A 112687-nucleotide genomic window follows, 5' to 3' on the forward strand; every position below is an offset into this window, starting at 1 on the left:
AGATCTCCATACCCGACACCGTACGCCGTCCCCCCGGTTGTTCGAATTCCAGACCGCCTCGCGCATGCCGTGCGGAACCCCTCTGACACCACAACAAAACCCATACCCACCAGCGCATTTGCCGACCGCTTCGGGTCTGCTGAATGTCAGTGCCGGCCGGTAGAATGGAAGCAGTGTTCGAGAGAGTCGCCGGGGTCGTCGTGGACCCCGGCCGACCGTCCCGACCGCGACAGGAGGATGCCGTGCCCGCTGCCGCACTGAAGCCGAAGCCCCTGCCCACCCAGTCCACCGCGAAGCGTCCCGTACTGCTGGAGCTGCCCTGCGCCCCGGTGGAGAAGCGCCCGCTGCCCGCGGGCCGCCCGCGCGAGTGGTACGTCACGCACAACCGCCGGCTCAAGGCGATGCGCCTCGCCATCGCCCTGCTCGACTCCGGCGTCTACCTGCCGAGCCAGGCCCGCAACGAGAAGATCCGCTCCACGGCGGCCCTCATCGGCGTCCACCCCCCGTCGGACACCACCTGCCACATGGTCCGCGCCTTCATGCGCTACAACCGCTGAGCCCCGGAACCGACACCGGGCGCCCCACCCCAGGGGCGCCCGGTGTCGGTCCGGTGCGGGATTCAGTACGACCGGAAGTTGATGTAGCCGAGCAGGACGATCACTGCGGCGACGCAGCCGAGTACCACCGCCGTCGAGACCCAGGACGAGCGGCCGGAGGAGCCCCGGTGGTCCGGCTCACCGCGGAAGGGGACCGGTCCGGGCGGGTTCTCCTTCCAGCGCGCGGCGAGCATCCGGGCGCGGGCCGACGGCTCCTTGTGCTCCGCACCGTCCGCCCACTTGATGGTGAACTCCCGCTCCTCGTCGTCCCTTTCGGACATCCCCGTGACCTCTCTCGAACAACAGTGTCAGATCCAGGATCCCTCCCCGGGCCCGCAGAGGGAAGCTTTCCGGACAGCCGGAACACGTCGGAACCCCGTCGCCCGTCCCCCCGCAACGCTGCTACGGTGCGCCGATGTCATCGATCAAGAAGTTCCAGGTCACCTTCGACTGCGCGGAACCCGAGCGGCTCGCCCGGTTCTGGTGCGAGGTGCTGGGGTATGTGGTGCCGCCGCCGCCCGAGGGGTTCGCCACGTGGGAGGAGTACGACCGGTCGTTGTCGCCCCAGCACCAGGGGGAGGGGTTCGCCTGCGTGGATCCCTCGGGAGTGGGGCCGCGGCTGTACTTCCAGCGTGTTCCCGAGGGCAAGACCGTCAAGAACCGGGTGCATCTCGACGTACGGGCCGGTACCGGGCTCGTGGGGGAGGAGCGGCTCGCCGCGCTCAAGGCCGAGTGCGAGCGGCTGGTCGCGCTCGGCGCGGAGTGCGAGCGGGTGATGGTCGCCGATGCCGACTACGAGTCGTGCATCGTGATGCGGGACATCGAGGGCAACGAGTTCTGCCTCGACTGAGGACCCCGGGAAGGCCGTCGGCCGGCCCTCCCGGAGGAGGACCGGCCGACGGACCGGGGCAGCGGGCGCGCTCCCCGGTGCGGGGATCACACGTCGAAGTACAGCTCGAACTCGTGCGGGTGCGGGCGGAGCTGGAGCGGGGCGATCTCGTTCTGGCGCTTGAAGTCGATCCACGTCTCGATCAGGTCCGGCGTGAACACGTCGCCCTGGAGGAGGAACTCGTGGTCGGCCTCGAGGCGGTCGAGGACCGCGCCGAGGGAGGTCGGGACCTGGGCCACGTTGGCGTGCTCCTCGGGAGCCAGCTCGTAGAGGTCCTTGTCGATCGGCTCGGCCGGCTCGATCTTGTTCTTGATGCCGTCCAGGCCCGCGAGGAGCAGGGCGGAGAAGGCCAGGTACGGGTTGCCGGAGGCGTCGGGCGCGCGGAACTCCACGCGCTTGGCCTTCGGGTTGGAGCCGGTGATCGGGATGCGCATCGCGGCGGAGCGGTTGCGCTGCGAGTACACCAGGTTCACCGGGGCCTCGAAGCCCGGCACCAGACGGTGGTACGAGTTCACCGTCGGGTTGGTGAAGGCCAGCAGCGACGGCGCGTGCCTGAGGATGCCGCCGATGTAGTAGCGGGCCGTGTCCGACAGGCCGGCGTAGCCCTGCTCGTCGTAGAAGAGCGGCTCGCCGCCCGTCCACAGCGACTGGTGGACGTGCATGCCGGAGCCGTTGTCACCGAAGATCGGCTTGGGCATGAAGGTCGCGGTCTTGCCGTTGCGCCAGGCGACGTTCTTGATGATGTACTTGAAGAGCTGCAGGTCGTCGGCGGCGGCGAGCAGCGTGTTGAACCTGTAGTTGATCTCCGCCTGGCCGGCGGTGCCCACCTCGTGGTGCTGGCGCTCGACCTTCAGGCCCGCCGCGGCCAGCTCCAGGGACATCTCGGCGCGCAGGTCGGCGAAGTGGTCGACCGGCGGGACCGGGAAGTAGCCGCCCTTGTAGCGGACCTTGTAACCGCGGTTGTCCTCCAGCGCGCCGGTGTTCCAGGCGCCCGCCTCCGAGTCGATGTGGTAGAACGACTCGTTCTCGGAGGTCTTGAAGCGCACGCTGTCGAAGACGTAGAACTCGGCCTCGGGCCCGAAGTACGCGGTGTCGGCGATCCCCGTGGAGGCCAGGTACGCCTCGGCCTTCCTGGCCACGTTGCGCGGGTCGCGGGAGTACGCCTCGCCCGTGATCGGGTCGTGGATGAAGAAGTTGACGTTCAGCGTCTTGTCACGGCGGAACGGGTCGAGCCGGGCGGTCGACAGGTCCGCGCGCAGCGACATGTCGGACTCGTGGATGGCCTGGAACCCGCGGATCGACGATCCGTCGAACGCCAGCTCCTCGTCGGGGTCGAACGCCTCGGCGGGGATCGTGACGTGCTGCATCACGCCCGGGAGGTCGCAGAACCGGACGTCGATGAACTTGACGTCCTCGTCCACGAGGTACTTCTTGGCGTCGTCGGCGTTCTGGAACATCCAGCTCCTCCTACTCCCGACCGTCCCGCCGGGGTGGTAGATCGTTCGTGCGGCCAGTGCGGGTGGCACACGCTGCACTCGACCCTAGGGACGGGTCATTTCTCGTGCGTGACCCATTTGTTTCGCACAAGTTAACCGGGCCCTCTCCCACGGTAGCCCCGACGCACCCCGCCGTCCCCCGGTCATTTCCGGGCGCAGTACCGTGGACGGGTGGACAACAGGCAAGCAATCGGATCATGGCTCTCCGGCCCGCGCGCGGCCCTGGAGGACGCCGGTGCCGACTTCGGTTACCGGGGCGAGCAGCTCGGGCTGCCGCAGGACGGACCGGGCTCGATCGCGCGCCCCGGCCGCAGGATCGGCGCCCTCGCCGTGGACTGGGGTCTGTGCATGCTGATCGCATACGGTCTGATCACCGACGGCTACGACGGACAGGCGACCGGCAACTGGGCGCTGCTGGTGTTCCTGGTGCTGAGCATCCTGACCGTCGGCACGGTCGGGTTCACCCCGGGCAAGCGCCTGTTCGGACTGCGGGTCGTCGCCCTCGACACCGGCCGGGTCCAGCCGCTGCGCGCCCTGGTGCGCTCGATCCTGCTGTGCCTCGCCGTTCCCGCCCTCATCTGGGACCGCGACGGGCGCGGTCTGCACGACCGGCTGGCGCGCACGGTCGAGGTGCGGATCTGACCTCCTCGGCCACTGACGCGGAGTCGGAGTACGACGACGGGGGCGCCGGAAGTGATTCCGGCGCCCCCGTCGTCGTACTCCGCGAAGAGGTGGGAGAGGCTCAGCGGCCCCGCTGGCCGCCGCCGCCCTTCGGCAGCTTCATGCCCTTGGGCATCGGGCCCTTGGGGAGCGGCATGTTGCTCATCAGGTCGCCCAGGGCGCGCAGCCGGTCGTTGGTCACGGTGACCTGCGGGCCGGAGAGCACGCGCGGCAGCTTGAGCATGGTCGTGCGCAGCTTCTTCAGCTCGACCTGGCCCTCGCCCGTGCCCACGATCAGGTCGTGCACCGGGACGTCCGCGACGATGCGGTTCATCTTCTTCTTCTCGGCGGCCAGCAGGCTCTTCACCCGGTTCGGGTTGCCCTCGGCGATCAGCACGATGCCGGCCTTGCCGACCGCGCGGTGCACCACGTCCTGGCTGCGGTTCATCGCCACCGCCGGGGTCGTCGTCCAGCCCCGGCCGATGTTGTCGAGCACGGCCGCGGCGGCGCCCGGCTGTCCCTCCATCTGCCCGAAGGCCGCCCGCTCGGCCCGGCGCCCGAACACGATCGCCGTCGCGAGGAAGGCGAGCAGGAAGCCCAGGATGCCGAGATAGATGGGGTGCCCGATCAAGAAACCGATCGCGAGGAAGACACCGAAGGTGACGATTCCGACAGCCGCGAGTACAAGACCGATCTTCTTGTCGGCCCTGCGGGTCATCTTGTAGGTCAGGGCGATCTGCTTCAGTCGCCCGGGGTTCGCAGCGTCCGCTGCGGTTTCCTTCCTCGCCATGCCTGAAGTCTACGTGCCCCCCGGAGCGCGTTCGACGGCAGTGCCGGAGGCGAGGGGGTGTCAGGGACGGGGGGACACGGTCCGGTCGAGCACGCGCTGGGTCTCGACCCGGTCCTTGGCGCGACGGCGGTCCTCGAGCACGGAGGTCCAGGCGTTGCGGCGGGCGGTGCGCTGACCGCCGCTCATCAGCAGCGACTCGACGGCGCGCAGTGCGGTGGTGAAGGACGGGATGGCGGTGGCGCGGACGGGCGCGGCCTGCATGGTGGAGGTCTCCCTCGGTGCGGGCGGGCAGAAGGGTACGTGCGGTGATTCCAGGCTCACTGACTGGTGTTACCAGGGCGTGACCAGCCGGTCAAACAGGCATGAAGCCCCGGTGGGGGGTCCCGGAACGCCGACGCGGTCCCGACCTGTGCCCTCATCTGCGAGGACGGTCGGGACCGCGTTCTCTCGGCCATTACCGGCCGGTAGGGCCTTGTGCGTGAATTCACAGGCGCCGGCCGGTGCCCTGTCCGGCCGTTCCGGGCCCGCTTCAGACGGCCTGGGAGGCCACGTACGCGCCGCCCCGCTGCGGAGCGGCCGATTCACGCAGCTCGACGGCCATCCGGTACAGACGGCCGGCGCGGTACGAGGAGCGGACCAGTGGGCCGGACATCACCCCGGAGAAGCCGATCTGCTCGGCCTCCTCCTTCAGCTCCACGAACTCGTGCGGCTTCACCCAGCGCTCCACGGGGTGGTGGCGCACGGAGGGCCGCAGGTACTGGGTGATGGTGATCAGTTCGCAGCCGGCCTCGTGCAGCTGCTTCAGCGCCTCGCTGACCTCCTCGCGGGTCTCGCCCATGCCGAGGATCAGGTTGGACTTGGTGACCAGGCCGTAGTCACGGGCCTCGGTGATCACCTTCAGGGAACGGTCGTAGCGGAAGCCGGGACGGATCCGCTTGAAGATCCGGGGCACCGTCTCGACGTTGTGCGCGAAGACCTCGGGGCGGGAGGAGAAGACCTCCGCCAGCTGCTCCGGCACGGCGTTGAAGTCGGGGGCCAGCAGCTCGACCTTGGTGCGGCCGTCCGCGCGGTCCGCCGTCTGCGCGTGGATCTGGCGCACGGTCTCCGCGTACAGCCAGGCGCCGCCGTCCTCCAGGTCGTCGCGGGCGACGCCGGTGATGGTGGCGTAGTTCAGGTCCATGGTGACGACCGACTCGCCCACCCGGCGCGGCTCGTCACGGTCGAGGGCCTCGGGCTTGCCGGTGTCGATCTGGCAGAAGTCGCAGCGCCGGGTGCACTGGTCGCCGCCGATGAGGAAGGTCGCCTCGCGGTCCTCCCAGCACTCGTAGATGTTGGGACAGCCGGCTTCCTGGCAGACCGTGTGCAGCCCCTCGCTCTTCACGAGGTTCTGCATCTTGGTGTACTCGGGGCCCATTTTCGCCCGGGTCTTGATCCACTCGGGCTTGCGCTCGATGGGGGTCTGGCTGTTGCGGACCTCCAGGCGCAGCATCTTGCGTCCGTCGGGTGCGACTGCGGACACGACCGGCTCCCTAGCGATTGATTCTTCGGCGTTCATAAGGGTACGCCCGTTGATTTGAAACCCGGCGTGGGTGTGTGCGGGGGTCTGTGCTCAGACCGGTGTCTTCTCGACGACCCGGGGTTTGAGGTCCGCGTTCTCCAGGATGTCCCGGAGGTGGCGTTCCGCGACGGGGAGGACCTCGGCGATCGTGATGTCGCGGCCCAGCTCGTTCGCCAGGGAGGCCACGCCCGCGTCGCGGATGCCGCACGGGATGATCCTGTCGAACCACTTGTTGTCGGGGTTCACGTTCAGCGCGAAGCCGTGCATCGTGACGCCCTTGGCCACCCGGATGCCGATCGCGGCGATCTTGCGGTCCTCGCGGCGCTGGCCGGCGTTGGACGGCGCGTACTCCGGACCGTTGAGGCGGGGGTCGAACTCGTCGTCCTGGAGCCGGGGGTCGAAGTCCAGGGAGAGCCCGCCGAGCGCCGGGCGCCGCTCCACCGGGTCGCCCAGCACCCACACCCCGCTGCGGCCCTCGATCCGGGTGGTCTCCAGACCGAACTCCGCGCACGTACGGATCAGGGCCTCCTCCAGGCGCCGGACGTGGGCGACCACGTCCACCGGGCGGGGGAGCTTCTGGATCGGGTAACCGACCAGCTGGCCGGGGCCGTGCCAGGTGATCTTGCCGCCGCGGTCCACGTCGATGACGGGGGTGCCGTCGAGGGGGCGCTCGCTCGCCTCGGTGCGCCGGCCGGCCGTGTAGACCGGGGGGTGCTCCAGGAGGATCACGGTGTCGGGCGCCTCGTCGGCGAACCGTGCCGCGTGCACCCGGCGCTGCTCGTCCCAGGCCCGCTGATAGTCGACGGCCTCGGCCCCGAAGCCCATCCGGACGAACCGCAACTCACTCACGGCGAAGCGCCTCCCTAGAAGGTCGTCAGGCGCGAAACGCGCCCACGCCACTGTACGACCGTCCGGCCGGTTCCCGATCGGCAGGCGAGCAGCGGCCGGCGCGGGGTGCCGGAGCGGGGCCGGGTCGCCGCCCGCCCGTCAGCCTGTCGGCCAATCCTCACACGATCGGATGAATGATGGTCGATACCCGCAATCGGGTGCTTACTCTCCGCTACATTCGCGCCGTCCATGAGGCCATAAGGGCTGCTCACACGCAATCCGGGCACACCCGTAGCCGGAAGGCAGGAGACCGCACCGCAGATGACGGAACGACCCGCGCAGCGCACGCCCAACCGACAGCTCGCCGCGCTCATCGCAGAAGCGGGGTTCTCCAACGCGGGACTCGCCCGTCGCGTGGACCAGCTCGGTCTCGAACACGGGCTCGACCTGAGATACGACAAGACCTCCGTCACCCGCTGGCTGCGCGGACAGCAGCCGCGCGGGACGACACCGGCGCTGATCGCCGAGGTCTTCACCCGGCGCCTGGGACGCCGGCTGACCGCCCAGGACCTGGGGCTGGACGCCTGCGCTCCCGTCTACGCGGGGCTGGAGTTCGCGGCCGGCCCCGAGGAGGCCGTCGACATCGTCAGCGGGCTGTGGCGGAAGGACTCCGGCAGCCATGCCGAGCTGCGCAAGATCGCCTTCACCGCGGCGGGGCTGGTGGTGCCGAGCCGGGACTGGCTCATCGGACGCGCCGACGAGAAGGTGGCCCGCGCGGAGCCGCCGGCCCGGGTGCCCGCCCAGGGGCGCCCCGGGCCCCGGCCCCTCGTCCCCGCCGACCTCCTCGCCCGCAGGGGGCGCGGTACCGCCGAACGGGGGCCGGGGCAGCGGGTCACCGGCGGCGACATCGCCGCGCTGCGGTCGGTCGGCGAGCTGTTCCGCACCCTCGACGACGCCTACGGGGGCGGGCACGCCCGCCAGGCCCTCGTGCGGTACCTGGAGCACGAGTGCGAGCCGATGCTGCGGGGCACCTACGGCGAGCAGACGGGCCGCCGCCTGTTCGCCGCCGCCGCGGACCTGACCCGGCTGGCCGGGTGGACCTCGTACGACATCGCCGCGCACGGGCTCGCGCAGCGCTACTTCGTGCAGGCGCTGCGGCTCGCGCAGGCGGCGGGGGACCGGGCCTACGGTGCGTACGTCCTGGTCACCATGAGCCGGCAGGCCGTCTACCTCGGCCACGGGCGGGAGGCGGTGCAGCTGGCGCGGGTCGCCCAGCAGGGGGCGGGGGGTTCCGCGCCGGCCGCCGTGCAGTCGCTGCTGCACGCCGCCGAGGCGCGGGGGCACGCGGTGCTCGGGGAGGTACGGGCGTCCACCGCGGCGCTGGTCCGCGCGGAACGCGCGCTGGAGAGCGCGCGGCCCGGGGACGAGGTGCCGCACTGGGCGCGCTTCTTCGACGAGGCACAGCTCGCGGACGAGTTCGGCCACTGTCACCGGGACCTTCAGCAGTTCCGGGCCGCCGCGCAGCACGCGGAGCGCTCGCTGCAGCTGCGTGCGCCGGGGTACGCCCGGAGCAGGCTGCTCTGCCGGATGGTCCTGGCGACCGCGCGGCTGGGCCTCGGCGAGCTCGACCAGGCGTGCCAGCTGGCGGCGGAGGCCGCGGGGCAGGCGGCCGAGATGCGCTCCGTACGGGCCCTGGAGTACGTCCGCGACTTCGAACGCAAACTGGAGCCCTACCGCGACGCCACCCCGGTCCGCACCTACCGGGACAGAGTCTCAGCCCATGCCTAGCTCCCGCCCTCCGCGGGCAGTCGTGCCCCCCCAGAGGGGGTACCCCCGGGGCGGCACGGGTGGGCGCGCGGCACCCCGCACACGCCGGGCTGCGCAACCACCCCCGCCCCGCACCAACACGGTCCACCCCCTGCCACCGCCCGCCGACCACCCCCCTCACGCCGCCGCCGCCCGAGCACTCGACACCTGCTCCGCCGTATGCAGCGATCCCCCCACTCCCAGATCCCCCAGCAACGCCCCCACCGCCCGCCGAGCCGACCGCAACGCCCCCTCCACGGACCCCGTCTCCCGGTGATCCCCGCACACGTACAGCCCCGCCAGCAACCGCACCGGCCGCCGCAGATCGTGCGGCGGGCGCATCCGCGGCACCGCCTCCGCGGTATGACGCACCGCCAGCGTCTCCCACCGCGCCGTGGACACCCCGTACAGCCGTGCCAGATGCATCCGCACCGCCGTGTCCACTCCCGGAGTCGCCGGCCCCAGCACCGTGGAGGTCACCAGCGTGCGGCCGGCCGGCGCGCGGGACGGGTCGACCGCGCTGACGACCGCCGTGTGCGCCACCGGCCCGCCCCGGTCCGCGTCCAGCAGCAGCGAGGCACCCGTCGCCGGAACCTCGTCGGTCGTGTGGTGCACCACCGTCACCGGGTGGAAGCCCGGCACCCGCAGCCCGGGCAGCAGTTCCGCCGCCGCCCGCGCCCCCGTCGCGACCAGCACCGCGCCGCACCGGAACTCACCGTGCTCCGCGGTGGTGACCGAGGTGGTCGACACGGACGTGACCCGCACCCCCGTGTGCACCGTGCCCGGCGGCAGCGACCGTGCCAGCCGCTGCGGCAGCGCCTCCGCGCCGCCCTCCGGCAGACACAGCCGCCCGCTCGCGAAGGCGTGCAGCGCCAGATCCGCGCACCGGCTGGAGGTCGTGAGCTCCGGGTCGCACAACAGCGCGGCGAGCAGCGGGCGCAGGAAGCCGTCGACGGTGCGGGCGGGCAGGCCCCGGGCCGCCAGCGCCTCGGCGGCGGGCAGTTCGGGCCGCGCCAGCAGCCGTTCGACGGGCGTGCCCGCGAGCCGGGTCAGCGCCGCCCCCAGCCGGGCCTGGTCCACCGCCGTGCCCAGCGGGGCGCCGCTGCGGCTGCGCGGCACGGACACCTGCCGCCCCGGCACCGCCACCGGCCTCCTGGGCCCGGCCCCCGGCCGGGGAGCGCTCGCCAGGGCGCGCACCGCATGCAGTGCGCCCCGCGCGCCGCGCGCCCCCGGCTGCACGCCGGCGCGATGGTGCCGCCCGTCGCTGTGCAGCAGGACCCCGGGCTCGAAGGGCTTCAGCACGAGCCCGTCGAGCCCCGGAGTCTCCCGCAGCGCGGGATACGCCGTGGACAGCAACCGGCCGATCCGGTCGAGCCGGAAGCCGTCGATCTTCTCGGTCGCCATGCGGCCGCCCACCTCATGGGCCGCCTCCAAAACGACGGTGGTGACTCCTGCGCTGGTCAGTCGTCGCGCCGCGGAGAGTCCGGCGATCCCGGCTCCCACGACGACGACGTCCGCCTGGTACGTGGGCTCAAGCACGTGCCCCTCCTCGAGGTTGCGCGGGCGCTGGAGACGTCATGCCCTCAACAGGCCCCAGGGATACCCGAGTTCTGGTCGAGGTTAGGTCCGTGACCGGCCACCGGGTCAGTCGCGCATGGACAGTGCACGGGCGCACGACGGTCGCATACGCACGTCGAATGGGCACGATGAGGTCGCAGGGGGCTCAGTTCCGTATACGGAGCGGTCGAATACGATCGCGACCGCTCACAGTGCGGCGCGCACCGCGTCCTCGATCCGCGGGAACGCGAACCGGAAGCCCGACTCCAGCAGCCGCGCCGGCAGCACCCGGGCGCTGCCTAGCACATCCCCCGCCATCTCGCCCAGGACCGTCCGCAGCACCGGCGCCGGCACCGCGAACACCGCGGGCCGGCGCAGCACACGGGCCATCGCCCCGGTGATCTCACGGTTGGTCACCGGATGGGGGGCCGTCAGATTGAACGGGCCGGACAGCCCGCCGGTGTCCAGGAGATGACGCAGCGCCGCCACCTCGTCGTGCAGCGCGATGAACGACCAGTACTGACGTCCGTCGCCCATCCGCCCGCCCAGTCCGGCCCGGAAGAGCGGGAACAGCCTGCCCCACGCGCCGCCCCCGCGCGCCACCACCAGACCGGTCCGCGCGAACACCGTCCGCACGCCCGCGTCCCGCGCGGGCGCCGCCGCGGCCTCCCACTCCACGCACACGCGCGGCAGAAAGCCCTCACCCGGCGGCGCGCTCTCGTCCACCGGCCGGTCACCGGTCTCGCCGTAGTAGCCGATCGCGCTGCCGTTCAGGAACACCCGGGGCCGTACGTCCTCGGGCAGCGCGGCGACCGCCCCGGCGAGCGCGGCCGTGCCCCGCACCCGGCCGGCGCGGATCCGCTCCTTGTAGGCGTCCGTCCAGCGGCGGCTGCCGACGCCCGCCCCCGCCAGATTCACCACCGCGTCGCACCCGGCCAGCCCGGCCGCGTCCACGGACCCCCGCTCCGGGTCCCACCGGACCTCGCCGGCCGACCGGGGCGCACCCCGCACCAGGCGGACCACCGTGTGCCCGTCGGCCGTCAGGGACCGTGCCAGGGCACCGCCGATCAGCCCGGACGCCCCGGCCACCGCGATTCGCGAACGCTCCATGGCGCCCATCCTGCCCCGCCCGGCCCGGACGGCACGGCCGGGGCCACGGCGCACCGCCGTACAGTGACCCTCATGCCCGAGCCGTTCATACGCGTCGCCCGCCCCGAGGACGAGGGCGAACTGGCCCTCCTCGACCGCGAGACGTGGTCCCACCTGCACGCCGTGACCCCGCCGCCGCAGCCGCCGTACGAGACCTTCTTCAGCGAGCGTTCCGGCCCCCGGGACCACCGGGTCGCCGAGCACGGGGGGCGGCTCGCCGGCTACGTCCGCATCGGCCCTCCCACCGAACTCGCCTCCAACCGGCACGTGCAGCAGATCCGCGGCCTCGCGGTGGCGGAGCGGGCCCGCGGTCTCGGCCTGGGCCGGGCCCTGGTACGGGCCGCCGTCGAGGAGGCCCGGGAGCGCGGCGCCCGCCGGATCACCCTGCGCGTGCTCGGCCACAACACCGTCGCCCGCACGCTGTACGAGTCCGAGGGCTTCGTGGTGGAAGGCGTGCAGCCGGAGGAGTTCCTCCTCGGCGGCGCCTACGTCGACGACGTCATGATGGGCCGTTCGCTGCTCTGACCGCGCCGTCCTCGGCTACGAGGCCACCACGTCGCCCGTGTCCACCGGAGCCGTCGCGTCCGCGGCGCGCTCGGCGTCGCTCGCGACCTCGTCCGCCGTCAGGACGTAACCGGTCCGGGCGTCCGTCGTGGAACGCGCGAACACCACCCCGAACACCCGGCCGTCGGTGGTCAGCAGCGGACCGCCGGAGTTGCCGGGGCGGACCGTGGAGCGGATGGAGTAGATCTCGCGGGTGACCGGCGCGTCGTTGTAGATGTTCTGCCCCCTGGCCTGGAGCCGGCTCGCCACCGTCGCCGCCTGGAGGTTCAGGTCGCCGTCCTGCGGATAGCCCGCCACGACCGCCGAATCACCGCGCCCCGCGTCGTCCACGAACTCCAGCACCGGAGCCCGCAGACCCGGCACGTACAGCACGGCCACGTCCTTGCGCGGATCGAAGAGCACCACCCGCGCCTCGTACGTCCGCCCGACCCCGCCCACGCGCACGGTCGGCTCGTCGATGCCCGCCACCACGTGGGCGTTGGTCATCACACGCTCCCGCGCGTACACGAACCCGCTCCCCTCACGGCCCTGGGCGCCCGCCACCCCCTCGACCTTCACCGTGCTGCGCTGCGCCGCGCGGGTCGCCGCCGCGGTCACGCTGTCGCCGGAGGGCTCGGCGACCTCGGCGGTCGACTCGTTCTCGAACGGGTTGAACACCTGCGGGAAACCCGCCTCGGTCAGCGCCGAGGTCGCCCGCGAGAACCAGCCCGGAGTGGTCTCCGGCATCACGTCCTGCACCGCGCCCAGCAGCCGGGAGTCCCGGATCGCCGACGTCACCAGCGGGGAGGAGGACGCGCCCAGCACGCTCGCCGCCACCCACGCCACGATCAGCACGGCCACCGAGTTGGCCACCGCCCCGCCGAGTCCGTCCGCCACCCTCAGCGGGCCCCGGTCCAGCTCCCGCCGCAGCCGGAGCGCCAGCCGGCCCGCCAGTTCATGACCCACCACGGCCGGCAGCAGCACCGTGAGCACGGCCGTCACCGTCGCCCGCGTCGTCCCCGCCGTCACCAGGTCCATGACCCACGGCAGGATCCACACACCGATGACCGCACCGCCCACGAAACCGGCCAGTGAGACACAGCCGGCCAGCAGCCCGCGCCGGTAACCGGACGCCGCGTAGGCCAGGACGACCAGCAACAGCAGGATGTCGAGCAGGTCCACGCACGCCGCCTTTCTCTCGGGTCCACCTATACGTGGGGGAAGGGGCCCGGTGATCAGCCACGCGCGCGACGGCCGCCGGGCAGCGGCCACGCACGCGTGTACCGGGGAAAACGTCACGGACCGGGGCGATGGTTCCACCGGGTGGCACAGCACATATCGCGGACCCGGCCGATCGGACCCACAGTGAGATCATGCGTGTCCCGAGACGACCGCGCGGAGCGCGGAGACGCCGGGCCCCCCGGATACCCGGCGGGCCCGGCACCCCCCGGCTGCCCGCAGCCGCCACGGCGGCCCTCGGCTGTCTGCCGGGCGTGGCCGCCGCCGTCGCCCTGGTGCTGTGCGCCTACGGCGTCGAGCGGGCCGCGGGATCCGCCGGCGCCGCTTCCGCCGCGCGGACCGCACCCGCCTTCCAGGCGCCCCGGCCGCCGATCCTGCCGCGCTCGGCCTGGCTGGGCGACAGCGCCCGCGAACAGCCGCCGCCGCGCTACGACGACGAGGTCGTCGCCGTCTTCGTCCACCACACCGACTCACCCAACGACTACGACTGCGCCGAAGCGCCCGGCATCATCAAGGGCCTGTACGAGGGCCAGACCGGCGCCCGCGACTGGGACGACCTCGGCTACAACTTCGTCGTCGACCGCTGCGGCACCGTCTACGAGGGCCGCGCGGGCGGCACCGACCGCCCCGTCACCGGCGCCCACACCCAGGGCTTCAACCACCGCACCACCGGCATCGCCGCCCTCGGCACCTTCACCGAGGGCGTCCACGTCCCGTCCGAGATGCTGGAGGCGATCGCCGCGCTGTCCGCGTGGAAACTCGGCACCTCCGGCACCGACCCGCGCGCCGAGGTACGGCTGGTCTCCAGCAACGGCGGCAGCCGCTACGCGGCCGGCACCACCGCCACCCTGCACGCGGTCGCCGGCCACAGCGACGGCTACATGACCAGCTGCCCGGGCGCCGCCCTGCAGGCCCGACTCCCCGACATCAGGACCCTCGCCGCCCGCATCCAGGGCCGCGAGACCGCCGAGCAGGCCCTCCGAAAGGACACCGGCACCGACATCACGCACACCTCGAAGCAGAACGCCGCACAGAACGAAGAGCACACCCATGAGTGACACCCCTGAACGAAGTACCACCTGGGCGGACGCCCTGCGCCGCCCCTGGACGGCGCTGTGCGCCGCCGCGGCCGTCGTCCTCGGCCCGGCAGCCCACACCGCCTCCGCCCTCACCCAGGCGAACGCCGCACCCCTGCGCCACACACCGAGCCCCCACCGGCGGCTGTGAGACCGCGCGCCGGCGCCCGCTACTCCCGGAACCGCTCCCAGAGCCGCGGATAGCGTTCGGCGAGCAGTGCCTCGTTCTCGAAGTCGAGCGGTGCGCCCTCCGGCTCCGCCGGGGCCGGGGGCAGCTCCAGGTCCGGTGCCACCGTCCCGGTGAGCTGCTCGTACGCCTCGTCCGCCGCGTAACCGAGGTCCTCGCCGTCGCCGTCGATCTCCTCGTCGAAGTCGTCGTCGAGGAGGTCGGCCAGGGCGTCCGGATCGTGCAGCGCGCCTTCGAAGACCTCGCGGCCCTGGCCGATCAGCCAGCACCGGAAATAGTCGAAGGCGTCGTCGCTCGCCCCGTCGAGGAGCACCCACGCGGCGCCCCACAGGTCCCAGCGGTAGGCGCGGTGATAGCGGGACTCGAAGTGACGGGCGAAGTCCAGGACCGCGTCCGGGTCCAGCCGCAGCAGCCGCTCCACGAGCAGATCGGCCTGCTCCTCGGGATCACCCGCGGCCTCCTCCCGTGCGCCGTCCACCAACTCCCAGAACTCCGTCTCGTCCATCACGAGGTCAAGCATCGACCCTGGACCTCTCAGGCGCACCCTAGAACCCGCAAGGGGCGCGGGGCTGTGTCGATACGCGGCTTCGCCGCGTGGGCGCGACGGGGTCCGGGGCGGAGCCCCAGGGCCGGGACGGGAAGGGGCGGCGGGGGCGAAAAGACCAGGCGAGACACCCCCTCACCCCCCGTACAACCCCGCCATCCGCCCAGCCTCCCCCGCGAACCACTCCCGAAGGGACCACGGCGCCACCACCTCCGCCTCCGCCCCCAACCCCATCAGCTGCTCCCGCGCGACCTCCTCCGACTCCACCGCCACCGTCACCGTCACCCACTCACCCCCGCCGGCATCCCGCTCGCCCACCCCCGCCAGCGCCTCCCGCGCGGCCACCGGATCCACGACGTACGGCAGCCTCCGCACCCCCTCCGCGGACAGCCGCACCACCACCTCCGCCCCCAGCAGCGACCGGGCGAACTGCTCCGCCCGCTCCTCCCAGAACGCCGGCAGCGAGAAGTCCTCCGCCCGCTCGAACCGCCCCTCACCCACGCCCACCGTCGTGAACCGGTCGATCCGGTACACCCGGAAGGAACCCTGCCCCGTCACCCGCGCGCACAGGTACCAGACACCCGCCTTGAGGACGAGCCCGTACGGCTCCAGCTCCCGCTCCACCTCACTTCCACCGCGCCGCAGGTACCGCGCGGTGATCCGCCGGTCGTCCCAGACCGCCTCCGCGACGGCCGGCAGCAGCTCGGGCGTCTCCGGCTCGCTGAACCAGTTCGGCGCGTCCAGATGGAAGCGCTGCGCCGCCGTACGGGAGGCGTCCCGCAGGGACGGCAGCAGGGCGGCCGACACCTTCAGGCGGGCCGCCGAGGCCGCGTCCTGCAGCCCCATCTCGCGCAGCGCCTCCGGCACCCCGGACAGGAACAGCGCCTCCGCCTCACCGCGCGCCAGCCCCGTCAGCCGCGTCCGGTACCCCCCGACCAGCCGGTAACCGCCGATCCGCCCCCGGTCCGCGTACACCGGCACCCCGGCCTCCGACAGCGCCTGCGCGTCCCGGGTGACCGTCCGCTCCGACACCTCCAGCTCCCTCGCCAGCTCGGCCGCGGTCATGGAGGGCCGGGACTGGAGCAGCAGCACCATCTTGATCAGCCGGGCAGCACGCATGCGCCCATCATGCAAGAGGCCCCCGCCCGGACCGGCCGGGCAGGGGCCTCCTCGCACGAGGACCGGCGCTTACAGGCCGTACTTCTCGCGCGCTTCCTTCACGGCCGTCGCCCTGACCTCGCCGCGCCGGGCCAGCTGGGCCAGGGCCGCGACGACGATGGACTCGGCGTCGACACCGAAGTGGCGGCGGGCCGCGTCACGGGTGTCCGACAGACCGAAGCCGTCGGCGCCCAGCGACGAGTAGTCCTGCTCGACCCACTGCGCGATCTGGTCCGGGACCTGACGCATGTAGTCCGACACCGCCAGCACCGGGCCCTCGGCACCCTGGAGCGCCCGCCGGACGAACGGCACCCGGTCCTCGCCGCGCAGCAGCGCCTCGTCGGCCTCCATCGCGTCGCGGCGCAGCTCGGTCCACGAGGTGGCGGACCACACGTCGGCGGCCACACCCCACTCCTCGGCGAGCAGCCGCTGCGCCTTCAGCGCCCAGTGGATCGCCGTACCGGAGCCGAGCAGCTGGATGCGCGGGGCGTTCGCGGCGGGGGTCAGCCCGGCCGTCTCCGCCGTGTTGAAGCGGTACAGGCCCTTGACGATGCCCTCGTCGATGCCGGCCACCGACGGCTTCGCGGGCTGCGGCAGCGGCTCGTTGTAGACCGTCAGGTAGTAGAAGACGTCCTGGTCCTCGCCCGGCCTGCCCTCGCCGAACATCCGGCGCAGGCCCTCCTTGACGATGACCCCGAGCTCGTAGGCGAACGCCGGGTCGTACGTCAGGGCCGCCGGGTTGGTCGCCGCGATGACCGGCGAGTGGCCGTCGGCGTGCTGGAGGCCCTCGCCCGTCAGCGTGGTCCGGCCCGCCGTGGCGCCGACCAGGAAGCCGCGGCCGAGCTGGTCGCCGAGCTGCCACATCTGGTCGCCGGTGCGCTGCCAGCCGAACATCGAGTAGTAGATGTAGAACGGGATCATCGTCTCGCCGTGCGTCGAGTACGACGTCGAGGCGGCGAGGAACTCGGCCATGGCGCCGGCCTCGGTGATCCCCTCGTTGAAGATCTGGCCGTTCTTCGCTTCCTTGTAGTACATCAGCTGGTCGCGGTCGACCGGCTCGTACGTCTGGCCCATCGGCGAGTAGATGCCGAGGGACGGGAAGAGGCTCTCCATGCCGAAGGTGCGCGCCTCGTCGGGGACGATCGGCACCCAGCGCCTGCCGGTCTCCTTGTCGCGGACCAGGTCCTTGACCAGGCGGACGAAGGCCATGGTGGTGGCCACGTTCTGCGCGCCGGAGCCCTTGTCGAAGGCGGTGAACGCCTTGTCGGCGGGCTGCGGCAGCGGCGCGACCGGGTGCACGCGGCGGGCCGGGGCCGGACCGCCGAGGGCGGCGCGGCGCTCCTGGAGGTAGCGGACCTCGGGGGAGTCGGCGCCCGGGTGCACGTAGGGCACCTCGCCGTCGGCGAACCGCGCGTCCGGGATCGGCAGCTCCAGCCGGTCGCGCATCGCCTTGAACTCGTCCACCGAGAGCTTCTTCATCTGGTGGTTGGCGTTCTTGGAGGCGAAGCCCTCACCGAGGGTGTGGCCCTTGACGGTCTGCGCCAGGATCACGGTCGGCGCGCCCTTGTGGGCGAGCGCCGCCTTGTACGCGGCGTAGACCTTGCGGGACTCGTGGCCGCCGCGCGAGAGGTGGAAGCACTCGAGGATCTTGTCGTCGCTCAGCAGCTTCGCCATCTCGGCGAGCGCCGGGTCCTTGCCGAAGAAGTCCTCGCGGATGTAGGCGGCGTCGCGCGTCTGGTACGTCTGCACCTGCGCGTCGGGTACCTCGCGCAGGCGTCGTACCAGCGCGCCGGTGGTGTCGAGCTGGAACAGCTCGTCCCACGCGGTGCCCCACAGGGTCTTGATCACGTTCCAGCCGGCGCCGCGGAACTGGGCCTCCAGCTCCTGCACGATCTTGAAGTTGGCGCGGACCGGACCGTCGAGGCGCTGCAGGTTGCAGTTGACGACGAAGGTCAGGTTGTCCAGCTGCTCGCGGGAGGCGAGGGTGAGCGCGGTCGTCGACTCGGGCTCGTCCATCTCGCCGTCACCGAGGAACGCCCACACGTGGGAGTCGGAGACGTCCTTGATGCCGCGGCTGGTCAGGTAGCGGTTGAAGCGCGCCTGGTAGATCGCGGAGATCGGCCCGAGGCCCATCGACACGGTGGGGAACTCCCACAGCCAGGGCAGCCGGCGCGGGTGCGGGTACGACGGCAGGCCGTTGCCGCCCGCCTCGCGGCGGAAGTTGTCGAGCTGCTGCTCGCTGATCCGGCCGTCGAGGAAGGCGCGGGCGTAGATGCCGGGGGAGGCGTGGCCCTGGATGTAGAGCTGGTCGCCGGAGCCGTCACCCTCCTTGCCGCGGAAGAAGTGGTTGAAGCCGGTCTCGTACAGCCAGGCCGCGGAGGCGAAGGTGGCGATGTGGCCGCCGACGCCGTACTTGGCGCCCCGGGTCACCATGGCGGCCGCGTTCCAGCGGTTCCAGGCGGTGATGCGCTGTTCCATCGCCTCGTCGCCGTCCACCGCGGGCTCGGCGGAGGTGGGGATGGTGTTGACGTAGTCGGTCTCGAGGAGCTTCGGCAGCGCGATGCCGGCGCCCTCGGCGCGCTCCAGGGTGCGGCGCATCAGGTATGCGGCACGGTGCGGCCCGGCCGCCTTGGTGACGGCGTCCAGGGAGGCCTGCCACTCGGCGGTCTCCTCGGGGTCGCGGTCCGGGAGCTGGTCGAGCTCGCTCGGCTGGATGGCGTTGGGGTCGGTCGTCATGTCGCCGCCTTCCTCAGTCGAAGGGGGGTGCCCTAGGTCTTGGCAGGACAGGGCGAAGGGCTCGGGTGAGAGCCCAACGGCGACCATAACTCCCTGATCGATGATCGATCAAAGGGTTGAGGGGTAAAACCTCTCGATCCCGAGAAAGTCGGCACGGCGTGCCTCCGGCGGTGGCACCGGGTGACTGTTTGCGCAGGTGAGACGGTCTGCGCGCAGAAGAGCCCGGAGGGTTCTGACCCATGGCGGGTGCCCCCCTTAGGGGGCGCGGGGCTCCGCCGCTAAGGGGCGCGGGGAACTGCGCGACGGGGGTCTGGGGGCGGAGCCCCCAGGGACGGGACGGGAAGGGGCGGCGGGGGCGAAAACGCCCCGGCGCTAAGCCCGAGGCGCGCACCCCAGCACATGCGCCTTCACCAGCTCCGCGATCCGCGGATCCCGCCGCCGGAACGCCGCCACCAACTCCTCGTGCTCCTCCGCGTACGACTGCTGCACCGTCCCCAGCCACCGTATCGACAGCGCGGTGAACACCTCGATCCCCAGCCCCTCCCACGTGTGCAGCAGCACCGAGTTCCCCGCCGCCCGCACCAGCTCCCGGTGGAAGGCCACCGTGTGCCGCACCTGCCCCGTCCCGTCGGACAGCCGGTCCGCCTCGTACAGCGCGGCGACATGCGGCTCCAGCGCCGAGCAGTCCTCCGCCAGCCGCCCCGCCGCCAGCTCCGCCGCGATCGCCTCCAGACCGGCCCGGACGGGATAGCTCTCCTCCAGGTCGGCGGCCGTCAGATTCCGCACCCGTACGCCCTTGTTCGGCGCCGACTCGATCAGCCGCAGCGACTCCAGTTCCCGCAGGGCCTCCCGCACGGGCGTCTGGCTGACCTCGAGCTCCGTCGCGATCCGCCGCTCCACGATCCGCTCGCCCGGCTTCCAGCGTCCGCTGATGATCCCTTCCAGGATGTGCTCGCGGATCTGTTCGCGCAGCGAGTGGACGACGGGCGCGGTCATGAGGGGCTCCTTAGCGGGGCCCACGGGCCCCCGGGGGGCTTTGACGAATAGACAATACGGCCGTGAGCCCGCCCCGCAGGGGCGCACAGGGGCGCTTTCGCCCAGGTGAGACGAGACTTACACGCCCCATACGCCGATGCCCCCGCCCGGGAAGCCATGATCGGCTTCCGGACGGGGGCACCGTACGACCGTGTCAGCGGCCGAGGACCACCGGGCGGCTCACAGGCCCAGCTCGACCTCGAACTCGCCGGCCTCCAGGATCGCCTTGACCGCCGTCAGGTAACGGGCCGCGTCGGCGCCGTCCACCAGGCGGTGGTCGTAGGAGAGGGTCAGGTAGGTCATGTCGCGGACGCCGATGACCGTACCCTCCTCGGTCTCGATGACGGCCGGACGCTTGACCGTGGCACCGATGCCGAGGATCGCGACCTGGCCCGGGGGCACGATGATCGTGTCGAACAGCGCGCCGCGCGAACCGGTGTTGCTGATGGTGAAGGTCGCGCCGGACAGCTCGTCCGGGGTGATCTTGTTGCCGCGGACCTTGCCCGCCAGCTCGGCCGTGGCCTTGGCGATACCGGCGATGTTGAGGTCACCGGCGTTCTTGATGACCGGGGTCATCAGGCCCTTCTCGGAGTCCACCGCGATACCGATGTTCTCGGTGTCGAAGTAGGTGATGGTCCCCTCGGCCTCGTTGATCTTGGCGTTGACGACCGGGTGGGCCTTCAGCGCCTGGGCGGCGGCCTTGACGTAGAACGGCATCGGGGAGAGCTTGACGCCCTCGCGCGCCGCGAACGCGTCCTTGGCCTGGCCACGCAGCTTCATCAGCCGGGTGACGTCGACCTCGACGACCGAGGACAGCTGCGCCTGCTCGTGCAGCGCCTTGACCATGTTGTCGCCGATGACCTTGCGGATGCGCGGCATCTTCACGGTCTGGCCGCGCAGCGGGGAGGCCTCCAGGACGGGGGCCTTCTTCGCGGCGGGCGCGGCGGCGGCAGCGGCGGCCGGAGCCGGCGCGGCGGCCTTCGCGGCCTCGGCGGCGGCGATGACGTCCTGCTTGCGGATACGGCCGCCGACGCCGGTGCCCTTGACGGTGGACAGGTCGACGCCGTTCTCGGCGGCGAGCTTGCGCACCAGCGGGGTCACGTAGGCGCCCTCGTCCGTGGCCTGGGCGGCGGCCGGAGCGGCAGCCGGGGCGGGCGCCTGCGGGGCCGGAGCCGGAGCGGGCGCCGGGGCTGCCTGCTGCGGAGCCGGAGCCGGAGCCGCGGCGGCCGGCGCGGGAGCCGGGGCAGCGGGAGCCGGAGCCGGGGCGGCGGCCGGGGCGGGCGCGGGCTGCGCCGGGGCCTCGGGGGCGGCCGGGGCGGGCGCGGGCTGCGCCGGGGCCTCGGGGGCGGCCGGGGCGGGGGCGGCGGCCGGGGCGGCACCGGCCTCGCCGATGACGGCGAGCTTGGCGCCGACCTCGGCCGTCTCGTCCTCGCCCACCACGATCTCCAGCAGCGTGCCGGAGGCGGGGGCCGGGATCTCGGTGTCGACCTTGTCCGTCGACACCTCCAGCAGCGGCTCGTCGGCCTCGACGGTGTCACCGACCGACTTCAGCCAGCGGGTGACGGTGCCCTCGGTGACGGACTCGCCGAGCGCCGGCAGGACCACGTCCGTGCCCTGCGCGGAGCCGCCGCCGGCCGCGGCCTCGGCGCTGGGCGCCGGAGCCGGAGCGGGCTGCTCGGTGGACGGCTGGGCCTGCGGCTCCGGGGCCGGAGCCGGCGGGGCCGCCTGCTCGGCGGCGGGGGCCGGGGCGGCCGCCGGAGCGCCGGAGCCGTCGTCGATCAGGGCCAGCTCGGCGCCGACCTCGACGGTCTCGTCCTCGGCGACCTTGATGGAGGACAGCACGCCGGAGGCGGGTGCGGGGATCTCGGTGTCGACCTTGTCGGTGGAGACCTCGAGCAGCGGCTCGTCGGCCTCGACACGCTCGCCCTCGGCCTTCAGCCAGCGGGTGACAGTGCCCTCGGTGACGCTCTCGCCGAGCGCCGGAAGGGTTACGGAAACCGCCATGGTTTCGGTTGCTCCTTAGAAGTGCGGAAGTCTGGTCGTCGCGCCCGGTGACTGAGGGCGTCAGTCGTGGGAGTGCAGGGGCTTTCCGGCCAGGGCCAGGTGGGCCTCGCCCATCGCCTCGTTCTGCGTCGGGTGTGCGTGGATGAGCTGCGCGACCTCGGCCGGCAGCGCCTCCCAGTTGTAGATCAGCTGCGCTTCGCCGACCTGCTCGCCCATACGGTCGCCGACCATGTGGACACCGACCACCGCACCGTCCTTGACCTGGACGAGCTTGATCTCGCCCGCGGTCTTGAGGATCTTGCTCTTGCCGTTGCCCGCCAGGTTGTACTTCAGAGCGACGACCTTGTCCGCGCCGTAGATCTCCTTGGCCTTGGCCTCGGTGATGCCGACGGAGGCGACCTCCGGGTGGCAGTACGTCACCCGCGGGACACCGTCGTAGTCGATCGGGACGGTCTTCAGACCGGCCAGCCGCTCCGCCACCAGGATGCCCTCGGCGAAGCCGACGTGCGCGAGCTGGAGCGTCGGGACGAGGTCACCGACGGCGGAGATCGTGGGCACGTTGGTGCGCATGTACTCGTCGACCAGGACGTAGCCGCGGTCCATGGCGACGCCCTGCTCCTCGTAGCCCAGGCCCTGGGAGACCGGGCCGCGGCCGATGGCGACGAGCAGGACCTCGGCCTCGAACTCCTTGCCGTCCGCCAGGGTGACCTTCACGCCGTCCTGGGTGTACTCGGCCTTCTGGAAGAAGGTGCCCAGGTTGAACTTGATGCCGCGCTTGCGGAACGCGCGCTCCAGCAGCTTCGAGCTGTTCTCGTCCTCGACCGGGACGAGGTGCTTGAGGCCCTCGACGATCGTCACCTCGGTGCCGAACGACTTCCACGCGGAGGCGAACTCCACGCCGATGACACCGCCGCCCAGGACGATCGCGGACTTCGGCACGCGGTCCAGGACCAGGGCGTGGTCGGAGGAGATGATGCGGTTGCCGTCGATCTCCAGGCCCGGCAGCGACTTCGGCACGGAGCCGGTCGCCAGCAGCACGTGGCGGCCCTGGACGCGCTGACCGTTGACGTCGACGGAGGTGGGGGAGGACAGCCGGCCCTCACCCTCGATGTAGGTGACCTTGCGGGAGGCGACCAGACCCTGCAGGCCCTTGTACAGGCCGGCGATCACGTCGTCCTTGTACTTGTGCACCCCCGCCATGTCGACGCCCTCGAAGGTCGTCTTGATGCCGAACTGCGCGCTCTCGCGGGCCTGGTCGGCGATCTCGCCCGCGTGCAGCAGGGCCTTGGTGGGGATGCAGCCGTTGTGCAGGCAGGTGCCGCCGAGCTTGTTCTTCTCGATCAGGGCGACGTCCAGGCCCAGCTGTGCCCCGCGCAGGGCCGCGGCGTATCCGCCGCTGCCACCGCCGAGGATCACTAGGTCGAAAACGGTGCTGGCGTCGTTCGCCACGTCACGTCCTCCATGCATGTGCGCCACGCCGGTCTCCAGTGACCGGTCGGCGGCTGGTGTCCGGCCGCTCATTGTTCTCGGCCCTTGGGTGGGCCCTGTCCTGCCGAGCCCTATCCTCGCACTTGTCGGGGCCGTACGAGACGCGGGGCCGTGGTGTGAGACGTCCCACTTCCGCCGCCGGGGCCTCGCCCTACCCGCGTGCGAGGCCCCGGCGGCGGACGAAGGGTCAGCTCAGGTCGCCGGCGGCGGCCCGCTCCGCCAGGCGGACCAGGGTGCGCACCGCGGTGCCCGTACCGCCCTTGGGCGTGTACCCGAACGGTCCGCCCTCATTGAAGGCGGGACCGGCGATGTCGAGGTGCGCCCAGGTGATGCCCTCCCCGACGAACTCGCGCAGGAACAGGCCGGCGACCAGGCCGCCGCCCATCCGCTCACCCATGTTGGCGATGTCGGCGGTGGCCGAGTCCATGCCCTTGCGCAGGTGCTCCGGCAGCGGCATCGGCCAGGACGGCTCACCGGTCTCCTCGGCGGCCTCGTGCACCGCGGAGCGGAACGCGTCGTCGTTCGCCATGATGCCGAACGTGCGGTTGCCCAGTGCCAGCATCATCGCGCCGGTCAGGGTCGCGACGTCCACGATGGCGTCCGGCTTCTCCTGCGAGGCGGCCCACAGCGCGTCGGCGAGCACGAGCCGGCCCTCGGCGTCGGTGTTGAGGACCTCCACGGTCTTGCCGCTGAACATGCGCAGCACGTCGCCGGGCCGGGTCGCCGAACCGGACGGCATGTTCTCGGCCAGCGCCAGCCAGCCGGTGACGTTGACCTCCAGGCCGAGCCGGGCGGCGGCGACGACGGCGGCGAACACCGCGGCGGCACCGCTCATGTCGCACTTCATCGTCTCGTTGTGGCCGGCCGGCTTCAGCGAGATGCCGCCCGAGTCGTAGGTGATGCCCTTGCCGACCAGGGCCAGGTGCTTCTTGGCCTTGGAGGAGGTGTACGACAGCTTCACCAGGCGGGGCGCGGACGCCGAGCCGGCACCGACGCCCAGGATGCCGCCGTAGCCGCCCTTGGCCAGGGCCTTCTCGTCGAGCACCTGCACCTTGATGCCGTGCTCCTTGGCCGCCGCCTGGGCGACGGCCGCGAACGCCTCGGGGTTGAGGTCGTTGGGCGGGGTGTTGATCAGGTCGCGGGCGCGGTTGAGCTCCTCGGCGACCGCGGTGGCGCGCTCGACCGCGGCCTTGTACGCCTTGTCGCGGGGCTTGCCGCCGAGCAGCGCGGCCTCGGCGAGCGGGGCCTTGCCGTTCTTCTTGTCCTTGCCGCCGTCCTTGCCGCCCTCCTTGCCGTTGTCCTTGTAGGCGTCGAAGGAGTACGCGCCGAGCAGGACGCCCTCGGCGACCGCGCCGGCGTCGGCGGCGTCCGTCAGGGGCAGGGCGAAGGCGGCCTTCTTGGTACCGGCGAGGGCACGGGCGGCCACACCGGCCGCCTTGCGCAGCGCCTCGGTGCCGTACCCGGAGTCCTTCCCGGGCAGGGTGCCGAGGCCCACCGCCACCACGAGCGGTGCCTTGAAGCCGGACGGCGCGGGGAGCTTCGTCACCTCGCCCTCGGCACCGGACGCGCCGAGCGTCTCCAGGACGCCGGCGAGCCGGCCGTCGTACGCCTGGTCAACGGCCTCGGCGCCCGGTGCGACGACCGGGCCCGCGGCCTGTGCGGCAGAGCCCTTGGCGACACCGATCACGATCGCGTCGGCCCGCAGGCCGGGGACCGCGGCGGTGCTGAGAGTGAGAGCAGTCACGGTGGTGAAATCTCGCTTCCGATGTGAAGTTGCGATGGCCGAGAGGTGTGGGTCGACCGGGCCCGGCAGCCGACCCTAGTTGCGCTGTTCGGATGCGGTCCCGTCGGGGCCTTTCCCGGTGCGGCGGACACTCGGGACGAGCCTACGCGCGTCCGCGCGTTCGCTCATTCATCCGGGTGCTCACCTTCCGCCGACGCCGGGGCCGTGCCGGGGGCTCGCCACGGGAACCACCGGGCGGCGACGATCATCTGTACCAGTCCCGCGTACCGACCAGCCGCCCGCCCCATGGAGACCGCCCGGTGAAACGACCGTTCCTGTACGTCCTGCTGCTCGCCCTGCTGGCGGCCGGCTGCGCCACCGCGCCGGAATCCGACGCGGAGTCACCGCCCGGCGACCGCTGGCGGCCCCGTCCCGGCACCGCCTGGCAGTGGCAGCTCAGCGGCCGGCTCGACACCTCCGTCGACGTACCCGTGTACGACATCGACGGCTTCGACCACTCCCGCGCGACCGTCGGCGCACTGCACCGCGACGGCCGCAAGGTCATCTGCTACCTGTCCACCGGCGCCTGGGAGGACTTCCGGCCGGACGCGGACGACTTCCCCCGGGAGGTGATCGGCCGGGGCAACGGCTGGGAGGGCGAGCGCTGGCTCGACATCCGCCGGACCGACGTCCTGGAACCGCTCATGGCCGAGCGTCTCGACATGTGCCGCGACAAGGGTTTCGACGCGGTGGAGCCGGACAACATGGACGGCTACCGCAACCGCACCGGCTTCCCGCTCACCGCCGCCGACCAGCTCCGCTACAACCGCCTGATCGCCCGGCTCGCCCATGAGCGCGGACTGGCCGTGGGCCTGAAGAACGACCTCGGCCAGATCCCCCAGCTGGTCGACGACTTCGACTTCGCGGTCAACGAACAGTGCGCCCAGTACGGCGAGTGCGCGGAGCTCACGCCGTTCATCGAGGCGGACAAGGCCGTCTTCCACGTCGAGTACGAGCTGCCCACCGGCCGCTTCTGCCCCGACTCCCGCCGCCTGCGGCTGAGTTCCCTGCTCAAGAAGTACGAACTGGACGCCTGGCGCCGGCCGTGCTGAGCCACGGACCCCCCGGCCGCGCTCACACGTGTGTGCGAGGAGGGGGCGGGTTCACCCGAATGCCGGGTGGAAAGCGCGCCACGGCGCCCGGCTTCGGCCACGGCCGGTCCTCCTTTCGCCATGCTGCCCTGGGGACTCTCCCCGAGGCCGTAGGAGGACGTGGACAGTGGCGGACAAGAGCACGGTGGACTCGCTCGACGAGGAGACCTACGAGGACGAGCTGCCGGTGCGGCGCAAGAGTCCCGGTAACGTCGTCGTCAAGTGGCTGACGACCACCGACCACAAGACGATCGGCACGCTCTATCTGTGCACCTCGTTCGCGTTCTTCGTCCTGGGCGGGGTCCTGGCGCTGGTGATGCGCGCCGAACTGGCCCGGCCCGGTACCCACATCGTCTCCAACGAGCAGTTCAACCAGGCCTTCACCATGCACGGCACGATCATGCTGCTGATGTTCGCGACGCCGCTGTTCATCGGCTTCGCGAACTGGATCATGCCGCTGCAGATCGGCGCGCCCGACGTGGCCTTCCCCCGGCTGAACATGTTCTCGTACTGGCTGTTCCTGCTCGGCTCGCTGATCGCGGTGGGCGGCTTCCTCACGCCGGACGGGCCCGCCAGTTTCGGCTGGTTCGCCTACACGCCGCTGTCCGACGTGGTCCGCTCGCCGGGCCTCGGCGGTGACCTGTGGATCATGGGCCTGGCGCTCTCCGGCTTCGGCACGATCCTCGGCTCGGTCAACTTCCTCACCACGATCGTCTGCATGCGGGCGCCCGGCATGACGATGTTCCGCATGCCGATCTTCACCTGGAACGTGCTGCTGACCGGTGTGCTGGTCCTGCTGGCCTTCCCGGTGCTGGCCGGCGCGCTGCTCGCCCTGGAGTACGACCGCAAGTTCGGCGGACACATCTACGACGCGGCCAACGGCGGACCACTGCTGTGGCAGCACATGTTCTGGTTCTTCGGCCACCCCGAGGTGTACATCATCGCGCTGCCGTTCTTCGGCATCGTCTCCGACGTCATCCCGGTCTTCGCCCGCAAGCCGATCTTCGGCTACATGGGTCTGATCGCCGCGACGATCGCCATCGCGGGTCTGTCGATCACGGTGTGGGCACACCACATGTATGCGACGGGCGGCGTGCTGCTGCCGTTCTTCTCCTTCATGACGTTCCTCATCGCGGTGCCGACGGGTGTGAAGTTCTTCAACTGGATCGGCACCATGTGGAGAGGCAGTCTCTCGTTCGAGACGCCGATGCTGTGGTCCGTCGGCTTCCTGGTCACCTTCCTCTTCGGTGGTCTGACCGGTGTGATCCTGGCGTCGCCGCCGCTGGACTTCCACGTCACGGACTCGTATTTCGTGGTGGCGCACTTCCACTACGTGGTGTTCGGCACCGTGGTGTTCGCGATGTTCGCCGGCTTCCACTTCTGGTGGCCGAAGTTCACCGGCAAGATGCTCGACGAGCGCCTCGGCAAGATCAGCTTCTGGACGCTGTTCCTCGGCTTCCACGGCACGTTCCTCGTCCAGCACTGGCTCGGCGCGGAGGGCATGCCGCGCCGGTATCCGGACTACCTCGCGGCCGACGGCTTCACCGCGCTGAACACGGTGTCGACGATCGCCTCGTTCCTGCTCGGCCTGTCGATCCTGCCGTTCTTCTACAACATCTGGAAGACGGCCAAGTACGGCAAGCCGGTCGGCGTCGACGACCCGTGGGGATACGGCCGCTCCCTGGAGTGGGCGACCTCCTGCCCGCCCCCGCGGCACAACTTCACCACCCTGCCGCGGATCCGCAGCGAGTCCCCGGCGTTCGACCTGCACCACCCGGACGTCGCCGCGATCGACGACCGGGAGAACCGTCCCGACGCCTCCGTGACGGTGGCCCCCGGTGACAAGCAGCGATGAGCGCGCGTACCGGAAGCGGGAGCGGAGCGTGAACCCCGGCCGGGACACCGCCCTCGGTCTGAACCGGCTCGAGGGCCACCTCCTGTGGGCCGCCGAGGTCGAGGAGGCGCGGCGCAGGGCCGACCGGTTCACCGCGGAACTGCCGTGGCTGACGACCGCCCAGCGCGAAGAGGTGGCACGCGTGTACCGGGCCGACCGGATCGCCACCTCCCGGGACACCCTGGAGCGCATCTGCGGCCGGGTCGCCGAGCTGCGCGCCGAGTTCGAGGCCCGCTACCGGCGGCTGCGGGCGCGCTGCGTCGCCCTGACGGCGGTGGCGCTGGCGGGCGGCGCGGGCACGGTGATCACCGCGGTCCTCACCCGCCGGTGACGCCGTGCGGCGCGGGCCGCGAGGCCCGAGCCGCCGTCAGCCCAGTGACGACACGACGAGCGCGGTCGTCGCCGCGGTCTCGGCGACCCCGCCGAAGACGTCGCCGGTGACCCCGCCGAAGCGGCGGACGCAGTGCCGCAGGAGAAGTTCGGCGCAGGCGACCGCGAGCACCACCGCCGCGACGGCACGGACCACGTCCCACGCGCCGAGGAAGGCGCCCCCGGCCGCCGCGGCCGCCGCCACCGCGAGGGCGACCGGCACCGCCCCCGCCACCGGCACCGCCCCCGCCACCGCCGCGCCCAGCCCCTCCGGACGGGCCGGCGGCACACCCCTGCGGGCGGCCAGGGTGAGCGCGAGCCGCGCCACGACCGCCGACACGACGGCGGCGAGCGCGCCCCGCGCGGGGCCGGCGCCGTACGCCTGCGCCAGGGCGGCCACCTGGGCCAGCAGGACGAGGACGAGCGTGAGCACACCGAACGGGCCGATGTCCGACTGCTTCATGATCCGCAGCGCGTCCCCGGCGGGCTTGGCGCTGCCGAGGCCGTCCGCGACGTCGGCGAGTCCGTCGAGGTGCAGCCCCCGGGTCAGCGCGGCCGGTACGGCGACCGTGGCGACGGCGGCGAGCAGGGCGCCCGCGCCGAGCAGCAGGAGCAGCAGCCCGGTGGCGGCGGCCACGGCACCGACCACCAGCCCGGCCGACGGGGCGCACAGCATCCCGGCGCGGGCGGCGGACCTGTCCCAGCGGGTGACCCGGACCGGGAGCACGGTGAGCGTGCCGAAGGCGAAGCGGAGGCCGTCGGAGAGGGAGGCGGGAGGCCCGGGAACGGGCGGCACGGGGGAAGGGTCGGGCACCGGCGCAGATTACCCGGCGGTCACCGCAGCGCCTTCGGCAGCCGTGGATAAAGTGCGCATATGGGACTCTGGCTGGACCGGAACATCATCGAGCCGGGCAAGCTGCCGCTGCTCCTCGCGCTGACGGCCTTCGTCCTCACCTTCCTGATCACCCGGGTGATCACCCGCATGATCCGGGCCGGCAGGGGACCCTTCGGGAACGTCACGGCGGGCTCGGTGCACATCCACCACGTGGTCCCCGGCGTCGTGCTCACCGTGATCGGCGGATTCGGCGCGGTGGCGGGCGGGCGGCACGGTGTCGGCCCGGCGCTCTGCGCGGTGATCTTCGGCGTCGGCGCGGGGCTGGTGCTGGACGAGTTCGCGCTCATCCTGCACCTCGACGACGTGTACTGGACCGAGGCGGGGCGCAAGAGCGTGGAGATGGTCGTCGTCACCGCCGCGCTGGTGGGGCTGCTGCTGGCGGGGTTCAGCCCGTTCGGCGTCGACGACCCCTCCGAGGACGAGCTGCAGAACCGCGCGGGGGCCGTCGTGAGCATCGGCGTGAACTTCCTCTTCGCGCTGATCGCGCTGAGCAAGGGGAAGACGCGGATCGCGGTGTTCGGGGTGGTCGTTCCGGTCGTGGCGCTGGTCGGGGCGGTGCGGCTGGCCCGTCCGGACTCGCTGTGGGCCCGGCGCTTCTACCGGCGCCGGCACCGGGCCCGTGCCCGGGCGATCCTGCGGGCCTACCGCTACGACCGCCGCTGGTCCGGCCCCGGCCGGGCCGCCGAGAACTGGCTGGCCGGCCGCCCGGACCCTCCCCGCCCGCTGGATCGCGACTGAGTCCACGCCCCTGCCGCCTCCTCGCGCGGTTCCCCGCGCCCCTCGGAGGGTCGCGGAGAACCGCGCGAGAAACCCCCACCCACCCGCGCGTCCGGGGTCAAAGGGGCAGCGCCCCTTGAGGACGGGACGGGAAGGGGCGGCGGGGGCGAGGAAAAGCCGCCGACGAGGTCAGTCGGCTTTCTCCGCCGCCTCCGGCAGCTCCGCGGCCAGCACGGCCGCCGCCTGCACCAGAGGAAGCGCCAGCAGCGCGCCCGCGCCCTCCCCGACCTTCACCCCCTGCGTCAGCAGCGGCTCCAGCGCCATCCGGTCCAGCGCCTTCGCCTGCCCCGGCTCCCCGCTCGCATGCGACGCCAGCCACCAGTCCGGCGCCCGGAACGCCACCCGCTGCGCCACCAGCGCACACGCCGCCGTCACCACCCCGTCCAGCACGACCGGCATCCTCCGCACCGCCGCCTGCAGCAGGAACCCCGTCATCGCGGTCAGATCGGCCCCGCCCACGGTCGCCAGCAGCCGCAGCTGATCGCCCAGCACCGGCCGGGCCCGCCGCAGCGCGTCACGGATCGCCGCGCACTTGCGCATCCACGCCAGATCGTCGATCGCCAGCCCGCCCCGCCCGGTCACCACCGACGCGTCCGTCCCGCACAGCGCGGCCACCAGCACGCCCGCCGCGGTGGTGCCGCCCACGCTCACATCGCCGAGCACCACCAGATCCGTACCGGAGTCGGCCTCCTCGTCGGCCACGGCCATCCCCGCGCGGAACGCCGCCTCCGCCTCCTCCGGGGTCAGCGCGTCCTCGATGTCGATGCGCCCGCTGCCCCGCCGCACCCGGTGCCGTACGACGTCCTCCGGCAGTGCCCCGGGATCGCAGTCCAGGGCCATGTCGACGACCCGCACCGGCACCCCGAGACGCCGCGCCAGCACGGACACCGGGCGGCCGCCGTCCAGCACCTCCCGCACCAGCTCCACCGCGCTGCCCGCGGCCCGCGCGGAGACGTCCAGCCCGGCGACGCCGTGATCCCCGGCGAACAGCACCACCCGCGGCCGTTCGACCGGCCGCACCGGCACCGCGGACTGCGCCGCCGCCAGCCACTCACCCAGGTCGTCGAGGCGGCCCAGCGATCCGGGCGGCACCGCCCGGCGCTCCCGGTGCGCCTCCGCGTCACGGCGCACCCCGCCGTCCGGACGCTCGATCAGATCGGTGAAGTCGTCGAGATTAAGCGAGCTCATTCGCCGAACAGTACCGGCCCTGATCGAACACCACGCGGTGCCGTCCGGCCCCGCGCGCACGACCTCGCCGTCACCACGCCACCCCGGCGCCGTTGCACCCCGGACGGCCTTCCGCTACGTAACGTTTTGCTCGGATTGCCGGACATCGTCCGCGCCGTACGTTCTCACGCCGGGAGCCGCCCATGTCCGCGCCCACCCCAGACGCCGCGTTGCCCGTTCCGCACGGCTCCGCGAGGGTGCACGAGCCGCATCGCGGGGACTGCCCCTGGTGCGGCTCCGCGCGGCTGCGCAACCGGCTGAGAACCGGCGATCTGCGCCGGCACCGGCCCGGTCTGTTCACCGTCGACGAGTGCCGGGACTGCGGCCACACCTTCCAGAACCCCCGACTCACCGCCGAGGGCCTCGCCTTCTACCGGCGGACCGTGCGCGGCGCCCCCCGCGACCCCGCCACCGAACGCGTCCTCGCCCTGCACGCCGTACGGCACCGCCGCCGTGCCGCCGCCCGCGCGATGCTCCCCTTCGGCGAACCGGAGAGCTGGCTGGACGTCGGCACCGGCCTCGCCCGCTTCCCGCAGAGCGCCCGGGAGTACTTCCCGTACACGGCCTTCGACGGCACCGACCTCACCCCGCGCGTGGAGAAGGCCCGTGCGCTCGGCCGCGTCGAGGAGGCCCACATCGGGCCGCTGACCGACCCCGGGGTCATGGCCCGGCTGGCGGGCCGCTACGACGTGGTCAGCCTGCTGCACCACCTGGAACACACCACCGACCCCCGCGCGGAGCTCCACGCGGCCCTCGACGCCCTGCGCCCCGGCGGCCACCTCCTGATCGAGACCCTGGACCCGCGCTGCGCGTTCGCCGCCCTGTTCGGCCGCTGGTGGCTGCCCTACGACCAGCCCCGCCGGCTGCACCTGATGCCCCGGCGCAACCTCCGCGCGGAGCTCGTGGAGCGTGGCTGCACGCTCCTCACCGACGGGCACCGCGCCGCACACGTGCCGCACGACCTGGCGGGACTGACCGCCCTCGCCCTCTCCCACACGCTGCCCGCCCCGGACACCCCCTGGCGCGCCGTCCCGCCCACCCCCCTCCAGCGGCACCTGCGCACGGTGCTGCTCCGCGCGGGCACCCCGCTGGTGGTCGCCGCCGCGATGACCGACCTCGCCCTCGCGCCGGTGCTGCGCCACACCCCGTTCGCCAACGCCTACCGGATCATCGCCCGCAAACCGAAACCCTGAGCCCGGGTCCCCGCCACCCCGCCACCCCCGTCACTCCCGTCACCCCGTCACCCCCGTCGTCCTCGTCACCCCCGCAGGACGACCGCCTGCCCCGCGACCACCAGCAGCACCTGCTCGCACTCCTGGGCGAACGCCGCGTTCAGCCGCCCCAGTTCGTCCCGGTACCGGCGGCCGGACGGGGTGGCGGGCACGATGCCGGACCCCACCTCGTTGGACACGGCGACCACCGTCCGCCGGGTCTCGCGCACCGCCGTCGTCAGCGCCCGCATCCGCTCCCGCAGCGCCCGCTCTCCGCCGTCCGCCCATTCGGCGTCGTCCCACGCCCCCACGGCGTCCATCGCGTCCGTCAGCCACAGCGACAGACAGTCCACCAGCAGCGGCGGCCCGTCGTCCTTCAGCAGCGGCACCAGATCGCACGTCTCCAGGGTCCGCCACGACCCCGGACGCCGCTCCTGATGCACCGACACCCGCGCCGCCCACTCGGTGTCCCCGCCCCGCGACCCGCCGGTCGCCACGTACAGGACCTCCGGGAACGACTCCAGCCGCCGCTCGGCCTCCACCGACTTGCCCGAACGCGCCCCGCCCAGCACCAGCGTCCGGCGCGGCACGTCGGGCACGTCCTCGTACGCGCCGACCTCCAGCGTGATCCCGTCCGGTACGGCGCGGGCCCCGGCCGCCGCGAGCCGGCGCCGCACCTCCCTGCCCGGCGGCACGTCGTGGTCGAGATGGACGGCGACGACGTCCGTGGTGGGGCCGACCGCGCCCACCTCCCGCAGCCGCGCCAGCGCGTCCGGGCGCCCCACGACGTCCAGCAGCACCATCGCGTACGACTCGGCCGGCTCCTCGAGACCGGCCGGCGCCCCGCCGGGCGGCAGGTACAGCAGCCGCTGCCCGTCCGGCCCGGTCACCGCGTACCCGGTGCCGGGCGCGTCCAGCGCCACCGCCCGTACCCGATGACCCGTCAGCAGCGCCAACTCCCGTCCGTCCGGCACCCGCCCCGGCTGCGGCAGCCCGGCGGGCACCTCCACCGCGGGGCCGTCGTGCGGATGCGACAGCAGCACCTGGCGCACGCCGCCCAGCGAACGGCCCGCGCGGGCGGCCGCGAACGCCGCGCCCGGTGTGAGGTCGAGCAGCAGCGCGCCGTCCACGAGCAGCGAGGTCGCCGCCCGCGCGTCCGCGCCGAGGGCGCAGGCGCAGGTGGCGCAGGGACAGTCGGGGCGGGGCAGTCCCGCGGGGGCACCGGTGCCGAGCAGAGTCAGTTCCACGGACCCGATTTTCTCCTGTCCCCACGACCGCTGCCCGTCCGACTAGGCTTCCGGGCAGGAGCCGGACCAAGATCCGGCTTCTGTCGTGACAGTGTGCTCAGCGTGCTCACACCCATGGGAGGCGTACATGGCGGCATGGACGTGGCGGTTCGAGAAGGCCGACGGGACGCAGGTCGAGCCCGCGGTGCCGCCGGAGGAGTTCCCCACACAGGGGGACGCCGAGTCCTGGATCGGGGAGAACTGGAAGGCTCTCGCGGAGGGCGGTGCCGATCAGGTGCGGCTGCTGGAGGACACGACGGAGATCTACGGCCCGATGAGCCTCCACGCGGACGCGGAGGCGGAGGCGGGCGCGGGCACGGAAGAGGCGTGAGCCCCGGGCGGCGGGGCCGAAGGGATTTTCGCCCCCGCCGCCCCTTCCCGTCCCGTCCCTGGGGCTGCGCCCCAGGGACCCTTCGCGCAGTTCCCCGCGCCCCTTGAAGGGGCGCACCCGCGCGTGTCGGGGAGGCTCAGCCGCGGAATCCGCACAGGTGCAGCAGCGAGGCCACGCCCCGGTAGGGGTCCGTCCGTCCGGCCCGGTCCTCGACCGCGAGCAGCGCCTCCAGGTCGGCCGGGGGAACGTCCGCCTCGGCCCGCACCGTGTCGCTGAACACCCGTACCCCGTACCACGCGTGCAACGGCGCCCCGATCCCCGCGAGCGTCGACGTCAGCCTCTTCAGCCCGTAGGACGTCGCACAGAACCCCGCCATCGCCCCGGCCCAGTCACCGGACAGCCCCGCCCGCATCGCCGGCGCGTCACCGTTGCGCACCAGCAGGGACAGCAGCCCCCCGGGCGCCAGCATCCGCGCCACCCCCGCCAGCAGCGCGTCCGGCTCCTCGACGTGCATGAGCACGCCATGACACAACACCACGTCGAAACTGCCCGGCAGGAAGTGCACACCGGTGTCCCCGGCCTGCCCCTCGATGATCCGCATCCGCTCCCGGATGCCCTCGGGCTGCCCGGCGAGGACCTCCCGCGCGGCCGAGATCATCGCCGCGTCCTGTTCGACACCGGTCACCTGGTGGCCGGCCCGGGCCAGCCGGAGCGCCTGCGCGCCCCGGCCCATGCCCACGTCCAGCACCCTCAGCCGTCGCCCGACCGGGAAGCGCCCGACTATCTGCTCCTCCAGCTGGCGGGCCACCAGCTCCTGCCGGACGACGTCCCGCAGACCGCCGGGCACGCTCAGCCGGCCGGGTGCCGCGCCGTCGGCGAACGGCGTGGTGCTCAGGGCCGCTCCCCGCGCTTGACCTGGGGCTTGGGCAGCCGCAGCCGGCGCATCTGGAGCGAGCGCATCAGCGCGTAGGCCACCGCACCGCGCCGGCGGTCGTCGGGGAAGCGCTCGGCGAGCTGCTTCTTCAGCCGGAACCCGGTCACGATCGAGTCGAGCACGATCATCACGATGACCACCAGCCACAGCAGCAGCGCGGCGTTCTGCAACTGCGGCACCTGGATCATGCTCATCACCAGGATGATCACGGCCATCGGCAGGAAGTACTCCGCGATGTTGAACCGCGAGTCCACGAAGTCGCGCGCGAACCGGCGCACCGGCCCCTTGTCGCGGGCGGGCAGATAACGCTCGTCGCCGCTGGCCAGCGCCTGGCGCTGCTTCTCCAGCGCGACGCGGCGCTCCTCCCGCTGCCGCTTGGCGGCCTCCTTGCGCGTCATCGACGTGTTGGCCACGCTGCGGCGCTGCGACTGGGCCACGCTGCGCTTGGGTGTGGGGCGGCCCTTCGGGGCCTCCGGGTGACGGGTCTGCTTGGAGTCGGTCACCGTCGCCTTGTCGGCGACCGATGCCTTCTCTTCCTTGGCACGGCTACGGAACACAAAACCCAAGGGTACGGGGTGCCCGGGGTTGGACCCCAGCCCCATGGGGAACGATCCGGCAACACCGGACGTCTCCAAAAGGACAGGAGGGGACGTAGTGCGGCTCTCCGGGACGACCCGCGAGGCCGTACCCGGGAACCACCTACTCCCTACGCCGGATCGGGAGGGTACGCAGTCGTCCTTGGGGATGAGCGCATCCGTCCCCGAACAGTGCGGTAATGGAGTCAGGGCCCGTACTGTGGGTTCTGTTGCAGTCGCTGGAGCTGGAGTCCGTCAGAAGGGGGCGCGCGAAGCCCATGAGCGGTGTCATGAAGCGTATGGGGATGATCTTCCGCGCGAAGGCGAACAAGGCCCTTGACCGGGCCGAGGACCCGCGCGAGACCCTCGATTACTCGTACCAGAAGCAGCTGGAGCTGCTCCAGAAGGTCCGCCGCGGCGTCGCCGACGTGGCGACCTCGCGCAAGCGGCTGGAGCTCCAGCTCAACCAGCTCCAGTCCCAGTCGGGCAAGCTGGAGGACCAGGGCCGCAAGGCGCTCGCGCTCGGCCGCGAGGACCTGGCGCGCGAGGCGCTCTCCCGCCGCGCCGCGCTCCAGCAGCAGGTGACGGACCTGGAGACCCAGCACGCCACGCTCCAGGGCGAGGAGGAGAAGCTCACCCTCGCGGCCCAGCGCCTCCAGGCCAAGGTGGACGCCTTCCGCACCAAGAAGGAGACCATCAAGGCCACCTACACCGCCGCCCAGGCACAGACCCGGATCGGCGAGGCCTTCTCCGGCATCTCCGAGGAGATGGGCGACGTCGGCCTGGCGATCCAGCGGGCCGAGGACAAGACCGCCCAGCTCCAGGCGCGGGCCGGCGCGATCGACGAGCTGCTCGCCTCCGGCGCCCTGGACGACCAGTCCGGGATGCAGAAGGACGACATCCAGGCCGAGCTGGACCGTCTCTCCGGTGGTACGGATGTAGAGCTGGAACTGCAGCGCATGAAGGCCGAGCTGGCCGGCGGCGGCAGCGGTGACCGACAGGCCATCGAGGGCGGCGACACGGCGCAGCAGCCCCAGCAGCAGCCGCAGGACACTCCGCGCTTCGACAAGCAGTAGCCCACGCCGAGGAGGGCGACATGATCGTACGGATCATGGGGGAGGGGCAGGTGACGCTGGCGGAGAGCCGGCTCGCCGAGCTGGACAAGCTGGACGAGGAACTGCTCGCCGAGATGGAGAACGGCGACGGTCCCGGCTTCCGCGCGACCTTGAAGGCCCTGCTGGACAAGGTCCACGAACTCGGCGAGCCCCTGCCGGACGACACCCTGGAACCCTCCGACCTGATCCTCCCGTCCCCCGACGCGACGCTCGAGGAGGTCCGGAACCTCCTCAGCGACGACGGCCTCATCCCCGGCACGTAACTGCGGGCAGTCGTGCCTCCCCCGGTGCCGCAAGGGCCCGGGAGGCACCCCGCGAACGCCGGGCCGCGCAACCCCACCCGGCCGGACCGACCCCCGGCTACCGTGAACAGCCGTGAGCACCCTGCAACGCGCCCGGCGCCGCATCACGGCGCACCCGTTCGCACTGGACGCCGCCATCGCCGCCGGCGTCCTCCTGTGCATGGTCGCCGGCTCCTTCGTCGACCCGCACGGCCCCGAGGGCGTCAGCTGGGAACTCCGCACCCCCGACCCCCTCAGCCTCCTCCTCATCACCCTCGGCGCCGCCGCGCTCGTCTTCCGCCGCCGCGCCCCCCGCACGGTGCTCGCGCTCGCCGGCGGCGTCTCCGTCGCCGAGTCCGTCACCGGCGACCCCCGCGCCCCCGTCGTCATGTGCGCCGTCGTCGCCCTCTACACCGTCGCCTCCACCACCGACCGCCCCACCACCTGGCGGATCGGTCTGCTCACCATGACCGTGCTCACCGGCACCGCGATGGCGGTCGGACCCCTGCCCTGGTACGCCCAGGAGAACCTGGCGATCTTCGCCTGGACCGGCATCGGCGCCACCGCCGGGGACGCCGTCCGCAGCCGCCGCGCCTTCGTCCAGGCCATCCGGGAGCGCGCCGAACGCGCCGAGCGCACCCGCGAGGAGGAGGCCCGCCGCCGGGTCGCCGAGGAGCGCCTGCGCATCGCCCGCGATCTGCACGACGTGGTCGCCCACCACATCGCCCTGGTCAACGTCCAGGCCGGGGTCGCCGCCCACGTCATGGACAAGCGCCCCGACCAGGCCAAGGAGGCCCTCGCCCACGTCCGCGAGGCCAGCCGTTCCGCGCTGGGCGAGCTGCGCGCCACCGTCGGTCTGCTGCGCCAGTCCGGCGACCCCGAGGCGCCCACCGAGCCCGCACCCGGCCTGGACCGCCTCGACGAACTCGCCGGCACGTTCCGCAGCGCCGGACTGCGGGTCGAGGTCGCCCGCGCCGACCAGGGCACCGAACTCCCCGCCGCCGTCGACCTGGCCGCCTACCGGATCGTCCAGGAGGCCCTGACCAACGTGCAGAAACACGCCGGCACCGAGGCGCGGGCCGAGGTCAGCGTCGTACGGGTGGGACCCCACATCGAGATCACCGTCCTCGACGACGGCAGCGCCGAGGACCACGACCAGACGCCCGGCGGCGGGCACGGACTGCTCGGCATGCGCGAGCGGGTCACCGCCCTGCGCGGCACCCTCACCACCGGTCCACGTTACGGCGGCGGCTTCCGCGTCCATGCGATCCTTCCCGTCAAGACCCGCAACGCCGCGGCCGGGGGCGGCCGTTCCCGCCCGTCCCCGCCGCCGCCCGTGACGTGACCACCGCACGTGACCACCGCGCCGCTGGAGCCCGTATGACGATCCGCGTCCTGCTCGCCGACGACCAGACACTGCTGCGCAGCGCCTTCCGCGTACTCGTCGACTCCGAGCCGGACATGGAGGTGGTGGGGGAGGCGTCCGACGGCGCGGAGGCGGTCCGGCTGGCCCGGGAGCGGCGCGCCGACGTCGTCCTCATGGACATCCGGATGCCCGGCACCGACGGGCTCGCCGCCACTCGTATGATCAGCGCGGATCCGGCGCTCGCCGGGGTGCGGGTGGTGATACTGACGACCTTCGAGGTCGACGACTACGTGGTGCAGTCGCTGCGGGCCGGCGCCTCCGGCTTCCTCGGCAAGGGCTCCGAGCCGGAGGAGATGCTGAACGCCATCCGGATCGCCGCCGGGGGAGAGGCGCTGCTGTCCCCGGTGGCCACCAAGGGGCTGATCGCCCGTTTCCTCGCCCAGGAGGGCCCGGCCGACCCCGACGGGGACTCCGCCCGCGCCGAGAGACTCCGGTCGCTCACCGTGCGCGAGCGCGAGGTGCTCGTCCAGGTCGCCGGCGGTCACTCCAACGACGAGATCGCCGAGCGCCTCGAGGTCAGTCCGCTGACCGTGAAGACGCACGTCAACCGGGCCATGGCCAAGCTGGGCGCCCGCGACCGGGCCCAGCTGGTGGTCACCGCCTACGAGTCGGGCCTGGTCCGTCCAAGGATGGAGTGAGCCGCACGGGGCGTACTGCGCACGGAGTAGGCGCCGCATAAGGATTTGGAACCTCGGGTCTAGGGATGGGCCCCCGTCGATGGCCCAGGGTGTAGAGCGGGCGCCGACTCGCGCGCGCCTGCTTTCCGGACTTCTGCCGCTCCACGGAAAAGAGACCCTGCCCATGTCCTGGCTGTCCAGATTCAGCCTCGCGCAACGGGCGCTGATCGGACTGATGTCGATCATCGCGCTCGTCTTCGGGGCGATCGCGATACCCCAGCTCAAGCAGCAGCTGCTGCCCACCATCGAACTGCCCATGGTGTCCGTGATCGCCCCGTACCCGGGCGCGTCCCCGGACGTGGTCGAGAAGCAGGTCGTCGAACCCATCGAGGACAGCCTGGAGGCCGTCGACGCCATCTCCGGTGTCACCTCGACGGCGAGCGAGGGCAACGCCGTGATCATGGCGTCCTTCGACTTCGGCAACGACACCCAGCAGCTCGTCGCCGACGTCCAGCAGGCCGTCAACCGGGCCGGCGCGTTCCTCCCGGACGATGTCGACCCGCAGGTCGTCGCCGGTTCCACGGACGACATCCCGACCGTGGTGCTCGCCGTCACCTCCGACAAGGACCAGCAGGCGCTCGCCGACGAGCTGGAACGTACCGTGGTGCCCACGCTGGAGGGCGTCGACGGCGTCGGCCAGGTCATGGTGGACGGCGTGCGCGACCTCCAGGTCACCGTCGCCCCGGACACCGCGAAGCTGACGAAGGCCGGCCTGACCGCGCAGTCGCTTCAGGCGGCCCTCCAGGCGGGCGGCGCGACCGTACCGGCCGGTTCCTTCGACGAGGACGGCGCCAACCGCACCGTCCAGGTCGGTGGGGGCTTCACCTCGCTGGCGCAGATCGAGGACCTGATGGTCACCGGTGAGCCCGGCGCGGGCAAGCCGGTCCGCCTCGGTGACGTCGCCACGGTGACGCAGGAGGAGGCCAAGGCCGACTCCCTCACCCGCACCAACGGCAAGCCCAGCCTCGCCGTGATGGCCACCATGGACCACGACGGCAGCGCGGTCGCCATCTCCGAGGCCGTCCAGGACAAGCTCCCCGAGATGCGCGCGGACCTCGGGGACGGCGCCACCCTCACCGTGGTCAGCGACCAGGGCCCGGCGGTGTCCAAGGCCATCGACGGCCTGACCACCGAGGGCGCGCTCGGTCTGCTCTTCGCCGTCCTGGTGATCCTGGTCTTCCTGGCGTCGGTCCGTTCGACCCTCGTCACGGCGGTGTCCATCCCGCTGTCCGTGGTCCTCGCCCTGATCGTGCTGTGGACGCGCGACCTGTCGCTGAACATGCTGACGCTGGGCGCCCTGACCATCGCCATCGGCCGGGTCGTGGACGACTCCATCGTCGTCCTGGAGAACATCAAGCGGCACCTCGGCTACGGCGAGGAACGCCACGAGGCCATCATGAAGGCGGTGCGCGAGGTGGCCGGCGCGGTGACGTCCGCGACCCTCACCACCGTCGCCGTCTTCCTGCCGATCGGCCTGGTCGGCGGCATGGTGGGCGAGCTGTTCGGCTCCTTCAGCCTCACCGTCACCGCCGCGCTGCTGGCCTCCCTGCTGGTGTCGCTGACGGTCGTCCCGGTGCTGTCGTACTGGTTCCTGCGTCCCCCGAAGGGCACGCCCGAGGACGCCGCGGAGGCGCGCCGGATCGCGGAGGAGAAGGAGGCCAGGAGCCGCCTTCAGCGCATGTACCTGTCCGTCCTGGGCTTCGCCACCCGGCGCAGGATGGCGAGCCTCGCCATCGCGGTCGTGGTGCTGATCGGCACCTTCGCCATGGCGCCGCTGCTGAAGACCAACTTCTTCGACGCGGGCGAGCAGCAGGTCCTCACCGTCCGGCAGGAGCTGAAGCCCGGCACCAGCCTGGCCGCGACCGACGTTCAGGCGAAGAAGGTCGAGAAGCTGATCGGCGACACCGAGGGCGTCAAGGACCACCAGGTGACGGTCGGCTCGTCCGGCTTCATGGCGGCCTTCGGCGGCGGTACGGACACCAACCAGGCCTCCTACCAGGTGATGCTGGAGGACGACGCGTCGTCCGAGGACGTGACGGACAGCCTGGAGAAGGGCCTCGCGGAGCTCGACGGCATCGGCACCACCACCATCGCGGCCGGTGACGGCTTCGGCAGCCAGGACCTGAGCGTGGTCGTCAAGGCGGCCGACGCGCAGGTGCTGCGCAAGGCGGCGGACCAGGTGCAGGACGCGGTGGCCTCGCTGGACGGCGTCACGGACGTCACCAGCGACCTGGCGCAGAGCGTGCCGCGCATCTCGGTGAAGGCCAACGACAAGGCCGCCGCGGCCGGGCTGAACGACCAGGCCCTCGGTGCGGCCGTCGCCCAGGCGGTGCGCGGCATCCCGGCCGCCAAGGCGGTGCTCGACGACACCGAGCGCGATGTCGTCATCCGCGCGGCGCAGCCGGCCACCACCGTGGAGGAGCTGAAGAACCTGCGGCTGGGTCCGGTGAAGCTGAGCGACGTCGCCACCGTCGAGGTGGTGGACGGCCCGGTCTCCATGACCCGGATCGACGGCCAGCGCTCGGCCACCGTCACGGCCAGGCCGGTCGGCGACGACACGGGCGCGGTCGGCCTGGACCTCCAGACGAAGATCGACGCGCTGACGCTGCCCGAGGGCGCGACGGCCGAGATCGGCGGTGTCACCGAGGACCAGGACGAGGCGTTCGTCAACCTGGGCCTGGCGATGCTGGCCGCGATCGCGATCGTGTTCATGCTGCTGGTCGGCACCTTCCGGTCGCTCGCCCAGCCGCTGGTCCTGCTGGTGTCCATCCCGTTCGCGGCGACCGGCGCGCTCGGGCTGCTGCTGATCACCGGCACCCCGATGGGTGTCCCGGCGATGATCGGCATGCTGATGCTGATCGGCATCGTGGTCACCAACGCGATCGTGCTGATCGACCTGATCAACCAGTACCGGGCGCAGGGGTACGGCGTCGTGGAAGCCGTGCTGGAGGGTGGCCGCCACCGTCTGCGGCCGATCCTGATGACGGCCCTGGCGACCGTCTTCGCGCTGCTGCCGATGGCGCTGGGCGTCACCGGCGAGGGCGGCTTCATCGCCCAGCCGCTGGCCGTGGTGGTGATCGGCGGTCTGATCACGTCGACGCTGCTGACCCTGCTCCTCGTCCCGACGCTCTACGTGATGCTGGAGCTCCGCAAGGAGCGGCGCGCGGCGAAGCGGGCGGCGAAGAAGGGCACGGTCCCCGCCCAGGCGGACGCCTCCGGCGAAGCGGAGACGGAGACCGCGAAGGTCTGAGAACCCGAAAAGGCTCCGGCCCCGCCCGACACCGAAGGTGATCGGGCGGGGCCGGAGCCTTTTCGGGTCCCGTGGGGGCGGCTACGGCAGCGCCAGCATCCGCTCCAGCGCCAGCTTCGCGAACGCCTCGGTCTCCTTGTCCACCTCGATGCGGTTGACCAGGTTGCCCTCGGCGAGGGATTCGAGCGCCCACACCAGGTGGGGGAGGTCGATGCGGTTCATGGTCGAGCAGAAGCAGACCGTCTTGTCGAGGAAGACGATCTCCTTGCCCTCCGGCGCGAACCGGTTCGCCAGGCGCCGTACGAGGTTGAGCTCGGTGCCGATGGCCCACTTGGAGCCGGCCGGGGCCGCCTCCAGCGTCCTGATGATGTACTCGGTCGAGCCGACGTAGTCCGCGGCGGCCACGACCTCGTGCTTGCACTCGGGGTGCACCAGCACGTTCACGCCGGGTATGCGCTCGCGCACGTCGTTGACCGAGTCCAGGCTGAACCGGCCGTGCACCGAGCAGTGGCCGCGCCACAGGATCATCTTCGCGCCGCGCAGCTCGTCCGCCGTCAGCCCGCCGTTCGGCCGGTGCGGGTTGTAGACGACACAGTCCTCCAGGGACATGCCCATGTCCCGCACCGCGGTGTTGCGGCCCAGGTGCTGGTCCGGGAGGAAGAGGACCTTCTCGCCCTGCTCGAAGGCCCAGTCGAGGGCCCGCTTGGCGTTGGAGGAGGTGCAGATGGTGCCGCCGTGCTTGCCCGTGAAGGCCTTGATGTCGGCGGAGGAGTTCATGTACGAGACGGGGACGACCTGCTCGGCTATCCCCGCCTCGGTCAGCACGTCCCAGCACTCGGCGACCTGCTCGGCGGTGGCCATGTCGGCCATGGAGCAGCCGGCCGCGAGGTCGGGCAGGACCACCTTCTGGTCGTCACCGGTGAGGATGTCCGCCGACTCGGCCATGAAGTGCACACCGCAGAAGACGATGTACTCGGCCTCCGGGCGCGCGGCGGCGTCCCGGGCCAGCTTGAAGGAGTCGCCCGTGACGTCGGCGAACTGGATGACCTCGTCGCGCTGGTAGTGGTGGCCGAGGACGAAGACCTTGTCCCCGAGCTTCTCCTTGGCGGCGCGGGCGCGCTCCACCAGGTCCGGGTCGGACGGCGAGGGGAGGTCGCCGGGACACTCCACACCGCGCTCGCTCTTCGGGTCGGCCTCACGGCCGAGGAGCAGCAGGGCGAGGGGCGTCGGCTGTACGTCGAGCTCCCGGGACTGGGCGGTGGTCACGACACGCACCCTTTCTGTTCTGGCGACTTCTCGTCGAAATGACGCTATCTATCATATCCGGTTCACGTCACTTTGACGACGGCCATAGCGTCCATGTGACGTGAATCCCGGCGGGCGCCGGTCCCTTCCCGGCAGCGCCCCACAGGAGCCGGTTTCCGCTCCGCACCGCGTGTGCGAGCATGAGGAGGGAGGCGAGGAAACACGCGCCAGGCGCGGAATGAATCCGCGGCCCGGCCGGTTGCAACCGTCGGCAAGCAGTCTCCGTACAACCCGGGAGAGATGTAGATGTCCGTATCGGACGAGACCACCACCGTCACCGACGGCATCGTTCTGACCGACGCCGCCGCGTCCAAGGTCAAGGCCCTGCTCGACCAGGAAGGCCGAGACGACCTCGCCCTGCGCGTCGCCGTCCAGCCCGGTGGCTGCTCCGGCCTGCGCTACCAGCTCTTCTTCGACGAGCGCTCGCTCGACGGCGACGTGCTGAAGGACTTCGGCGGTGTGAAGGTCGTCACCGACCGCATGAGCGCCCCGTACCTGGGCGGCGCCACCATCGACTTCGTCGACACCATCGAGAAGCAGGGCTTCACGATCGACAACCCGAACGCCACGGGCTCCTGCGCCTGCGGCGACTCCTTCAGCTGAGCCGGGTTCTCACCCAGGCGGCACGGGACGAAGGCGGCGGCCCCTCCGACAGGGCCGCCGCCTTCGTCCTTCTCCGCCCCGGCGCTACCGGGTGGGCGGCGCCGGCAGCCGGGCACCGTCCTTGTACAGCGGCACCGGCTCCCCGGAGGTGTCCACCACCTCGCGGTCACCGAGCGGCGCGTCCAGCGAGACCGTCTTCTCGAACCGCTTGGCGATCATGATGCACACCTTGTCCGGCCAGGGCGTCTCGGTCACCCGCACCGTCACCTCGTCGCCGTCCTCGCTCGCCGTCACCTCGTAGTCGGCGCACACCCCGCCGGTGAAGACCACGGTCAGCTCCCTGCCCTCGGCCGTGTAGCCCTCGACGGCGGCCTCCCCGGCCGGCGGTGCCCCGTCACCGGGCGGCGTCGGCGTCGTCCCACCGGCCTCCCCGGACCGCGGGGCCAGGAACTCCGGGTCGACCGCCGGGTACGTCACCGTGAACGCCTGCGCGCCCTGCGGCCGCACCTCGAACAGCCACGACGGTACGAGGGCGGGCCGCCCGTCCACGGAGTGCGCGGCCAGCCCGAACACCGCGTCGTGGACCGTGACGCTCTCCCCGGCCGGCTTCGTCTCCGGACTGCACTGCTCCTGCTGCCCGTCCCCGTCCCCGTCCAGCGGTACGGAGGTGGCGCAGCCGCCGATGCCGGCACCCGGGGCGCCGGCCGGCGCCGCGTTCATCAGGTCCAGCGCCTTCCGGGCGCTCACCGTGGGGTAGGTGTCCCCCTTCACCGGCTCCGCGAGCCGCCCGTTGCCGCCGACCACCTCGCCCCGGGCGCCGACGACCACACCGGTCGTCCAGCCGTACGTCGGCAGCCCGCCCACCACGGGGTCGGCGTTCACCACACGCCTGCCGCCCATGATCTGGCTCGCGTCGAGCTTCGCGTCGTCCTGCCCCACGGCCTTCAGCACGGGCGCGGCGGCCTTCTCGGCGGCGGCCTCGCTCACCACGGGAGTGTCACCCGCGGAGGGGGCCTTGCAGGTGGCGCCCTTGCAGTTGTCGGTGCCCGGGGTGTTCGCGCTGAACGTCCACGAACCGGGGGCCTCCCGGTCCACCCGCAGGGTCGGCCCGGAGCCGTCCTGGCCGCCGATCCGCCAGGCACCGCCCTCCGCGACCGGCTTCCCGTCGAGCCCCAGCGCCTTCGCCAGCGTGACCACCCGCTCCTCGGTGACCTCCCCCCCGACCCGGTACACCGGCGCGGAGCCGGGACCCCCGGGGAGCGTGCCGTCGGCGCGGTAGGTGGTGCCGTAGGGGTTGGGCTCGCCGGGTGCGATGCCGTTCGCGGCGCTCTCGGAGTGGCCGTCCAGGGCGAGCGGCGGGGGAGTGGGGTCGCCGTTCGCCCCCGGGGCCGTACCGGCCCCGGATTCCCCCGGCCCGCCGGTGGCACCGGTGGCCAGATAGGCCCCGCCGCCCCCGACCAGCAGCACGGCGGCGGCGACGGAGGCGACCAGCACGGGCGAACGCCGCCGCGCCGCGCCCTCGTCCCCGGGACCGTCCCCGGCACCCCGGCCGACGGTCCCGCCGGGGGTGGGGCCCGGGGCGTCCGCCCTCGCCGCGCGGGATGCGTCCGGAGCCGGACCGGGGCCGCCCTCGGGGGCTTCGGTCTTCGCGGTGGGGGGTTTGTCCGGAGCCGGACCGGGGCCGCCCTCCGGGGTTTCGGTCTTTGCCGTGGGGGCTTCGTCCGGAGTGGAGGCCGGGTCGTTGTCCGGGGCTTCGGTCTTCGCCGTCGGGGGTTCGTCCGCAGCCGGGCCGGGCTCGCCCTCCGGGGCTTCGGTCTTCGCCGTCGGGGGTTCGTCCGCAGCCGGGCCGGGCTCGCCCTCCGGGGCTTCGGTCTTCGCCGTCGGGGCTTCGTCCCGAGTGGAGGCCGGGTCGTTGTCCGGGGCGTCCGTCTTCGCCCCGAGGGGCTCGTCCGGAGCCGGGTCCGGGTCGCCCCCCGATGCCTCGGCGCGCGCGGCGTGGGGCGTGTCCGGGGTGGGACCCGGAGCGTCCTTCGCCGCTCCCGTCCCCCCGGCAAGGGGCTCCGCCCCGTCGCTGCCCGAAGCGCCCCCGGTGCCGCCCGTGCTGCCGGCGGCGGTGCGCGCCTCGGCGTCGTCGTTGTCGGGTCGCTCGGTGTTCACCGCATCGCTCCTTCGCCTGCACAACTGTCCCAGTGGACCCTGCCCGGTCGGACCGGGACTGCTGAGGGGTCGTATCCCGTATCCCCTTTACGGGGGACAGCGATGGGACGCAGCGGGGGAGCGCGCGGTTCCCCGCGTCCGCTCAGTCGCCGTACTCGGACATCGCGTCCAGCAGGCGGGCGGACGCGGGCGGCACGCTCACCCCGTGGATCAGGGACGGGGACACCGGCCGCGCGACGGCCCGGTCCGGCACCGACCAGTGGGGAACCATCCGGGCGCAGTCGCCGCGCAGCGACGCCAGATCGCCCTCGAGGTCGACCGGGGCGGACGCGTGGAACTTGATGTTCGTCATGTCCGCACCGTATGCACGACGAAGGTCACGAAGAAAGACCTACTATCGGGTAGTTTCGGCTGCTTCTACGGGCCGCTCCCACCCGGTAGCGTGAGGTGTCAACCCGCCTCCCCCCAGGAGAATCGACGCCGTGCGCATCGCAGTCACCGGCTCCATCGCCACCGACCACCTCATGACCTTCCCCGGCCGCTTCGCCGACCAGTTCGTCGCGGACCAGCTGCACACGGTCTCGCTGTCCTTCCTGGTCGACAACCTCGACGTACGCCGGGGCGGTGTGGGTGCGAACATCGCCTTCGGAATGGGCCAGCTCGGCACCCGCCCGATCCTCGTCGGAGCGGCCGGCTTCGACTTCGACGAGTACCGGGCCTGGCTGGACCGGCACGGCGTCGACACGGACTCCGTCCGTATCTCCGACACCCTGCACACCGCCCGCTTCGTGTGCACCACGGACGCCGACCACAACCAGATCGGCTCCTTCTACACGGGCGCGATGAGCGAGGCCCGTCTGATCGAGCTGAAGACCGTCGCCGACCGGGTGGGCGGCCTCGACCTGGTCTCCATCGGCGCCGACGACCCGGAGGGCATGCTCCGGCACACCGAGGAGTGCCGCTCGCGGGGCATCCCGTTCGCCGCCGACTTCTCCCAGCAGATCGCCCGGATGAACGGCGAGGAGATCCGGATACTGCTGGAGGGGGCGACCTACCTCTTCTCCAACGAGTACGAGAAGGGGCTCATCGAGACCAAGACCGGCTGGAGCGACGCGGAGATCCTCGACCGGGTCGGCCACCGGGTCACCACCCTCGGCGCGCGCGGTGTCCGCATCGAGCGGGCCGGCGAGGAGACGATCGAGGTCGGGTGCCCGGAGGAGGAGCGCAAGGCCGACCCGACGGGCGTCGGCGACGCGTTCCGGGCGGGGTTCCTGTCGGGGCTCGCGTGGGGTGTCCCGCTGGAGCGGGCGGCGCAGGTCGGCTGCATGCTCGCCACGCTGGTCATCGAGACGGTGGGTACGCAGGAGTACCAGCTGCGGCGGGGGCACTTCATGGAGCGGTTCATGAAGGCGTACGGGGACGAGGCGGCGGAGGAAGTCCGGGTCCACCTCAACTGAGCCGCCTGCGCGGGCGGGGCGCGGAAGCGGGTGCGTGGGGGCTGGTCGCGCAGTCCCCCGCGCCCCTGAAAGGCCGCGCCCCCGGAGGTCAGGTGCGGCGGCGGATCAGGTAGGCGGTTCCCCCGGGGGCCGGTTCCTCGCCCAGGTACTCCTGGTCCCGCATGTCGCACCAGGCCGGGATGTCCAGGCGGGCGGCCTCGTCGTCGGCCAGGACGCGGACCGTGCCGCCGAGCGGGACGTCACCGATCACCTTGGCCAGCTCGATCACCGGGACCGGGCAGCGGCGGCCCAGCGCGTCCACGACCACGGTGTCCTCGCTCCGCCGCGTCACGCCCTCCCCGGCGGACACCGGCGCGCCCAGCCTCTCCCGCACCCCCGCCACCACCCCCGGCAGCACCGCCAGGAAGCGCTCGACGTCCTCCTCCGGCGTCCCCATGGGCAGCGAGACGCGGACGTTGCCCTCGCTGAGCACGCCCATCGCCCGCAGAACATGACTGGGCGTCAGCGTGCTGCTCGTGCAGGACGACCCGGAGGACACCGAGAACCCCTCGCGGTCCAGCTCGTGCAGCAGTGTCTCCCCGTCGACATAGAGACAGGAGAAGGTGACGATCCCCGGCAGCCGCCGCTCCGGATCGCCGACCACCTCCACGTCCGGCACCAGCCCCGGCACCCGCGCCCGGATCCGCTCCGTCAGCTCCCGCAGCCGTACCGCCTCCTCGGCCGCCTCCGCCCGCACCGCCCGCAGGGACGCCGCCGCGGCCACGATCGCCGGCAGGTTCTCGAACCCGGCCGCCCGCCCCGACTCCCGTTCGTCCCGCGGCCCCTGGGGCGCGAACCGCACACCCTTGCGTACGACGAGCAGCCCCACCCCCGACGGACCGCCCCACTTGTGCGCGCTCGCCGCGAGCAGCGACCAGCCGCCCTCCACCGGCCCCCAGCCCAGCGACTGGGCCGCGTCCACCAGCAGCGGCACCCCCGCCTCCCGGCACACCGCGGCCACCTCGGCCACCGGCTGCGCGGTCCCCACCTCGTGGTTGGCGGACTGCAGACACGCCAGGGCGGTGTCCGGCCGCAGCGCCTCGGCGTACCCGGACGCAGCGACCGCTCCGGCGCGGTCCACCGCGACCTCGGTGACCGACCCCCCGGCCGCCTGGTGAACCTCCGCCGCATGGAGCACAGAAGAGTGTTCGACCGCGGACACGATCAGGTGATGTCCGGCGCGCCGCCGTCCTGCCAGCGCCCCCGCGATCCCGGAGTGCACCGCCCGCGTGCCGGACGACGTGAACACCAGCTCGTCCGGCCGGCACCCCACCGCCTCCGCGGCCGCCTCCCGCGCCGCGTCCAGCAGCATCCGCGCCCGCCGCCCCTCCCTGTAGAGCCGCGCGGGGTCCGCCCACCCCTCGTCCAGAGAGGCCGTCAACGCCTGACGGGCGACGCGATGAAGGGGAGCACCGGAAGCAGCATCGAAGTAGGACACACGGCAACGCTAAACCCCGGCCAGGGCGGCACCCTCAGGGGCGCGGGGAACTGCGCGCCGAGCCACACGCGGCCCGCACCCGCCAAATCAGCGAACCGCCCCACCCACTAGGCCCCCCTCCTCGCAGCCCCCCGGAGGGCGTCGGCTAGGGTTTGGTCCGCATAAACATCCAAACCCCTGCCCGACGCAGGGCGGCGACCGACCAGCGAGAAGGCCAGGCCGCAGCCGTACAGCGCGGGCGAGACTCTCGGGAAGGCGCTACGTGAGTCCCAACGGCTCCGACCTCCCCCACGGCCTGAAGGGCGTGGGCGGTACCCCCAAGCCGCGGCGCCCCATGCGGCGGAAGCTGCTGCAGGCACTGACCGCGGGGCTGGTCCTGGCGACGGCCACCGGCTGCACGTGGGAGGACTTCCCCCGCCTCGGTATGCCCACCCCAACATCGGAAGAGGCTCCGCGGATCCTCTCCCTGTGGCAGGGATCCTGGGCTGCCGCGCTCGCCATCGGCGCGCTGGTGTGGGGTCTGATCCTGTGGAGTGTGTTCTTCCACCGGCGCAGCCGCACCAAGGTGGAGGTCCCTCCGCAGACCCGGTACAACATGCCCATCGAGGCGCTGTACACGGTTGTCCCGCTCATCATCGTCTCGGTGTTCTTCTTCTTCACCGCACGGGACGAATCCGAGCTGCTGAAGCTCGAGAAGAACCCCGACGTCACGGTCAACGTGGTCGGCTTCCAGTGGAGCTGGTGCTTCAACTACGTCGAGAACGTGGACGGTTCCACCGGCGACGCCAAGAAGGCCAAGGAACTGGACTCGATCCCGCAGCGTTACAAGGACGCGTTCCCGGCCGACGCCGGCGGTGTCTACGACTGCGGTGTCCCCGGCACCCGCAACCCGCAGACCAACAACCCGGGCCCCACCCTGTGGCTGCCCGAGGGCAAGCGGGTCCGCTTCGTGCTGACGTCCCGTGATGTCATCCACTCCTTCTGGGTGGTGCCGTTCCTGATGAAGCAGGACGTCATCCCGGGCCACACCAACGCCTTCGAGGTGACCCCCAGCCGTGAGGGCACCTTCCTGGGCAAGTGCGCCGAACTCTGCGGCGTCGACCACTCCCGCATGCTCTTCAACGTGAAGGTCGTCTCCCAGGAGCGCTACGAGCAGCACCTGAAGGACCTCGCGGAGAAGGGACAGACCGGTTACGTTCCCGCAGGCATCGATCAGACGGGCCACGAGAAGAACCGGGAGACGAACCAACTGTGAGCATCCTCAACGAACCCCAGGGTGCCGCTGCAGCTGAGGACTCGTACGAGAACGAGCTGCCCGTGCGGCGCAAGAGTCCCGGTAACGTCGTCGTCAAGTGGCTGACGACCACGGACCACAAGACGATCGGCACGCTGTACCTGGTGACGTCGTTCGCCTTCTTCGTCATCGGTGGCGTGATGGCGCTCGTGATGCGCGCCGAGCTGGCCCGGCCGGGTCTGCAGATCGTCTCGAACGAGCAGTTCAACCAGGCGTTCACGATGCACGGCACGGTCATGCTGCTGATGTTCGCGACGCCGCTGTTCGCCGGTTTCGCGAACTGGATCATGCCGCTGCAGATCGGCGCGCCCGACGTGGCGTTCCCGCGGCTGAACATGTTCGCCTACTGGCTGTTCCTGTTCGGCTCGCTGATCGCGCTGGGCGGCTTCCTCACCCCGGACGGCGCGGCGAGCTTCGGCTGGTTCGCCTACTCCCCGCTGTCGGACGCGGTCCGCTCGCCGGGCGTCGGCGCCGACATGTGGATCATGGGTCTGGCGTTCTCCGGCTTCGGTACGATCCTCGGCTCGGTCAACTTCATCACCACGATCATCTGCATGCGCGCTCCGGGCATGACGATGTTCCGCATGCCGATCTTCACCTGGAACGTGCTGCTGACCGGTGTGCTGGTCCTGCTGGCCTTCCCGGTGCTGGCCGCCGCGCTGTTCGCCCTCGAGTTCGACCGGAAGTTCGGGGCGCACATCTTCGACCCGGCCAACGGCGGGGCGCTGCTGTGGCAGCACCTGTTCTGGTTCTTCGGCCACCCCGAGGTGTACATCATCGCGCTGCCGTTCTTCGGCATCGTGTCCGAGATCATCCCGGTCTTCTCCCGCAAGCCGATCTTCGGCTACATGGGCCTGATCGCCGCGACGATCGCCATCGCGGGTCTGTCGATCACCGTGTGGGCGCACCACATGTACGTCACCGGCGGTGTACTGCTGCCGTTCTTCTCCTTCATGACGTTCCTGATCGCGGTCCCGACCGGCGTGAAGTTCTTCAACTGGATCGGCACCATGTGGAAGGGCAGCCTGTCCTTCGAGACGCCGATGCTGTGGTCGGTGGGCTTCCTCATCACCTTCCTCTTCGGTGGTCTGACCGGTGTGATCCTGGCGTCCCCGCCGCTGGACTTCCACGTCTCCGACAGCTACTTCGTGGTGGCGCACTTCCACTACGTGGTGTTCGGCACCGTGGTGTTCGCGATGTTCGCCGGCTTCCACTTCTGGTGGCCGAAGTTCACCGGCAAGATGCTCGACGAACGCCTCGGCAAGATCACCTTCTGGACGCTGTTCATCGGCTTCCACGGCACCTTCCTCGTCCAGCACTGGCTGGGTGTCGAGGGCATGCCGCGCCGCTACTCGGACTACCTGGCGGCCGACGGCTTCACCGCGCTGAACACGGTGTCGACGATCGCCTCGTTCCTGCTCGGCCTGTCGATCCTGCCGTTCTTCTACAACATCTGGAAGACGGCCAAGTACGGCAAGCCGGTCGGCGTCGACGACCCGTGGGGCTACGGCCGCTCCCTGGAGTGGGCGACCTCCTGCCCGCCGCCGCGGCACAACTTCATCACCCTGCCGCGGATCCGCAGTGAATCCCCGGCGTTCGACCTGCACTACCCGGAGATCGCCGCGCTCGACCAGCTCGAGAACGCCGGTCACGGGGAGAAGGCTCTCGCCGGTGGCAAGGAGGCAGGCAAGTGAAGATCCAGGGCAACCTGTTCATGTGGCTGAGCCTCTTCTTCCTGATCGTCGCCGGTGTCTACGGCGTATGGTCGAAGGAGCCGGTCGGCACCACCGCCCTCTTCCTGGCGTTCGGCCTGAGCATCATGATCGGCTTCTACCTGGGCTTCACCGCCCGGCGGGTCGACGTGGGCGCCCAGGACAACAAGGAAGCGGACGTCGCGGACGACTCCGGCGAGGTCGGGTTCTTCAGCCCGCACAGCTGGCAGCCGCTCGCCCTCGCCGTGGGTGGCGCCCTGATCTTCCTGGGCATCGCGGTCGGCTGGTGGCTGGTGTACTTCTCGGTCCCGGTCCTGCTGATCGGCCTGTGGGGCTGGGTCTTCGAGTACTACCGCGGTGAGAACCGCACCCAGTAACACGCCGCACGGCGTTCAGGGGCCCGGACACTCCGTCAGGAGCGTCCGGGCCCCTGCTTTTGCCGTCCGCGTCACCCGTTCGGACCGTCCAGTGAGCCGACGCGGGCCCCGCTTCCTAGCGTGAGGCCATGAGACAGACAGAGTCCCCCCGTGGCGCGGGCGCCGGCCGGAGCCGCCTCGCCGGCTGCACGCTGCTGGTGATCGCCCTCGGCGCGGGCGTCACCGGCTGCTCCTCCGACGGCAGTCCGCTGTCCGCCGAGCCGTACGACGCGGCGGACCAGATCTCCTTCAGCGGCTCCGTCGACGGGGGCGGGCCCGCCGACCCCGACAAGCCCCTGGAAGTCGTCGCCGAGGACTCCGACGGACGCATCACGGACGTCACCGCCGTGGACGCCTCCGGGCGCCACCTGGCGGGCGAACTGGCCGCCGACGGCAGCCGGTGGCACAGCACCTCCCCGCTGGCCGCCAGTGCCCAGTACACGGTCCGGGTGAGCACCGAGGACGAGGACGGCGCCCCCGGCCGCAAGGTCCTCACCTTCACCACCGGCAGACCCGCCGCCGCCAAACCCCTGGCCGTCGCCTTCGGCCCCCAGGCGGGCACGTACGGCGTCGGCCAGCCCCTCACCGCGGAGCTGAACGAGCCCGTCAGGGACCGGGCCCAGCGGGCCGTGGTGGAACGCGCCCTCAAGGTCGACTCCACGCCCGCCGTGAGCGGCGCCTGGCACTGGGTCGACGACAAGAAGCTGCACTACCGCCCGAAGGACTACTGGCCCGCGCACGCCACCATCCGCGTCCGCAGCGCCCTGGAGGGCATCCGGGTCGGCGACCGGCTCCGGGGCACCGCCTCCGAGCCGCTGACGATCCGCACCGGTGACCGGGTGATAGCCCTCACCGACGCGGCCGCCCACCGGCTGACGGTCTACAAGAACGGCGAGGAGATCAAGGAGATCCCCGTCACCACCGGCAAGCCCGGCTTCGAGACCCGCAACGGCGTCAAGGTGGTCCTCGCCAAGGAGCCCTTCGTACGGATGCGCAGCAGCACCGTGGGCATCGCCGAGGGCTCCGCGGAGTCGTACGACCTCGACGTCCGCTACGCCACCCGGGTGACGTGGAGCGGCGAGTACGTGCACGCCGCCCCGTGGTCCGTCGGCTCCCAGGGCTACGCCAACGTCAGCCACGGCTGCGTGGGCATGAACACCGCGAACGCCGAGTGGTTCTTCGACACCGTCCGCCAGGGCGACATCGTGGAGGTCGTCAACTCGGCCGGCGACACGATGGAACCCTTCGGCAACGGCTACGGCGACTGGAACCTGGACTGGCCCACATGGCGCGAGGGCAGCGCCCTGACCACCAACACGTCCCCGCACACCGAGGAGACGTCACGCCTGCGGCCCACGGCTGTGTAACGCCCCCGAAGGGGCGCGGGGAACTGCGCGACCAGCCACAACGGCCCGCAGCCGCCACACCGCAGAACCAACGGAGTCACTACGCGCTCTGCAACCGCTTCTGCCGCAGCAGCGCCGCCAGCGCGGCCGCGAACTCCACCGGCTCGACCGGCAAGGTCACCGCCGCCTCCGCCCGGCTCCACGTCGCCAACCAGGCATCCTGCGGACGCCCGATCAGCAGCAGCACCGGCGGGCTGTCGAAGACCTCGTCCTTGATCTGCCGGCACAGCCCCATGCCCCCCATCGGCACGGCCTCGCCGTCGAACACGCATACGTCGATGCCACCCCGGTCCAACTCCGTGATCACGGCGGCCTGGGTCGCGCACTCCACGAACTCCACTACGGGCACGTCCGGCGCCGGCCGCCGCCCGGTGGCGAGCCGCACCTGCTCCCGGGTGTTGGCGTCGTCGCTGTAGACCAGCACCGTGGCGGTCGCCTGCATTGTTCCTCCACGCGTAAGAGAGAGGGCACGGCTCTGTCGGGAACTTCGGGTACCGATGGCGCGGATGCTACCCCCTCGGACCGCCTGTCAACACCGGTTCGGACACGGCTTCGAAGGCGGCCGTGACGGGGCTCCGACCCGGCTCCGACCGGGCTCCGGGTGGGCCATCCGGGCAGTCCAGGACGGGGGAACACACCGAACGGCACCCCCGGGAGTGAGGGCGGGATAAGCGACCGACATAATGTCGGCGTGGCGACAGCAACGACAGTAGACACCGGGCACGCGCACCCGTCGGTCAACCGACCGAACCTCACCAGCGTCGGAACCATCATCTGGCTGAGTTCCGAGCTGATGTTCTTCGCGGCCCTCTTCGCGATGTACTTCACCCTGCGATCGGTGACAGGACCCGAGTTCTGGTCGGAGAAGGCCGACTACCTGAACTTCCCGTTCTCGGCGGGGAACACCACGATCCTGGTGCTTTCCTCCCTCACCTGCCAGCTCGGCGTCTTCGCCGCCGAGCGCGGTGACGTGAAGAAGCTCCGGATGTGGTTCATCGTCACCTTCATCATGGGTGCGGTCTTCATCGGAGGACAGGTCCTCGAGTACACCGAGCTGGTCAAGCACTACGGCCTGTCCATCTCCTCCGACGCGTACGGATCGGCCTTCTACCTGACCACCGGCTTCCACGGCCTGCATGTGCTGGGCGGTCTCTTCGCCTTCCTGCTGGTCCTGGGCCGGACCTATGCGGCACGGAGGTTCACTCACGAGCAGGCGACGGCGGCCATCGTCGTGTCCTACTACTGGCACTTCGTCGACGTCGTCTGGATCGGCCTCTTTGCCACGATCTACATGATCAAGTAGCACGGGCCCACAGCCTTGCGCGCTCCGAAGCAGCGCACCAACCAGAAGCATCGACGCAGAAGATCCTGACACCGGGGTAATCCGTGAAAAAGCTCTCCGCACGACGACGCCACCCGCTGGCGGCGCTCGTCGTCCTACTCCTCGCGCTGGCATGCACCGGGGGGCTCTACGCCGTGTTCGCACCCGCGGACAAGGCGCAGGCCGACGAAACCGCCCAGTCCCTCACCATCGAGGAGGGCAAGAAGCTCTACGCGGTCGGCTGCGCCAGCTGCCACGGCACCGGCGGTCAGGGCACCACCGACGGTCCGAGCCTGGTGGGCGTGGGCGCCGCCGCGGTCGACTTCCAGGTGAGCACCGGCCGTATGCCGGCCGCCACCTCGCAGGCCGCGCAGCTGCCCGACAAGCCCGCCGTCTACACGCAGGCCGAGATCGACCAGCTTGCCGCGTACATCGCCTCCCTGGGCGCCGGTCCGGCGATCCCCACCGAGGAGCAGTACGGTCCCGAGGGTGCCGACATCGCCAAGGGCGGTGAACTGTTCCGCAACAACTGCGCCCAGTGCCACAACTTCACCGGCAAGGGCGGCGCGCTCACGAACGGCAAGTACGCCCCGGACCTCGAGGACGTCGCGCCGAAGCACATCTACGAGGCCATGCTCACCGGCCCGCAGAACATGCCTTCCTTCCCGGACACCACGCTGTCCGTGCAGAACAAGAAGGACATCATCGCGTACCTGGACACGGTCAACAGCGATGACTCCGAGAGCCCCGGCGGCATGTCGCTCGGCGGATTCGGCCCGGTCTCGGAGGGTCTGTTCGCGTGGGTCTTCGGACTCGGCGCGCTGATCGCGGTCGCCGTCTGGGTCGCCGCTCGGACCGCAAAGGCCAAGAAGTCATGAGTAGCCAAGACATTCCCGAAGAGAACCTGCCCGCGGGGCAGGACACGCCCCACGGCGCGGTGAAGCTCGCGGACGAGAAGAACCCGTTCGCCGACCCGGGCCTGCCGCCGCACGAGCCCCGGATCCAGGACCTGGACGAGCGGGCCGCCAAGCGGTCCGAGCGTACGGTCGCCCTGCTGTTCACGCTGTCGATGCTGGCCACCGTCGGCTTCATCGCCTCGTTCGTGACGATCCCGGTCGACAAGACCGTCTACATCTTCATGCTCGGTCACATCAGCGCGCTGAACTTCGCGCTGGGGATGACCCTCGGTGTCGCGCTGTTCGCCATCGGCGCCGGCGCGGTCCACTGGGCCCGCACGCTGATGTCGGACCACGAGATCGCCGACGAGCGGCACCCGATCGAGGCCTCCCCCGAGGTCAAGGCGAAGGTCATGGACGACTTCCGCCAGGGTGCCAAGGAGTCGGTGATCGGCCGCCGGAAGCTGATCCGCAACACCATGTTCGGCGCGCTCGCCCTGTTCCCGCTCTCCGGAGTGGTGCTGCTGCGCGACCTCGGACCGCTGCCCGGGACCAAGCTGCGCGAGACCGCGTGGTCCAAGGGCAAGCTGCTGGTCAACATGAACACGAACGAGCCGCTGCGGCCGTCCGACATCATCGTCGGCTCGCTCACCTTCGCCCAGCCCGAGGGTCTCGACCCGCACGAGCACGGCTACATGACCGAGATCGCCAAGGCCGCCCTGATGCTCGTCCGCATCCAGCCGGACGAGATCAAGGACAAGCAGTCGCTGGAGTGGTCGCACGAGGGGATCCTCGCCTACTCGAAGATCTGCACCCACGTCGGTTGCCCGATCTCCCTGTACGAGCAGCAGACGCATCACGCGCTGTGCCCCTGTCACCAGTCCACCTTCGACCTCTCCGACGGTGCCAAGGTGATCTTCGGTCCCGCCGGTCACGCCCTGCCGCAGTTGCGCATCGGCGTGAACGACGAGGGCTACCTCGAAGCGCTCGGCGACTTCGACGAGCCCGTCGGTCCTTCCTTCTGGGAGCGCGGATGAGTACTGCAACCACGCCCGAGTCCCGCTCGCGCGGGAAGGCACCGGCCGGCGAACGCGTCGCCGACTGGGCCGACGGCCGGCTGGGGATCTACTCCCTGGCCAAGGCCAACATGCGGAAGATCTTCCCCGACCACTGGTCGTTCATGCTGGGTGAGATCTGCCTCTACAGCTTCCTCATCATCATCCTCACGGGTGTGTACCTGACGCTGTTCTTCCACCCGTCGATGAACGAGGTGGAGTACCACGGCAGCTACGTCCCGATGCAGGGACAGCTGATGAGTGAGGCCTTCAAGTCGACGCTGGACATCAGCTTCGACGTCCGTGGCGGTCTGCTCATCCGGCAGATCCACCACTGGGCCGCGCTGGTCTTCCTGGCCGGCATGTTCGTGCACATGATGCGCGTGTTCTTCACCGGCGCGTTCCGCAAGCCGCGTGAGATCAACTGGCTGTTCGGCTTCCTGCTGTTCGTCCTCGGCATGTTCACCGGTTTCACCGGCTACTCGCTCCCGGACGACCTGCTCTCCGGCACCGGTATCCGCTTCATGGAGGGCGCGGTCCTGTCCGTGCCGATCGTCGGCACGTACCTGGCGTTCTTCATCTTCGGCGGCGAGTTCCCGGGTGACGACTTCATCGCCCGGTTCTACTCGGTCCACATCCTGCTGCTGCCGGGCATCATGCTCGGCCTCGTGGTGGCGCACCTGATCCTGGTCTTCTACCACAAGCACACGCAGTTCGCGGGTCCCGGCAAGACCAACAAGAACGTCGTCGGCATGCCGCTGCTGCCGGTGTACATGGCCAAGGCCGGAGGCTTCTTCTTCCTGGTCTTCGGTGTGCTCGCGGCCATCTCGGCGATCGCCACGATCAACCCGGTCTGGAACATCGGCCCCTACCGGCCGGACATGGTCTCCACGAACGCCCAGCCCGACTGGTACATGGGCTTCTCCGAGGGCCTGATCCGTGTCATGCCGGGCTGGGAGATCAACTTCTGGGGTCACACGCTCGCCCTGGGTGTGTTCGTCCCGCTGATGATCTTCCCGCTGGTCCTGGTGTCGATCGCGGTCTACCCGTTCATCGAGTCCTGGATCACCGGCGACAAGCGCGAGCACCACATCCTGGACCGCCCGCGCAACGCCCCGACGCGCACCGCCTTCGGTGTCGCCTGGATCACGCTGTACTTCGTGCTCCTCGTCGGCGGTGGCAACGACCTGTGGGCCACCCACTTCGACCTGTCGATCAACGCCATCACCTGGTTCGTCCGGATCGGCTTCTTCGTCGCACCGGTCGTCGCGTTCGTGGTCACCAAGCGGATCTGCCTCGGCCTCCAGCGCCGGGACAAGGACAAGGTGCTGCACGGCCGCGAGGCGGGCATCATCAAGCGCCTGCCGCACGGTGAGTTCATCGAGGTCCACGAGCCGCTCAGCCAGGAGCAGCTGCACACCCTCACCGCGCACGAGCAGTACAAGCCGCTCGAGATCGGCCCGGAGGTCGACGAGAACGGCGTCCGGCGCAAGGTGAAGATGAGCGAGCGGCTGCGCGCCAAGCTCAGCGAGGGCTACTACGGCGAGGAGTCCCAGATTCCGAAGCCGACCGTCGAGGAGTACAAGGAGATCACGAGCGGCCACGGCCACCACTGATCACCTTCCGCGCCTCACCCCAGTCGCCACACGACGGCGAAGGGCCCCCGTCCGTTCTGCGGACGGGGGCCCTTCGGCGTCCCCGGGGCTGGATAGGGTGGAACCCGGGACCCTTCCGGTTCCCGCGACTCTTCTACGACCATCTGGAGCGGCCATGAGCGCTGTGACCCCCGCTGGAGGCGACACCGCGGCGGGCCGCTCCTGGCCCGCCGTGCTGAACGGACTGCTGGACGGCACGAACCTGTCCGCCGACGACACCGCCTGGGCGATGGACCTGATCATGCGGGGCGAGGCGACCGACGCGCAGATCGCCGGCTTCGCCGTCTCCCTGCGGGCCAAGGGCGAGACCGTCGAGGAGATCACCGGCTGCGTACGGGCGCTGTACGCCCACGCGCATGTGATCGAGGTGCCGGGCGCCACGGTCGACATCGTCGGCACCGGCGGTGACGGCGCCAAGACGGTGAACATCTCCACGATGTCCTCGATCGTCGTGGCCGGCACCGGAGCGAAGGTCGTCAAGCACGGCAACCGGGCGGCCTCCTCCGCGTCCGGTGCCTCCGACGTCCTGGAGAAGCTCGGCGTCAACCTGGAACTCACCCCGCGACGGGTCGCCGAGGTCGCCGAGGAGGCGGGCATCACCTTCTGCTTCGCGGTGAAGTTCCACCCCGCGCTGCGCCATGTGGCCGCCGCGCGCGGCCAGCTCGGCATCCGCACCGTGTTCAACTTCCTCGGCCCGCTGGCCAACCCGGCGCAGGTCAAGGCGCAGGCGGTCGGCGTCGCCGACCCCCGGATGGCGCCGATCATGGCCGGGGTCTTCGCCGAGCGCGGCCACTCCTCGCTGGTCTTCCGCGGCGACGACGGCCTGGACGAGCTGACCACCACCGCCACCTCCAAGGTGTGGGTGGTCCGTGACGGCAAGGTCGACGAGGAGTCCTTCGACCCCCGCGAGGTGGGCATCGAGCTGGTGCCGGTGGAGGCCCTGCGCGGCGCCGACGCCTCCTACAACGCGGAGGTCGCCCGCCGCCTGCTGGACGGCGAGCGGGGCCCGGTGCGGGACGCGGTGCTGCTCAACTCGGCGGCGGCCCTGGTCGCCCTGGAGCCCGGCTCCGGCACCCTGACCGAGCGGATCCGCGGCGGGATGGCGCAGGCGGCCGAGTCCATCGACTCGGGAGCCGCCAAGCGGGTCCTGGAACGCTGGGTGGCCGTCAGCAACGCGTAACCGTCCGACGCCGGTCCATGTCCCGCGATCCGGACAGGGGTTGCGGGACATCGATCACTTCACGTACTTTCCTGTCCAGGTCATGAGTGACAGCCATCAGGCCCCGGCCGGCTGTCCGGCAACCCTCCGTCCGTGGCGGGGTGCCCCGGGTGAGGACCAGGCCGTAGGCAGCGAGGTTTACGGCAAGCGCGGACCCCTCGACGCTTTTGCTTCCTCGATGAGGGCAGGGGTCCTGGTCGTCGAGGAGCCTCCCATGAGCAAGCGAATGTGCTAGGGCCTGTCTGACAATTCCCGCCTGCCCCGCGACGCCATGCACGTACTCTCGCCGCACCGGGCGCAGAGCCAAGTACATCCAGTACGAGGCTCTACGCCCGGCACAGCGAGAGCACGCACCTGACGCCGCGGGGCCGCCCTCCGGGCGACGGCGGGAATTGTCAGACAGGCCCTAGGGCCGTCGAGCCCCGCCCGCGCACCCCCTTTCCTTCTCCTTCCGCGCTTGAGCGTCGTCCGCTCGCGCGAGGATTCCGCCTGCCCCACGGGAGTTCCGCCATGTCCCTCTCCGCCACCACCGCCGCCGACCCGTCCGTCCGCGCCCCGCTGCCCGTGCTGGGCCGGGACGTCACCGTTCCCCTCGTCACCGGTGGCGAGGTCACCTACGCCGCCCTCGACTACGCCGCCAGCGCCCCGGCCCTCCAGCGGGTGTGGGACGACGTCGCCGCGTACGCGCCGTACTACGGCAGTGTCCACCGGGGCGCCGGGTACCTCTCCCAGCTCTCCACCGACCTGTTCGAGAACGCCCGCCGCACCGTCGCGGAGTTCCTCGACTGCCGGACCGGGGACCAGGTGGTGTTCACCCGCTCCACCACCGACTCCCTCAACCTGCTCGCCGCCGCCCTCCCCGACGGCTGCGAGGTCTTCGTCTTCGAGACCGAGCACCACGCCTCCCTGCTGCCCTGGCGCGACGCCCGCGTCACGTTCCTCGACGCCCCCGACAGTCCCCGCCGGGCCGTGACGGCACTGGAGCGCGCCCTCGCCGACCGCGAGCCCCACGGTCCGGCCCTGGTCTGCGTCACCGGCGCCTCCAACGTGACCGGCGAGCTGTGGCCCGTACGGGAGCTGGCCGCCGCCGCGCACGCGCACGGCGCGCGGATCGTGCTGGACGCCGCCCAGCTCGCCCCGCACCACGCGGTGAGCGTGCGCGACCTGGACGTCGACTGGGTCGCCTTCTCCGGGCACAAGCTGTACGCCCCCTTCGGCTCCGGTGTGCTGGCGGGCCGCGCCGACTGGCTGCGCGAGGCCGACCCCTACCTCGCGGGCGGCGGCGCCAGCCGCAGGGTCGGCCGGGGCGCGGACGGGGGAGTGGACGTCGAGTGGCACGACGGCACCGCCCGGCACGAGGCCGGCTCGCCCAACGTCATCGGCGCCCACGCCATCGCCTCCGCCTGCAAGGCGCTCACCGAGGCCGGCTTCGAGGCGCTGGCCGCGCGCGAGGAGCGGCTGATCCGCGCGGTGCGCGAGGGGCTCGCGGACGTGCCGGAGGTGCGGTTCCTGTCGCTGTTCGGGGACGACGCCCCGCGCGTGGGCGTGCTCTCCTTCGTCGTCGAGGGCTGGAACAGCTCCGACTTCGCGGCGGCGCTGTCCGCGGAGTACGGCATCGGGGTGCGGGACGGGTTGTTCTGCGCGCACCCGCTGGTGCGGAGGCTGCTCGGTGGTGACGGGGAGGACCGGGGAGGGTGCGGTGAGCCGTCCGCGGGTGCGCTCCGCGTGAGCTTCGGCGCGGGTACGCCGGACGAGCACGTGGAGCGGTTCGTACGGGCGGTGCGTGAGCTGGTCGAGGGCGGCGCGCGCAACTGAGCGTTCCCTCGCCCCCGGACCTGCTCCTCAAACGCCGGAGGGGCTGGAATCAGCCCCTCCGGCGTTTGAGGAGCGGGGTCCGGGGCGGAGCCCCAGGTTCGGGACGGGAAGGGGCGGCGGGGGCGGGACTACTGGTGGGCCGGCACGGGCAGCCGGGCGCCCAGCACGATCATGCGCAGCGCCCGCTCCGTCGCATCCGTCAACAGCTCGGCGCCGCGCACCAGCGCCTCCGCGAGAGCCATCGGCGCCGGCAGAATGCCATGGCACGCATCCACCCCCGGCACCTCCCCCGCCCCCTCACCCAGCGTCCCCGCCAGCGCCAGCACCGGCCGCCCCGACAGCTTCGCCCGCCTGGCCACCTCCGCCGGCACCTTGCCGCGCGGCGTCTGGTGGTCCAGGGCCCCCTCGGCGGTGACGACCAGATCGGCCCGGGCCAGCCGGGCGTCCAGGTCGAGGTGGTCGAGCAGCACCGGGAAGCGCGGCACCAGCGACGCGCCCAGCGCGGCGAGCCCCGCGCCCAGCCCCCCGGAGGCACCCGTGCCGCGCCCGAGGCGCAGGTCGACATCCCTGACGGCGAGGTCCGAGGTCAGCACCCGCGCCCAGTTCTCCAGCGCCGCCGACAACTCCTCCACCTGCCCCGGCGTCGCCCCCTTCTGCGGACCGAACACCCGGGCCACGCCCCGCTCCCCGCACAGCACGTTGTACGGGTTGCAGGCGACGAGGAGTTCCACGTCCGCGAGGCGGGGATCGAGCCCGGCCGCGTCGACGCGTGCCAGCCGCGCCAGCTCCCGGCCCCCGTGCCCGAGTTCGAAGCCGTCGGCGTCCAGCAGCCGGACGCCGAGCGCCTGGAGCGCCCCCGCACCCCCGTCGGACGTGCCGGAGTCGCCGCAGCCGACCAGGATCCGCCGTACGCCCCGGTCGAGGGCGGCGCGGATCAGTTCCCCGACGCCGTAGGTGGTGGTGGCGCCCGGGTCGCGCCGGGTGCGGGGGACCAGGGAGAGGCCGGCCACCGCCGCCATCTCCACCACCGCCGTGTCCTGGGAGCCGAGCACCGCGAAGTGGGTGCCGACCGGTTCGCCGACCGGCCCGGTGGCGGCCAGGGCGACCAGCCGGCCGCCGGTGGCGGAGGCGAGCGCCGAGGCGGTGCCCTCACCTCCGTCCACGAGGGGGATCCGGTCGATCTCGGCGTCCGGGAGCACCCGGCGGACGCCCGCCGCGATGGCGTCGGCGGCGGCCTGCGCGGACAGGGACTCCTTGAAGCCGCTGGGGGCGACCACGACACGGTTCAGCATGAGAGGAACTCCTTAGCGAGTCACGGGGACGCCGAGCAGCGGCCACACCGCGACGGCGAACAGCAGGACCAGGGCGGCGGTGAGCGGGGCCAGTACGGCCGAGAGCCGCAGCAGGTCACGCGGGGTGTAGGTGGGGGTGCCGGGGATCTCCGCGAAGAGGGTGACCGGCTTCGCGGAGGCCGGGAGCGTGTGGCAGAAGCCGGCGGCGGCGGTGGACGCGAGGGCCGCCGCGACCGGGTTCACCCCGGCGCCGACGGCCGCCGCGACCACCAGCGGGACCAGTACGGAGGAGCGGGCGGAGCGGGACTGCAGGACCAGATGGGCGGCCGTGCTGACCGCGACGACGACCGCCAGGAACATCACCGGGGTGATGCCCGCGGGCAGCCCGCCGACCAGCCACTTCGCCGCGCCCGACTCGGCGAGGGCCACGCCCATCGCCATCGTCGCCGCCATGAACAGCAGCAGCGACCACGGCACCGTCTTCAGCGCGTCCTTCAGCCGTACGGTGCCGAGCGCCGGGGAGGCGGCGACGACCGCGCCGATCAGCGCGACCACGGCCGGCGGCACCCGGTGCAGCGGCTCGCTGCACCACAGGGCGACCACCGTGGCCAGCAGCAGGGCGCAGCGCTTCTCGGCCTGCGTCCAGGCTCCGGTGACCGGGCGGTCGCTGTGCCGCTGGATCTCCTCGGCGGTGATGTGCACCGGGCCCGTGCGGTCTTCGCGCCGGGTGGTGGTCAGCAGCACGGCCTCGGCGGCCAGATGGGAGGAGGCCACGGCCAGCGGCAGCCCCAGCAGCAGCCATTCGGTGAAGCCGACCCGGTCCCCGGTGGCCTCCCACAGCACCGACACGGTGATCAGATGCGCGCCCGCGCCGATCAGGGTCGCCACCGCGGAGAGGAGGATCACGGTCGGGAACAGCAGCGCCAGCATCACGACCAGTCGTTTCCGGTCGGCGAGCGCCTTGGCGAGGGCGAGGAACACCGGCAGCGCGAGCGCGGCCCGGCCCGAGGTGGCCGGCACCGCGAACGCCGTGACGACCAGGGCGGCGGTCGTCAGGTGCGTCAACTGCCGTACAGTGCGCGCCCCGCCGACCAGGAAGGCGGCGGCCCGCCCCGCCAGCCCGGTCCGGGCGACCGCGGCCGCCAGCACGAACGCGCAGATCAGCAGCCACACCGTCGAGTCGCCCAGGGTGCCGAACAGGGTGTCGCTGCTTATCACCCCGGTCACCGTCAGCGCGAGGCCGGCGCCCAGCGCGATGTAGGTGTCGTCGATCGGCGTACCGATCCAGGCGCACGTCGCCAGCGCGAACACGGAGAGGGTGAGCCGGGCGTCCCCGCCGAGACCGGGGAAGTTGCCGGGGACCGCGAGCAGCGCGCACAGCGACAGGGCCACGCACAGGGCCACGGTCAAGCGGGGGTTCAGTGTCACGCCATCGACGATTCACCCGCGCGGTGAGCCGTCGATGAGCCGAAGATGAAGGGAACTTCACCCGGCGGGTCCGGCCCGCCGCGGGCCCTCACGCGGGGAGCCGGTAGCCCATCCCGCGGACCGTCTCCACCTTCTCCGCGCCGAGCTTCTTGCGCAACGCGCGGACGTAGACGTCCACGATGTTGGAGCCCGGGTCGAAGTCGTAGCCCCACACGTGGGAGAGGATCTGCTCGCGGGAGAGTACCTGCCCGGGGTGCCTCAGGAACAGTTCCAGCAGCACGAACTCACGGGCCGTCAGGTCGACGGTGCGTTCCCCGGCGCGGGCCCGGCGGGTGCGCAGGTCCAGGCTCAGCGACCCGGACTTCAGCACCGTCACCTCCGGCGCCCGGGCCGCCGTGCGCAGCCGCAGCCGTACCCGCGCGAGGAGTTCCTCGAAGCGGAACGGCTTGGTCATCCAGTCGTCGGCACCGCCCTCCAGGCCGGCCACGGCGTCCCGTACGGAGTCCCGCGCGGTCAGGACGATCACCGGGGTCGTCACCCGCGACTCGCGCAGTTCGCGCAGCACCGTGAAACCGTCCCGGCCGGGCAGTCCGATGTCCAGGACGACCAGGTCGAAACCGCCGGTCAGCGCGTACTCGTAGCCGGCTTCGCCGTCGGGTACGACGGTGGTGGTGAAGCCGTTGGCGCGCAGGCCCTTCTCCACGAAGGACGCGATGCGCTCCTCGTCCTCGACGATCAGGATCCGGTTCAATGGCGGGCCTCTTCCAGGGTGAGTACGAAGGTGGCGCCGCCGCCCTCGGTGTCGTGCAGCCGGACCCGGCCGCCGTGGCCCTCGGCGATCGCCTTGACGATCGACAGGCCGAGCCCGGCGCCGGAGCCGCGCGCCCCGCGCCGGGAGGTGCCGCGCCGGAAGCGTTCGAAGATCAGCTCCCGGTCCTGCGGCCGGACCCCGGGCCCCGAGTCGGCGACGTACAGCTCGATCCGCGCACCCCGCGCGCGCGAACCGATGCGGATGGTCTGGCCGGTGGTGGTGTGCTGCACCGCGTTCTGCGCGAGCTGCACCATCGCCTGGGTGATCCGCTGCGGGTCCAGCTCGGTCTCCCGGTCGGCTATGTCGGTGAGCTGCCAGTCGCGTTCGCCCAGCGTGCGGGCCTTGACGTAGACGTCGGCGGTGAGTTCGGCGAGCTGGACCGGCTCCGGGCGGACGAAGTCGGGGCGTTCGGCCTTGGCGAGCAGCAGCAGGTCCTCCACGATGCGGCTCATCCGGTCGAGTTCGTCGGTGACGAGCCGGACGGTCTCCTCGCGCTCGGCCGGATCGTCGCCCATCAGCTCCAGGTGGCCGCGCACGATGGTGATGGGGGTGCGCAGTTCGTGGCCGGCGTCGTCGACGAACTGGCGCTGCGCGGCGAAGGCCCGCTCCAGCCGGTCCAGCATCGCGTTGAACGTGTCGGCGAGGGCGGCGATGTCGTCGTGGCCGCGCACCGGGATACGGCGGGTGAGGTCCTGCTCGGTGAGCTGAGCGGCGGCGGTCCGCACCAGCCGTACGGGCTGCAGGATCCGCCCGGCGACCGCCCAGCCGATGCCGGTGGTCAGCAGCAGGGCGACGCCCGAGATGGCGAGCAGCACCTGGAACACCTCGTTCACGCGCGCCACTTCGCGCTCGGGGTGGAAGGCGACGACGAACGCCGCCTCCGGATCGCCGCCGCCGTGCCGGGCCACGGGCACCTTCGCCCAGCGGATCTCCCCCTCGGGCCGCTCCAGCACCCCGGAGGCGTCGGGCGAGGCGAAGATCCGCCGCCGGGCGTCGGCGTCCCGGTGCAGCGGCAGCGCGACGGGCAGGTCGCGCGGCTGGATGATCTGTGCCGGGCCGCCGCCGCGCCGGGCCACCAGGCCGATCAGCTCCTCGTCCGGGTCGGCGTACTGCCGTTCCAGGAAGACCCGCAGCAGCCGGTCCGGGTCGGTGAAGGGCCGGCCCGTCTCCGGGTCGAAGCCCCGCTGCTCGAAGTTGGCGAACTCGCCGGCCTCCTGGGAGAGCAGCCCGTTGATCCGGGCGTCGACGTCCCGCAGCAGGAAGGAGCGGGTGGTCATGGCGACGGACGCGAAGGCGACGGTCATGACGAACAGCAGCCACAGCAGGATGCGGACCCGTGCGGAGATCCGCCGGCGGATGCCGTCAGTTGTCGTCGCCCGGTCCGTCGTCACCGCCGGGGCCGTCGTCGTCCGAGGTGTCCTGGCCTCGGTCGTCGTCATCGTCATCACCCGCTGGGCTGTCGGTCACCGGTGGCCGGGAGACGACCTCGTCGCTCGGCGCCGGCTCGGGCCGCGTGGACGAGGCCGTGGGCGTGGGAGTCGGGGAGCCGCTGTCCAGCTCGACCTGCGGCGGCACCTTGGGCGGTTCGGGACTGTCGGCGAGCGCGAAGCTGGTCGCGGCGACGCCCAGCGGAATCAGCACGACGGCGGCGAGCGCCGCCATCCGGCGAGTGAAGACCATGCCCCGATCCTCCCCACCCCACCGGAGCCCCGGCATGAACCCGGGATGAAGAACTCTTCATCCTGCTGAACTCGGCCCCTCCCGTGAACTCAGCCCCTCCGGCGCTTGAGGAGCGGGGGTCCGGGGGCAGCGCCCCCGGGGACGGGACGGGAAGGGGCGGCGGGGGCGAAAGAATGCGCTAGCTGTCCAGCCCGATGGCGAACGCAGCCTCCAGATCGTGCTGCGAATACGTACGGAACGCCACATGCGTATCCGTCCCCTCCACCCCCGGAATCCTGCTGATCCGCCCGGGAATGACCTCCGCCAGATCCTCGTGCTCGCGCACCCGCACCATCGCGATCAGGTCGTACGTACCGGTGACGGAGAACACCTCGCTGACACTGTCCAGCGCGGCGATCTGCTCCGCGATCTCGGGGATCCGGTCCACGCTGGTCTTGATGAGGACGATCGCGGTGATCACGGCTGGTTCTCTCCCTCGGGGGCCGGAGCAGGGGCGGACCTCACTGTAGTCGCCCGGCCGGAACCCCAGCCGAAGGCCGGGACGGCCCGAGGGCATGCTTCGAACAAGTTTGCGGGATGGTGGCCCCCTGTGCGGGTGACCGGCGCGCACGGTCGCGGATCATGGACACGGAGCACGACGCAACCGGACGGAACCCCGCATACCGCCTCGCGGCCGTGGACGGGCGGGCGGCGGGGACCCGCCAGGCCGTAGGGTTACGAGCCACACGCACCGGTCGGCCCGGTGCGTCACGGACACTGGAAGGAAGGCGAACAGCCACGATGACGGTTCCTCTGCCGACCGCCTCGACGCGGTGGCGCTGCACCCTGTGCGGCAACCTCACCCGCTTCGACGTGACCCGCTCGTCGAAGGTCGTCGAGTACGTCCACCTCGACCTGGCCGGAGAGCCCAGGGTCGAGGAGCGCGAGGTGCTCGATGAGACGATCGAGTCGGTGCGGTGCCGCTGGTGCAACGCCGTGGACCAGGTGGAACTCGTGGACAGGCCGGGCGCCGGCTCCTGAAGCGGAGCGGGCCCCGCTGACGGGCGACCCCGCGCACGGGGCCGCGCACAGGCAATTGGGGTGTGACGGATGGTGGAGACCACGGGCGGGGGGCCGCAGGACGGCGCCGCCGAGGTGCTCGACCGTCCGCTGCCCGACGGGGTGCGCCGCCGGGTCGTGCAGATCGTCGCCGACGGCTTCGGCGGGCTCACGGTCGCCGAGCTCCCCACCCAGCTCCGGCAGTACGCCCGGTTCGCGCCGAACCGCCGCGCCAAGTTCGCCGGCAACGCCATGGCGGCGGCGCTGGAGACCGATCCGCTGTTCCGGCAGCGCATCGGGGACAAGCTCAGAGAGGCCCAGCCGGAACTGACCGGTGCCCTCGACTCGGGCTCCCCGCCCCCGGCCGCGGACCCGCTCGACGTGGCGGCCGCGGCCTATGTGCTCCGCCCGGCCGGCTGGGTCAAACTGGTGGCCGCCGCCGGTGAGGAGGCCCAGCGCGCCGACGCCGAACGCGCCGACGAGGAGACCCGGGCCGAGCTGGAGCGGCTGCGCGCCGAACTCGACCGGGCCCGCGAGCACACCAGGTCCGAGACCGAACGGCTGCGCGCCGAGCTGGAAGCGGCGAAGAAGGAGACCGAGTCGCTCCACCGCAAGCTGCGCTCCGCCCTCAGCGACGTCAAACGCGGCGAGGCCGCCCTGCGCAAGCTGCGCGCCGAGACGGAGACCGCGCGCGCCGAGGGTCACGCCCAGGTGTCGGCCGCGGAGAGCGAGAGCCGGCGCCTCAAGGCCCGGCTGGGGGAGACCGAGGCCGCCCTCGAGGCCGCGCGCCGGGCCGCCCGGGAGGGCCGCAGCGTCGAGGACATGCGGGTACGGCTGCTGCTCGACACGGTGCTGGACGCCGCCCAGGGGCTGCGGCGCGAGCTGGCGCTGCCTCCCGTGTCGGTCCGGCCCGCCGAGACCGTGGACGCCGTGGAGCCGGGTCGCATGACCCCGAAGGACATCGCCGCCCGCGCGCTGTCCGAGAACGACCCGGCCGTCGTCGACCAGTTGCTGGCGCTGCCCCAGGCCCATCTGGTCGTCGACGGCTACAACGTGACCAAGACCGGCTATCCCCAGATGCCGCTGGAGAAGCAGCGCCTGCGCCTGCTGGGCCAGCTCGCCCAGCTCGCCGCCCAGACCGGCGCCGAGGTCACCTGCGTCTTCGACGGCGCCGAACTGGCCGCGCCGGTGCTGCTCGCCCCGCCGCGCGGAGTGCGCGTGCTGTTCTCCAAGCCGGGCGTGACCGCCGACGAGCTCATCCGCCAGCTGGTGCGTGCGGAGCCGCCGGGGCGGCCCGTCATCGTCGCCTCCACCGACCGCGAGGTCGCCGACGGGGTCGCCCGCGCGGGCGCACGCCCCGTCGCGTCGGCGGTGCTCCTCAAAAGGCTTTCCTAGTATCTGATGCACGTCCGTCCCTCGTGCAACGTACAAGGCCGATTGCCCGAATTGACGGAACCGTCACGCAACGTAGCGTCAAGCAGGCATCACTGCAGGTGAGTTGAGGCCGCGCAAACCCGCTGTGACGGAGATTTTGTGTCCGGGGATTTGAACTGATCACAAGAGAATCACTAAGGTCTCCCTTCGAACCCGCGCTCGCGCGATCACTCTCGAGAAGGAGCTCGTCTCCGTGGCGTCCCACCGTCGTCCCAAGCAGCCGAGCCGCGCACGCGTGACCGTGCTCACCACCGCTGCCGCAGCTGCCGTCGTCATGAGCTCCCAGGCCGCCAACGCCGCTCCGAGCGAGAAGCCGAGCAAGGACGAGGTCAAGGCCAAGGTCGACAAGCTCTACGAGCAGGCCGAGCAGGCCACCGAGAAGTACAACGGCGCCAAGGAGAAGCAGGAGAAGCTCCAGAAGGAGATCTCCACGATCCAGGACAACGTCGCCAAGGGCCAGCAGGAGCTCAACGACCTGCGCGACGGCCTCGGCACGATGGCCAGCGCCCAGTACCGCAGCGGCGGCATAGACCCCTCCCTGCAGCTCTTCCTCTCCGCCGACCCGGACGACTACCTCGACAAGGCGTCCACCCTCGACCAGTTGAGCACCCAGCAGGTCGACGCGCTGAAGAAGATCCAGGAGAAGCAGCGCGAACTCGCCCAGCAGCGTTCCGAGGCGTCCGAGAAGCTCAAGGACCTCTCCTCCACGCGCACCGAACTGGGCAAGAAGAAGAAGGAAGTCCAGGGCAAGCTCGCCTCCGCGCAGAAGCTGCTCAACACCCTCACCGCCGAGCAGAAGGCCGAGCTCGCCCAGGAGGAGAACCGCGCCACCCGCACCAGCGAGCGCGAAGCCCTCTCCGTCAACGTCCCGGCCGGCTCCGGCCGCGCCGCCGCGGCCTTCGCCGCCGCCCAGAGCAAGCTCGGCACCCCCTACGTCTACGGCGCCACCGGCCCGTCCTCCTTCGACTGCTCCGGCCTGACCTCCTGGGCCTACGCGCAGGCCGGCGTGGGCATCTCGCGCACCTCCGAGGCGCAGACCGGCGACGGCACCAAGATCTACTCGGTGAGCCAGCTCAAGGTCGGCGACCTGGTCTTCTTCTTCAACGACCTGCACCACGTGGGTCTCTACGCGGGCAACGGCCAGATCATCCACGCCCCGCGCACCGGCACCGTCGTGCGCTACGAGTCGATGAACACCATCGGCGGCCCGTTCATGTTCGGCGTCCGCGTCTAGCGCTTCCGCCGCGGCCCGGTGCGTCCGTTCGAGGGAATCGCACCGGCGCCGCCCGGCCCCACGCCCCGCCTCCGACGCAGGTCACAGGCGGGGCGTCACCGTATGTGCGGGTCCTGGCCGTTGGTCCGCCCGCCGCCCCCGACGCTACTGTCTGCCGCGTTTCCCTGTCCGTCAGCACAAGGAGCGCGGCTTCCCGTGGGGTCCCATCGCCGTACCGCACCGTCCTCCGGATCCGACCGGAGTGCCGTCGTCGCCCTCGGCCTGCTCTCGGCGGCGGCCACCGCCCTCGGCGCGGCACCGGCCGCGGCGGCACCGTCCGACGACACCCGGGCGGCCGACGTGGACCGCCTCTACCAGGAGGCCGAGAAGGCGACCGAGGCGTACAACGCGGCCGGCGAGCGCGCCGACGGCCTGCGCCGGCAGATCGCCGCCGCGCAGGACCGGATCGCCCGCAAACAGCAGCGCGTCAACACCATGCGCGAGTCGCTCGGAGCGCTGGCCGGCGCCCAGTACCGCTCCGGCGGCCTGGACCCGGCCCTCGCCCTGCTGCTCTCCGACGACCCGGAGGACTACCTCGAGAAGGCCTCCGTCCTCGACCGGATCACCGTCCACCAGGCCGGTGAGCTGAGGAAACTCCAAGGCGCCCTGCGCTCCCTCGCCCAGGACCGCGCGGAGGCGGCCGGAAAGCTCGGCGCGCTGGACCGGAGCCGCAGGGCCGCCGCCGCCCACAAGCGGACCGTGGAGAGCAAACTCGCCGAGGCCCGGCGCCTGCTCAACTCCCTCCCGGACGGCGAACGCGCCGCCTGGGACCGCGCAGGCCGCTCCGCCCGTACGGACCTGCCCGCCCCCGGCGCCGAGGCCGCCTCGGGCCGCGCGGCCGCGGCCGTCGCCGCTGCCCGCTCCGCCCTCGGCAAGCCCTACGTGTGGGGAGCCAACGGCCCCGCCGGCTTCGACTGCTCCGGGCTCACCCAGTGGTCGTACGCCCAGGCCGGGGTCGCGCTGCCGCGCACCTCGCAGGCCCAGCGGTACGCCGGCCGGCAGGTCCCGCTCTCCGAGGCACGCCCCGGCGACCTGGTCGTCTACCGCTCCGACGCCAGCCATGTCGCGATGTACACGGGCAACGGCCAGGTGATCCACGCGCCCTACCCGGGCGCCCCGGTGCGCTACGATCCGGTCGGGATGATGCCGGTCTCGTCGGTCACCAGGGTCTGACCCCGGCGGCCCGGCGCCCGTACCCTCGGAAGGTGGCTGGTCGAAGGCGGGTGTCGGGGGCGTCGGTGGTGGCGCTGTGTCTGCTGCTCGTCTCGCTGGTGGCGTGCGGCGGCGGTCCCGCCGTCGACGGCGCCCGCGCGGAGGTGCAGTCACTCCTCGACCGGCGGGCACGGGCCGTCCTCGACCGCGACGCCGCCGCCTACGCCGGTACCGGCACCCGGGCCGGGTTCGACAACCTGCGCGGGGTGCCGCTCGCCGACTGGTCCTACCGGGTCACCGCCCTCGACCGCACCGGCGACTCGGCCACCGCCTCCGCCGACCTGAGCTACCGCGTCGAGGGCCACGACCGGTCCGCGGTCGTCACCGGCCGCTCCCTGACCCTGAGCCGGGACGGGGACGGCCGCTGGTCCGTCGACGCCGACCGCCCCGCGCGCGAGTCCGGCGAGCAGCTGTGGGACCAGGGCGCGGCACGGGCCGTCCGGGGCGAGCGGAGCCTGGTGCTGGGCGTCGGGCAGCCGGCCGGGAAGCTGCGCGAGTACGCGGCGCTGGCGGACCGCGCGGTGCCCGCCGTGACCGACGCCTGGAGCGGGGAGTGGCCACGGCGCGTCGTCGTACTGGTCCCGGAGTCGCTGGAGGACATGGCGGGCCTGCTGGGCTCGCCCGCCTCCTCCTACCGGGGCATCGCGGCGGTCACCACCGGCGCCACCGGCACGGACGGACGCGGCCCGGCGGACCGGGTCATCGTCAACCCGGACGCCTTCGGACTGCTCGGCGACTCCGGCCGGCAGGTCGTCCTCACGCACGAGACCACGCACGTCGCCACCCGCGCCCACACCTCGGCGGCGACCCCGCTGTGGCTGTCCGAGGGGTTCGCCGACTGGGTGGGCTACCGCGACGGCGACCGCGCCCCCGCCGAGGCCGCCCCCGAACTCGCCCACGCGGTGAGCCGCGGCGACGTCCCCGACGCCCTCCCCACCGACGACGACTTCGGCTTCTCCGGCGACGCGGACGGCTTGGCCCGCGCCTACGAGGGCGGCTGGCTCGCCTGCCGCCTCATCGCCGACCACTGGGGCGAGCAACACCTCATCGACTTCTACCGCGCGGTGGGCGCCCACGGGACCCGCGAGGGCGCGGTCGAGTCCGCGATGAGGAAGATCCTCGACACCACCCCGGAAACCTTCACTCTCCAGTGGCACGACTACGTGAAAACAACCCTGACCTGACCCCACGCCCTCGCGGTCCGCCCCCGCTTCCGCGGGCAGTCCGTGCCTCCCCCCCCGGCCCGCACCCACGCGGGCCCTTGCGCAGCGCCGGGACGCGGCACACACCCGGGATCACGACGAGACGGGAGCCTCCGCCGCACGGGCCTGCCCCGGCACCGGAGGGATCGCCCGCCGCCCCGGCACCGTCGCGCACCACAGCACCCGCGCCGCCCACACCGTCGCCCCCACCAGCAACCCGTTGCGCAGCACCAGCAGCGTGACGCCCAACGTGTCACTCGCCACCACATGGGCGAACCACACCGGAAACTCCAGCACCGTCACCAGGCACGCCACCAGCACCAGCCCCACCGGCCCGCCCATCCGGCTTCCCCGGAAGCACAGGCACACCGCCGCGACCCCCACCAGCCACACCATGTACTGCGGACTGATCACCCGGGACGTGGTCGTGAACAGCAGCACGCCCACGAACGCCGCGTCAGCGACCGTGTGCGGCTCGAAACGATTCGCCAGCGCCCTCCACAGCACCAGCCACACCAGCGCCGCTCCCGACAGACACAGCGCCGCCGTACTCACCCAGCTCACATACGGCCCGAGGAACTCCACCGACCCGTAGTTGAGCAGCACCTCGCCCTCCCACCCGTGGTGCCGGGCGACATGGAAGACCAGCGCCCCCAGCGACTCCACCTCCGTCCCCCGGTCCCGCTGGAACGTGAGGAACGCGAACGCCCCCGGCATCAGCACCGCGAACAGCCCGGCCACGCCCACCCCGGTCACCAGCGCCGACACCCACGCCCCGCGCTCCCGCACCGCGAGCAGCAGCAGCGCGGGCCACACCTTCAGCAGCGCCCCGAACGCCGCCAGCGCCCCCAGCACCCGCGGGTGCCGGGCGCCGGCGACCAGCGCGGCCACCGCCACCGCCGTCACCATCACGTCGTAGCGCGCGTACACCGTCGGCCCGAGCAGCGGCACGCCCGCCACCCACACCCAGGCCCCGCGCCGCGCCCGCCCGGGACCGCGGCCGGCGTACAGCAGCAGCGCCAGCGTGACCAGGTCGGCGACGAGGGCCAGGACGAAGAACGCGGTGGCGTACTCCAGGAACGGCAGCAGACCGGGGGAGAGGATCGCCAGCGCCGCCGCGGGCGGGTACTGCCAGGTCACGTCGTCCAGCGGGAACGTTCCGGTGCTCAGGACGTCGTACCAGCCCCGGTAGATCACCGACACGTCACTGGTGACGTCCGGGCCCGGGAAGACGATCACCTTCAGCACGCACAGCAGCAGTGCCGTCCTCGTCAGCCCCCAGATGACCAGAAGCCCTGCGAGTGACCCTCGTGCGGCCGTCGTCTTCACGTGATGCCTGCCCGTCCGGTGTGTCGTCGTGAGGGAGTCATGATGTCCCGGACACGTGTGTACGTGCCACAGAGCGCCGCCGTGGCGGACGGCGGAACCGCCGTTCGATAGGGTCTGCGGCGATGCACAAGACCTTGATCGTGACCAACGACTTCCCGCCCCGGCCCGGCGGCATCCAGGCGTTCCTGCACAACATGGCGCTGCGGCTCGACCCCGAGCGCCTCGTCGTCTACGCCTCCACCTGGAAGCGCTCCCGCGAGGGCGTCGAGGCGACGGCGGCCTTCGACGCCGAGCAGCCCTTCACCGTCGTACGCGACCGGACGACGATGCTGCTGCCCACCCCCGCCGTCACCCGGCGGGCCGTCGGGCTGCTGCGCGAACACGGGTGCACCTCGGTGTGGTTCGGGGCGGCGGCCCCCCTCGGGCTGATGGCACCGGCACTGCGCCGCGCGGGCGCCGAGCGGCTCGTGGCCACCACCCACGGCCACGAGGCCGGCTGGGCCCAGCTGCCCGCCGCACGGCAACTGCTGTGCCGCATCGGGGAGTCCACGGACACGATCACCTACCTCGGCGAGTACACGCGCTCCCGGATCGCCACCGCGCTCACCCCCGAAGCGGCCTCCCGGATGGTGCAACTCCCGCCCGGCGTCGACGAGAAGACCTTCCACCCGGGCTCGGGCGGCGACGAGGTCCGGGCGCGTCTCGGGCTGACCGACCGCCCGGTGGTCGTGTGCGTCTCCCGGCTGGTGCCGCGCAAGGGCCAGGACACGCTGATCCGGGCGATGCCCGCGATTCTCGCCGCCGAACCGGACGCCGTGCTGCTGATCGTAGGCGGCGGCCCCTACGAGAAGGACCTGCGCCGCCTGGCCCAGGACACCGGCGTCGCCGCCTCCGTCCGCTTCACCGGCTCCGTCCCCTGGTCCGAACTCCCCGCCCACTACGGCGCCGGCGACGTCTTCGCCATGCCCTGCCGCACCCGGCGCGGGGGCCTGGACGTCGAGGGCCTCGGCATCGTCTACCTGGAGGCCTCAGCGACCGGCCTCCCGGTCGTCGCCGGCGACTCCGGCGGCGCCCCCGACGCGGTCCTCGACGGCGAAACCGGCTGGGTCGTTCCCGGCAACTCCCCGACCGAGACGGCCGACCGCGTCACCACCCTCCTCGCCGACGAGGAACTCCGCCGCAGCATGGGCCGGCGCGGCCGCGAATGGGTCGAGGAGAAATGGCGCTGGGACCTGTTGGCGGAGCACCTGAAGAGGCTGCTCTGAAAACGCCGTCAGGGGCAGCTCCCCAGGGGCGCGGGGAACTGCGCGACAAGCCACGGACAACCCGCAGCCGCCGAACGAGCGCCCCCGGCACCCTTATGGGCGCCGAAGTCCTACTTCGCGTAGATCGCCTCGATTTCGTGGGCGTAGTCCTTGGCGACAACATTCCGCTTAAGCTTCAGCGAAGGCGTCAAGTGCCCCGACTCCTCGGTGAACTGCGCCGGCAGAACCCGGAACTTCCGCACCGACTCCGCCTTGGAAACCGCCGAGTTGCCGTCATCCACCGCCGCCTGGATCGCGGCAAGCAGATCCGCGTCCTCGCTCAGCGACGCCGCCGTCGCCCCCGCCGGCTTCCCGTGCTCCGCGCACCAACGGCCAAGGAACTCCTCGTCGATGGTGACCAGCGCGCCCACGAACGGGCGCCCGTCGCCCACGACCATGCACTCCGCGACCAGCGCGTGCGCCCGGATCCGGTCCTCGATGACCGCCGGGGCGACGTTCTTCCCGCCCGCCGTCACCAGTATTTCCTTCTTCCGGCCGGTGATCCGCAGATAGCCGTCCTCGTCGAGGGTGCCGATGTCCCCGGTGTGGAACCAGCCGTCGGCCAGCGCCTCGGCGGTCGCGGCCGGGTTGTTCCAGTACTCCTTGAACAGGTGCTCGCCGTGCAGCAGCACCTCGCCGTCGTCCGCTATCCGGACGACCGACCCGGGCAGCGGCTGGCCGACCGTGCCGATCTTCTGCCGGTCCCACGGGTTGAACGCGGTGGCCGCGCACGACTCGGTCAGGCCGTAGCCCTCCAGCACGCTGAAGCCGATACCGCGGAAGAAGTGGCCGAGGCGCTCGCCCAGCGGGGCGCCGCCGGAGATGGCGTGCTCACCGCGCCCGCCCAGCACCGCGCGCAGCTTGCCGTAGACCAGCTTGTCGAACACCTTGTGCTTGATCCTCAGGCCGATCGACGGCCCGGACGGCGTGTCCAGCGCCCGGCTGTAGGCGATGGCGGTGTCCGCCGCCCTGTCGAAGATCTTGCCCTTGCCGTCGGCCTGCGCCTTGGCCCGGGCCGCGTTGTAGACCTTCTCGAAGACCCGCGGCACACCGAGGATCAGCGTCGGCCGGAACGAGGCCAGCTCGTCGGTGAGGTTCTTGATGTCCGGCACGAGGCCCAGCTTGATCGGCGCCACCATCGGCGCGATCTGCACCATCCGCCCGAAGACGTGCGCGAGCGGCAGGAACAGCAGGACCGAGCACTCGCCGGTGCGGAACAGCGGCCGCAGCCGCTCCACGACGTTGCCGCACTCGGCGAAGAAGCTGCGGTGGGTCAGCACACAGCCCTTGGGGCGGCCGGTGGTGCCGGAGGTGTAGACGATGGTCGCCGGGTCGTCCGCCGTCGCGACCGAGGCGCGCTCCTCGACCGTCTCGTCGGTGACGTCCTGTCCCAGCCGGTTCAGCTCGTCCAGGCCGCCGGCCTCGATCTGCCAGAGGTTCTTCAGCGCGGGCAGCCGGTCGCGTACGGACTCCACGGTCGCCGCGTGCGCGTCGAGCTCCACGACGCAGGCGGTGGCGCCGGAGTCGCTGAGGATCCACGCCACCTGCTCCGCCGAACTGGTCTCGTACACCGGTACGGTGATCCCGCCCGCGCTCCAGATCGCGAAGTCCAGCAGCGTCCACTCGTAGCGCGTCCGGGACATCAGGGCGACCCGGTCACCCGGCCGCACACCGGCGGCGATCATGCCTTTGGCGGCCGCCCGCACCTCCGCGAGGAAGGCCGTGGCCGTCACGTCCTGCCAGGTACCGCCGACCTTGCGGGCGATGACGGCGACATCGGGATGCTGCGCGGCGTTTCTGCGGACGATGTCGGCCAGGTTGCCGTCCGCGGGGACCTCGTACAAAGCCGGAAGGCTGAACTCGCGCAAGACTGATGCTCCTCTTAGGGCGCCGGCGCCACGACGTTGTGCGATGCGACGGTGCGGTCCAAGGCTCGGGCGGGTGCTCGCGAATTCACAAGTTGAAATCCCGAGCATGACTGGACTGCCCGGACGTTACCCGTCGGTATGGCCTCTGGGACAGGGGGTCCCCGCCAGATGTTCGCTGCGTCACACAGGTTGGTGTTCCATCGCGCACAGTAGTCCACGCCCGAACCGACGAGCCAGTAACCGCAGGTAGGCCCGTCATTGTTCACCTCGGCCGCGCCCGTCTACCCTTGATCGCCATGGCATCCACACCAGGCGGGAACCGGCGCACACGCGTCCACGTGGTCAGCGACGTGCACGGCAACGCCCGCGACCTGGCCCGGGCCGGCGACGGCGCCGACGCGCTGATCTGCCTGGGCGACCTGGTGCTCTTCCTCGACTACGCCGACCACTCGCGCGGCATCTTCCCCGACCTGTTCGGCGCCGAGAACGCCGACCGCATCGTGGCACTGCGCACCGCGCGGCGTTTCGAGGAGGCCCGCGAGTTCCAGCGGGGGCTGTGGGCCGGCATCGGCGTGGACCGGGCCGCGGCGATCGAGACGGGCGTCCGCAAGCAGTACGCCGAACTGTTCCCCGCCTTCCCCACGCCTACGTACGCCACGTACGGCAATGTCGACATACCGCCCCTGTGGCGGGAGTACGCGGGCCCCGGCACGACCGTCCTGGACGGTCAGCGGGTCGAGATCGGCGGCTGGACCTTCGGCTTCGTCGGCGGCGGCCTGCGCACCCCCATGCGCACGCCGTACGAGATCGGTGACGAGGAGTACGCGGCGAAGATCGAGGCCGTCGGCGAGGTCGACGTGCTGTGCACGCACATCCCGCCGGAGGTGCCGGAGCTGGTCTACGACACCGTCGCCCGCCGTTTCGAGCGCGGCAGCCGCGCCCTGCTGGACGCCATCCGGCGCACCGGGCCCCGCTACTCCCTCTTCGGGCACGTGCACCAGCCGCTGGTGCGGCGGATGCGGATCGGGGCCACCGAATGCGTGAACGTGGGCCACTTCGCGAGCACCGGACGGCCCTGGGCGCTGGAGTGGTGAGGCCGGAACGGTACGGATGCCCCAGGTCGGATGAGTTCCGCCGGTCCGGTGCACGGTAGCCTTCCGCTGCACGCGCGTACGCTGTGCGATCCGCGCACGGCAGGACGACTACCGGCCCGCATCTGGAGGAGCCACGGCGATGGCGGAACACACCAGCTCGAGCATCACGATCGAGGCGGCACCGGCCGACGTCATGGGGGTGATCGCCGACTTCGCCCGCTACCCCGACTGGACGGGTGAGGTGAAGGAGGCGGAGGTCCTCGCGACCGACGACCAGGGCCGCGCCGAGCAGGTGCGTCTCGTCATGGACGCGGGCGCCATCAAGGACGACCAGACCCTGGCGTACACCTGGACCGGCGGGCACGAGGTCTCCTGGACGCTGGTCAAGTCCCAGATGCTCCGCTCCCTCGACGGCTCCTACATCCTCACCCCGGCCGGCCCGGACACCACCGAGGTCACCTACCGGCTGACCGTCGACGTCAAGATCCCCATGCTCGGCATGATCAAGCGCAAGGCGGAAAAGGTCATCATCGACCGAGCCCTGGCAGGCCTGAAAAAACGAGTGGAAGCATCCGCATAACCACGGCCCCCGCCGCAACCACGGCCACCCCGCAGTAGCCGCGGTCGCCGCGCCGCAACTGCGGGTGCCGCGCCGCAATCGTGGTCGCCGCACCGCAACTGCGGGGCGCCCTTGCCGCACCCGCGGTCGCCGCATCGCAGCCCTGGTCGCCCCCGCAGCAACTGCGGGCACTCTGACGCACTCGCAATCGCGGGTATCCCGCCGCAGCCGTGGTCGCCCGCGCCGCAGCCGCAGCCGCAGCCGCGGGCGCCCTGCCGCAACCGTGGCCGCCCCCGCAGCCGCGGGCACCCCGCGGGCACGTCGCCGTAATCGCGGGCAATCGTGCCGCAGGGCGGCACGGGTGGGCGCGGCGGCACCCCGCACGCGCGGGTGAGCGAAACCCGCCCCGCCCAGCCTCAGCTACCGTTCACCCCCATGCGCACCCTCCTGATCACGGGCCCCGGCGGCAGCGGCCGCACCACGACCGCCGCCGCCACCGCCCTCACCGCAGCCCGCGAGGGCACGCGCACGCTCCTCCTCGGCACCGACCGCACGGACACCCTCACCCCCGTCCTGGGCACCGCGCCCCCACCCGCACTCACCGTCCGCCGCACCGACCCCGACACCGGCTTCCGCGACGACCTCGCCGCCCTCCAGAACCGCGCCGCCCCCGCCCTGGACCTCCTCGGCGCCGCCCGCCTCGAACCCGACGAGACCGCCCCCCTCCCCGGCGCCGAGGAACTCGCCATCCTGCGCGCCCTGCGCGACGCCGCCCTCGCGGAGCCGGCCTACGACCTCCTCGTCGTCGACCTCCCGCCCACCCCCCGCGCCCTCTCCCTCCTCGCCCTCCCCGAGGAACTCCGCCGCCACTTGCGCCGCCTCCTCCCGCCCGAGCGGCAGGCGGCCCGCGCCCTGCGCCCCGTACTCGGCCGTCTTGCCGGCGTCCCGCTGCCCGCCGAGTGGCTGTACGAGACGGCGGCCCGCCTGGACCTTCAGCTCGCCGCCGTCGAAGCCGTGCTCGCCGACCGCGACACCGCCGTACGCCTGGTCGCCGAACCGGGCCCCGCCGGCGCCGACGCGATCCGCGCCGCGGCCCTCGGCCTCGCCCTGCGCGGACTGCGCACGGACCTGCTGATCGCGACCCGCGTCCTGCCGGAGAGCGACGCGGACGGCTGGCTCGCCGGCCCCGTCGCCCAGCAGCGCAAGACCCTGGACGACTGGCGCGAGTCGTACGACGTCCACCCCGTCGCCCACCTGGGACGGGACCCGCGCGGCACCGACGACCTCGCGGCGCTCGCGGTGCCCGCCGCCCCCACGGCGACCGGCACCACCGACTGGCCGGTCACCGACCGGCTCGCCGAGGACGGCGTCCTCGTCTGGCACCTCCCCCTCCCCGGCGCCCGCCGCGACGAACTCGACCTGATCCGGCGCGGCGACGAACTGGTCGTCACCGCGGGACCGTTCCGCCGCACGGTCCCGCTGCCCTCGGCCCTGCGCCGCTGCACCGTCGACGGCGCCGCCCTGCGCGAGGACGAACTGCGCATCAGGTTCCGGCCGGACGAACGGCTGTGGCCGCGCACCCGGTGAAGCGGCGCCGGTCGTTCGGGTACCGTCGACAGTGCCACCCGCAGTCAAGGAGTCCGTCATGAGCGAACAGCTCCCCCCGTCCGACGACGCAGGGGACGAGATCGCCGGCAAGCCGGTGGACGACGCACGGACGGCCGGCGGCGAGACCCACGCCGACGCCTGGGCGACCGCCGCCGCCGAGGACCTCGAGGCGGAGAAGGCCCGCCGGCGCGCCCAGTACGGACCGCCCCCCGGCTCGGCCGCCGAGGAGCTGAGGAAGCTCGTCGACGCGGTCACCGACAAGCTCTCCGGCCTCCGGTCGCCGCTCCTCGGCGCGGTCGCCGGACCTGCGGCCCAGCAGGTGGTGCGCCAGGTCGTCCAGCAGGCGAAGGCCGCCGTCGAACCGGTCATCGAGCGCAACCCGGACGTCTTCGACCACCTCGCCGCCGCCGGCAACGAGCTCCTCGCCGCCTACCGCTCCGCCGTCCAGGACCAGGAGCGCCGCTGGACGGCCCGCGACACCCCTGCCCATGACGTCTCCCGTGACGCCGACGAGCGCCGCGACCGGGGCGACGAGCCGGGCACCGGCCCCGGCGAGCACATCGACCTGGACTGAGACCACGGTCCCCGGCGGCACACCCCTCGTGTCCGCCGGGTCGCCCACCGTACGGACACCGGGACGTCCCGGGAGGCGCCTCGGGTACCGTTGGCGTAGCGGGGCTCGACCGGAACTGAGGGATTCATGGGACTCACCATCGGCGTCGATATCGGCGGCACCAAGATCGCGGCGGGCGTGGTCGACGAGGAGGGCAACATCCTCTCGACCCACAAGGTGCCGACCCCGGGCACGCCCGAGGGGATCGTGGACGCCATCGCCTCCGCGGTGGAAGGAGCGCGCGCCGGACACGAGATCGTCGGCGTGGGCATCGGCGCGGCCGGATACGTCAACCGGCAGCGCTCCGAGGTCTACTTCGCCCCCAACATCCACTGGCGCAACGAGCCGCTCAAGGAGAAGGTCGAGGCCCGCACGGGCCTCCCGGTCGTCGTGGAGAACGACGCCAACGCCGCCGCCTGGGGTGAGTACAAGTTCGGCGCGGGCAAGGGACACCGCAACGTCATCTGCATCACGCTCGGCACCGGCCTCGGCGGCGGTGTGATCATCGGCAACAAGCTGCGCCGCGGTCACTTCGGCGTGGCCGCCGAGTTCGGCCACATCCGCATGGTGCCCGACGGTCTGCTGTGCGGCTGCGGCTCGCAGGGCTGCTGGGAGCAGTACGCCTCCGGCCGCGCCCTCGTCCGCTACGCCAAGCAGCGCGCCAACGCCACGCCCGAGCACGCGGAGACGCTGCTCTCGCTGGGCGACGGCACCCCCGAGGGCATCGAGGGCAAGCACGTCTCCATGGCCGCCCGCCAGGGCGACCGGGTGGCCGTCGACTCCTACCGCGAGCTGGCCCGCTGGGTCGGCGCCGGCCTCGCCGACCTGGCCTCCCTCTTCGACCCCTCCGCCTTCATCGTCGGCGGCGGCCTCTCCGACGAGGGCGAACTGGTCCTCGGCCCGATCCGCAAGTCGTACAAGCGGTGGCTGGTCGGCGGCAACTGGCGCCCGGTCGCCGACGTCCTCGGCGCCCGGCTGGGCAACAAGGCCGGCCTCGTCGGCGCGGCCGACCTGGCCCGCGAACCGGACCCCGTCATGTAGCCGCCTCCCTCGCACGCACGGCCGCGCCCGCCCGATCCCCTCCCCGGGGACGGCGGGCGCAGCCGTTTCCGCCGCCTACGGCTCACGCGCGGGGGACGGCGGCAGGACGGAGGGGGCGGTCAGTCCCGCGGTGACGAACGCGACGACGGTCGCCGGGTGCGGGAACGGGAACGACGCCGTGGGAGTCCCGGTGAGCGGACGCCCGTACGTCTCCAGGATGAGGCCGAAGGCCAGCGCACAGCGCTCGGTGACCTCGTCGACCGACAGCTCGGGCAGCGCACGGCCGATCATGACCTCGAACGGGGCCGGCAGGAACTGCGTGGAGACGTTGGGCAGCCGGCCCGTCGGCAGGGCCGACCGGGCCAGCAGGTGGCAGAGCATCCGGCCCTCCGGCGTGCGCACCAGCTCGGCGAAGGGCTCGACCACGCCCGCCGTCAGATCGTGGACCGACACCGCGCCGGCCGGTCCACGCGTCAACGGGACCATCCGCTCCAGCCACAGCGGACGCAGCTCCCGTTCGAGCAGGGCGGAGACCAGCCCCTCCCGGGAGCCGAAGTGGTAGTGCACGGCCCCGGCGTTGAGCCCGGCCTCGGCGTTGATGGCCCGTACGGACACCCGGTCCGGGGCGTTCTCCAGGAACAGCTTCTTGGCCGCGGAGAGGAGCCGCTCACGGGTGGGGGAATCACTGGACCTGCTCATCCCGACATTCCAGCACAGCCGGCGGAGCGGGCGGCGCCGAGCCCGGGACGGGCCCCTATCGGCATTCAATCAGTGATTGGGTTACGTTGGGAGTGAGCGCGGCGAAGGCCGCGAACCCGCAGCACAGGAGCACCACCATGAGTACTTTCGTCGTCACCGGATCCGCGTCGGGCATGGGTGCCGCCAGCGCCGACCGGCTGCGCGCGGCCGGTCACCGGGTGATCGGCGTGGACCTCCGCTCCGCCGACGTCGTCGCCGATCTCGGCACCCCCGGGGGCAGGCAGGCCGCCGTGGCCGCGATCCTCGAGCAGAGCGGCGGTGTCATCGACGGCGTCGCCGCCGTCGCCGGCGTCGGGCCGAACCTCAAGGACGCGGCCGCCGTGGTGTCCATCAACTACTTCGGCCCCGTCGCCCTGCTCGACGGGCTGCGCCAGGCCCTGGAGCGCGCCGAGGCACCGCGCGCCGTCGTGATCAGCTCCAATTCCGCCAGCACCGTCCCGATGATCGACGACACCCTGGCGGAGCTGCTGCTCGCCGGTGACGAGGACGGCGCCCGCACCCGTGCGGCCGAGGCCCAGAGCGCGACGCCCCCGGCCCTGTCGGAGACCAGCCCCAGCATCTCCGCGTACGCCACCTCCAAGCTGGCCCTCGCCCACTGGGTGCGCCGCACGGCCGCCACCCCCGAATGGGGCCGCAAGGGCATCCTGGTCAACGCGATCGCCCCCGGCGCCGTCCTGACCCCGCTCATGACCGGCTCCACCGGCGCGGACAAGGACTTCGACATCGACTCCTTCCCGACCCCGATGCCGCTGGGCATCTTCGGCGAGCCCGGCGACATCGCCTTCTGGGTGGAACAGTTCCTGCGCCCCGAGGCCCGCTTCACCACCGGCGCCGTCCTGTACGTGGACGGCGGCACCGACGCCGCGATGCGCCCGGCCGCCCAGCCCTCGGCCCTGCGCCGCTGACCGGGTTCGTCGTCATCGGCCACCGGTGCCGCGCCTGCCGACACGGCCGGTCCGGAACGCCGGGTGCGGCTCCGGCTGCCGGTCGGCCGTCCCGCACCCTGCCCGGCAGCCCTCCGGGATGCCGGGCAGGGCGGCACTCCACGTCCTTGCGTGGGCCCTCACAGTCTCCGCCCCGCCGCGCCCTGCCCGACGGCACGACGAGTCACCGCGTTTCATGAGTCTCTCCTCTGCCGCCGCTCTATGCTGAAGGTCCTTGACCGGCGTTTTGCACAAGGCTTTTTGCCGAGGAGTGCATTGAGTACCGACCACGTGCTGTCGTACCCCTTACCGCCGCAACAGTCACCGCACGTCGCCATACGACCACCGGCCGTCGCCCCGCGGGTGAGCGATGCCTGCCGCCTGCTCTGCGCGGGAACCTACCTGGACACCAAGTACCGCGATCAGGTGATCGACGAGCTGTACGTGAGCGAACAGCGGGTCGTGGCGCCCTCGTTCGGGTTCGACGCCGCCCGGGTCCTGGCCCACGCGCTGCGTGCCCGGCGGGTGGAGCTGGCCTGGGCTGTCGCGGTCATCCTGCTCATGGCGCTCGGTGCGGTGGTCTCCCGCTGGCTGCTGATCCTGTTGATTCCCGGGCTGCTGATGACGTTCGGAAAGACGATCAGGGGCGTCGCGGACGGCCCGCCGGTCCACCGACGTCTGCCGTCCTTCATGCTGCGCTGGGCCGGACGGCTGCTCCTCGCCTACCTGGTGTACTACAGCGTGACCCAGGGCCTGGGAGGGACGGCCGAGGAGGAGGCGGGGACCGGGAAGGAGGCGGGGACCGGGGAGGAGTCCGGCAACCGCTCCGCCCTGCAGACCGTGCTGGATTTCGTGGCCCGCGACATTCCGCCATGGGAGGCATGGCTCTCGCTGGCGGTGCTGCTGGTACTGGGGGTGTGCGTCGCCGGGCAGGAGCTGCACTTCGTGCGGGTGCTGCGCGGCGAGCTGTCCCCGCGGGGCTTCGCGAGCGCCGCCGTCGACCGGGCCGAGCGGTTCCGGGGACGGCGTTTCCTGCGGGTCGCACGCCGCATCCGGGTCGAGCAGCACTCCCCGCTGGTGATGTACCACGAGGCACACCCCTTCTGCGGCGCCGGCACCGCCCAGGACCCCTGGGTCCTCGCGGTCGAACTGCGGCCGGACGGAGCGAGGGAGACACGGGCCCTCGGGAACACGACGGTCCTCGACGCGATGCGCCCCTTCATCGAGCAGCTGCGCGAAGTGGCGGAGTCTGCCGAGGGGAGCGGCCGGGCCGTACGGGACCGACTCCGCGATCTGCGGATCGACGAGTGCGTCTTCCTGCCGATGGAAGGCCTGCGGCACCGTGAGGAGGCGCCGTACGGCCAGGCATCGTTCGAGGCCCACCGGGCGCGGTCCGTGGAGGAAGGCGGTGAGAAACGCCGGCACTTCCTGCGCGTCAGGGTCGACGGCTGGGAGGAGGGCTTGGTCGTCACGGTCTTCGTGCGCATCCACACGCAGGGCCGGATGCTGATGCTCGAGATCGCCCCGCACGCGCTCCTGCCGGTACGGGAGGACTTCAAGGACGCCGATCATCTCGCCTATCGCTTCGCCGACATGAACGCCTTCGGCAAGACCGTGCACCTCGTCACCCTGGTGGCCGGGGCTCCCGGACAGGCCCTCATGACGCTCGGCCGTCACGCCCTGCGAGGCTGGCGCCGACTCACCGGTGAGGCCGACGGCACCGGGCCCGGCGGGCCGGCCCTGTCGGTGCGCGAACTCGCTGCGGAGCCCGTCGGGTCGCTGTTCCAGACCATGGACGTCGACCGCTATCTGAAGAGCGTGCAGGACCGCATCGCCTACGGGGTCAAGGCGGCGCTGGCGGAAGCCGGATACCAAACCGGTGAATTCGCCCAGAAGATCGTCCACATCAGCAACGGCGGCGTCAACATCGATTCGGTCGTGGGCGGCACCTTCGCCATCGGCGCCCACGCCCACGCCACTACCAGCGGCGCGCAGCCGTCGCCGCAGAGGGGAGCCGACGATGGCCGATGAACGGGCTCAGCCCCACGTCACCATCGGCGACGTGTCCGGCAGCACCTTCGCCGTCGGCAGTCACGCGCGGGCGGAGAGCCATCACGGTACGCCGTCGACGTCACGCGATGACCACAGCGAGCAACTCCTCATCGTCGTAAGGCAGCTGAGAGCGGATCTGGTCAGGGTGGGGGCGAGCGAGCAGACCGCCGGCCTGGACGCGGCCCTCGCCGACACCGAGGAGGAGATCGTTCGCGCCGGAAGCGCGGACGAGCGCCGTCTGCGGCGGCTGCGGGAACTTCTCACCGACGCGGCTTCCCTGACCACCGTGCTGTCCTCGGCGGGAGCGGTCGCGGGGCTGCTCGGGATGTGAGGACGAGTGCGATGAGCGGGACAGGGCGCTACTGGAACGAGGACGCCCAGCGGTGGGACGAGCGAGGCGACCCCGGTACGCCGCCCGCCGGGGTGTCGCCTTCCCCGGCGGCCCCCGCTCCAGGCCCCGGCACCCCGCGGGCCGGCCGCCGTGGCCTCTGGGTGGTGGCCGCCGTGGCCGCGGTCGTGGTCGCCGGTGCGATGGTGCCCCGGATCGCGGGGGACGGCCGGGCCGACCGAGCCGGCGGTGAGCCGTCCGCAGGGACCACCACCCCGGCCGGTGCCGCCCTGCCCGAGGGCTACCGGCCGGTCCACGACGCGGAGGGCTTCAGCACAGTGGTTCCCGAGGGGTGGAAGCGAGGCACCCCGGACGGATCGGGCGGTACGTTCTGGGTGCCCTACAAGTCGCCGGAGGACACGGCGCGCCACCTCATCGTGTCCGAGGTGGCCGAGGCCACCCTCGAGAAGTCCGTCGAAGCGGTCGGCCGACGGGAGGGGTTCGAGCAACTGGCCGACCCCGAACCCTTCGAGCGGGACACCGCCACCGGCCGACGCCTGGCGTACCGCCTCGACGGGGGAACGGACGGGACCTGGTATGTCGTCGACATCCGCTTCCGAGCGGCCGACGGCAAACAGTACAGCGTGGCCGCCTGGCAGGCCGACGACCCGGACCTGACCGAAGAACATTCCATCGCCGGCACGGCGACGAGCCACTTCTGCCCTCCGGAGACGGACTGCGGGATCCCCTAGGGAAGTCCTCATCGGCGTGCGGGGTTCCAGGAAGACGGACGGGCCCGCAGCTCGTCGCTTCCGGAGTCGCCCGGCGCCGATTCCTCGGCCGAGTGGAGCGCTGAGCCGCGTCCGCTCGGGCGGGTCGGCGTATCTTGATCCGTATGGCGACGACTTCGCTGCTGCCCGGGTCCCGGACCGAGTCCGACGGTTCGGCCGTTGTCCGGGTGCTGAGTTACAACATCCGGTCGATGCGGGACGACGTTCAGGCGCTCGCCCGGGTGATCGGCGCCTGCTCACCCGATCTGGTGCTGCTCCAGGAGGCGCCCCGGTTCTTCCGGTGGCGGAAGAAGCTGGCCCGGCTGGCGTCGGAGTCCGGGCTGGTGATGCTCTCCGGGGGTGCCACCGCCGCCGGGCCCGCGCTGCTGTGTTCGCTGCGGGCGACCGTCGAGCGGACCGAGGACGTGCTGTTGCCGCTCACCCCGGGGCAGCACCGGCGCGGGCTCGCCACCGCCGTGGTGCGGTTCGGCGGGGCGCGGGTCGGGGCGGTGAGCTGTCATCTGTCCCTGGACGAGCGCGAGCGGTACGAGCAGGGGGGCATGCTCCTCGACCGGCTCGCCGGGATGGGCGTCGAGCACGTCGTGGCCGGGGGAGACCTGAACGAGCGGCCGGACGGGCGGACCTTCCGGCGGCTCGGGGAGACCCTGACCGACTGCTGGGCCGCCGCGCCCTGGGGCGGTGAGGACACCTGGGTCCGCAGCGAACCCCACCGGCGGATCGACGCCCTCTTCGTCAGCGAGGGCGTCGAGGTGCTGGGGTGCGGGGTGCCGCTGGACCAGCCCGGGGTGAGCGACGGCGACCTCGCGGCGGCCACGGACCATCTGCCGGTGCTGGCGGCCCTGCGCGTCCCGGCCGCGTAGCCGGAACGCTCAGACCACCGCGCCCCGACCCGGGTCGTCCTCGTCCTCGTCGTCCGTGCGCATCCGCATCACCAGGGTGGCGAAACCGCCCAGGAAGCCGCCGATGCACAGGGTGGTCAGCCACCAGGTCGTCTCCCAGCCGAGCAGGATCGCCAGCAGGAGGAGCAGCGGCCCGCCCAGGACGCCGAGCCAGGCGAACCGGGAGGTCACGTCGGTCTCCGGCAGCGGCGGGGGCTCCGGCGGGACGAAGTGGCCCTCGTCCGCATCGTCGAGGTCGTCGTCCGAGGGTTCGGCCACGCTGTAGTCGCGCGGACCTCCGCCGCCGACGCCGGGGGCGAAGGAGACGGAGCCGCCGAGCGGCTTGGCCGGCTTCTCCTCGGCCTTCCGGGGCGGTGCCTTCGTCCCGGCGCCGTCCTCGTCGTTGGTCTCGGTCTCCAGCAGCGCCAGGTCCTCGACGGACTTGAACGGCTTGGCACCCGGCGGGTCCGGCGGCTCCTCGCCGTATCCGGCGACGATCGCCTCCCACGCGGCGGCCTCGTCGAAGGGGACGCCCTTCTCCTCCGGCTCGCGGCCCTCACGGTCCGAGTCGTGCTCAGCCACCTGTGGTCGTCCCTTCCTTGCCGAGACCGGGCTCCTTGACGGCCCCGGGCGCCAGTCGGCCGATGAACGCGGTGCTCTCCTCGAAGATCCGCTCCGCGTCATGGTCCAACGTCGCCACGTGGTAGCTCTGTTCCAGCAGGATCTCCGTCACGTCCGCCGACGACACCCGGCCGAGGATCCGCGCCGAGTCCGCGGGCGGCACCACATGGTCCTGCGGGCTGCGCATCAGCAGCAGCGGCTGGGTGACCTGGGGCAGCTCCCCGTCGACGAGCCGGAAGAAGTTCCGCAGGGAGTGCGCCGCGTGCAGCGGCACCTTCTCGTACCCGAGCTCCCTGGTCAGCGGCTTCGCGATGTCGCTCGCGATGCCCTTCGTCGCCGGGACGAGGTGACGGAGCACGGGCAGGGCGTGCGCGGCCACCCCGTGCACCTTGTTCGCCGGGTTGACGACCATCACCCCGCTCACCGAGTCCCCGTGCCGCGCGGCCAGCCGCAGCGCCAGCGCGCCGCCCATCGACAGACCGGCCACGAAGAGCCGCTCGGAGCGGTCCCGCAGCAGCCGCAGCTCGCGGTCCACCTGCGCGTACCAGTCCTGCCAGCCGGTGACCCCGAGGTCCTGCCAGCGGGTGCCGTGCCCGGGCAGCAGCGGCAGCGAGACGGTCAGGCCGCGCGCGGCGAGGTGTTCCGCCCAGGGGCGCAGCGACTGCGGCGAACCGGTGAAGCCGTGGCAGAGGAGGACGGCGGTCTCCCCGCCGTCGTGGCGGTACGGCTCAGCTCCGGGCAGGACCGACACCTTCGGCCTCCTGTTCGATGGGTCGCTGGGAAGGGCCGGCGCGTCTCGACGGCCGGGGCACGGGGCGGCACACGGATTGCAGGACCTTCACCGTACGCGACCGCACTGACACCGACCAGGGCCGTCGGGTCCTTTGACGGCTCTCCGGGATATGGTCTGACCAACACGCACGGGAGGCACTCGGTTGTTGTACGGCACGATGAAGGTCGCCATCGGAGGGCCGCTGAAGCTCGCCTTCAGGCCCTGGGTGGAGGGCCTGGAGAACATCCCCGCCGAGGGACCGGCCGTACTGGCCAGCAACCACCTGTCGTTCTCGGACTCCTTCTTCCTCCCGGCCGTGCTGCACCGCAAGGTCACCTTCATCGCCAAGGCCGAGTACTTCACCACACCGGGCGTGAAGGGCCGGATGACGGCCGCCTTCTTCAAAGGCGTGGGCCAGCTCCCGGTGGACCGCTCCGGCGCGCGCGGCGCCGGTGAGGCCGCGATCAAGAGCGGCATAGAGGTGCTGGAGCGCGGCGAGCTGTTCGGCATCTACCCCGAGGGCACCCGCTCGCCCGACGGCCGCCTCTACCGCGGCAAGCCGGGCGGCCTCGCACGCGTGGCGCTGGCCACCGGGGCCCCCGTGATCCCGGTCGCCATGATCGACACGGAGAAGATCCAGCCGCCCGGACAGGTCAGGCCGAAGCTGATGCGCCCCGGCATCCGGATCGGGAAGCCGCTGGACTTCTCCCGCTACCAGGGCATGGAGCACGACCGTTTCATCCTCCGCGCGGTGACCGACGAGGTCATGTACGAGATCATGAAGCTCTCCGGCCAGGAATACGTCGACATGTACGCCACCGCCATGAAGCGGCAGCTCGCGGAGGCGGCCAAGGCCGAGAAGGAAGCGGAGAAGGCGGCGAAGGCCGCCCTCGCCCGCGCGGAGAAGGAACAGGCCGAGAAGCTGAAGGCCGCGACGGAGCAGACGGACCGGGACCAGCCCGGGAGACGGTCCGGCCCCTAGGTCCTAGGGCCTGTCGTCGACGGGACCTGGCGGGGGAGCGGGGCGGGAGTGGGGGGACGGACCATGACGAAGCGCGAGAGAGTCATGCGCATGTCGGTCGAGCAGCCGCTGTGGCGCGCCCTCGCCGGCTACCGGGTCCTCACCATGGTGTACGCGGTCGGCCTGTTCGCCGCCGCCCACGAGGAGTTCGCCCGGCCCTGGCTCGCCCTCGGCTTCTTCGCCGTACTGGCGGTGTGGACGCTGGCCACCCTGCCCAAGGTCGCGGGCGCCGCCGCCTGCACCAGACGCTTCCTCGCCGCCGACCTGACCATCGCGCTCACCGGCATCCTGCTCACGCCCGTCGCCGACGCGGCCGAACGCGTCCAGGCGGGCGGCCCCACCCTGCCGTCGATCTGGACCGCGGGCTCGGTGCTGGCCTTCGCCATCAAGGGCGGCTGGCGCTGGGCGGCCCTCGCCTCCACCCTCGTCGCCGTCGCCAACCTGATCGAGCGCGGCGGCCCCGCCCGCGACACCGTGCACAACGTGATCCTGGTCTGGGTCGCCTCCATCGCCATCGGCTACGTCGTCGAGGTCGCCCGCGCCTCCGAGCGCACCCTCGCCCGCGCCCTGGAGATCGAGGCCGCGACCCGGGAGCGGGAGCGGCTCGCGCGGGACATCCACGACAGCGTGCTCCAGGTGCTGGCGATGGTGCAGCGGCGCGGCGCGGTCATCGGCGGCGAGGCGGCCGAACTGGGCCGGATGGCCGGCGAGCAGGAGGTGGCCCTGCGCACCTTGGTCTCCGGCGGCCTCGTCCCCGTCTCCCGCGCCTCGCGGGACACCGCGCGGGGTGCCGTCGTACGGGCCGTGGAGCTCGACGAGGACGACACCGGGGACGGCGACGGGCCGGTCGACCTGCGCTCCCTGCTCGCCCCCCACGCCGGGGCCCTGGTCGGCCTCGCCGAACCCGGAGCGCCCGTGCTGCTGGCACCGGCCGCCGCGCGGGAGGTGGCCGCCGCCGTCGGAGCCGCCCTGGACAATGTGCGCAAGCATGCCGGGGAGGGGGCCCGCGCCTGGATCCTGGTCGAGGACGAACCCGACGAGGTGATCGTCACCGTCCGCGACGACGGACCCGGCATCCCCGAGGGACGGCTCGCCCAGGCCGAGGGCGAGGGACGGCTCGGCGTCGCCCTCTCCATCCGGGGCCGGCTGCGCGACCTCGGCGGCAGCGCCGACCTGATCTCGGTACCGGGGCAGGGCACCGAGGTCGAGCTGAAGGTGCCCAAGGAGACGAAGAACGTGAACGACCCGCGGGGGAAGGCGGAGCAGCGATGACGGACACCACCGGCAGGCACGGGAACCCGGTCAGGGTCATGGTGGTCGACGACCACCCCATGTGGCGCGACGCCGTCGCCCGCGACCTGTCCGAGTCCGGATTCGAGGTCGTCGCCACCGCCGGCGACGGCGACCAGGCGGTGCGCCGTGCCCGGGCCGCCACGCCCGACGTCCTGGTCCTGGACCTGAACCTGCCCGGCAAACCCGGCGTCCAGGTCTGCAAGGAGGTCCTCGCCGCCGCCCCCGCCGTCCGGGTGCTCGTCCTGTCCGCCAGCGGTGAGCACGCCGACGTGCTGGAGGCCGTGAAGTCCGGCGCCACCGGCTACCTGCTCAAGTCGGCCTCCACCGAGGAGCTCCAGGACGCCGTACGCCGTACCGCCGCCGGCGACCCGGTGTTCACCCCCGGCCTCGCCGGACTGGTCCTCGGCGAGTACCGCCGCCTCGCCTCCGAACCGGCCGGAGCGGCCCCCGCCGACGGCGAGAGCAAGGCGCCCCGGCTGACCGACCGCGAGACCGAGGTGCTGCGCCTGGTCGCCAAGGGCCTCAGCTACAAGCAGATCGCCGAGCGGCTCGTCATCTCCCACCGCACCGTGCAGAACCACGTGCAGAACACCCTCGGCAAGCTCCAGCTGCACAACCGGGTGGAACTCGTCCGCTACGCCATAGAGCGCGGCCTCGACGACGAGTAACCCCAATAACCCCTCTCCGCCCACGAATTGACCGTCCCGGCCATGTCGGTGTGACCCGGATCACCCTTACCGTGCCAGGTGGGAACGAACGGCATTTCGGCAACCATGGCGAAGGGACACTTCCATGCGGGTCGGAGTACTGACCGGAGGCGGCGACTGCCCCGGGCTCAACGCCGTCATCCGGGCCATCGTCCGCAAGGGCGTCCAGGAGTACGGCTACGCGTTCACGGGATTCCGGGACGGCTGGCGCGGCCCTCTCGACGGGCACACGGTCCCCCTCGACATCCCCGCCGTACGCGGCATCCTGCCCCGCGGCGGCACCATCCTCGGCTCCTCGCGCACCAATCCGCTGAACGAGGAGAACGGCGTCCGCCGGATCAAGGACAACCTCGCCGCGCTGGACGTGCAGGCGCTGATCACCATCGGCGGCGAGGACACCCTCGGCGTCGCCGCCCGCCTCTTCGACGAGTACGGCATCCCGTGCGTGGGCGTGCCCAAGACCATCGACAACGACCTCTCCGCCACCGACTACACCTTCGGCTTCGACACCGCCGTCGGTATCGCCACCGAGGCCATCGACCGGCTGCACACCACCGCCGAGTCACACATGCGGGTGCTGGTCGTGGAGGTGATGGGCCGTCACGCCGGCTGGATCGCCCTCCACTCGGGCCTGGCCGGCGGCGCCAACGTCATCCTGCTCCCCGAGCACCCCTTCGACGTCGACCAGGTCTGCGCCTGGGTGACCTCCCGGTTCCGCGCCTCCTACGCGCCGATCGTGGTCGTCGCCGAGGGCGCCGTGCCGAGGGACGGCGACATGGTGCTCAAGGACCAGTCGCTGGACTCCTTCGGACACGTCCGGCTCTCCGGGGTCGGCGAATGGCTCGCCAAGCAGATCGAGAAACGCACCGGTAAGGAGGCCCGCACGACGGTCCTGGGCCACGTCCAGCGGGGCGGTACGCCCAGCGCCTTCGACCGCTGGCTCGCCACCCGCTTCGGACTGCACGCCATCGACTGCGTACGCGACGGCGACTTCGGCAAGATGGTCGCCCTCAACGGCACGGACATCACCCGGGTCCCCATCGCCGAAGCCACGGCCCGCCTGAAAACGGTCAACCCGGTCCTCTACAAGGAAGCAACCACCTTCTTCGGCTGACCCCCGCCCTCCGCGATCCGCGGGCAGCCCCCGCTCCCACCCCTCCGCGAGCAGCCACGCCGCCGCCCTCCGCGATCCGCCCTCCGCGGGCAGTCGTGCCGCAGGGCGGCACGGGTGGGCGCGACGGCACCCCGCTCGCGCCGGGCTGCGCGAACACCCCCCGCCCAGCACCCACCCCGGGCACCCACGAACAACCAACGTGCCCGTTCGGCCCAGGCACACCCCACCCCCGCCCCCGTATATTCGCCAGCAGCCCCCATCCCCGGCCCACCCCCCGGAGGGACCCCGTGGAGATCCTCGCCTTCGGCGTACAAGCAGACGAGAAACCCCTCATCGAGCGGGCCTTCAAGGATCACCACCCCGTGCGCGGACTGGACGTCTTCCTCAACACCGACACCGCCCCCATCGCCGCCGGCCACGAGATCGTCTCCACCAGCGTCAACTGCGACCTCGGCGCCGACGTGCTGACGAACCTCGCCGCCGGCGGCACCCGGATGGTCGCCCAGCGCTCCACCGGCTTCAACAACATCGACCTCGAGGTCGCCGAGCACCTCGGCCTGACCGTCGCCCGGGTCTCGTACTACTCCCCGTACTCCGTCGCCGAGTTCGCCTGGACCCTCGCCATGGCCGTCAACCGCCGGGTCGTCCGCGCCTCCACCCGCACCCGCGACTTCGACTTCCGGCTCGACGGGCTGATGGGCCGCGACCTGCACGGCCGCACCGCAGGCGTCCTCGGCACCGGCAAGATCGGCGAGGCGTTCGCCCGGATCGCCCACGGCTTCGGCATGCGCCTGCTCGGCTGGGACGTCGCCGAGAACCCCGCCTGCCGGGACCTCGGCATGACCTACGTCCCCAAGGAGGAACTGCTCGCCGAGTCCGACCTGGTCAGCCTGCACGTCCCGCTGCTGCCCGCCACCCATCACCTCATCGACGGCGCCGCCCTCAAGGCGATGCGGGACGACGCCATCCTGGTGAACTCCAGCCGGGGCGGCCTCGTCGACACCGCGGCCCTCGTCGCGGAACTGCGCGAGGGCCGCTTCACCGGCGTCGGCCTGGACGTGTACGAGGCGGAGGCGGGGCTGTTCTTCCTCGACAAGTCCCTGGAGGCCGTCGACGACGACACCCTCGCCCGCCTCGTCACCTTCCCGAACGTGCTGGTCACCTCCCACCAGGCGTACTACACCGAGGACGCCGTCGGACAGATCGTCGGGACGACGGTGAACAACGTCCTCGACTACACCGCCGGCCGGCGCTCCGAGAACGTGCTCGTGCCCCGCAGCTGACCCATCAGCTCCCGCACGACCTCCGCGCCGTTCAGGCTCAGCACCGACTCGGGGTGGAACTGCACGCCCGCGAAGCCCGGTCCGCGCAGGGCGTGCACCTCACCGCCCGCCGAGCGGCTCACCTCCACGCCGTGCGCGGCCAGCTCCCGCGCGGTGTCGTCGTCGCAGTGCGCCACGAAGCTGTTGTAGAAGCCGACCGTCTCCGGCCGCCCGAACAGATCGATCTCCGTCTGCGCCCCCTGGTACGGCACCTCCTTGCGTACGATCTCCAGGCCCAGCTCGGCCGCGATCAGCTCATGGCCGAGGCAGACCCCGAGCACACCGTGCCGGTTCTCCCCGATGACGTCGGCGGCCAGCGCGCGCAGGAACCGCATCTTCGCGTCCGCCGGGTCGGAGGGGTCGCCCGGACCGGGGCCCAGCACCAGCGGGCCCTCGTGCGTCAGGACCGTCTCCCGCAGGCCCGGCTCGTCGTACCGCCGCACGGTCACCTCCAGACCGGCGGCCCGCAGCACATGGGCGAGCATCGCGGTGAAGGTGTCCTCCGCGTCCACCACCAGGGCGTGACCGGTGAGCGCCCGAGATCGCTCCTGCATCCGCAGCCAGAACGGCGCCAGCGAGGACCGGCGACCGTCCAGCGCCGCCCGCACCCGCGGGTCGTCGGCCGGCCCCGGCCGTACGGACTCCTCGCGCGGGCGCCCGGGACGCACCCCCAGCGCGGCCAGCACCCCGGCCGCCTTGGCGTGGGTCTCCGCCACCTCGCCGGCCGGGTCCGAGCCGCGCACCAGCGTGGCGCCGACCGGCACCCGCAGCCGCCCGGCCGCGTCGATGTCGGCGGTCCGGATGAGGATGGGGGAGTCCAGCGTCTGGGCGCCGCCCTCGTCCCGGCCGAGGAGGGCGAGCGCGCCCGCGTAGTAGCGGCGCCCGCCGGCCTCGTGCCGTTCGATCACCCGGCAGGCGTTCTGCACCGGCGAGCCGGTGACGGTCGCCGCGAACATGGTCTCCCGCAGCACCTCGCGCACATCCAGCGAGGACCGGCCGCGCAGCTCGTACTCGGTGTGCGCGAGATGTGCCATCTCCTTCAGCCGGGGGCCGATCACGACCCCGCCCATGTCGCCGACGGTGCACATCATCTTGAGCTCCTCGTCGACGACCATCGACAGCTCCTCGATCTCCTTGCCGTCGGCGAGGAACTCCAGCAGCTGCTCCGCGGTCGGCCCCCCGGCCGGGTAGCGGTAGGTTCCGCTGATCGGGTTCATCACGACCGTCCCGCCGGACGCCCGCACATGCACCTCGGGGCTGGCCCCGACCAGCGTCCGGTCCCCGGTGTGCACCACGAACGTCCAGTACGCGCCCCGCTCGCCCTCGAGGAGCCGGCGGAAGAGACTCAGCGCGTCGGCCCGCCCGAACCCGTCGATCTCACCCTCGTAGGTCCGCCGGATCACGAAGTTGGCGCCCTCGCCCCGGCCGATCTCCTCGTCGAGGACCCGGCCGACGATCTCCGCGTACTCCTCGTCGCCGACGTCGAAGCCGCCGCCCTCGACGCGGACGTCATGACCGGGAAGGCCGCCGAGGGCCTCGGCGAGCGGGATCTCGTACCGCTCCTCGGGCGTCAGCACCAGCAGCGGGGTGCCGTCGTCGCGCACGTCGAAGCCGCGCTCGCGGATCTGCCGGAAGGGGACGACCGCCAGGCACTCGTCGGGCAGATCGGCCAGCAGGTCACGGGTGCCGACCGGGCCGATCAGCAGCTCGACCACCTCGTGGTCGTGGCCCGGCGTGCGGCGGCGCAGCAGGGCGAAGGGGCGGTCGTCGTGCGGGAGCTGTGCCAGGTCCATGGGGTGTCCCTCGTCTCGTCGCTGTCATGAGCGTGAGGAACGACCCCGGAAAACACCGAAGGCCGCCCCTCGGGCGGCCTTCGCGAAGTCTGTACGTACGCGCAGTCAGTGGGCCGCCGGAGAAGCGGGCCACCACCAGGTGCGGGTCGAGTGCGCGAACATGGCCCCGACCCTAGCGCATCCACCGGCCCAGCGGCCCTCGTCTCATCTGCTGAGCGACGGGATGGACGGCCGATGCGACCGCGTACTGTGGGGCTTGTGACCGTAAACGCTGATTCTCAAAGCGTCGCCGCTCAGGCGACCTGGCGAAACCTGCCTGCGGCGCAGCAGCCCGAGTACCCGGATGCCGAGGCTCTGCGCGATGTGATCGCCGAGCTCGAAACGTATCCCCCTCTGGTGTTCGCCGGCGAGTGCGACCAGCTGCGCGCGCGTATGGCGGCCGTCGCGCGAGGTGAGGCGTTTCTGCTCCAGGGCGGTGACTGTGCCGAGTCCTTCGACGCGGTGTCCGCCGAGCACATCCGGGCGAAGCTGAAGACGCTCCTCCAGATGGGCGCCGTCCTCACCTACGCCGCCTCCGTGCCGGTCGTGAAGGTCGGCCGTATCGCCGGTCAGTACTCCAAGCCGCGCTCCAAGCCCACCGAGACCCGCGACGGGGTGACGCTGCCCACCTACCGGGGCGACTCCGTCAACGGGTTCGACTTCACCGAAGAGGCCCGGATCCCGGACCCCGAGCGGCTGAAGCGCATGTACCACGCGTCGGCGTCCACGCTGAACCTGGTGCGCGCCTTCACCACCGGCGGTTACGCCGACCTGCGCCAGGTGCACGCCTGGAACCAGGACTTCGTGAAGTCGTCCCCGTCCGGCCAGCGCTACGAGCAGCTCGCCCGCGAGATCGACCAGGCGCTGAACTTCATGCGGGCCTGCGGCGCGGAGCCGGAGGAGTTCAAGACCGTCGAGTTCTTCTCCTCGCACGAGGCGCTGCTGATGGACTACGAGTCCGCGCTGACCCGCGTGGACTCCCGCACCGGGCACCTGTACGACGTCTCGGCGCACATGGTGTGGATCGGTGAGCGCACCCGGCAGCTGGACCACGCGCACATCGAGTTCGCCTCGAAGATCCGCAACCCGGTCGGCATCAAGCTCGGCCCGAGCACGACGGCCGAGGAGGCGCTGCAGTACATCGAGCGGCTCGACCCGGAGCGTGAGCCCGGCCGCCTGACCTTCATCGTGCGGATGGGCGCGGACAAGATCCGCGACAAGCTGCCCGAGCTGGTCGAGAAGGTCACCGCGTCCGGTGCCACCGTGGCCTGGGTGACCGACCCGATGCACGGCAACACGTTCGAGGCGGCCTCCGGCCACAAGACCCGTCGTTTCGACGACGTGCTCGACGAGGTGAAGGGCTTCTTCGAGGTCCACAAGGAGCTCGGCACCCACCCGGGCGGCATCCATGTGGAGCTCACGGGTGACGACGTCACCGAGTGCGTGGGCGGCGGCGACGAGATCTTCGTCGACGATCTGCACCAGCGCTACGAGACGGCCTGCGACCCCCGCCTCAACCGCAGCCAGTCCCTCGACCTGGCGTTCCTCGTCGCGGAGATGTACCGCGACCAGTAGCGGGACGAGCCGGTGACCCGGCGAAAAGGGGTGGGGCGCGTATCACATCGGATCGCGCCCCACCCCTCTTCTGTGCCCTCTGGACGCCGGGTAAGGTTAGGTTAGCCTCACCGATCCAGGGTCGGTTCGGCTCGACCCAGTACTCCGTCGGGAGGTGACCCGCGTGTTCGTCTGCAGCTGCTTCGGCGTGACCGAGGAACAGGTGAGGGGACACGCGGAGGCCGGAGCGTGTACGCCCCGGCAGATCGCCTCGGCCTGCAAGGCCGGCACCGACTGCGGCGGCTGTGTGCGGCGCATCCAGGCACTGCTGGGCCGCGGCTCCTGCCCGCGCCGGCAGCTCATCGACCAGGGCGGGCAGCCGCTCACCGCGGAGCTTCCGGAAGCCGCCTAGCCGAGCCCGGCCGGCTGCGCCTCGGCGGCTAGTGCGTCGAGAAGCCGCCCGTTCCGGGACCGGACGCGTCGGGCTGGGACTGCTCGACGACCGTGGACAGATAGAGCGCCTCGCCCAGCTTCTCGATCAGCTCGAGCTGGGTGTCCAGGTAGTCGATGTGGTGCTCCTCGTCGGCGAGGATCGCCTCGAAGACGTTGGCCGAGGTGATGTCGTTCTTGCTGCGCATGACCTCCACCCCGCGGCGCAGCCGGTCGATCGCCTCGACCTCGATCTCCCGGTCGGCCTGGAACATCTCGGTGACGGTCTGCCCGACCCGGACGTGGAACAGCCGCTGGTAGTTCGGCAGGCCGTCGAGCAGCAGGATGCGGTCGGTGAGCACCTCCGCGTGCCGCATCTCGTCGAAGGACTCGGCACGCGTGTACTGGGCGAGTTTGGTCCAGCCCTTGTGGTCCTGCAGCTTCGAGTGCAGGAAGTACTGGTTGATCGCCGTGAGCTCGGCGGTCAGCTGCTCGTTCAGGAATTCGATGACCTCGGGGTCGCCCTGCATCGTGTGGCTCCTTCCGCGCGGGGAACTGGCAGGTTGGGCCGCATGATTGCACCCGGTGCGGAAGATCGTCCAGTAAGTGTTGACTTAGTAAGTACGTACATACTTAGTCCGTTCCGTACCACTCTGTACCTGATTGACCGAATCTGCCCGGGCCCGGTTCAGGGGCATCGCCCCCGGTCTGTCAGGATGGAGACATGGGTCAGCCGGCGGAACGCGAAACGGGGGAGCGCACAGCGCCGGGAGCGGCGCATCCCGAGCTCCCGCCGGGGCAGCGGCTGCAGAAGGGCTGGCCGGTCACCCACTACGGGCCGGTCCCCAAGTTCCGTCCCGAACGCTGGGACTTCCGGGTCTTCGGCGCGACCGCCGACGGCGAGAAGCACTCCTGGAACCACGAGGAGTTCACCGCCCTGCCGTACACCACCGTCGTGGCCGATCTGCACTGCGTCACCAAGTTCAGCATGGTCGGCGCCGAGTGGGGCGGGATACCGGCGCGCACCGTCGTGGACATCGCCCCGCCCGCGCCCGGGGTCACCCATGTGATGGTGTGGGCGGAGTACGGATTCAGCTCCAACCTGCGGCTGGCGGACTTCCTGTCCGGCCGTGCCCTCTTCGCCACCCACAAGGACGGCGAGCTGCTGACCGCCGAGCACGGCTTTCCGCTGCGCCTGATCGTCCCCCATCTGTACGCCTGGAAGGGACCCAAATGGGTCCGCGGCGTGGAGTACATGACCGCCGATCGCCGGGGCTTCTGGGAGGAGCGCGGCTATCACAACGTCGGCGACCCCTGGAAGGAGCAGCGCTACTCCTACCAGGAGGAGCCCGGGGAGGGCCCCGAGCTCTGAGCGGCGTACGCCTCAGGAGTCCCGGAGCTTCTTCAGCCGCTCCACGTCCGCCGCGTGTCCCTCCTTGCCGCCGGGCGTCTCGATCACCAGCGGTACGCCCGCGGTCGCCGGGTGCGTCATCAGCGCCCGGAACGGATCCTCGCCGATGTGTCCGTCACCGATATTGGCGTGCCGGTCCTTGTGGGCGCCGACCACATCCATGGAGTCGTTGGCGTGGATCAGCTTCAGCCGTCCCTCACCGACGGTGTCCACCAGCAGATCCAGCGTCTGGTGCATCCCGTCCGGCCCGGCCAGATCGTGTCCGGCCGCGAAGACGTGGCACGTGTCCAGGCAGACACCCAGCTTCGGGTGGGCGTCCAGGGCCTCGAAGTACGGCCCGAAGTCCCAGGTGCGCGAACACAGCGAGGCGCCCTGGCCCGCGGTGGACTCCAGCAGCAGGAACGGGTCGTCGTCATGGGTGAGCTCGTCGAGCAGCGGCAGCATCTGCTCCCGCACCTGCTTCAGCGCCACCGCCCGCTCCCGTCCGCCGGTCGCGCTGCCCGTGTGCACCACCACACCCAGCGCGCCGATCTGCCGCGCGCGCCGCAGGGAGTGCCGCAGCGACTCCACCGACCGCTCCACGGTCGCCTCGGTGTGCGACCCGAAGTTGATCAGGTACGGGGCGTGCACGTACGCCGGGATCGACTCGGCGGCGCAGGCCGCGCGGAACGCCTCGTCCTGCTTGGGGTTGCCGGGCGGGGTGGCCCAGCCGCGCGGATTGGCGACGAAGACCTGCACGGTCTCGGCGCGCAGCTCACGGGCGTAGGACAGGCCGACGGAATGCAGGCCGCCGGCCACGGGAACGTGGCCGCCGATCGGGTTGCGGGCGGGGCCGGACGGGTGACTCTTCACCCGTCAAGGGTGACATGAGCGCGCACGTCGCCCGCCCGGCCCCCTCCCGTCAGCGGATCTCGACGGTGATCGTCGAACCCTTGGGCGCGGTGTCGCCGCCGTCCACGGACTGGCCCTTGACGGTGTCGCCGAACAGGCCGAGCAGTCCGCGGTCCTCCTTCATCCGGAAACCGGCACCCTCCAGCCGCCGGCGGGCGTCGTCCACGCTGTCGCCGACCACGTCCGGCACCTCGACCATCTCCGGGCCCTTGGACAGGGTCAGCGTCACGGTGTCGCCCTCCGCGGCCTGCCGGCCGGGAGCGGGGCTCTGCCGCGCCACCTCGCCCGCGTCGTGCTCGGAGTTGACCCGCTCGGTGGCGACCTCCACCTTCAGGCCGGCCTCCTCCAGCTCGGCGCGCGCGTCCGCCGGCTCGTCACCCGTCACATCCGGCACGTCCACCGGACGGCCCTTGCTCACCGTCAGCGCCACCGCCGAGTCCGCGCGGACCTTGGTGCCCTTGCCCGGCTGCGTGGAGACCACCGAACCCCGGGACACCGTCTCGCTGAACTCCCGGGTGACCATGCCCGGCTTCAGGCCCTCGTCCTCCAGCAGCGAGCGCGCCTTGTCGAGCGGATAGCCGTCGAGGTCGGGCACCCGCACGGTCTGCGGGCCCTTGGAGACGGTCAGCGACACCGAACCGCTGCCGCGGATACGGGCGCCGGCCTCCGGGTCGGTGCTGATCACCTCGCCCCGCTCCACCGTGTCGCTGTACGCCTCCTCCACCGGCCCGATGTCCAGCCCGGCGTCCGCCAGCCGGTCCCGGGCCTCCTGCTCGGTCTTCCCCAGCAGCGGCGGGACCTTGGTGAACTGGCCCGAGTTGATGTACCACACGCCCGCGCCGAGCCCGAGCACCAGCAGCACGGCCACCACGATCGCCATCGGGCCGCGCGGCAGCGCCGCGCGGCGCCGGGGCGGCAGCGGCGGCGGCGACTGGAAACGGCTGGTGTGACGCACCGGGTCCGCGCCCTCGTCCTCGTTGACGGGCAGCGGGCGGGGCATCGCGGGCGCACGCGGGATGACGCTCGTACGGTCGTTCGTGTTGTCGTGGTGATCGTGCTCCGAGGCCAGCGCCTGCGGCGGCACCGCGTCGAGCTGCTCGTCGGTGAGCCGGCCGCGCGCCTCGCGGGCCCGCGCGAGCAGCGCCACCGCGTCGTGCGGTCGCACCTCGGGGTTGCGGGCGGTCGCCGAGGCGACCAGTTCGTCCAGCTCGTAGGCCATCCCGGCCACGGCGGACGACGGCGGCGGCACGTCGTCGTGCAGATGCTTGTAGAGCACGATCGCGGGGGAGTCGCCGTCGTGCGGCTTCTCACCGGTCAGCATCTCGTACAGCAGGATGCCGCAGGCGTAGACGTCGACCCGGGGGTCGGCGGTGCCGTTCTCGATCTGCTCCGGCGCCAGGTACGAGACCGTGCCCAGCACGGTGCCCGTGGTGTTCGTCACCGAGTCCACCGCGCGGACCAGCCCGAAGTCGGCGACCTTGACCCGGCCGTCGTCCCCTATCAACACGTTCTCGGGCTTCATGTCCCGGTGCACGAACCCGGCCCGGTGCGCGGCACCGAGCGCGGCCAGCACCGGCTCCAGGATGTCCAGCGCGGCCCGCGGCTGGAGCGCCCCGCGCTCGCGCAGCACGTCGCGCAGGGTGCAGCCGGCGATGTACTCCATCGCCAGATAGACGTACGCCCCGTCGGTGCCCTGGTCGAAGACCTGCACCACGTTCGGGTGGGCCAGCCGGGCGACGGACTTGGCCTCGCGGATGAACCGCTCGACGAAGGAGCCGTCGGCGGCGAGGGAGGGGTGCATCACCTTGAGCGCGAGGATGCGGTCGAGGCGGGTGTCCATGGCCCGGTAGACCGTGGCCATCCCGCCGACCGCGATCCGCGCGTCGACGCGATAGCGGCCGTCGAGCACCTGCCCGACCAGAGGGTCCTGAAGGGTCGTGTCCACGCAGCGAGTCTACGAGGCCACACCGACACCCCCGACCGCTCGCTCCCCCGTTGAAGCGGACCTGTGACGTGCGTCGCCGACACGGCTGCGGGCAGCCGTGCAAGCGAGACCCGCCCCCGCCCAGCCCCGGGCGAGCGGCACCTAGAACGCCGGCCGCTCCGGATCCAGCACGGCCAAGCCCTCCGCAGGAGAGGACGCGTGCGCGAACCACCGCCGGGGAATCCGCCCCGCCCCCCACGCCAGCCGCCCCGCCTCCACCGCCCCCCGCATGGCGGAAGCCATCATCACCGGCGACTGCGCCCGCGTCACCGCCGACGCCAGCATCACCCCCGCACACCCCAGCTCCATCGCCAGCGCCGCGTCGGACGCCGTCCCCGCCCCCGCGTCCAGGATCACCGGCACCCCCGCCCGCTCCACGATCAGCTCGAAGTTGTGCGGGTTGCGGATCCCCAGCCCCGACCCGATCGGCGAGCCCAGCGGCATCACCGCCGCGCACCCGACGTCCTCCAGCTTCCGCGCCAGCACCGGATCGTCGTTCGTGTACGGCAGCACCGTGAACCCGTCGTCCACCAGCGTCTCCGCCGCGTCCAGCAGCTCCACCGGGTCCGGCAGCAGCGTCCGCTCGTCGGCGATGACCTCCAGCTTGACCAGGTCCGTACCGAGCGCCTCCCGCGCGAGCCGCGCCGTGAGCACCGCCTCCCCGGCGGTGAAGCACCCCGCCGTGTTCGGCAGCACCCGGATGCCCAGCCTCTCCAGCACCGACAGCACGGACCCGTGCACCGAGGCGTCCACCCGCCGCATCGCGACGGTCGTCAGCTCCGTCCCGGACGCCACCAGCGCCCGCTCCAGCACATCGAGGCTCGGCGCCCCTCCCGTGCCCATGATCAGACGGGACGTGAAGGACGTACCGCCGAGGACGAGCGGATCGTCGGCCATGGTTCAGCCTCCTTGGACGGCGGTGAGGACCTCCACCCGGTCCCCCTCCGTGAGGGGAGTGGTGGGCCACTGCGCGCGCGGGACGACGGTTTCGTTGAGGGCGGCGGCCACCCCGGAGGGCGCCGCGGTGAGGGACCGCACGACGAGGTCGAGGGCCGTGCCGGGTGAGAACACCCGGGGCTCCCCGTTGACGGAGATGTTCATACCGGTTGCTCCGTGAGGACGGCGGCGCCGAAGCGCCGGGGGGTGAACGGGCGGGCCTCCGCCGGCAGTTCGCCGGTGGTCAGGACGTCCGCCATGGCGTCCCCGGTGACCGGCGCCAGCAGGACGCCGTTGCGGTAGTGGCCGGTGGCCAGCAGCAGCCCGCCGAGCCCGGTCGGGCCGAGCAGCGGCGCGTTGTCGGGGGAGCCGGGACGCAGTCCGGCCCGGGTCTCGGTCAGCGGCAGCTCGGTGATGCCGGGGACCAGCTCGTGGGCGTCGCGCAGCAGCTCGTACACGCCCCCCGCGGTCACGGTGGTGTCCCAGCCCAGCTCCTCGCTGGTCGCGCCGATCACCAGCTCGCCGTTCTCGCGCGGCACCAGATAGACGTGGCTGCCGCGCACGACGGCCCGCACCGTCCGGCTGAGGAAGGGGCCGGGGCGCTCGGGCATCGTCAGCCGCACCACCTGCCCCTTCACCGGCCGCACCGGCGGCAGCACGTCCGCCGGGACGCCGTCGAGGCGTCCGCTGAGGCTGCCCGCGGCGAGCACCACCTGCCCGGCGCCCAGCCCGGTACCGTCGGAGGTGACCACGCCCGTCGCGCGGTCGCCCGTGACGACGAGCCGCTCGGCCCACGCGCGGTGCATCCGCACACCCGCCCGCTCGCACGCGGTCACCAGGGCGGCCGCCAGCCGCCGCGGGTCGATCTGATGGTCGCCGTCCACCCGCAGCCCGCCGCGCACCCCGGGCGCGAGCATCGGCTCCAGACGCCGGCACTCCCGCCCGGACAGCCACTGCGACTCCAGCCCCGACCGCTGCTGCAGGGCGTGCAGTTCGCGCAGATGGGCGCGGTCGTCGGCGTCCAGGGCGACGGCGAGCGTGCCGCAGCGGCGGTAGCCGAGGTCCTGGCCGGTCAGTTCGGCGAGTTCGGCGGCGAAGCCGGGGTAGCGCCGCGCGGAGGCGAGGTTCAGACCGAGCAAGGTCTCCTCGCCGTAGTGCAGTTCCGTGACGGCGGCCAGCATCCCGGCGGCCACCCGGGCGGCGCCGCCGCCCGGCTCGGGGTCCACCACGGCCGTGGCGAGCCCGCGTTGCGCGGCCCGCCAGGCCGTCACCAGACCGATGACCCCGCCCCCTACGACGAGGACGTCCGAGGTGCGCGTGGGCGACATGGGCGTCCAGCCCCTCCCTTCGCCGGCATGACCCGGATCAGGTTCGTACGGTCGGAGGCCGCCAGCCTCCCTCTCAGCCCGGTGCGTCCGGGCTCCCGCGAGTGCTTTACGTTGGCCACCCTAGCAACGCGCCTGCAAGGGAGCCTCCAAGTGGCCCGATCTCTCGACGGACTCGTCCTCGCCCCGGTCGCCGACCAGGCCCCCGGCCAGGTCGGCACCCGCACCCGGTTCCACTACCACGAGCGGGACGGCGAGATCTGGGCCGAGTACGAGGGCGGTGACGTCGTCCGCGGGCACCTGGTGGGCACCCGCGCGGGGGACCGGCTGGACTTCCGGTACGTGCAGCTCAAGCGGGACGGCACGACGTCCTCCGGACACTGTGTTTCGACGGTCGTCGAACTGACCGACGGGCGGATACGGCTGGAGGAGGACTGGGAGTGGGAGTCGCAGCCCGGCAGCGGGACGAGCGTGGTGGAGCAGCTCGGCCCGAGCGGCGCCGGGCGAGGCGCCCCGGGTGTCTAAGGTGATCGGGTGAGCGAGCAGACGCAGGAACCGGGACGGTCCGCACCGCGGCGGGTCGTGGTGGCGGGCGCGGGCATGGCCGGTGTGCAGACCGCGGCCGCCCTGCGGGAGCAGGGGTTCACCGGCACCGTGACCCTGATCGGCGCGGAGCCCCACCAGCCCTACGACCGGCCGCCGTTGTCCAAGGCGGTGCTGCTGGGCAAGGCCGAGGACTCCGCCTTCGACGTCGACTTCGAGGAACTCGGCATCGAACTGCGGCTCGGCTGCGAGGTGCTGGGCCTGCGCCCCGCCGACCATCAGCTCGACACGGAGGCCGGGCCCGTCCCGTACGACGTGCTGGTGCTCGCCACCGGTGCGGAACCGGTGCGGCTGCCGGGCGCGGACGGCATCCCCGGCGTGCATCTGCTGCGCACCCTGGACGACGCCGAACGGCTGCGCCCGGTGCTCGCGCGGCAGCACGACATCGTGGTCGTCGGCGCCGGCTGGATCGGCGCCGAGTTCGCCACGGCGGCCCGGGAGGCGGGCTGCGAGGTCACCGTCGTGGAGGCCGCGGAGCGGCCGCTGGCCGAGGCGCTGCCCGCGGAGGTGACCGCCCCGATGACCGCCTGGTACGCCGAGGCGGGCGTCACGCTGCGCACACACACGCGCGTGCGGCGCGTCGAGGAGGGTGCCGTGGTCCTGGACGACGGTACGCGGCTGCCCGCGGGCGCCGTGGTCGTCGGCATCGGGGCCCGGCCCGCCACGGCCTGGCTGGCGGGTTCCGGAGTGGAGCTCGGGGAGCGGGGCGAGGTCGTCGCCGACCGCCGTCTGAGGACCTCCGTGCCGGACGTGTACGCCGTCGGCGACTGCGCGTCGTTCCCGTCCGGGCGCTACGGCGGGCGTCTGCTGGTCCACCACTGGGACAACGCCCTTCAGGGGCCGCGCACGGTCGCGGCGAACATCCTGGGCGGGCCGGCCGGCCGGGAACCGGCGGTGTACGACCCGGTGCCCTACTTCTGGTCCGAGCAGTTCGGGCGGTTCGTCCAGTACGCGGGACACCACGCGGACGCCGACCGCACCGTGTGGCGCGGGGACCCGGACGGGGCGGCGTGGAGCGTCTGCTGGCTGCGGGGGTCCCGGCTGGTCGCGCTGCTCGTGGTGGGGCGGCCCCGGGACCTGGCGCAGGGCCGCCGGCTGATCGAGGCGGGCACCGCGATGGACGCGGGGCTGCTGGCGGACCCGGCGCGGCCGCTGAAGTCCGCGATGGCGTGACGCGCGACGCGTCCGCCCGGGTGGCGGGGGCTGGCTTCCGACTGTCAGTGGCAGGTGGCAGGCTTGTCCCGTGACCGAGATTGACGCAAAGATCGATGCCCTCGTCCCCGAGTGGCTCACTCTCCCCGACATCGCCGAACAGTTCGGCGTCGAGGTGACGCGCGTACGGCAGCTGGTCAAGGAGGGCCAGCTCATCGCCGTACGCCGGGGTGAGAACCGCGCGCTGCACGTGCCCGCCGCCTTCATCGACGGGGACAAGGTGGTCAAGGGCCTGACCGGAACCCTGACGCTCCTGCGGGACGACGGCTTCACGGTCGAAGAGATGCTGGAGTGGCTCTTCACCCCCGACCCGACCCTGCCCGGCACCCCCGCGCAGGCCCTCGGCGAGAACCGTGGCACGGAGGTGAAGCGCCGGGCCCAGGCACTCGCGGTCTGACCCGCCCCCGACCGACCCGGAAGTCCGCACCGCACCGGTCGGGGCGCCCGGAGCCCCGGCCGGGGACCCGCGTGCGCCGGTGTGGCGGGTGGGGCGGGTTCGCTGTCGTCCCGCCGGGCAGGCGGGGCTCGCCGCCGTCCACCGGGCGGGAACACGCCCGTCCGGTCCGTACGTCCATGACACCTGGGGGGACACCCGTATGACCGACACCGCACGCGACCGGCTGGCCGGTGCCCGGCTCTATCTGTGCACCGACGCGCGCAAGCGGCAGGGGGACCTGCCCGAGTTCCTGGACGCGGTGCTGGCCGGCGGGGTCGACATCGTGCAGCTGCGGGACAAGGGCATGGAGGCCGCCGAGGAACTGGAGCATCTGGCCGTCCTCGCCGACGCCTGCGCCCGGCACGGCAAGCTGCTCGCGGTCAACGACCGCGCGGACGTCGCCCACGCCGCCGGCGCCGGCGTCCTCCACCTCGGCCAGGGCGACCTCCCCGTCCCCGCCGCCCGCGCCGTCCTCGGCGAGGACATCCTGATCGGCCGTTCCACCCACGCCGAGTCGGAGGCCGCCGCGGCCGCCGTCCAGCCCGGGGTGGACTACTTCTGCACCGGCCCCTGCTGGCCCACCCCCACCAAGCCCGGCCGCCACGCCCCCGGACTGGACCTCGTCCGGTACACCGCCGCCCTGGACACCGAGCGCCCCTGGTTCGCCATCGGCGGCATCGACCTGGGCAACCTCGACGCGGTCCTGGACGCGGGCGCCCGCCGGGTCGTCGTGGTCCGCGCGCTCACCGAGGCCGACGACCCGGGAGCGGCGGCCGCCGAGTTCGCGGAGCGGCTGCGGAAGGCCGCTCCGGACGCCGGATGACCCCCGCGCGTCTCAGAACTGTCCAAAGGGTGGACAGCAAGTCGACAAATAAGACAAATCTCCCGCTTTTGGTTGGGGGACCGCGGCACCCTGGCTAACCTGCCGGTATGGCCCTCGGAACCGCATCCACCAGGACTGACCGCGCACGCACCGTGCGCGACATGCTCGCCACCGGCAAGACGACCTACTCCTTCGAGTTCTCGGCGCCGAAAACCCCCAAGGGCGAGCGGAACCTGTGGAGCGCGCTGCGCAGGGTCGAGGCGGTCGCTCCCGACTTCGTCTCCGTGACCTACGGCGCGGGCGGTTCCACCCGCGCCGGCACGGTCCGCGAGACCGAGCAGATCGCCGCCGACACCACCCTCACCCCGGTCGCCCATCTCACCGCCGTCGACCACTCCGTCGCCGAACTGCGCAACATCATCGGCCAGTACGCCGACGCCGGGATCCGCAACATGCTCGCCGTGCGCGGCGACCCGCCCGGCGACCCCATGGGCGACTGGGTGCCGCACCCCCAGGGCCTCACCTACGCCGCCGATCTCGTCCGGCTCATCAAGGAGTCGGGCGACTTCTGTGTCGGCGTCGCCGCCTTCCCGGAGATGCATCCGCGCTCGGCCGACTGGGACACCGACGTCGCCCACTTCGTCGACAAGTGCCGGGCGGGCGCCGACTACGCGATCACCCAGATGTTCTTCCGGCCCGAGTCGTATCTGCGGCTGCGTGACCGAGTCCACGCCGCGGGCTGCGAAACCCCCGTGATCCCCGAGGTCATGCCGGTGACCAGCGTGAAGATGCTGGAGAGGTTGCCAAAGCTCAGTAACGCCGTGTTCCCCGACGCCCTGAAAGAGCGGATCCTCACAGCGAAGGACGATCCGGCGGCGGTACGCTCCATCGGTATCGACTTCGCCACGGAGTTCTGCGCGCGGTTGCTGGCCGAGGGAGTGCCGGGACTGCACTTCATCACGCTGAACAACTCCACGGCGACGCTGGAAATCTACGAGAACCTGGGCCTGCACCACCCACCGCGGGCCTAGACCGGTCGCACGGACATACGACACACTGCGTAGCGACCACTGGGAGAGGGGCGTACATGGGCTGGGCGGTCCTCTACATCGCGTTCGGCATCGTCGCGCTGTGGTTGCTCGGTGAGGTGCTGCTGCAGTACAAGGCGCGGCTGCGCTGGCGGCTGCTCGCCTTCGCCGGTTTCCTCGGCGTCGTGCTCGGGGTGCTGATCCCGTCCGTGATCGTCATCGGACTGGGCGCCGCCGCCTTCGCGGTCGGCCAGACCTACGTCACGCTGTCGTTCCGCCGCGGTTTCGCGGCCGGCTGGGCGGTCAACGCGCCCGCGCTGGCCGCCGCCAAGGGCGGCCGCGGCGGGCGCGGGCGTCAGGAACCCACCCTCGAGGTCTCCGACCTGGAGACGTCCCGCGACGGCTACGGCGACGAGGACGACCACGACCGCACCGGCTACGGCGCGGACGACGACGACCGCGACGACGTGTTCACCCCCGCCGCCCGCCCCGACCAGCCGACGGCCGCGGAGACCACCGCCGTCTACGAACCGCAGCCCATGCCCGACGACACCGGCTCCTACGGCGTCTACGGCGGCGACCAGGGGTACGCGGCCCCGGCCCAGGACCAGTACGCGGCAGCCACCCAGGGCGCCGACCAGAACTACGCCTACGACTACTCCGGTTACGGCCAGCAGCAGGGCTACGACACCACGGGCCAGCAGTACGCCGCCTACTCCGACCCGTACGTCGGCAACACGACGTACGGCAACGGGTCGTACGACACCGGCTACGCCGACCCGCAGCAGTACGGCCAGCAGCAGGGCTACGGCCAGGACGGGTACGGCGCGGGCTACGGCGGCGAGACCCCGGCCGGCGGGCTGTGGGTCCCCCAGCAGCGCAGCGCCGACGACCCGTACGGCGGTGAACTCCCGCCGGAGCAGCAGCAGTACCCGTACCAGGACAACGGGCAGACGCACGGCAACGGCAACGGGTACGACGAGCAGTACCGCTTCTGACGCGGGCTCACTGCGAGCCGCGGAACTCCGGCCCCTCCACGATCAGCCCCGCGACCAGCGCCCCCGACATCCCGGCGTGCGGCAGTCCGCCGCCGGGGTGCGACCAGCCGCCGACCGTGAACAGCCCCGGCAGCCCTGTGGCGTTGGCCGGGTGCAGCAGCCGGCCGCCCGCCGCGGCCAGCGCCGGCACCGGCACCGCGCCGCCCTCCGCGCCCGTCTCCGCGGCGATGTCGGACGGCGTGCGCACCTCGTGCCAGAGGAGCCGGTCGCGCAGCCCCGGTACGGCCCGCTCGGCGACGGCGATCAGCTTCTCGGCGTGCCCCTCCCGGGCGTCCCGGGCGTCCGGGGCGTCCGTGGCTGCCACGGGCACCGCGGCCGTCACCGTGACCGCCTCGTGGTCCGCGTCCGGGACCAGGGCCGGATCGTCCGGCCGCAGGACGGTGACCGTGGGGCGCTCGGGCAGGCTCCCCGGGGCACCGAACAGCGCCTCCAGCTCCGCCCGGCGGTCCGGCGCGTGCACGACCGTACGGTGCGCCGTCCCCTCCGGACGCCCGCCCCGCAGCGCGAGCAGCACCGTCACCCGGCTCGCCGCCCCCCGCCGGGCGGGCACCTCCCCGGCACCGCGCACCGGTGTCCCCCGGCTCAGCCGGTCCAGCACCCCCGGGGCCACCCCGGCGACCACGAAGTCCGCCTCCGCCACCGAGCCGTCGGCCAGCTCCAGCCCCGCCGCCCGGCCGTCCTTCTCCAGCACCCCGGCGACCTCCGCGCGGAAGCGGAACTCCACCCGGCGGGCCAGGCACCGCTCGTACACCGCCCGCGCCAGCTCCCGCATGCCGCCCCGCACGTACCAGGTGCCGAAGGCGTGCTCCATGTACGGCAGCACGGCCGCGCTCGCCGGGGTGTCACGGGGATCGAGCCCGTGGGCGAGCGCGTGGCTCTCCAGGAGCGCGGTCAGCCGGGGATCGCGCAGCTCCCACGCGCCGACCTCGGCGAGCGTGCCCGCCGTGCGCGTGCGCAGCAGCCGCTTGTGCGGGACCGCCGGATAGGGCTCGCGCTCGGCCAGCACCCGCCAGTTGGGCCACAGCGGCTCCTCCAGCAGCGGCCGGCGCGAGCGGTCCCAGGCCTCCCGGGCCCGCACCAGGAAGTCGCCCCAGCGCCGGGCCGCGACAGGGCCCAGGGACTCCTCCAGGGCCGCGACGACGCCCGCGCGGGAGGCGTCGGGCAGCGACACGCGGGTGCCGTCCGCGAACACGTGGTGCGACGACGGATCGACCTGCACCAGCTCGACGCAGGCCTCCAGCGGCTCCTTGCCGGTCTTCACGAACAGATCGCGGTGGACGGCCGGCAGGGGCAGCAGGCCCGGCCCCGTGTCGAAGGCGAACCCCTCCCGCTCCACCCGGCGCAGCGCGCCGCCGTACGTCTCCGTCCGCTCGTACACCGTCACCCGGTGGCCCGCGACGGCCAGCCGGGCGGCGGCCGCCATCGCGCCCATCCCGGCGCCGATCACCGCAATCCGTGCCATGTCCGGGACTTTATCCGCAGGCACCGACAGCCCGTCCCCGAGTACCCGCGCCCCCGTCCGGGTGACCAGCCGCCCCGGCGGCGGCCG

The 112687-nt window shown here is 72.2% G+C and carries 107 protein-coding genes and 2 riboswitches (1 of these 109 running past the window's edge); of the genes, 60 read left to right on the plus strand and 47 right to left on the minus strand.

What is annotated here, in order from left to right; translation table 11 throughout:
* Nucleotides 1-10: the 5' end (the start) of an ArsC/Spx/MgsR family protein gene (locus tag ACZ434_RS04035; RefSeq protein ID WP_468451499.1), read on the minus strand. It extends 350 nt beyond the left edge of the window; 10 of the gene's 360 nt are visible here — the first part of the coding sequence; its start codon is at nucleotides 8-10; the stop codon falls past the left edge of the window.
* A 232-nt stretch (nucleotides 11-242) separates the two neighbouring features.
* On the opposite strand from ACZ434_RS04035, the gene ACZ434_RS04040 reads away from it, so the two are divergent.
* Nucleotides 243-557, plus strand: coding sequence for a hypothetical protein (locus ACZ434_RS04040; protein WP_468451501.1), 315 nt, complete (start codon nucleotides 243-245; stop codon nucleotides 555-557).
* A gap of 62 nt (nucleotides 558-619) precedes the next feature.
* Here the strand turns inward: ACZ434_RS04040 and ACZ434_RS04045 are convergent, their stop codons facing one another.
* Nucleotides 620-877 (minus strand): SCO2583/SCO2584 N-terminal domain-containing protein, encoded by a 258-nt coding sequence (locus tag ACZ434_RS04045; protein WP_468451503.1) that lies wholly within the window; start codon nucleotides 875-877, stop codon nucleotides 620-622.
* Between the two features lie 134 nt (nucleotides 878-1011).
* On the opposite strand from ACZ434_RS04045, the gene ACZ434_RS04050 reads away from it, so the two are divergent.
* Nucleotides 1012-1446, plus strand: a complete 435-nt coding sequence (locus ACZ434_RS04050; protein ID WP_468451505.1) for a VOC family protein — start codon at nucleotides 1012-1014, stop codon at nucleotides 1444-1446.
* Between the two features lie 86 nt (nucleotides 1447-1532).
* On the opposite strand, the gene glnA is transcribed toward ACZ434_RS04050, so the two are convergent.
* Nucleotides 1533-2942: a type I glutamate--ammonia ligase gene (glnA, locus tag ACZ434_RS04055; RefSeq protein WP_468451507.1), complete on the minus strand. Its 1410-nt coding sequence runs from the start codon at nucleotides 2940-2942 to the stop codon at nucleotides 1533-1535.
* Between the two features lie 210 nt (nucleotides 2943-3152).
* On the opposite strand from glnA, the gene ACZ434_RS04060 reads away from it, so the two are divergent.
* Nucleotides 3153-3623, plus strand: a complete 471-nt coding sequence (locus ACZ434_RS04060) for an RDD family protein (protein ID WP_468451509.1) — start codon at nucleotides 3153-3155, stop codon at nucleotides 3621-3623.
* Between the two features lie 100 nt (nucleotides 3624-3723).
* Here ACZ434_RS04060 and ACZ434_RS04065 read toward each other — a convergent pair whose 3' ends face one another.
* The 4 genes from ACZ434_RS04065 to lipB all read right to left on the minus strand — a co-directional run bounded on the left by ACZ434_RS04065 (nucleotide 3724) and on the right by lipB (nucleotide 6838).
* Complete coding sequence (locus ACZ434_RS04065) at nucleotides 3724-4431, minus strand: DUF4191 domain-containing protein (protein ID WP_468451511.1); 708 nt, start codon at nucleotides 4429-4431, stop codon at nucleotides 3724-3726.
* Nucleotides 4432-4491: 60 nt separating this feature from the next.
* Nucleotides 4492-4692 (minus strand): SCO2195 family GlnR-regulated protein, encoded by a 201-nt coding sequence (locus ACZ434_RS04070; protein ID WP_468451513.1) that lies wholly within the window; start codon nucleotides 4690-4692, stop codon nucleotides 4492-4494.
* 268 nt (nucleotides 4693-4960) lie between these two features.
* Nucleotides 4961-5950 carry a lipoyl synthase gene (gene lipA, locus ACZ434_RS04075; RefSeq protein WP_468451515.1) on the minus strand — a complete coding sequence of 330 codons (990 nt, stop codon included), beginning with the start codon at nucleotides 5948-5950 and terminating at the stop codon, nucleotides 4961-4963.
* Nucleotides 5951-6040: 90 nt separating this feature from the next.
* Nucleotides 6041-6838, minus strand: coding sequence for a lipoyl(octanoyl) transferase LipB (gene lipB / locus ACZ434_RS04080; protein WP_468451517.1), 798 nt, complete (start codon nucleotides 6836-6838; stop codon nucleotides 6041-6043).
* A 300-nt stretch (nucleotides 6839-7138) separates the two neighbouring features.
* Here lipB and ACZ434_RS04085 point away from each other — a divergent pair, with 300 nt between their 5' ends.
* On the plus strand, nucleotides 7139-8605 hold the full coding sequence (locus ACZ434_RS04085) for a regulator (protein ID WP_468451519.1): 1467 nt from the start codon (nucleotides 7139-7141) through the stop codon (nucleotides 8603-8605).
* Nucleotides 8606-8761: 156 nt separating this feature from the next.
* On the opposite strand, the gene ACZ434_RS04090 is transcribed toward ACZ434_RS04085, so the two are convergent.
* Nucleotides 8762-10162 carry an NAD(P)/FAD-dependent oxidoreductase gene (locus ACZ434_RS04090; protein ID WP_468451521.1) on the minus strand — a complete coding sequence of 467 codons (1401 nt, stop codon included), beginning with the start codon at nucleotides 10160-10162 and terminating at the stop codon, nucleotides 8762-8764.
* 225 nt (nucleotides 10163-10387) lie between these two features.
* Nucleotides 10388-11290, minus strand: a complete 903-nt coding sequence (locus ACZ434_RS04095; protein ID WP_468451523.1) for a TIGR01777 family oxidoreductase — start codon at nucleotides 11288-11290, stop codon at nucleotides 10388-10390.
* A 72-nt stretch (nucleotides 11291-11362) separates the two neighbouring features.
* Between ACZ434_RS04095 and ACZ434_RS04100 the strand changes: the two genes are divergently transcribed.
* Nucleotides 11363-11854 (plus strand): GNAT family N-acetyltransferase, encoded by a 492-nt coding sequence (locus ACZ434_RS04100; RefSeq protein WP_468451525.1) that lies wholly within the window; start codon nucleotides 11363-11365, stop codon nucleotides 11852-11854.
* 15 nt (nucleotides 11855-11869) lie between these two features.
* Here the strand turns inward: ACZ434_RS04100 and ACZ434_RS04105 are convergent, their stop codons facing one another.
* On the minus strand, nucleotides 11870-13054 hold the full coding sequence (locus ACZ434_RS04105; protein ID WP_468451527.1) for a MarP family serine protease: 1185 nt from the start codon (nucleotides 13052-13054) through the stop codon (nucleotides 11870-11872).
* A gap of 191 nt (nucleotides 13055-13245) precedes the next feature.
* On the opposite strand from ACZ434_RS04105, the gene ACZ434_RS04110 reads away from it, so the two are divergent.
* Together ACZ434_RS04110 and ACZ434_RS04115 are read left to right on the plus strand one after the other, a co-directional pair.
* On the plus strand, nucleotides 13246-14169 hold the full coding sequence (locus ACZ434_RS04110; RefSeq protein WP_468451529.1) for a peptidoglycan recognition protein family protein: 924 nt from the start codon (nucleotides 13246-13248) through the stop codon (nucleotides 14167-14169).
* Nucleotides 14162-14338 (plus strand): hypothetical protein, encoded by a 177-nt coding sequence (locus ACZ434_RS04115; protein ID WP_468451531.1) that lies wholly within the window; start codon nucleotides 14162-14164, stop codon nucleotides 14336-14338. The genes ACZ434_RS04110 and ACZ434_RS04115 overlap by 8 nt, the downstream gene beginning before the upstream one ends.
* A gap of 19 nt (nucleotides 14339-14357) precedes the next feature.
* Here ACZ434_RS04115 and ACZ434_RS04120 read toward each other — a convergent pair whose 3' ends face one another.
* The 7 genes from ACZ434_RS04120 to ACZ434_RS04150 form a co-directional block, all read right to left on the minus strand.
* Entirely contained in the window at nucleotides 14358-14879 is a 522-nt protein-coding gene (locus tag ACZ434_RS04120; protein ID WP_468451813.1) for a DUF4240 domain-containing protein, read from the minus strand.
* A 174-nt stretch (nucleotides 14880-15053) separates the two neighbouring features.
* The gene (locus ACZ434_RS04125; RefSeq protein ID WP_468451533.1) at nucleotides 15054-16037 is read right to left on the minus strand and encodes a helix-turn-helix transcriptional regulator; all 984 of its coding nucleotides are present in this window, start codon (nucleotides 16035-16037) and stop codon (nucleotides 15054-15056) included.
* Nucleotides 16038-16106: 69 nt separating this feature from the next.
* Nucleotides 16107-18812 carry a pyruvate dehydrogenase (acetyl-transferring), homodimeric type gene (gene aceE, locus ACZ434_RS04130; protein ID WP_468451535.1) on the minus strand — a complete coding sequence of 902 codons (2706 nt, stop codon included), beginning with the start codon at nucleotides 18810-18812 and terminating at the stop codon, nucleotides 16107-16109.
* A 372-nt stretch (nucleotides 18813-19184) separates the two neighbouring features.
* Complete coding sequence (locus ACZ434_RS04135; protein ID WP_466923566.1) at nucleotides 19185-19808, minus strand: GntR family transcriptional regulator; 624 nt, start codon at nucleotides 19806-19808, stop codon at nucleotides 19185-19187.
* A gap of 219 nt (nucleotides 19809-20027) precedes the next feature.
* Complete coding sequence (gene sucB, locus ACZ434_RS04140) at nucleotides 20028-21851, minus strand: 2-oxoglutarate dehydrogenase, E2 component, dihydrolipoamide succinyltransferase (RefSeq protein WP_468451537.1); 1824 nt, start codon at nucleotides 21849-21851, stop codon at nucleotides 20028-20030.
* Nucleotides 21852-21911: 60 nt separating this feature from the next.
* Nucleotides 21912-23300 (minus strand): dihydrolipoyl dehydrogenase, encoded by a 1389-nt coding sequence (gene lpdA, locus ACZ434_RS04145; RefSeq protein WP_468451539.1) that lies wholly within the window; start codon nucleotides 23298-23300, stop codon nucleotides 21912-21914.
* Nucleotides 23301-23526: 226 nt separating this feature from the next.
* A complete protein-coding gene (locus tag ACZ434_RS04150; RefSeq protein WP_468451541.1) occupies nucleotides 23527-25083 on the minus strand; it encodes a leucyl aminopeptidase in 1557 nt (518 codons plus the stop codon).
* A 299-nt stretch (nucleotides 25084-25382) separates the two neighbouring features.
* On the opposite strand from ACZ434_RS04150, the gene ACZ434_RS04155 reads away from it, so the two are divergent.
* The 3 genes from ACZ434_RS04155 (at nucleotide 25383) to ACZ434_RS04165 (ending at nucleotide 28438) form a co-directional block, all read left to right on the plus strand.
* Nucleotides 25383-26174 carry an endo alpha-1,4 polygalactosaminidase gene (locus ACZ434_RS04155; protein WP_468451543.1) on the plus strand — a complete coding sequence of 264 codons (792 nt, stop codon included), beginning with the start codon at nucleotides 25383-25385 and terminating at the stop codon, nucleotides 26172-26174.
* A 166-nt stretch (nucleotides 26175-26340) separates the two neighbouring features.
* Complete coding sequence (ctaD, locus tag ACZ434_RS04160) at nucleotides 26341-28068, plus strand: aa3-type cytochrome oxidase subunit I (protein ID WP_468451545.1); 1728 nt, start codon at nucleotides 26341-26343, stop codon at nucleotides 28066-28068.
* A gap of 28 nt (nucleotides 28069-28096) precedes the next feature.
* Nucleotides 28097-28438, plus strand: coding sequence for a hypothetical protein (locus tag ACZ434_RS04165; protein WP_468451815.1), 342 nt, complete (start codon nucleotides 28097-28099; stop codon nucleotides 28436-28438).
* A 36-nt stretch (nucleotides 28439-28474) separates the two neighbouring features.
* On the opposite strand, the gene ACZ434_RS04170 is transcribed toward ACZ434_RS04165, so the two are convergent.
* Complete coding sequence (locus ACZ434_RS04170; RefSeq protein ID WP_468451547.1) at nucleotides 28475-29290, minus strand: adenosylcobinamide-GDP ribazoletransferase; 816 nt, start codon at nucleotides 29288-29290, stop codon at nucleotides 28475-28477.
* A gap of 60 nt (nucleotides 29291-29350) precedes the next feature.
* Between ACZ434_RS04170 and ACZ434_RS04175 the strand changes: the two genes are divergently transcribed.
* The gene (locus tag ACZ434_RS04175; RefSeq protein WP_468451549.1) at nucleotides 29351-30109 is read left to right on the plus strand and encodes a hypothetical protein; all 759 of its coding nucleotides are present in this window, start codon (nucleotides 29351-29353) and stop codon (nucleotides 30107-30109) included.
* 168 nt (nucleotides 30110-30277) lie between these two features.
* Here the strand turns inward: ACZ434_RS04175 and cobT are convergent, their stop codons facing one another.
* Entirely contained in the window at nucleotides 30278-31336 is a 1059-nt protein-coding gene (gene cobT, locus ACZ434_RS04180; RefSeq protein WP_468451551.1) for a nicotinate-nucleotide--dimethylbenzimidazole phosphoribosyltransferase, read from the minus strand.
* 182 nt (nucleotides 31337-31518) lie between these two features.
* Between cobT and ACZ434_RS04185 the strand changes: the two genes are divergently transcribed.
* Nucleotides 31519-32568 (plus strand): class I SAM-dependent methyltransferase, encoded by a 1050-nt coding sequence (locus ACZ434_RS04185; protein WP_468451553.1) that lies wholly within the window; start codon nucleotides 31519-31521, stop codon nucleotides 32566-32568.
* A gap of 65 nt (nucleotides 32569-32633) precedes the next feature.
* On the opposite strand, the gene ACZ434_RS04190 is transcribed toward ACZ434_RS04185, so the two are convergent.
* Nucleotides 32634-33833 (minus strand): bifunctional adenosylcobinamide kinase/adenosylcobinamide-phosphate guanylyltransferase, encoded by a 1200-nt coding sequence (locus ACZ434_RS04190; RefSeq protein ID WP_468451555.1) that lies wholly within the window; start codon nucleotides 33831-33833, stop codon nucleotides 32634-32636.
* Between the two features lie 127 nt (nucleotides 33834-33960).
* On the opposite strand from ACZ434_RS04190, the gene ACZ434_RS04195 reads away from it, so the two are divergent.
* Nucleotides 33961-34203: a hypothetical protein gene (locus tag ACZ434_RS04195; RefSeq protein WP_468451557.1), complete on the plus strand. Its 243-nt coding sequence runs from the start codon at nucleotides 33961-33963 to the stop codon at nucleotides 34201-34203.
* 136 nt (nucleotides 34204-34339) lie between these two features.
* Here the strand turns inward: ACZ434_RS04195 and ACZ434_RS04200 are convergent, their stop codons facing one another.
* Both ACZ434_RS04200 and ACZ434_RS04205 read right to left on the minus strand, forming a co-directional pair.
* Nucleotides 34340-35011 (minus strand): class I SAM-dependent methyltransferase, encoded by a 672-nt coding sequence (locus tag ACZ434_RS04200; protein WP_468451817.1) that lies wholly within the window; start codon nucleotides 35009-35011, stop codon nucleotides 34340-34342.
* 83 nt (nucleotides 35012-35094) lie between these two features.
* Nucleotides 35095-35739, minus strand: a complete 645-nt coding sequence (locus tag ACZ434_RS04205; protein ID WP_468451559.1) for a DUF3043 domain-containing protein — start codon at nucleotides 35737-35739, stop codon at nucleotides 35095-35097.
* Between the two features lie 263 nt (nucleotides 35740-36002).
* On the opposite strand from ACZ434_RS04205, the gene ACZ434_RS04210 reads away from it, so the two are divergent.
* From ACZ434_RS04210 to ACZ434_RS04230, 5 genes are all read left to right on the plus strand, one after another.
* The gene (locus ACZ434_RS04210; protein WP_468451561.1) at nucleotides 36003-36788 is read left to right on the plus strand and encodes a PspA/IM30 family protein; all 786 of its coding nucleotides are present in this window, start codon (nucleotides 36003-36005) and stop codon (nucleotides 36786-36788) included.
* Between the two features lie 20 nt (nucleotides 36789-36808).
* On the plus strand, nucleotides 36809-37090 hold the full coding sequence (gene pspAA / locus ACZ434_RS04215) for a PspA-associated protein PspAA (protein WP_468451563.1): 282 nt from the start codon (nucleotides 36809-36811) through the stop codon (nucleotides 37088-37090).
* A 112-nt stretch (nucleotides 37091-37202) separates the two neighbouring features.
* On the plus strand, nucleotides 37203-38453 hold the full coding sequence (locus ACZ434_RS04220) for a sensor histidine kinase (protein ID WP_468451565.1): 1251 nt from the start codon (nucleotides 37203-37205) through the stop codon (nucleotides 38451-38453).
* A 35-nt stretch (nucleotides 38454-38488) separates the two neighbouring features.
* The gene (locus ACZ434_RS04225; RefSeq protein WP_468451566.1) at nucleotides 38489-39172 is read left to right on the plus strand and encodes a response regulator; all 684 of its coding nucleotides are present in this window, start codon (nucleotides 38489-38491) and stop codon (nucleotides 39170-39172) included.
* A 163-nt stretch (nucleotides 39173-39335) separates the two neighbouring features.
* A complete protein-coding gene (locus ACZ434_RS04230; protein ID WP_468451568.1) occupies nucleotides 39336-42461 on the plus strand; it encodes an efflux RND transporter permease subunit in 3126 nt (1041 codons plus the stop codon).
* Nucleotides 42462-42542: 81 nt separating this feature from the next.
* On the opposite strand, the gene nadA is transcribed toward ACZ434_RS04230, so the two are convergent.
* A complete protein-coding gene (nadA, locus tag ACZ434_RS04235) occupies nucleotides 42543-43727 on the minus strand; it encodes a quinolinate synthase NadA (RefSeq protein WP_468451570.1) in 1185 nt (394 codons plus the stop codon).
* 285 nt (nucleotides 43728-44012) lie between these two features.
* Between nadA and ACZ434_RS04240 the strand changes: the two genes are divergently transcribed.
* Entirely contained in the window at nucleotides 44013-44369 is a 357-nt protein-coding gene (locus ACZ434_RS04240; protein ID WP_189555442.1) for a HesB/IscA family protein, read from the plus strand.
* A gap of 84 nt (nucleotides 44370-44453) precedes the next feature.
* On the opposite strand, the gene ACZ434_RS04245 is transcribed toward ACZ434_RS04240, so the two are convergent.
* Nucleotides 44454-46526, minus strand: coding sequence for a hypothetical protein (locus tag ACZ434_RS04245; protein WP_468451573.1), 2073 nt, complete (start codon nucleotides 46524-46526; stop codon nucleotides 44454-44456).
* A gap of 142 nt (nucleotides 46527-46668) precedes the next feature.
* Nucleotides 46669-46878, minus strand: coding sequence for a hypothetical protein (locus ACZ434_RS04250; RefSeq protein ID WP_468451574.1), 210 nt, complete (start codon nucleotides 46876-46878; stop codon nucleotides 46669-46671).
* Nucleotides 46879-47008: 130 nt separating this feature from the next.
* Here ACZ434_RS04250 and ACZ434_RS04255 point away from each other — a divergent pair, with 130 nt between their 5' ends.
* Complete coding sequence (locus ACZ434_RS04255) at nucleotides 47009-47983, plus strand: carbohydrate kinase family protein (protein WP_468451576.1); 975 nt, start codon at nucleotides 47009-47011, stop codon at nucleotides 47981-47983.
* A gap of 88 nt (nucleotides 47984-48071) precedes the next feature.
* On the opposite strand, the gene ACZ434_RS04260 is transcribed toward ACZ434_RS04255, so the two are convergent.
* Nucleotides 48072-49460 (minus strand): aminotransferase class V-fold PLP-dependent enzyme, encoded by a 1389-nt coding sequence (locus ACZ434_RS04260; protein WP_468451578.1) that lies wholly within the window; start codon nucleotides 49458-49460, stop codon nucleotides 48072-48074.
* A 262-nt stretch (nucleotides 49461-49722) separates the two neighbouring features.
* On the opposite strand from ACZ434_RS04260, the gene ctaC reads away from it, so the two are divergent.
* The 4 genes from ctaC to ACZ434_RS04280 all read left to right on the plus strand — a co-directional run bounded on the left by ctaC (nucleotide 49723) and on the right by ACZ434_RS04280 (nucleotide 54249).
* Nucleotides 49723-50715, plus strand: a complete 993-nt coding sequence (gene ctaC / locus ACZ434_RS04265) for an aa3-type cytochrome oxidase subunit II (RefSeq protein ID WP_468451580.1) — start codon at nucleotides 49723-49725, stop codon at nucleotides 50713-50715.
* On the plus strand, nucleotides 50712-52448 hold the full coding sequence (ctaD, locus tag ACZ434_RS04270; RefSeq protein ID WP_468451582.1) for an aa3-type cytochrome oxidase subunit I: 1737 nt from the start codon (nucleotides 50712-50714) through the stop codon (nucleotides 52446-52448). The genes ctaC and ctaD (ACZ434_RS04270) overlap by 4 nt, the downstream gene beginning before the upstream one ends.
* The gene (locus tag ACZ434_RS04275) at nucleotides 52445-52843 is read left to right on the plus strand and encodes a cytochrome c oxidase subunit 4 (RefSeq protein WP_468451584.1); all 399 of its coding nucleotides are present in this window, start codon (nucleotides 52445-52447) and stop codon (nucleotides 52841-52843) included. The genes ctaD (ACZ434_RS04270) and ACZ434_RS04275 overlap by 4 nt, the downstream gene beginning before the upstream one ends.
* A 128-nt stretch (nucleotides 52844-52971) precedes the next feature.
* On the plus strand, nucleotides 52972-54249 hold the full coding sequence (locus tag ACZ434_RS04280) for a L,D-transpeptidase (protein WP_468451586.1): 1278 nt from the start codon (nucleotides 52972-52974) through the stop codon (nucleotides 54247-54249).
* A gap of 79 nt (nucleotides 54250-54328) precedes the next feature.
* Here ACZ434_RS04280 and ACZ434_RS04285 read toward each other — a convergent pair whose 3' ends face one another.
* Nucleotides 54329-54730 (minus strand): hypothetical protein, encoded by a 402-nt coding sequence (locus ACZ434_RS04285; RefSeq protein ID WP_468451588.1) that lies wholly within the window; start codon nucleotides 54728-54730, stop codon nucleotides 54329-54331.
* A gap of 249 nt (nucleotides 54731-54979) precedes the next feature.
* Between ACZ434_RS04285 and ctaE the strand changes: the two genes are divergently transcribed.
* The 6 genes from ctaE (at nucleotide 54980) to ACZ434_RS04315 (ending at nucleotide 62249) form a co-directional block, all read left to right on the plus strand.
* On the plus strand, nucleotides 54980-55591 hold the full coding sequence (ctaE, locus tag ACZ434_RS04290; protein WP_468451590.1) for an aa3-type cytochrome oxidase subunit III: 612 nt from the start codon (nucleotides 54980-54982) through the stop codon (nucleotides 55589-55591).
* Between the two features lie 83 nt (nucleotides 55592-55674).
* Nucleotides 55675-56487: a cytochrome bc1 complex diheme cytochrome c subunit gene (gene qcrC / locus ACZ434_RS04295; RefSeq protein ID WP_468451592.1), complete on the plus strand. Its 813-nt coding sequence runs from the start codon at nucleotides 55675-55677 to the stop codon at nucleotides 56485-56487.
* Nucleotides 56484-57542: a cytochrome bc1 complex Rieske iron-sulfur subunit gene (gene qcrA, locus ACZ434_RS04300; RefSeq protein WP_468451594.1), complete on the plus strand. Its 1059-nt coding sequence runs from the start codon at nucleotides 56484-56486 to the stop codon at nucleotides 57540-57542. The genes qcrC and qcrA overlap by 4 nt, the downstream gene beginning before the upstream one ends.
* The gene (gene qcrB / locus ACZ434_RS04305) at nucleotides 57539-59176 is read left to right on the plus strand and encodes a cytochrome bc1 complex cytochrome b subunit (RefSeq protein ID WP_468451596.1); all 1638 of its coding nucleotides are present in this window, start codon (nucleotides 57539-57541) and stop codon (nucleotides 59174-59176) included. The genes qcrA and qcrB overlap by 4 nt, the downstream gene beginning before the upstream one ends.
* A gap of 154 nt (nucleotides 59177-59330) precedes the next feature.
* Nucleotides 59331-60395, plus strand: a complete 1065-nt coding sequence (gene trpD / locus ACZ434_RS04310; RefSeq protein WP_468451598.1) for an anthranilate phosphoribosyltransferase — start codon at nucleotides 59331-59333, stop codon at nucleotides 60393-60395.
* Nucleotides 60396-60473: 78 nt separating this feature from the next.
* Nucleotides 60474-60590: riboswitch (SAM riboswitch) on the plus strand.
* A 354-nt stretch (nucleotides 60591-60944) separates the two neighbouring features.
* Nucleotides 60945-62249, plus strand: coding sequence for an aminotransferase class V-fold PLP-dependent enzyme (locus ACZ434_RS04315; RefSeq protein WP_468451600.1), 1305 nt, complete (start codon nucleotides 60945-60947; stop codon nucleotides 62247-62249).
* A gap of 128 nt (nucleotides 62250-62377) precedes the next feature.
* Here the strand turns inward: ACZ434_RS04315 and ACZ434_RS04320 are convergent, their stop codons facing one another.
* From ACZ434_RS04320 to ACZ434_RS04345, 6 genes are all read right to left on the minus strand, one after another.
* Complete coding sequence (locus ACZ434_RS04320; RefSeq protein ID WP_468451602.1) at nucleotides 62378-63541, minus strand: glycerate kinase; 1164 nt, start codon at nucleotides 63539-63541, stop codon at nucleotides 62378-62380.
* 12 nt (nucleotides 63542-63553) lie between these two features.
* Entirely contained in the window at nucleotides 63554-64969 is a 1416-nt protein-coding gene (locus ACZ434_RS04325; RefSeq protein ID WP_468451604.1) for an SLC13 family permease, read from the minus strand.
* Between the two features lie 88 nt (nucleotides 64970-65057).
* Nucleotides 65058-65720: a response regulator transcription factor gene (locus ACZ434_RS04330; RefSeq protein ID WP_468451606.1), complete on the minus strand. Its 663-nt coding sequence runs from the start codon at nucleotides 65718-65720 to the stop codon at nucleotides 65058-65060.
* Nucleotides 65717-67084 (minus strand): sensor histidine kinase, encoded by a 1368-nt coding sequence (locus ACZ434_RS04335; protein ID WP_468451819.1) that lies wholly within the window; start codon nucleotides 67082-67084, stop codon nucleotides 65717-65719. The genes ACZ434_RS04330 and ACZ434_RS04335 overlap by 4 nt, the downstream gene beginning before the upstream one ends.
* Nucleotides 67085-67142: 58 nt before the next feature.
* The gene (locus ACZ434_RS04340; protein ID WP_468451608.1) at nucleotides 67143-67460 is read right to left on the minus strand and encodes a small secreted hydrophilic protein; all 318 of its coding nucleotides are present in this window, start codon (nucleotides 67458-67460) and stop codon (nucleotides 67143-67145) included.
* Between the two features lie 178 nt (nucleotides 67461-67638).
* On the minus strand, nucleotides 67639-67920 hold the full coding sequence (locus ACZ434_RS04345; RefSeq protein ID WP_103543497.1) for an Lrp/AsnC family transcriptional regulator: 282 nt from the start codon (nucleotides 67918-67920) through the stop codon (nucleotides 67639-67641).
* 320 nt (nucleotides 67921-68240) lie between these two features.
* Here ACZ434_RS04345 and ACZ434_RS04350 point away from each other — a divergent pair, with 320 nt between their 5' ends.
* The 5 genes from ACZ434_RS04350 (at nucleotide 68241) to ACZ434_RS04370 (ending at nucleotide 73601) form a co-directional block, all read left to right on the plus strand.
* Nucleotides 68241-68480 carry a hypothetical protein gene (locus tag ACZ434_RS04350; RefSeq protein ID WP_004989130.1) on the plus strand — a complete coding sequence of 80 codons (240 nt, stop codon included), beginning with the start codon at nucleotides 68241-68243 and terminating at the stop codon, nucleotides 68478-68480.
* A 69-nt stretch (nucleotides 68481-68549) separates the two neighbouring features.
* A complete protein-coding gene (locus tag ACZ434_RS04355; protein ID WP_468451611.1) occupies nucleotides 68550-69893 on the plus strand; it encodes an NYN domain-containing protein in 1344 nt (447 codons plus the stop codon).
* Nucleotides 69894-70125: 232 nt separating this feature from the next.
* On the plus strand, nucleotides 70126-71166 hold the full coding sequence (locus ACZ434_RS04360; RefSeq protein ID WP_468451613.1) for a C40 family peptidase: 1041 nt from the start codon (nucleotides 70126-70128) through the stop codon (nucleotides 71164-71166).
* Between the two features lie 195 nt (nucleotides 71167-71361).
* The gene (locus tag ACZ434_RS04365) at nucleotides 71362-72378 is read left to right on the plus strand and encodes a C40 family peptidase (RefSeq protein WP_468451615.1); all 1017 of its coding nucleotides are present in this window, start codon (nucleotides 71362-71364) and stop codon (nucleotides 72376-72378) included.
* Nucleotides 72379-72410: 32 nt separating this feature from the next.
* A complete protein-coding gene (locus ACZ434_RS04370; protein WP_468451617.1) occupies nucleotides 72411-73601 on the plus strand; it encodes a hypothetical protein in 1191 nt (396 codons plus the stop codon).
* A 111-nt stretch (nucleotides 73602-73712) separates the two neighbouring features.
* Here ACZ434_RS04370 and ACZ434_RS04375 read toward each other — a convergent pair whose 3' ends face one another.
* Complete coding sequence (locus ACZ434_RS04375) at nucleotides 73713-74948, minus strand: glycosyltransferase 87 family protein (RefSeq protein ID WP_468451619.1); 1236 nt, start codon at nucleotides 74946-74948, stop codon at nucleotides 73713-73715.
* Between the two features lie 122 nt (nucleotides 74949-75070).
* Between ACZ434_RS04375 and ACZ434_RS04380 the strand changes: the two genes are divergently transcribed.
* Nucleotides 75071-76213 carry a glycosyltransferase family 4 protein gene (locus ACZ434_RS04380; protein ID WP_468451621.1) on the plus strand — a complete coding sequence of 381 codons (1143 nt, stop codon included), beginning with the start codon at nucleotides 75071-75073 and terminating at the stop codon, nucleotides 76211-76213.
* A 110-nt stretch (nucleotides 76214-76323) separates the two neighbouring features.
* On the opposite strand, the gene ACZ434_RS04385 is transcribed toward ACZ434_RS04380, so the two are convergent.
* A complete protein-coding gene (locus ACZ434_RS04385; RefSeq protein ID WP_468451623.1) occupies nucleotides 76324-78120 on the minus strand; it encodes an AMP-dependent synthetase/ligase in 1797 nt (598 codons plus the stop codon).
* 296 nt (nucleotides 78121-78416) lie between these two features.
* On the opposite strand from ACZ434_RS04385, the gene ACZ434_RS04390 reads away from it, so the two are divergent.
* The 5 genes from ACZ434_RS04390 (at nucleotide 78417) to ACZ434_RS04410 (ending at nucleotide 83035) form a co-directional block, all read left to right on the plus strand.
* Nucleotides 78417-79214 (plus strand): metallophosphoesterase family protein, encoded by a 798-nt coding sequence (locus ACZ434_RS04390; RefSeq protein ID WP_468451625.1) that lies wholly within the window; start codon nucleotides 78417-78419, stop codon nucleotides 79212-79214.
* A gap of 139 nt (nucleotides 79215-79353) precedes the next feature.
* Nucleotides 79354-79794, plus strand: a complete 441-nt coding sequence (locus tag ACZ434_RS04395; protein ID WP_468451627.1) for an SRPBCC family protein — start codon at nucleotides 79354-79356, stop codon at nucleotides 79792-79794.
* A 414-nt stretch (nucleotides 79795-80208) separates the two neighbouring features.
* Entirely contained in the window at nucleotides 80209-81360 is a 1152-nt protein-coding gene (locus ACZ434_RS04400; protein WP_468451629.1) for an ArsA family ATPase, read from the plus strand.
* Nucleotides 81361-81418: 58 nt separating this feature from the next.
* The gene (locus ACZ434_RS04405) at nucleotides 81419-81955 is read left to right on the plus strand and encodes a DUF5304 domain-containing protein (RefSeq protein WP_468451631.1); all 537 of its coding nucleotides are present in this window, start codon (nucleotides 81419-81421) and stop codon (nucleotides 81953-81955) included.
* Between the two features lie 126 nt (nucleotides 81956-82081).
* Entirely contained in the window at nucleotides 82082-83035 is a 954-nt protein-coding gene (locus ACZ434_RS04410; protein ID WP_468451633.1) for an ROK family glucokinase, read from the plus strand.
* A 75-nt stretch (nucleotides 83036-83110) separates the two neighbouring features.
* Here ACZ434_RS04410 and ACZ434_RS04415 read toward each other — a convergent pair whose 3' ends face one another.
* Nucleotides 83111-83734, minus strand: coding sequence for a TetR/AcrR family transcriptional regulator (locus tag ACZ434_RS04415; protein ID WP_468451635.1), 624 nt, complete (start codon nucleotides 83732-83734; stop codon nucleotides 83111-83113).
* 137 nt (nucleotides 83735-83871) lie between these two features.
* Between ACZ434_RS04415 and ACZ434_RS04420 the strand changes: the two genes are divergently transcribed.
* The 5 genes from ACZ434_RS04420 to ACZ434_RS04440 all read left to right on the plus strand — a co-directional run bounded on the left by ACZ434_RS04420 (nucleotide 83872) and on the right by ACZ434_RS04440 (nucleotide 88748).
* Entirely contained in the window at nucleotides 83872-84699 is an 828-nt protein-coding gene (locus tag ACZ434_RS04420) for an SDR family oxidoreductase (RefSeq protein ID WP_468451637.1), read from the plus strand.
* Between the two features lie 294 nt (nucleotides 84700-84993).
* Nucleotides 84994-86748, plus strand: a complete 1755-nt coding sequence (locus tag ACZ434_RS04425) for a hypothetical protein (RefSeq protein ID WP_468451639.1) — start codon at nucleotides 84994-84996, stop codon at nucleotides 86746-86748.
* Nucleotides 86738-87100: a hypothetical protein gene (locus ACZ434_RS04430; RefSeq protein ID WP_468451641.1), complete on the plus strand. Its 363-nt coding sequence runs from the start codon at nucleotides 86738-86740 to the stop codon at nucleotides 87098-87100. The genes ACZ434_RS04425 and ACZ434_RS04430 overlap by 11 nt, the downstream gene beginning before the upstream one ends.
* An 11-nt stretch (nucleotides 87101-87111) precedes the next feature.
* On the plus strand, nucleotides 87112-87849 hold the full coding sequence (locus ACZ434_RS04435; RefSeq protein ID WP_468451643.1) for a hypothetical protein: 738 nt from the start codon (nucleotides 87112-87114) through the stop codon (nucleotides 87847-87849).
* Between the two features lie 143 nt (nucleotides 87850-87992).
* Entirely contained in the window at nucleotides 87993-88748 is a 756-nt protein-coding gene (locus ACZ434_RS04440; RefSeq protein ID WP_468451645.1) for an endonuclease/exonuclease/phosphatase family protein, read from the plus strand.
* 9 nt (nucleotides 88749-88757) lie between these two features.
* Here ACZ434_RS04440 and ACZ434_RS04445 read toward each other — a convergent pair whose 3' ends face one another.
* Together ACZ434_RS04445 and ACZ434_RS04450 are read right to left on the minus strand one after the other, a co-directional pair.
* Entirely contained in the window at nucleotides 88758-89348 is a 591-nt protein-coding gene (locus ACZ434_RS04445; RefSeq protein WP_468451647.1) for a hypothetical protein, read from the minus strand.
* The gene (locus ACZ434_RS04450; RefSeq protein ID WP_468451649.1) at nucleotides 89341-90138 is read right to left on the minus strand and encodes an alpha/beta hydrolase; all 798 of its coding nucleotides are present in this window, start codon (nucleotides 90136-90138) and stop codon (nucleotides 89341-89343) included. The genes ACZ434_RS04445 and ACZ434_RS04450 overlap by 8 nt, the downstream gene beginning before the upstream one ends.
* A 199-nt stretch (nucleotides 90139-90337) precedes the next feature.
* On the opposite strand from ACZ434_RS04450, the gene ACZ434_RS04455 reads away from it, so the two are divergent.
* From ACZ434_RS04455 to ACZ434_RS04475, 5 genes are all read left to right on the plus strand, one after another.
* Entirely contained in the window at nucleotides 90338-91141 is an 804-nt protein-coding gene (locus ACZ434_RS04455; RefSeq protein WP_468451821.1) for a lysophospholipid acyltransferase family protein, read from the plus strand.
* 63 nt (nucleotides 91142-91204) lie between these two features.
* Complete coding sequence (gene macS, locus ACZ434_RS04460; protein ID WP_468451651.1) at nucleotides 91205-92452, plus strand: MacS family sensor histidine kinase; 1248 nt, start codon at nucleotides 91205-91207, stop codon at nucleotides 92450-92452.
* Nucleotides 92449-93141: a response regulator gene (locus tag ACZ434_RS04465; RefSeq protein WP_468451653.1), complete on the plus strand. Its 693-nt coding sequence runs from the start codon at nucleotides 92449-92451 to the stop codon at nucleotides 93139-93141. Before macS ends, ACZ434_RS04465 begins: the two co-directional genes overlap by 4 nt.
* 124 nt (nucleotides 93142-93265) lie before the next feature.
* Nucleotides 93266-94294, plus strand: a complete 1029-nt coding sequence (locus ACZ434_RS04470; RefSeq protein WP_468451655.1) for a 6-phosphofructokinase — start codon at nucleotides 93266-93268, stop codon at nucleotides 94292-94294.
* A 287-nt stretch (nucleotides 94295-94581) separates the two neighbouring features.
* Nucleotides 94582-95577: a 2-hydroxyacid dehydrogenase gene (locus ACZ434_RS04475; protein ID WP_468451657.1), complete on the plus strand. Its 996-nt coding sequence runs from the start codon at nucleotides 94582-94584 to the stop codon at nucleotides 95575-95577.
* Here ACZ434_RS04475 and ACZ434_RS04480 read toward each other — a convergent pair.
* A complete protein-coding gene (locus ACZ434_RS04480) occupies nucleotides 95529-97409 on the minus strand; it encodes an anthranilate synthase family protein (RefSeq protein WP_468451659.1) in 1881 nt (626 codons plus the stop codon). The genes ACZ434_RS04475 and ACZ434_RS04480 overlap by 49 nt on opposite strands.
* A 105-nt stretch (nucleotides 97410-97514) precedes the next feature.
* Nucleotides 97515-97571, minus strand: coding sequence for a trp operon leader peptide (locus ACZ434_RS04485; RefSeq protein WP_468451823.1), 57 nt, complete (start codon nucleotides 97569-97571; stop codon nucleotides 97515-97517).
* Between the two features lie 96 nt (nucleotides 97572-97667).
* On the opposite strand from ACZ434_RS04485, the gene ACZ434_RS04490 reads away from it, so the two are divergent.
* Together ACZ434_RS04490 and ACZ434_RS04495 are read left to right on the plus strand one after the other, a co-directional pair.
* Nucleotides 97668-99023, plus strand: a complete 1356-nt coding sequence (locus ACZ434_RS04490; RefSeq protein WP_468451661.1) for a class II 3-deoxy-7-phosphoheptulonate synthase — start codon at nucleotides 97668-97670, stop codon at nucleotides 99021-99023.
* Nucleotides 99024-99186: 163 nt separating this feature from the next.
* Entirely contained in the window at nucleotides 99187-99414 is a 228-nt protein-coding gene (locus tag ACZ434_RS04495) for a (2Fe-2S)-binding protein (RefSeq protein ID WP_468451663.1), read from the plus strand.
* A 28-nt stretch (nucleotides 99415-99442) separates the two neighbouring features.
* Here ACZ434_RS04495 and bfr read toward each other — a convergent pair whose 3' ends face one another.
* A complete protein-coding gene (bfr, locus tag ACZ434_RS04500) occupies nucleotides 99443-99961 on the minus strand; it encodes a bacterioferritin (protein ID WP_468451665.1) in 519 nt (172 codons plus the stop codon).
* 194 nt (nucleotides 99962-100155) lie between these two features.
* Between bfr and ACZ434_RS04505 the strand changes: the two genes are divergently transcribed.
* Nucleotides 100156-100803, plus strand: a complete 648-nt coding sequence (locus tag ACZ434_RS04505; protein ID WP_468451667.1) for a sulfite oxidase-like oxidoreductase — start codon at nucleotides 100156-100158, stop codon at nucleotides 100801-100803.
* A 12-nt stretch (nucleotides 100804-100815) separates the two neighbouring features.
* Here the strand turns inward: ACZ434_RS04505 and ACZ434_RS04510 are convergent, their stop codons facing one another.
* The 5 genes from ACZ434_RS04510 to thiO form a co-directional block, all read right to left on the minus strand.
* Nucleotides 100816-101694 (minus strand): deoxyribonuclease IV, encoded by an 879-nt coding sequence (locus ACZ434_RS04510; protein ID WP_468451669.1) that lies wholly within the window; start codon nucleotides 101692-101694, stop codon nucleotides 100816-100818.
* A 49-nt stretch (nucleotides 101695-101743) separates the two neighbouring features.
* Nucleotides 101744-103678 carry a Stk1 family PASTA domain-containing Ser/Thr kinase gene (gene pknB, locus ACZ434_RS04515; RefSeq protein ID WP_468451671.1) on the minus strand — a complete coding sequence of 645 codons (1935 nt, stop codon included), beginning with the start codon at nucleotides 103676-103678 and terminating at the stop codon, nucleotides 101744-101746.
* Between the two features lie 141 nt (nucleotides 103679-103819).
* Nucleotides 103820-104614 carry a thiazole synthase gene (locus tag ACZ434_RS04520; RefSeq protein WP_468451673.1) on the minus strand — a complete coding sequence of 265 codons (795 nt, stop codon included), beginning with the start codon at nucleotides 104612-104614 and terminating at the stop codon, nucleotides 103820-103822.
* A 3-nt stretch (nucleotides 104615-104617) separates the two neighbouring features.
* The gene (gene thiS, locus ACZ434_RS04525; protein ID WP_468451675.1) at nucleotides 104618-104818 is read right to left on the minus strand and encodes a sulfur carrier protein ThiS; all 201 of its coding nucleotides are present in this window, start codon (nucleotides 104816-104818) and stop codon (nucleotides 104618-104620) included.
* A complete protein-coding gene (gene thiO / locus ACZ434_RS04530; RefSeq protein ID WP_468451677.1) occupies nucleotides 104815-105981 on the minus strand; it encodes a glycine oxidase ThiO in 1167 nt (388 codons plus the stop codon). The genes thiS and thiO overlap by 4 nt, the downstream gene beginning before the upstream one ends.
* A riboswitch (TPP riboswitch) is annotated at nucleotides 105979-106090 on the minus strand. Its footprint overlaps the gene before it by 3 nt.
* 41 nt (nucleotides 106091-106131) lie before the next feature.
* Between thiO and ACZ434_RS04535 the strand changes: the two genes are divergently transcribed.
* From ACZ434_RS04535 to ACZ434_RS04560, 6 genes are all read left to right on the plus strand, one after another.
* The gene (locus tag ACZ434_RS04535; RefSeq protein WP_468451679.1) at nucleotides 106132-106503 is read left to right on the plus strand and encodes an avidin-fold protein; all 372 of its coding nucleotides are present in this window, start codon (nucleotides 106132-106134) and stop codon (nucleotides 106501-106503) included.
* 9 nt (nucleotides 106504-106512) lie between these two features.
* Nucleotides 106513-107754 carry an NAD(P)/FAD-dependent oxidoreductase gene (locus tag ACZ434_RS04540; protein ID WP_468451681.1) on the plus strand — a complete coding sequence of 414 codons (1242 nt, stop codon included), beginning with the start codon at nucleotides 106513-106515 and terminating at the stop codon, nucleotides 107752-107754.
* A gap of 70 nt (nucleotides 107755-107824) precedes the next feature.
* On the plus strand, nucleotides 107825-108190 hold the full coding sequence (locus tag ACZ434_RS04545; protein WP_468451683.1) for an Rv2175c family DNA-binding protein: 366 nt from the start codon (nucleotides 107825-107827) through the stop codon (nucleotides 108188-108190).
* Nucleotides 108191-108389: 199 nt separating this feature from the next.
* Complete coding sequence (gene thiE, locus ACZ434_RS04550; protein WP_468451685.1) at nucleotides 108390-109052, plus strand: thiamine phosphate synthase; 663 nt, start codon at nucleotides 108390-108392, stop codon at nucleotides 109050-109052.
* 107 nt (nucleotides 109053-109159) lie between these two features.
* Nucleotides 109160-110083, plus strand: coding sequence for a methylenetetrahydrofolate reductase [NAD(P)H] (gene metF, locus ACZ434_RS04555; RefSeq protein WP_468451687.1), 924 nt, complete (start codon nucleotides 109160-109162; stop codon nucleotides 110081-110083).
* Nucleotides 110084-110139: 56 nt separating this feature from the next.
* Nucleotides 110140-111078 carry an SCO2102 family sporulation regulator gene (locus ACZ434_RS04560; protein WP_468451689.1) on the plus strand — a complete coding sequence of 313 codons (939 nt, stop codon included), beginning with the start codon at nucleotides 110140-110142 and terminating at the stop codon, nucleotides 111076-111078.
* 7 nt (nucleotides 111079-111085) lie between these two features.
* On the opposite strand, the gene ACZ434_RS04565 is transcribed toward ACZ434_RS04560, so the two are convergent.
* A complete protein-coding gene (locus tag ACZ434_RS04565) occupies nucleotides 111086-112600 on the minus strand; it encodes a phytoene desaturase family protein (protein ID WP_468451691.1) in 1515 nt (504 codons plus the stop codon).
* Nucleotides 112601-112687: the final 87 nt, after the last annotated feature.

The sequence above is a fragment of the Streptomyces sp. NPDC030893 genome (genome assembly GCF_055571535.1).

What these genes read in the sequence shown, in the direction of transcription:
- qcrA (WP_468451594.1), top strand. Translation starts at nt 56,484, where the DNA reads ATGAGTAGCCAAGACATTCCCGAAGAGAACCTGCCCGCGGGGCAGGAC.
- ACZ434_RS04430 (WP_468451641.1), top strand. Translation starts at nt 86,738, where the DNA reads ATGGCCGATGAACGGGCTCAGCCCCACGTCACCATCGGCGACGTGTCC.
- thiS (WP_468451675.1), bottom strand. Translation starts at nt 104,818, where the DNA reads ATGAACATCTCCGTCAACGGGGAGCCCCGGGTGTTCTCACCCGGCACG.
- ACZ434_RS04085 (WP_468451519.1), top strand. Translation starts at nt 7,139, where the DNA reads ATGACGGAACGACCCGCGCAGCGCACGCCCAACCGACAGCTCGCCGCG.
- ACZ434_RS04225 (WP_468451566.1), top strand. Translation starts at nt 38,489, where the DNA reads ATGACGATCCGCGTCCTGCTCGCCGACGACCAGACACTGCTGCGCAGC.
- ACZ434_RS04440 (WP_468451645.1), top strand. Translation starts at nt 87,993, where the DNA reads ATGGCGACGACTTCGCTGCTGCCCGGGTCCCGGACCGAGTCCGACGGT.
- trpD (WP_468451598.1), top strand. Translation starts at nt 59,331, where the DNA reads ATGAGCGCTGTGACCCCCGCTGGAGGCGACACCGCGGCGGGCCGCTCC.
- ACZ434_RS04340 (WP_468451608.1), bottom strand. Translation starts at nt 67,460, where the DNA reads ATGGTCTTCACTCGCCGGATGGCGGCGCTCGCCGCCGTCGTGCTGATT.
- ACZ434_RS04410 (WP_468451633.1), top strand. Translation starts at nt 82,082, where the DNA reads ATGGGACTCACCATCGGCGTCGATATCGGCGGCACCAAGATCGCGGCG.
- ACZ434_RS04065 (WP_468451511.1), bottom strand. Translation starts at nt 4,431, where the DNA reads ATGGCGAGGAAGGAAACCGCAGCGGACGCTGCGAACCCCGGGCGACTG.
- pspAA (WP_468451563.1), top strand. Translation starts at nt 36,809, where the DNA reads ATGATCGTACGGATCATGGGGGAGGGGCAGGTGACGCTGGCGGAGAGC.
- ACZ434_RS04125 (WP_468451533.1), bottom strand. Translation starts at nt 16,037, where the DNA reads ATGCGTGCTGCCCGGCTGATCAAGATGGTGCTGCTGCTCCAGTCCCGG.
- ACZ434_RS04110 (WP_468451529.1), top strand. Translation starts at nt 13,246, where the DNA reads ATGCGTGTCCCGAGACGACCGCGCGGAGCGCGGAGACGCCGGGCCCCC.
- ACZ434_RS04470 (WP_468451655.1), top strand. Translation starts at nt 93,266, where the DNA reads ATGCGGGTCGGAGTACTGACCGGAGGCGGCGACTGCCCCGGGCTCAAC.
- ACZ434_RS04070 (WP_468451513.1), bottom strand. Translation starts at nt 4,692, where the DNA reads ATGCAGGCCGCGCCCGTCCGCGCCACCGCCATCCCGTCCTTCACCACC.
- ACZ434_RS04465 (WP_468451653.1), top strand. Translation starts at nt 92,449, where the DNA reads ATGACGGACACCACCGGCAGGCACGGGAACCCGGTCAGGGTCATGGTG.
- ACZ434_RS04390 (WP_468451625.1), top strand. Translation starts at nt 78,417, where the DNA reads ATGGCATCCACACCAGGCGGGAACCGGCGCACACGCGTCCACGTGGTC.
- ACZ434_RS04560 (WP_468451689.1), top strand. Translation starts at nt 110,140, where the DNA reads ATGGGCTGGGCGGTCCTCTACATCGCGTTCGGCATCGTCGCGCTGTGG.
- ACZ434_RS04565 (WP_468451691.1), bottom strand. Translation starts at nt 112,600, where the DNA reads ATGGCACGGATTGCGGTGATCGGCGCCGGGATGGGCGCGATGGCGGCC.
- ACZ434_RS04350 (WP_004989130.1), top strand. Translation starts at nt 68,241, where the DNA reads ATGACGGTTCCTCTGCCGACCGCCTCGACGCGGTGGCGCTGCACCCTG.
- ACZ434_RS04210 (WP_468451561.1), top strand. Translation starts at nt 36,003, where the DNA reads ATGAAGCGTATGGGGATGATCTTCCGCGCGAAGGCGAACAAGGCCCTT.
- ACZ434_RS04185 (WP_468451553.1), top strand. Translation starts at nt 31,519, where the DNA reads ATGTCCGCGCCCACCCCAGACGCCGCGTTGCCCGTTCCGCACGGCTCC.
- qcrB (WP_468451596.1), top strand. Translation starts at nt 57,539, where the DNA reads ATGAGTACTGCAACCACGCCCGAGTCCCGCTCGCGCGGGAAGGCACCG.
- thiE (WP_468451685.1), top strand. Translation starts at nt 108,390, where the DNA reads ATGACCGACACCGCACGCGACCGGCTGGCCGGTGCCCGGCTCTATCTG.
- ACZ434_RS04420 (WP_468451637.1), top strand. Translation starts at nt 83,872, where the DNA reads ATGAGTACTTTCGTCGTCACCGGATCCGCGTCGGGCATGGGTGCCGCC.
- ACZ434_RS04400 (WP_468451629.1), top strand. Translation starts at nt 80,209, where the DNA reads ATGCGCACCCTCCTGATCACGGGCCCCGGCGGCAGCGGCCGCACCACG.
- ACZ434_RS04120 (WP_468451813.1), bottom strand. Translation starts at nt 14,879, where the DNA reads ATGGACGAGACGGAGTTCTGGGAGTTGGTGGACGGCGCACGGGAGGAG.
- ACZ434_RS04100 (WP_468451525.1), top strand. Translation starts at nt 11,363, where the DNA reads ATGCCCGAGCCGTTCATACGCGTCGCCCGCCCCGAGGACGAGGGCGAA.
- glnA (WP_468451507.1), bottom strand. Translation starts at nt 2,942, where the DNA reads ATGTTCCAGAACGCCGACGACGCCAAGAAGTACCTCGTGGACGAGGAC.
- ACZ434_RS04380 (WP_468451621.1), top strand. Translation starts at nt 75,071, where the DNA reads ATGCACAAGACCTTGATCGTGACCAACGACTTCCCGCCCCGGCCCGGC.
- thiO (WP_468451677.1), bottom strand. Translation starts at nt 105,981, where the DNA reads ATGTCGCCCACGCGCACCTCGGACGTCCTCGTCGTAGGGGGCGGGGTC.
- aceE (WP_468451535.1), bottom strand. Translation starts at nt 18,812, where the DNA reads ATGACGACCGACCCCAACGCCATCCAGCCGAGCGAGCTCGACCAGCTC.
- ACZ434_RS04395 (WP_468451627.1), top strand. Translation starts at nt 79,354, where the DNA reads ATGGCGGAACACACCAGCTCGAGCATCACGATCGAGGCGGCACCGGCC.
- ACZ434_RS04205 (WP_468451559.1), bottom strand. Translation starts at nt 35,739, where the DNA reads ATGGGGCTGGGGTCCAACCCCGGGCACCCCGTACCCTTGGGTTTTGTG.
- ACZ434_RS04455 (WP_468451821.1), top strand. Translation starts at nt 90,338, where the DNA reads ATGAAGGTCGCCATCGGAGGGCCGCTGAAGCTCGCCTTCAGGCCCTGG.
- ACZ434_RS04175 (WP_468451549.1), top strand. Translation starts at nt 29,351, where the DNA reads ATGGGACTCTGGCTGGACCGGAACATCATCGAGCCGGGCAAGCTGCCG.
- ACZ434_RS04095 (WP_468451523.1), bottom strand. Translation starts at nt 11,290, where the DNA reads ATGGAGCGTTCGCGAATCGCGGTGGCCGGGGCGTCCGGGCTGATCGGC.
- ACZ434_RS04250 (WP_468451574.1), bottom strand. Translation starts at nt 46,878, where the DNA reads ATGACGAACATCAAGTTCCACGCGTCCGCCCCGGTCGACCTCGAGGGC.
- ACZ434_RS04285 (WP_468451588.1), bottom strand. Translation starts at nt 54,730, where the DNA reads ATGCAGGCGACCGCCACGGTGCTGGTCTACAGCGACGACGCCAACACC.
- ACZ434_RS04505 (WP_468451667.1), top strand. Translation starts at nt 100,156, where the DNA reads ATGGGTCAGCCGGCGGAACGCGAAACGGGGGAGCGCACAGCGCCGGGA.
- sucB (WP_468451537.1), bottom strand. Translation starts at nt 21,851, where the DNA reads ATGGCGGTTTCCGTAACCCTTCCGGCGCTCGGCGAGAGCGTCACCGAG.
- ACZ434_RS04315 (WP_468451600.1), top strand. Translation starts at nt 60,945, where the DNA reads ATGTCCCTCTCCGCCACCACCGCCGCCGACCCGTCCGTCCGCGCCCCG.
- ACZ434_RS04240 (WP_189555442.1), top strand. Translation starts at nt 44,013, where the DNA reads ATGTCCGTATCGGACGAGACCACCACCGTCACCGACGGCATCGTTCTG.
- ACZ434_RS04415 (WP_468451635.1), bottom strand. Translation starts at nt 83,734, where the DNA reads ATGAGCAGGTCCAGTGATTCCCCCACCCGTGAGCGGCTCCTCTCCGCG.
- metF (WP_468451687.1), top strand. Translation starts at nt 109,160, where the DNA reads ATGGCCCTCGGAACCGCATCCACCAGGACTGACCGCGCACGCACCGTG.
- ACZ434_RS04405 (WP_468451631.1), top strand. Translation starts at nt 81,419, where the DNA reads ATGAGCGAACAGCTCCCCCCGTCCGACGACGCAGGGGACGAGATCGCC.
- ACZ434_RS04320 (WP_468451602.1), bottom strand. Translation starts at nt 63,541, where the DNA reads ATGCTGAACCGTGTCGTGGTCGCCCCCAGCGGCTTCAAGGAGTCCCTG.
- ACZ434_RS04480 (WP_468451659.1), bottom strand. Translation starts at nt 97,409, where the DNA reads ATGGACCTGGCACAGCTCCCGCACGACGACCGCCCCTTCGCCCTGCTG.
- macS (WP_468451651.1), top strand. Translation starts at nt 91,205, where the DNA reads ATGACGAAGCGCGAGAGAGTCATGCGCATGTCGGTCGAGCAGCCGCTG.
- ACZ434_RS04335 (WP_468451819.1), bottom strand. Translation starts at nt 67,084, where the DNA reads ATGACCGTCGCCTTCGCGTCCGTCGCCATGACCACCCGCTCCTTCCTG.
- ACZ434_RS04135 (WP_466923566.1), bottom strand. Translation starts at nt 19,808, where the DNA reads ATGACCGCGCCCGTCGTCCACTCGCTGCGCGAACAGATCCGCGAGCAC.
- ACZ434_RS04520 (WP_468451673.1), bottom strand. Translation starts at nt 104,614, where the DNA reads ATGGCCGACGATCCGCTCGTCCTCGGCGGTACGTCCTTCACGTCCCGT.
- ACZ434_RS04195 (WP_468451557.1), top strand. Translation starts at nt 33,961, where the DNA reads ATGGCGGCATGGACGTGGCGGTTCGAGAAGGCCGACGGGACGCAGGTC.
- ACZ434_RS04115 (WP_468451531.1), top strand. Translation starts at nt 14,162, where the DNA reads ATGAGTGACACCCCTGAACGAAGTACCACCTGGGCGGACGCCCTGCGC.
- ACZ434_RS04050 (WP_468451505.1), top strand. Translation starts at nt 1,012, where the DNA reads ATGTCATCGATCAAGAAGTTCCAGGTCACCTTCGACTGCGCGGAACCC.
- cobT (WP_468451551.1), bottom strand. Translation starts at nt 31,336, where the DNA reads ATGAGCTCGCTTAATCTCGACGACTTCACCGATCTGATCGAGCGTCCG.
- bfr (WP_468451665.1), bottom strand. Translation starts at nt 99,961, where the DNA reads ATGCAGGGCGACCCCGAGGTCATCGAATTCCTGAACGAGCAGCTGACC.
- ACZ434_RS04355 (WP_468451611.1), top strand. Translation starts at nt 68,550, where the DNA reads ATGGTGGAGACCACGGGCGGGGGGCCGCAGGACGGCGCCGCCGAGGTG.
- ACZ434_RS04230 (WP_468451568.1), top strand. Translation starts at nt 39,336, where the DNA reads ATGTCCTGGCTGTCCAGATTCAGCCTCGCGCAACGGGCGCTGATCGGA.
- ACZ434_RS04280 (WP_468451586.1), top strand. Translation starts at nt 52,972, where the DNA reads ATGAGACAGACAGAGTCCCCCCGTGGCGCGGGCGCCGGCCGGAGCCGC.
- ACZ434_RS04045 (WP_468451503.1), bottom strand. Translation starts at nt 877, where the DNA reads ATGTCCGAAAGGGACGACGAGGAGCGGGAGTTCACCATCAAGTGGGCG.
- ACZ434_RS04435 (WP_468451643.1), top strand. Translation starts at nt 87,112, where the DNA reads ATGAGCGGGACAGGGCGCTACTGGAACGAGGACGCCCAGCGGTGGGAC.